Source organism: Mycobacterium sp. SM1 (genome assembly GCF_018361265.1).
In the GTDB taxonomy this organism is placed as follows: Bacteria; Actinomycetota; Actinomycetes; order Mycobacteriales; family Mycobacteriaceae; genus Mycobacterium.
Genome location: NZ_JAFLNH010000002.1, coordinates 692,060 through 775,759, shown reverse-complemented (window position 1 = coordinate 775,759; position 83,700 = coordinate 692,060). Strand labels below are relative to the sequence as shown.

Below are 83,700 nucleotides of genomic sequence, written 5' to 3'. Positions count from 1 at the left end.
GCCCGCTGCTGGTGATCAGCGACGGCGCACCCGGGTTGATCGGCGCGGTGGAGCGCACCATGGGTGCCGCGCTGCGCCAGCGGTGTCTGGTGCATCGCGCCAGAAACATCCTTGCCAAAGTGCCCAAAAACGCCCAAGCCGAGGTGAAGGCCGACTACTGGGCGATCTTCGATGTGCCCGAGAACATCGCGCCTGGCCGCGACGCGGTCACCTACGTGCACAAGAGGATCGACGCGTTCGCCAAGCGTTGGCGCGACTCGTATCCGGCGGCGGTGCGGTGTCTTCTTGATGACCGTGACTCGCTGACGGTATACCTGCGGTTCCCGCGGGAGCATTGGGCCCGGGTGCGCCACTCCAATTTCATCGAGCGGACCTTCGGGGAGACCCGCCGCCGAGTCAAGGTCATCGGCCGACTGCCCGGCGAGCACTCCTGCCTGAAGCTGGTGTGGGCCGTACTCGACCGCGCCTCGGCCGGCTGGCGCGGGTTCACCATGACACCGGCCGGGCTACGGCTACTACAGGACCTGCGAAGGTCGTTGCATGACCCACCGACCAAACTGCCGCAACGAAATTCAGAAGTACGCGCCGAAACCGGAGCGGCGCCGGCCGATGCTGTCGGCGCCATCGCATAAAATCACAATCGCAAGTGAGCGGAATCTATGCCCGAACTTTTACACCGCGATTGGGACGCCACCGAACCGCGCTCGGTAACCCACGAGATTGCGTGAGCGAGGCCCCGGCCAGCAACTACTCCACTCCGGAGCAGTCACCACATACGGTCTAAGTCGGGTTTCCACTAGTGCTGTTCGATGTGAGTACTGCTGCCTTTGCCCCTGCTCCACAACCCGCCGTAGCCTTTTTGCCCTCCTTGTCCTCGTCGTCGCCACCGGTTTTCGTCGGCATGGGGTATATCCCAGAACCACCCGACACGTCACCGCATATCAGCCGCGCCTTCTTGCAGGGCTTGCGCGGCTTTTCGGCCCTCGTCGGTCAGTTTCATCCAGGCATACCAAATCCAGGCCGACGGGTCATCGTAATGGTTGAGGTAGACCTCGGCGATCTTGCGCATCGACTCCTCAAGCGGCTCGTCCCAAGGCTCCCACCGCCTACCTTCGCCAGTCATCGCACCGAGCACAAACAGCCCGTCGCTGACCAGAGAGCGAATCACAGCCAGGGTTTCATTTTGAATCTCCGCCAACGACGCAGACGGGTGCTGCCGGGTCACATAGAAATCAACCATACCGAGATCCACTTCGTCAGCTGCCCCCTCGATCAACAACGCCCGGCGTAATTTCTGGCGTGCGAGCAGCTTCGATTCGGTCATTGGTCCAGCCTAGCGAGACTTATCGACGTCGCTGGTAATCGGGTCGGAGGGGAGCGGGCGCGTCCTTGCCCGAAGCCGCCAAGAGTTCTGTCCTATTCCGGTCACGGCTTTGGGCCTTCGAATTCCTCTGGGAGCTCACCTAGTACCGGTGAGTGACGGGGCTCGTCCGGTGTATGGACAACGTGAGGCCCGGTCGCGGGTGAATCCCAGGGCAACCCGCCGAAGGGAAGCCGAGGCAATGCACCGCCGCCTTCCCCCGTGCCTGGCGAGGGCTTAACCGGCGGCGTGCCCTCGGTCGGCGCGCGAGCCGGTGGCTCTGCTGCCGCCTTGGGCGCCACCGGCTCACCGGGCGGGGCTGGAATGTTCGGCACACCACCCCTGGCAGTATTGATGTGAACCTTCACGGGTTCTTTATCTGGGTAACGGATGTCGATTGTGGACCCGTGGTCATCGCTTTGGCGAAGTCCGACCCGTGTGCCGTCACCGAGCACAAATTCCCTCCCCGGGTAAGTGCTGCTCCCGGCGAACCCTTTGGCGTTTTTGGTGAGCCAGTCCCAGAGGGTGCGAAGGTCTTGCTCGCTGCGAATCTCTTTGATGGAGGGGGCGGTGCCTTCCGGGAGGTTTTTGATCGCCTCGCGTATGTCTTGAGCCGAGGGTGTGGACGGCTGCGGGGACTGGCCGGGTCCGGTCTTCCAGTCGACAAGCCGAACATGCCCGTCGTGCTGGCCGTTCGGGGACTGATCGGCGCCACCCGACTCCGGAAACGTCAGGGTGCCCCAGGTTGCGGTGGCCTCGTTGAGTTCGGCGGTCAAATGCTGGTCGTTGGCGACCAGCTGGGCCACGCGGTAGCGGATGAAATCCGCGTGCGCCTGGGCGGCGGCTTGCCGCTGGGCCAGCTGCTGGCTCGTGGCGGCTTCGCGGGTGTCGGTCACGCGGTAGTCTTCGCCGACCTCAAAGCCGTCCCGGTGGGCGTCATCAACGGCATCCAGCGCCAGCCGCTGACCGGCCTGCAGCACGTCTTGGCCGCGGCGGGCGATCACCGCCGCATCAGCTAAACCCCACACAAACGGGCGCGCGGTGATCACATCGGCGTCGGCCTGGGTGATCGCCGCCTCCCCGGCCGCGCCCTCCCACTCCACCCCGCCGGGGGCGCGCACCTCACGGGCCAGCCGCTCTAAGGCGCGCTCGGCCTCACCGCCAACACGCTCACACCAGTCGGCGAACCGCCCCAAATGATCAAACGTCGATGCCTGCAACTCCGACAACGTGGGCCAGCCCTGCGCCACAGCCGCCATCAGCGCACCAGCTCACCCAACGCGGCCGCATTGCCCCGATCGGTCCCCGCATAGCAGCCGCCCGCCGCGCTGTAGCGGCCACCACGGCCAGCTATCCGCGCCGTGATCGCGCCCAGGTCCTTGCGCGCCGTGGCGGCGGCGCGATTCACCGCGCCCGCGTTGCACTGCCAGACCGACACCGCCACAAACGACACACCGGCAGCACCGGCCAGCGAGGCGCCAAGCGTCTGGCAGGTCGCGCCCAGCTGCGCCAACCCGCCGGCCAGCACCCGCAAACGCCGACCCGGCATATCGGCTGGCATGGGGGGATCGTAACCCATGCCCGGCCAGGGCCACATCTAAAACCGCGCGCCGATAGCGGAGAGGCGGGCAGGGTTAGCAGGCTAGCGGCCGGGTAGACGCTGGAGGGGTGTGCGCCCGGCCGCCCTGGCGGCGGCCACCCTCGCGGAAGAATGGCTCAACACGCTAACGCAATAACGTTATGGCGTTCGTATATGACGTTCGTACGTCATTGCGCAGCTGGCGTGCCCCCGCGAATGAGTCCGCCTTGTTTTAGCCTCAATCCGTGGATGGGCCGGTGATTTCATCGGCGTGTGAACAGCGAAAATGCCTTCTGAACTGGGACAATGGGATTGCTAAAGTCCTGTCCCCGGAAGGCATTTTCGGCGCACTCATCCTATACGTTCAGCGTCGAGTCGGCGGTGGTCGACGAGCAGAATCTGGTGTCGTCGGCCGGGTTGGTTCCGGTGCTGGAACTGGCTGAGCAGGCTGGTCTTTCGCGGTTGATCGATCAGCATGTGGATCGGCCAGCGACCCGGGTGGCCTCCGGGGCGGTCAACCCGGCCGGCAAACTGACCACGATCATCGCCGCCATGATGTGCGGGGCGGACAGCATGATGACGCGGGCGTGCTGCGCGCCGGCGGCACACCCCGGGTGTTTCACGAGGTGTATGCGCCCTCCACGTTGGGGATCTTTCTGCGCGAGGTCACCTTCGGGCACGCCAACCAGCTCGCCGCGGTAGCCCGCGAGCATTTGATCGCGCTCGCGGCCCGCACACCGCTTTTGCCCGGCAGCCACGAGCGGATGTTTGTCGACATCGACTCGCTGCTGCGCCCGGTCTACGGCCACCACAAACAAGGCGCCTCGTTCGGCCACGCCAAGATCGCCGGGCACGCGCTGCTGCGCAGAGGACTCTCGCCCCTGGTGACAACGTTGTGCACATCGACCGCGGCGGCGGTGATCGCCCAGGCGTGGCTGCGCGGCGGCAAGACCGGCTCCAGCCGTGGCGCGGCCCGCCAGCTCAAACAAGCGATCGCCACCGCTCGTGTGATCGACCCGCACGCAAAGATCATGGCCCGCGGCGATGCGGCGTTTGGCACCAAGAAGGTGATTGGGGCCTGCCTTGATGAGCAAGTCGAATTCTCGCTGACCCTCAGCCGCAACCGCCGAGTCAGCGCCGCGACCGAAACCATCGACGAGGCCGCGTTCACCCCGGTGCACTACCCAAGCGCCGTCGTTGACCCCGACACCGGCGCGCTGATCTCCGATGCCCAGGTCGCCGAAACGCTTTACACCTTGACCGTGCGGGGCCATGGCCGGGTGACCGCGCGGCTGGTGGTGCGCCGCGTCAAAGACGCCCGCTACCCCGACGCGCTGTTCCCGGTGTGGCGCTATCACCCGTTTCTCACCAACTCCACCCTGCCCACCGACCAGGCCGACCTCACCCACCGCAAACACGCCATCATCGAGACCACCTTCGCCGACCTGATCGACGGGCCGCTAGCGCATATCCCCTCGGGCCTGTTCGCCGCCAACTGCGCCTGGCTGGCCTGCGCGGTCATCGCGCACAACCTGCTACCCGCCGCCGGGACCATCGCCGGCGGTCAGCACGCCGTCGCGCGCGAAGCGACCCTGCGCCGCGACCTGGTCACCGCGCCGGCCCGCTTCGCCGCGCCCGCCCGCAAACCGATGCTGCACCTACCTGCGCACTGGCCACCCAAGTTTGAATGGACAACGCTGTGGGACAACGTCACCGGCTACCCCACCGCCCAACCCCGCGCCGCCTGACCCGTCCAGCCAGCCCCTATCCGCTCCCCCTTACCAGGCCCGACCCAAGAAACCCCAAGGAAAGCTGGTCCAGGCCAGCAGATCACACCTGCCCACACCATTCCAACCACCTCAACCATGCCGAAAACCAGGCCCCCGACGACACCAAATCACTGGTCCACGGATTGAGGCTTAGAGTCCAGTGGCCCCAGGTGGGGCTGGAAGGGACGATGAATCGCATGGCGGGTCGAAAGAAGCATTCCGCTGTGGACGTGATGTGCAAGCTGCGCCGCGCCGACGAGCTGGCCGCGGCGGCAAGACCAACGAAGAGATCGCCGCGAGCGGGAGGTGTCGGCGGCGACGCTGTATAACTGGCGGCGCGCCTACGGCGGCATGGATCTGGAGGCGGTCACAAAGCTCAAGGAGCTGCGCGGGCAGAACACCCGCTTGAAGCAGCCGTTGACTAAGGCCGAGCTGGAAAAGGACGCCTTGCGGGAGGTGGCCAAGGGAAAGGTTTCAGCCCGGCCGCCAAGCGGCGCGCCTGGACTTGCTCAAAGTGGTGCTGGGCCTGTCGGAGCGGCTGGCGTGCAAAGCGGTCGAGTATGCCCGTTGCACCTACCGGCGCATCCCTGTTACGCAGACCCCGGCTAATGCGGATGCTGGGCTACGCGTGGCTGCGTGATTACTGCGCCAAGCACCCCTGCCACGGGTTTCGCCGTGCGTGGGCGGCGCTGCGCCACAATGGGGCCGTGAGGCGCCGGCACGCTGCTGCCGATGAGTGATGTGATCCGGCTGGCCGCCCACGCGCACCACTCTTTAGCGATCTTCGCCACGGGCCGGGCATGAAGGCTCTATCAAACCAAACGGCTGGCCGCCCCTGCACAGTGGATCGTGCTGCACGCCACGGATCGCGTCGGCCTCGCCTTCGGCTGCCCCGAGATACATCTCCGATTGCACGATCAGATACTCCCGATCGACGCGCGGCAGATCCGGCGGGTCGATGATCACCGCGCCGAACATGCCGTTGGCGATGTGCAACGACATCGGCATCGTGGAGCAGTGATACAGCCAGATACCGGCGCGCGTCGCGATGAACCGGTAGACCAGGCGCTGGCCGGGCAGGATGGTCCGCATCGGTTCGTCGGGGACCAGCGCTCCGGCGTGGAAGTCGATCGAATGCCCGATGGTGCCGTCGTTGACGAGGGTGACCTCGAAGACGTCCCCAACCTTGCCCCGCAGCGTGGGCCCCGGCGCGGTGCCTCCGAATGTCCAGAGCCGCTGGGTGATTCCCGGGGACACTTCCCGTTCGACCTCGGTCACGGGCAGCGCAATGCGGTGATCGGCCGTTGCCGGGGGCAGCGTGGCATCGCGCGGGGTGAAGCCCGGACCCGGGTCGCGCCGAGGCTGCGGGCGCTGTCGGCGGTCGATATCGGCGTGGGGTGCCCGGCGGTGTTGTGGCCGGGGCGCCCGGTGGGCTTGGCGGCCCCGCTCACCCGGACCGAAAACGTCATGCCCAGCTGCCGATGTCCGGCCACCGCGCACCAGCCATCGAGGTTCGAGCCGATCACCCCGGCGTCGAGGACCGCGGTCTCACCGGGTGCGATCCATCCGGTGCGGGCGCCGGCTTCCACCATGTCGCCGTACTCCATTCCGGGCGGTAGAGGTACAAGCCCGGATTTTGCGTGTAACTTGGCGTGACACACTGCTGAGTTAGCGAAAGCTCCTGTCCTGCAAGGGATAATGATACTGCCGAAAGCCCATCATTGCGAGCGGAACGGCATGCTCTAGGTGAAGGGTAGCGCAGCGGCTTCTCGGGTCAAAGTGTCGGCGGACGGCCACGGCGTGGTGTCGCACGCCGGTGTGGGCATGTTGCGCGAGGTCGCCGATTTGGCGGCTCTTCAACTTTGACCGGGCTATCCTCGCAGGTGATGGCGGCCTTGGCCGACACTTACCAGGGGCCGTGGATTCATGCGCCCGGGGATGTGTTCGCCGATCTGGCCGCCGCGGTCGGCGACGGTGCCGATTGTTCCACCCGCTGCTGTGTTTTTGGACCGCCCCGACATCGCCGCCGGGGAGACACTGGCCGGGCTGCTGCGGGTGGGCAACGCCGCAAGCAACACCACCGCTGATCACATCAGCGTGCTTGAGCAGGCGTTGGCGTCGCTGCCGGCGCAATACCGCCCCGACCCGGACAATCCGGATACCCCGAAGGCGCTGATCTGGCCCGACTCGGCCGGCGCCACCTACGGGTTTGCGGCCTCCTGCCGGAAATCAGGGGTGGGATTTTCCTTGGGAGCAGCAATCGACGCGCCGATCCGCGACGCGGTCGAGGTGCTCAACAGCGCCAAGGGCTGGTATCCGGCGATCGAGACCGACGGCGGCATCCGCAAGGGCGCCTGGGTCGCCGAAGCCACCGAGCTGGGGGACTTATCGGCATGGCCGACCGGCACCCGGCTGATCCTGCGCAAAGAACGCCCGCATCCTAGCGCGCAGCTGCGCTTCACCGATTCTGACGGGCATCGGATCACCAGGTTTCTCACCGACACCGCCGACGGTGTGGTCCCGGGTCAGTCGCCGGGCTGGCACTGCGGCATCGCCACCACGCCCGCGTCGAGGACCGGATCCGCCACGCCAAAGCCACCGGCCTGCGCAACTTGCCGCTCAACGCCTTCGACGCCAACTCCGCCTGACTGGAAATCATCATGGCCGCAACCGATCTGATCGCCTGGGCCAAAATCATCGGCTTCACCGGTCACCCCGACCTGGCGTGCTGCGAGATCGAAACCTTCCGCTACCGGGTGCTGGCTGCACGTGGCCGCCCGCCGCACCCGAGGCGCCCGCCAATTACGGCTACGCGTCGACGCCACCTGGCGCTGGGCACACGCGATCGCCACCGCCTGGTGTCGCATCCGCGCCGCGTTCACCTAAACCGCCGTCCCCTGACCCGACAAGACGAAAGACCTCCCCCGCCTTAGGAAAGCCCCCACCGGAGCGACACCGGCCGGCTTGTCGCACCCGCGTGCCACAATGACCATCACCACCCGGCCGCAACCGGCTCCGAACAACCCGGCCAGGCCGCACGAAAAATCGAGGCTAGTGTCCCGCGCCATTAATTCGTTTCAATAATCGTTGGATGGACTGGAGGATCTGTTCAGCGGTTTTGGTCCACACGAACGGTTTTGGATTGTCATTCCAGTTGGCGACCCAGGCCCGGATGTCTTTTTCCAGGGCTTGCACGTTGCGGTGGTCGCCGCGTTCGACCAGTTGGCGAGTGAGTTCGGCGAACCAACGCTCAACTTGGTTGATCCAGCTGGAATAAGTTGGCGTGTAGTGCATGTGGAATCGGGGGTGCTTGTCTAGCCAGGCCATGATGGTGGGCGCTTTGTGTGTGCCGTAGTTGTCGCAGACCAGGTGCACGTCCAGCTCGGCGGGGACCGCGGTGTCGATCTTTGTCAGGAACTTCTTGAACTCCACAGCGCGGTGGCGGCGGTGCAGTGAGGAGATGACAGTGCCGTCGCTGATGTCGAACGCGGCGAACAGGCTGGTAGTGCCGTTGCGGACGTAGTCGTGGGTGCGCTTTTCGGGCATGCCGGGCATCATCGGAAATGCTGGCTGGCTGCGGGCCAGCGCCTGGATCTGGGACTTTTCATCCACGCACAAAACCACTGCCGACTCGGGCGGGTCCAGGTAGAGCCCGACAACGTCGTAGGCCTTCTCCACGAACAGGGGGTCGTTTGAAAGCTGGTAATGCTCGCTGCGGTGTGGTTGCAGCTCGAAGGCCTTCCAGATGCGCCCGATCGTCGACTTGCTCAAGCCCGACCGCGTGGCCATCGATGCGCGTGACCAGTGCGTGGCGTTGTCCGGGGCGCACTCCAAGGTGGCCACTACCACGTCTTCGACCTGTTCAGCGGTGATCGTGGCTGGTCGACCCGGGCGCGGTTCGTCGACCAACCCGTCACAGCGCGCCTCGAGGAACCGGCTGCGCCACTTACCCACCGTTGGTTGCGACACGTGCTCTTGGGCGGCCACCTGCTTGTTGGTCAGGCCCTGCGCGCAGGCCAGTACGATCCGCGACCGCAACGCCAACGCCTGCGAGGATTTCCGCCGCCGCGACCACCGCGTCAACGTCTGATGTTCCTCGTCGCTGAGCACCAGTTCTGCTGTTGGCCGTCCACGTCGCGTCATAGATTGAATTATTCTATAGCCCAACGTAATTCGTCTGATTCATTGGCGTCTACCCAAATTACAATTATATAACGAATTAACGGCGCGGGACACTAGTCCAAGCGCCCACTTATTGGCCCCGTTGAAATTGTGCAACGGAGCGTCGAACGCGCTGAAATCACGGCGGCTAGTGATTTCAGGGACCAAAGCGCCGCCGTCGTACTCAAGCAGGTGGGTGTGCCGGCATGGGGTATATCCCAGAACCACCCGACACGTCACCGCATATCAGCCGCGCCTTCTTGCAGGGCTTGCGCGGCTTTTCGGCCCTCGTCGGTCAGTTTCATCCAGGCATACCAAATCCAGGCCGACGGGTCATCGTAATGGTTGAGGTAGACCTCGGCGATCTTGCGCATCGACTCCTCAAGCGGCTCGTCCCAAGGCTCCCACCGTCCCCCTTCCCCTGACATCGCACCGAGCACAAACAGCCCGTCGCTGACCAGAGAGCGAATCACAGCCAGGGTTTCATTTTGAATCTCCGCCAACGACGCAGACGGGTGCTGCCGGGTCACAGAGGAATCGACCATACTGAGGTCTACGCAATCTGCCGTTCCGTCGAGCAGCAGTTCTCTGCGTATCTCCTCGCGTGCGTCCAGCTTCGATTCGGTCATTGATCCAGCCTAGCGAGACTTATCGACACCGCTGGCCCTCGTCAGGCCGGAGGGGAGCGGGCGCGTCCTTGCCCGAAGCCGCCAAGAGTTCTGTCCTATTCCGGTCACGGCTTTGGGCCTTCGAATTCCTCTGGGAGCTCACCTAGTACCGGTGAGTGACGGGGCTCGTCCGGTGTATGGACAACGTGAGGCCCGGTCGCGGGTGAATCCCAGGGCAGCCCGCCGAAGGGAAGCCGAGGCATCGCACCGCCGCCTTCCCCCGTGCCTGGCGAGGGCTTAACCGGCGGCGTGCCCTCGGTCGGCGCACGAGGCGGTGGCTCTGCTGCCGCCTTGGGCGCCACCGGTTCGCTGGGCGGGGCTGGAATGTTGGGCACACCACCCCTGGCAGTATCGATGTGAACCTTCACGGGTTCTTTATCTGGGTAACGGATGTCGATTGTGGACCCGTGGTCATCGCTTTGGCGAAGCCCCACTCGTGTCCCGTCGTTCAGCACGCGCTCAACTCCGTTGTAGGTGCTGCTGCCGGTGTGCTGTTTCGCGTTTTTGGTGAGCCAGTCCCAGAGGGTGCGAAGGTCTTGCTCGCTGCGAATCTCTTTAATGAACGGGCGGGTGCCTTCCGGGAGGTTTTTGATCGCCTCGCGTATGTCTTGAGCCGAGGGTGTGGACGGCTGCGGGGACTGGCCGGGTCCGGTCTTCCAGTCGACAAGCCGAACATGCCCGTCGTGCTGGCCATTCGGGGACTGATCGGCGCCACCCGACTCCGGAAACGTCAGGGTGCCCCAGGTTGCGGTGGCCTCGTTGAGTTCGGCGGTCAAATGCTGGTCGTTGGCGACCAGCTGGGCCACGCGGTAGCGGATGAAATCCGCGTGCGCCTGGGCGGCGGCTTGCCGCTGGGCCAGCTGCTGGCTCGTGGCGGCTTCGCGGGTGTCGGTCACGCGGTAGTCTTCGCCGACCTCAAAGCCGTCCCGGTGGGCGTCATCAACGGCATCCAGCGCCAGCCGCTGACCGGCCTGCAGCACGTCTTGGCCGCGGCGGGCGATCACCGCCGCATCAGCTAAACCCCACACAAACGGGCGCGCGGCGATCACATCGGCGTCGGCCTGGGTGATCGCCGCCTCCCCGGCCGCGCCCTCCCACTCCACCCCGCCGGGGGCGCGCACCTCACGGGCCAGCCGCTCTAAGGCGCGCTCGGCCTCACCGCCAACACGCTCACACCAGTCGGCGAACCGCCCCAAATGATCAAACGTCGATGCCTGCAACTCCGACAGCGTGGGCCAGCCCTGCGCCACAGCCGCCATCAGCGCACCAGCTCACCCAACGCGGCCGCATTGCCCCGATCGGTCCCCGCATAGCAGCCGCCCGCCGCGCTGTAGCGGCCACCACGGCCAGCTATCCGCGCCGTGATCGCGCCCAGGTCCTTGCGCGCCGTGGCGGCGGCGCGATTCACCGCGCCCGCGTTGCACTGCCAGCCCGACACCGCCACAAACGACACACCGGCAGCACCGGCCAGCGAGGCGCCAAGCGTCTGGCAGGTCGCGCCCAGCTGCGCCAACCCGCCGGCCTGCACCCGCAAACACCGACCCGGCATATCGGCTGGCATAAGGGGATCGTAAGCCACACGGACGATACCCCGAAACGCTAGTTGTTACGCACGTGCCAGAACGATAACGATTATCGCCGAACGCGGTAACCCAAACAGCGCGAACCGAACACGCCGCGGGGCACGTTAACACCTCATGACCAACGAAGCCAGGATCGCGGGTTGCAGGGTCTTCACGAAGGAGAGGCGGCTGTGGGCCAAGGCGGCCAGCACGGGGGCCGCGCCGCTGCGGCGGAGCAAGACCAATGCGGTGCCGTCCGGGGAAACGCGTCACGCTCTATGGCTGCCTGTGCGTGCACGACGCGATCGGCTGGCCGATGCGTTCGGCGACAACCGATTACGGACACGACCCGGACACGCTGTCATTCACCCAAGCACTACGGGCAGCGCGCGGGATCACCGCAACCGTCACCGCATATCCGCCGCGCCTTCTTGCAAGGCTTGCGCGGCTTTTCGGCCCTCGTCGGTCAGTTTCATCCAGGCGTACCAAACCCAGGCCAGCGGGTCATCGTAATGGTTGAGATAGCGCAATTACCGGTCCATTGGTAGCCAGGCTAAGCTACCCGGCATACTGCACTAGGGATGCGGCGAACCCCGTGCGCGAGCGCGACGAACCTGGCGGCGTCACGCCGATCGCCGCGGTGATGTGGCCATGCTCTACCCACCGCGAGGTGGCCGAGGACAGTGAAGAGGTTCAGCTATGACGACTCCGCCCGGCGGCCCATACGGACCAGATCTTCCCGGCGCCGATCCGTATGGGCAGGGCCAGTATTGGGGTGGCCCGCCCCAAGCCGCACCCTATCCCCCGGGCGGCGCATACCCATACCCGCCAGGCGGTTCGTACCCTAATCCTCCTGGCGGTGTGGATCCCTATGCCGGTGCCTATCCTCCCCAACAGTTCCCCCCGGCCGGCCCGCAGGGCCCGCAGACCGGCTGGCCGGGAGGACCCTATCCCCCCGGCCCGCCACCGAGGGGGCCGGGCTCCAAGACGCCCTGGCTGGTCGGCGCCGGCATCACGGTGCTCGTCGTCGCACTGGCGGTGATCCTGGGGCTCACCGTCGGTCACCACGGCAAGCCGACCGCGACCGCGCCGTCGGCGACGAGCAGTGTCCCGGCCGCGCCACCGACCACGTCGCAGCAGAACGCGACCGACTGCACCCCTAACGTCTCGGCCGGCCCGGTGCCCAACGGCGACACGGTCAGCGCGGGCAAACTGTCGTTTCCCATGAGCGCGGCCCCCGGATGGACGCCGTTCTCCGATGACTCGATGCCCAATGCCATCGACGCGGTGGGCGTGGCCCAGGAGGTGCCCGGAGCCAACCAGTGGATGATGCAGGCCGAGGTTGGCATCACGAACTTCGTCGCCAGCATGGACATTGCCGCGCAAGCATCGAAGTTGATGACGTGTGTGGCCAACGGCCCCGGCTACGCGGGGGCATCGCCCACCCTGGGCCCGACCAAGACGTCGTCGGTCAGCGTCGACAACACCCCGGCCGCGCGGGTGGACGCCGACATCACGATCGCCGACGCCTCCCGCAATGTGAAAGGTGATTCCGTCACCATCATCGTGGTGAAAACCAAACCGGTCACCTTCTTCCTCGGCGCGACACCCATCGGCGATGCCGACGCCCGCGCCACCATCGACGCGGTTATCGCGGCGCTGCGGGTCGCGAAGAGTTGACCGAGCCGTTGACCCGGCCGGTTGTCACGCGGGTCTCCAAGCGCAGCGGTCTGAGCGTCACCGAGCGGCGGACCGGCGTCGTCGCGGCCACCCTTGGATCAGGAGCCGTTATTGGGCCCACCCGAGTTTTGCCCCGGGATGTCGGTGATCGGGAAGTTGGGCATCGGCTTGGGTGAGGGTGTGTTCGGCAGCGATGGAATCTCCGACGCCGGAATATCGCGCAACTCGTTGGCCGGTGGCCCGTTCTCGCGGCTGCCGTAGCTACTGCCGGGAGGGCGGGACCCGAGCAGTTGACCGACGGTCACCAGCCGATAGCCGTTGGCCTTGAGCACCGGGATGAACTGGTACACCAAGTCGACGGTGCTGGAGTAGGTGTCGTGCAGCAACACCACCGAGCCCGGCTTGATCTGTGCCATCAGCACCTGGCGTGTTGCGGCCGTGTTGGAATCGTTGATCCAGTCGTAAGGGATGACATCCCAGAGGATTTCGGCGAGCCCCAGGCGACCGGCCGCCTGGCGCACGGCATCGTTCGAGAGTCCGCCGGCGGGACGGTACAGCGTCGGCGTCTGGCCGGTGGCGGCGGCGATCACGTCGTTGGCCTTGGAAAGCTGGCCGGAGATGTCTTGCGGGGGGATCGTCGTCATGTTGGGGTGTTCCCAGGTGTGATTGCCAATCTGCATGCCCGCGTCGGCGATGCGTTTGGCACCCGCAGGGTTGGCCGCGACTTTGTTGCCGATCAGAAAGAACGTGGCCTTGGCGTTGTTGTCGTTCAGGATCCGCAAAAGCCGGTCGGTAAACGGCGTCGGGCCGTCGTCGAACGTCAGCGCTACACACTTGACACGCGCACAATCCACGGTATCGGCGCCGGCCCGCTTCACATGGCCGGTGAGCCCGCCCACCACCAGCACCGCCGCGGCGGCCAGCCCCCCCAGGACGGTTCGCCGGTAGCGCCAGGCCTGGCTGTCGGGTCTTCTCGACACGCTGGCAGCCTACCCTGTCGGCGAAGCCGCGATTTGTGCGCAAACGCCGCGGGAAGGGTGCGGACCGGACAAACTCGTTCCCTCCACACGAGGGCGAGGCTCAACGCGGTCCGGCGATCTCGTCCAGCATCTCGGTCACCAGCGCGGCGATCGGCGACCGCTCGCTGCGCACCAGGGTGATGTGCGCGAACAACGGATGGCCTTTGAGCTTCTCCACCACCGCCGCCACCCCGTCGTGGCGGCCCACCCGCAGGTTGTCGCGCTGACCGATGTCATGAGTCAACACCACCCGGGATCCCGTGCCCACGCGCGAGAGCGCGGTCAACAGCACGTTGCGCTCCAGCGATTGCGCTTCATCGACGATGATGAACGAGTCATGCAGTGAGCGGCCCCGGATATGGGTCAGCGGCAGCACCTCCAGCATGCCGCGAGAAAGCACCTCCTCGAGCACCGTCGGGCTGGCCAGCCCCTCTAGCGTGTCGAAGACCGCTTGCGCCCAGGGCCCCATCTTGTTGCTCTCGGTGCCGGGCAGGTATCCCAGGTCTTGCCCGCCCACGGCGTACAGCGGGCGAAACACCACCACCCGGCGATGGGTCTGCCGCTCGAGTACCGACTCCAGACCAGCGCACAACGCCAGCGCCGACTTACCGGTGCCGGCTTTGCCGCCCAGCGACACGATGCCCACCGACTCGTCCAGCAACAGGTCCAGGGCCACCCGCTGCTCGGCCGAACGCCCGCGCAGCCCGAACACCTCCCGGTCGCCGCGAACCAGCTGGACTCGTTTGTGGGCGTTGACCCGTCCGAGCGCGTGCGAGCCACCCCCAAGGAGGCGAATCCCCGTGTGACACGGGAGATCCCGGGCAGCTACCAAGTCGATCTCACCGTCATGGAAAAGCGCGTCGATGTCCTCTGCGGCGGTTTCGATCTCGGTCATGCCGGTCCAGCCCGAGATGACAACGTCCTGCGCGTGATACTCATCGGCGGCCAGGCCCACCGCCGCTGCCTTCACCCGTAGTGGGATGTCCTTGCTCACCAGGGTGACTCGCTTGCCGGAAGCAGCGAGGTTGGCCGCACAACTTAAGATCCGGGAATCGTTGCTGTCGGTGCGAAAACCCAGGGGCAGCACCGCAGGATCACTGTGGTTGAGTTCGACGCGCAGCGTACCGCCCTGTGTTCCGACGGGAATGGGCTGATCGAGCCGCCCGTGCTCTAATCGAAGATCGTCAAACAGCCGCAACGCCTGGCGGGCGAACCATCCCAGCTCGTGGTGGTAGCGTTTGGCCTCTAGCTCACTGATCACTACCAGCGGAACCACCACCTCGTGCTCGGCAAAGCGGGTACACGCCCAGGGATCGGACAGCAGCACCGAAGTGTCGAGCACATACGTCCGGTTGGTGTCCTGTGATGCCGATGGCGAATCAGTCACGCAGCGCTCCTCAAGTCATCGACCCGGCTCCTGCGCCGTCCATTCCACAGACGGCATCGTCGCCGGGCTGGGGTGTGATTGCCCGGCTCCTGCGCCGCCCGTTGCCCGGGCGGCATCGTCGCCGGGCTGGGCCAACGCGGCCCCACGCAGGCATCTCAGTGGGGGCGGCGGCACCGGGACCGGGGCCGGTCTTGGTGTAAGCATGACGAAGGGTGCCGTCCGGATAGCAGAACATGTCGCTAGCCATCGACTGCGACGCTACTCCGCTCGCCGCACCGCCGTCGGGCAGGCGCGCCGGACCTTCGGCAACGGTGCGCCCGCACCGGTGTGGGCTGCGCTATGGCGCGCGCGAAGCAGGACAGCTTATCGCCTTAGCCGGTGATGAACCGCCCCAATCGGGGCTCGTCGGCTAACCCCCACGCGGTGATGCGCTCGGAAATCACCCGCTGCAGCTGCGGGGCGCCGAAAATGCCGGCATCGGCCACGTTCTGCAGCTTGTCTCGGTAGGCGTCAATATCGCCGCCGACAACATCGAGCTCGGCCGCCCGGGCGGCAATCGCGGCGATTGTCTCTTCGCGGGTGTAGTTCAGGCAGTGCGTGACCAGATTGGCGAAGAACTCCTCGTGGCGCTCTTCATCTTTGGCGATCCGGCCGATGAGCCCCGCCAGCACGGGTTCCTCGACCTGCGCGGCCAGATTGCGGCAGAACATGGCATTGGCGCGTTCATAGAACGCCATGTAGACCAGGGTTTCCACCTGGCTGTAGTGATCGGCACGATAACCCCTCATCACGTGCTCAACCCGGACCTTCTCGTTGGCGGCCGGGTCAACCTCGCGAGTCACCACCAGATATTCCCGCAGCGCAATGGCGTGCAGGTGCTCTTCGGCGGTCCACCGGCCCAGCCAGCGACCCCACATGTCCTCGAGGATGAAGTGCTCGACTAGCTCGCGGTGATGCCCGGCGAGGTTGTCCTTGGTGATCAACAGGATCTCGCAGGCGTCGGTGATTACCCGGGGCAGCGTCGCCTGCGTGGGGTCCCAATCCCGCCCGCCGAGGAGAGCGAAATTTTCTCCCTGCTCGAACGGCACGTAGTCGTGGGCAAACCAGAGTTCCTCGGTTGCCAGGTGGCGCTCCAGGTTTTCGCCCACCACCGGCTCGAGTTCGAGGGTCAGCGCGTTAGCGACAGGTTTCAGTGCCATGAAAGTAACTGTAACTCGTGTTTACACATTTCGTGAAATCGCCGGGTGGTGTCGCGGGGTTTTTTTTCCGGCTCTCCCCCGCCGGCCCGGGCTCCCCGCCACGCCTCAAGTGCCGCAAACCTATTCGTCGCCGGGCCCGCCGGGATGGCCAGCCCGGCCCGGCGACCTGGGGCTGGCGGCGCCTACAGGGTGAGACCGCGGTAGAGGGGGTTGGCGGCCAGCAGCTCAGCGGCCGCGGCGTGCACCCGCTCGGCGGTGCCATCGGCCAGGGTGTACGCGGCCTTCGACGCACCCTGCGGCTGGGTGTTGGCGAGCACGTCGACCACCAATTCGGCCACCCGGTCGAATTCGGCGGCCCCGAAACCGCGGGTGGTCAGCGCCGGGGTACCAAGCCGGATACCGCTGGTGTACCAGGCCCCGTTGGGGTCGGCGGGGATCATGTTGCGGTTGGTGATAACACCGGCCTCCAGCAGCGCGGACTCGGCCTGCCGGCCGGTCAGACCGAACGAGGTGGTGACGTCGAGCACCACGATGTGGTTGTCGGTGCCGCCGGTGACCAGCCGCGCCCCGCGGCGCAAAAACCCCTCGGCCAGGGTCTTGGCGTTATCGGCCACCCGCTGGGCATAGACCCGAAACTCCGGCCGGCGGGCCTCGGCCAAGGCCACCGCCTTGGCGGCCATGACATGCGGCAGCGGCCCACCCAGTACCATCGGGCAGCCCCGGTCGACGGCGTCGGCGTAGTCCGGTTGGGCCAGCACCAGTCCGCCGCGCGGCCCGCGCAACGATTTGTGCGTGGTCGTGGTGGTGACATGCGCGTAGGGGATCGGATCTTCGTCCCCGGTGAACACCTTGCCGGCCACCAGCCCCGCGAAGTGCGCCATGTCCACCATCAATGTGGCGCCCACCTCATCGGCGATCTCGCGCATCGTGGCGAAGTTGATCCGCCGCGGGTAGGCCGAGTATCCGGCGACCAGAATCAGCGGCTTGAACTCCCGCGCGATAGCGGCGACAGCGCCATAGTCCACCAGCCCGGTGACCGCATCGGTGCCATAGCTGCGCTGGTAAAACATCTTGCCGGAGATATTGGGCCGAAAACCGTGGGTGAGGTGCCCGCCGGTGTCCAGCGACATGCCCAGCAGCCGCTGGTTGCCCAGTTTGACGCGCAGCGCTTCCCACTCCGGCTCGGAAAGCTCGTTGACGTGTTTGACGCCGGCCGCAGCCAGGCTGGGCGCCTCGATGCGGGTGGCCAGGATCGCCCAGTAGGCCACCAGGTTGGCGTCGATGCCCGAGTGCGGTTGGACGTAGGCATACGGCGCATCGAACAGCTCGCGGGCGTGCTCGGCGGCCACACCCTCCACGGTGTCGACGTTTTGGCAGCCGGCGTAAAACCGGTGCCCGACGGTGCCCTCGGCGTACTTATCCGACAGCCAGTTGCCCATCGTGAGTAGCACCGCCGGCGAGGCGTAGTTTTCGCTGGCGATAAGTTTGAGCGAATCCCGCTGGTCAGCAAGCTCTTTGCGGATCGCCGCGGCGACGCGGGGTTCGACGGACTCGATGATCTGCAATGCTGCCCGATAGGCTGAGCCGGCAACAGCGGTGTCCACGCCCCCTGGCGCGGTTGGGGTACTCACGGTCGTGTCCGCTGACATGAGCCCAGCGTAGTCGTCGGTCGATCCGGCTCATTGCGCGGCCAGTGGCACCGCCGAATTGCGGTTCGAAATCGCTGCCCCGGTCTCGATCACCTGCCCGGCGCCGTTCGTCACCACCCGCCCGGCGTAGCATTGACTCGCTAACACAGGGCTAACACAGGCGCACATGAAGGAGCCAACGCAGCCGGCTCGAGCCGACCGATGAGCAAATCAGGGTTAGACCGCTTTCCCGCTGCGGCTTACGGCATCGCCCCAGCCTCTGCCCCCCCGGCCGGTGCTGCAAGACTGGCACCCATGCGGCGGCTTAGCGAGCCGAGCCCCTATGTGGAGTTCAACCGGAGTGAGTGGCGCGCGCTGCGGATGTCGACTCCACTGGCCTTGACCGAAGAGGAACTGATCGGCCTGCGTGGTCTCGGGGAGCAGATCGACCTTCTGGAAGTCGAAGAGGTTTACCTGCCGCTGGCCCGGCTGATCCACCTCCAGGTCGCCGCCCGCCAGCGGTTATTCGCCGCCACGGCCGAGTTCCTCGGCGAACCCCTGCAGAACCCGCACCGCCCGGTGCCGTTCATCATCGGTGTGGCCGGCAGCGTAGCGGTCGGCAAATCGACCACCGCCCGCGTGCTGCAGGCGTTGCTGGCCCGTTGGGACCACCATCCGCGCGTGGATCTGGTCACAACCGACGGCTTCCTCTATCCAAATGAGGAACTAAAACGACGAAACCTAATGCACCGCAAAGGGTTTCCTGAAAGTTACGACCGGCGAGCCCTGCTACGGTTCGTGACGTCGGTGAAATCCGGTGCCGACTACGCGTGCGCACCAGTGTATTCGCATCTGCGCTACGACATCGTCCCACACGCCAAGCAAGTCGTTCGGCATCCTGACATCCTGATCCTGGAGGGCCTGAACGTGTTGCAGACCGGACCGACGTTGATGGTCTCGGATTTGTTCGACTTCTCACTCTATGTCGACGCGCGGATTGAAGATATCGAGCAGTGGTACATCTCACGGTTCCTGACCATGCGCACCACCGCGTTCGCCAACCCGGAGTCGCATTTCCACCATTACGCACGCCTGAACGACCAGCAAGCGGTGGCCGCCGCACGGGAGATCTGGCGTTCGATCAACCGTCCGAACCTGATCGAGAACATCCTGCCGACCCGGCCACGCGCCACCCTGGTGTTGCGCAAGGACTCCGACCACTCCATCAACCGGGTGCGGCTGCGCAAACTGTAGCCCGGCCGATCCCCCCAGCGAGTGTGCGCAATCCGTCCCCGAACGATTGCGCTCCCGTCCCGCCGCCTCGCGGCGCGCATCGCCACCGGCCCGCGGCTACATGCCGAAACGTCGATGGCGCAAACTGTAGTCGCGGAGTGCGCGCAAAAAGTCGACCCGGCGGAATGCCGGCCAATACGCTTCGGTGAACCACATCTCGGAATACGCGCTCTGCCAGAGCAGAAAGCCAGACAGCCGCTGCTCACCCGAGGTGCGAATGACAAGGTCGGGGTCGGGTTGGCCTGAGGTGTAAAGGTTTTCCGATATCGCGTCAACGGTCACGGCGTCGACGAGCTCCTCCGCGCTGGCACCGTTGGCAAGCTTCTTGCTCAGCAAAGCCCGCACCGCGTCAGCGATCTCCTGACGCCCGCCGTAAGCGACCGCGACGTTGACGTGAAAGCCACAATGTGCCATCGACGCCGTCCCTTCGACAGCATCGCGTAGCCTGCGAGCCGGCTCCTCGCCTAGAAGCTGCAGATCCCCGACGGTGCGCACACTCCAGCGGTTAGCCGGCGCGCAGATCTCCTCGACCACATCGGTGATGATCTCGATGAGCGCGGCCAGCTCGTCCGGATCACGCTGCAGGTTTTCGGTGGACAGCAGGTAGACGGTGGCCATTTCGATGCCTGCCTCTTGACACCACCGCAGCATCTCGGCGATCTTGGCGGCGCCCATCCGATAGCCATAGCTGACGTCGTCGTATCCCGCGCTGCGCGCCCATCGGCGGTTCCCGTCACAGAGAACGGCGATATGCCGGGGTAGGGCCGATCGGGAGACCTCCAGGCCTTGGCGCAGTCGCCTCTCGTAGAGCCGGTACAGCAGTTCTTTGAGGCGCGCAGGGGCTATCTCCACAGGCATTTAGCCTACTGTGACCGACGACATTTTCGGCATTCTCAGCGCATCTTCAAGGTGTCCTGGAACATGACAGCTAGCCTAAGTGCCAAGAGGCATCGACCGAGCGCCAGCCGGGGAGGGAGATGAGCGGCGGGATGAACATCACCCAGCCACTGCCGCAGCTGGATACTGCCGTGCCGACAGGCGGTGTCGGGAGCGGCGCCGTCGGCCCGGTCAAGCCACGGTTCCGAGGGTGGATCCACGTGCACGCCGCCGCGGCAGCCGCCGTCGCCGGCGTGCCGCTGGTGGCGGTGGCGTGGGCGGTGGTGTCCCCGCGCGCCGGGCTGGCGACGCTGATCTATTCGGCCTCCATCGTGGCGATGTTCGCCGTCAGCGCCACCTACCACCGCATTCAGTGGAAGTCGACAACCGCCCGCAAATGGATGAAACGGCTCGACCACTCGATGATCTTCGTGTTCATCGCCGGCAGCTATACCCCGTTTGCGATGGTGGCGATGCCACGCCCGACCGGTCACCTGGTGCTGGCGATCGTGTGGGGCGGCGCCCTGGGCGGCATCGTGCTGAAAATGTGTTGGCCGTTGGCCCCGCGTTGGGTAGGCGTGCCGCTGTATCTGCTGCTGAGCTGGGTGGCGATCTGGTTTATCGGTCCGATCCTGCATGGCGCCGGGGTAGCCGCGATGGTGCTGCTGATCGTGGGGGGCGTGATTTACAGCATCGGCGGACTGTTCTACGGGCTACGCTGGCCCGACCCGTGGCCGAGAACGTTCGGCTATCACGAGTTTTTTCACGCCAACACCTCGGTCGCGGCGATCTGCCACTACATCGCCGTGTGGATCGCGCTCTTCTGACGCCTGACGCTGCACCGCACCGCGAGAGTGCCGCTAGCGACGGCCTTATCCGCGAAACATGTCGGTGGATGCACTTTCGCGGTCAAAGCGCCACAGCAAGGGCGCCACAGCAAGGGCGCTACAGCAAGAGCGCCACAGCGGGACGGGCTACCGTTCGGGCGCGCCCAGGGCGGTCGCCAGTTCCGCTGCGGTCGTGACCGGCACATCGCAGACCGGGCCGCGGCACACGTAGGCCGCGTCCGCGCCGGCCACCCGGTCCCGGCCGACCAAAAGCGGCGAAGAGCCCGCTTCGCCGCCGACGACGATCGCTCCGCCGGGCGCTAGCCGGCGAGCGGCTGCCAACAGCGACGACCGCGACGCGTCGCACGAGACCACGATCTGCAGCGGTCCGCGCACTGCGGATTCGGCGACCGCCAGCCAATGCCCGGCTGATCGCGGCGCGCGCGCCAACAGCGGGGCATGCGCCCGCAGCGCATCGGCGGCCGCCTGCCGGTAACGCTCGGCGCGCTCACCCCCGACCAGGTGCGCGGCGATCAGCAGCGCCTCGGTGATCAACGACGCCCCGGACGGTGTCGCCCCGTCCAGCGGGTCGGCGGGCCGCACCATCAGCCGTTCGGCGTCGTCGGCGCTGTCGAACCATCGGCCGGGCCGATCCGGATCGGTGAAATGCGCCAGTGCGGTGTCGAGCAGCCCGGTCGCCGTCGCCAGCCAGGCGTCGGCGGGGCTCAGCTGATACAGCGTCAGCAACCCGGTGGCCAGCGCCCCGTAGTCCTCGAGAATCGCGGCGCTGTCGCCGACCACGCCGCCGAGGCTGGTGCGCCGCAGCCGGCCGTCGACGATGTGCAGGCTCACCAGCGCGCCTGCGCATCGCCGCGCCGCATCGGCCAACTCGGGGTCCTGCAAGGCAACGCTGGCCTCAGCCAGCGCCGTGATCGCCAGCCCGTTCCAGGCGGTGACGACTTTGTCGTCACGGCCGGGCTGAGGGCGGCGCGACCGCGCCGCCAGCATCGCGGCGCGGACCCGCTCGAACCGGACCGGGTCATCGGGATCGACAGGTAGCTGCAGCACCGATGCGCCGGCCTCGAATGTCCCCGACGAACTGACCGCGAAAACTTCAGCGGCCCAACGCGCATCGTCATCGCCGAGTACCTGGGTCAATTGCGCGGGAGTCCAGACATAGGTCGAGCCCTCACGCCCGTCGGCGTCGGCATCCAGCGACGAGACGAACATGTCGCCCTCGGCCAGCTCGTCGAGCAAAAACCGCGCGGTCTGCCGGGCAACCCGGTGCGCCAACCGGTTCCCGGTGCGCCGGGCCCAGTGCGCGTAACCGCGCAACAACAGCGCGTTGTCGTATAGCATTTTCTCGAAATGCGGTACCACCCACGAGTTGTCGACGCTGTAGCGGGCGAACCCGCCGGCCAGTTGGTCGTAGATTCCCCCGCGCGCCATCGCAGCGCAGGTCCGGGTGACCGCCCCCAGCGCTGCCCGTGACCCGGTGCGTTCATAGTGCCGCAGCAACGCCTCCAGCAACGCTGATGGGGGGAATTTCGGCGGTCCGCCGAATCCGCCTCGCGCCGTGTCCTCGTCGCGCAACACGGCGGCTACCGCGTGGTCGCAAAGCTCCGGCGCCACCTCCGGGGCTCCGGAAGGCAGTCCCGACGCCATCGACCGCAGCTCTGCCGCGATTCGCCCCGACGCTTCCTCGATCTCGGCGCGGCGATTTCGCCAGGCGTCGGTGATAGCCGAAAGTAGCTGCAGGAACGTCGCTTTCGGATAGTAGGTGCCGCAGAAGAACGGGCGCCCGTCTGGTGTGAGAAAACAGGTCATCGGCCAGCCGCCCTGCCCGGTGAGCGCGACGGTGGCATTCATGTAGATCGCGTCGATGTCCGGGCGCTCCTCGCGGTCGACTTTGATGCAGACAAACCCGGAGTTCATTGCGGCGGCTACCTCGTCGTCTTCGAATGACTCGTGAGCCATCACGTGACACCAGTGGCATGCCGCATAGCCAACGGACAGCAGGATCGGCACGTCGCGTTCGGCGGCTTCGGCCAGGGCTGCCGGGGTCCACTGCTGCCAGTGCACCGGATTGTCGGCGTGCTGGCGCAAGTACGGGCTCGCGGCTTGCGCAAGGGTATTGGCAGCGGGGCTCATCGCCGGTCAACCGTCTGGCTCACGGGATGAACCGTCGCGCTCGTCGGGAGCACGGTTCCCACCGGCGCGGTCGTCGTTTTCCGGGGTCTGCCCACCGGCCCCGGTGCCGGAGGGCTGATCCGGCTCGGGATTTTCTCGGTCGAACGATTCCGGGATCTTGCTCAATTGCCGGTTCATCGACCGGATCAAAAACACCGTGCCGAGCAAGAGCAACACGATGATCAGCAGCCCCAGCGGGCTGGCCTTGCCGAAATCGGGCCCGGTGTGGCGAGGCGGGCCGTCGGCTGGCCAGTCCGCAAGGACAGCTGCTGCGCCGCCAAGAATCACGGGTCGACCTCGATGCCGGTGAACAGATCGGTTTCGGGGAGCTTCACCACCACCCGCGAGCGCGCCAACTCGAACTCCTCGGTGGGCCACAGCCGCTGCTGCCAGGCAATCGGTGCCGCGAAGAACGCGCCTTCGGGATCGATCTGGGTGGCGTGCGCCCGCAGTGCCTCATCACGTTGGCTGAAATACGCCGAGCACTCCACCCGCGTCGTCACCCGGTCAGCCGAGACGTCGTGCTCGGGATCCCACTGGGCCAGCCATTGCCCGAATGGGCCCTCCCGGCCATGTTTGGCGAACTCGTCGTGCAGCAGCTGGATGCGTTGACGCAGAAAGCCGTGGTTGTAGTACAGCTTGGACACCGCCCATGCCGCGCCGGCGTCCGGGAAGCGATGCGGGTCTGCGGCGGCCTCATACGCGGCAACCGAAACCTGGTGGCAACGGATGTGGTCGGGATGCGGATAGCCGCCGTTTTCGTCGTAGGTGATCATCACATGCGGGCGAAACTCACGCACCACCCGCACCAGCGCCTCGGTCGCCACCTCGAGCGGCACCAGCGCGAACGAATCCTCCGGCAACGGGGGCGGCGGGTCGCCCTTGGGCAACCCGGAGTCGACGAAACCCAACCACCTGTGCTCGACACCGAGGATCTCGGCCGCCTTGGCCATTTCGTCGCGGCGGATCTCGGCGATGCGCCCGTGTACTTCGGGCAGATCCATCGCCGGGTTGAGGATCTCGCCGCGCTCGCCCCCGGTCAGCGTCACCACCAGCACGCGATGGCCCTCGTCGGCATACCGGGCAAGGGTAGCGGCGCCTTTGCTGGACTCGTCGTCCGGGTGGGCATGCACCGCCATCAACCGCAGTCCGTTCACATGCTTCCTGTCCGTCTGCTGTTCGACCGCCGGACCCATAGTTTCAGTTTTAATCGTTTCGTCCCGTTGACCAGGGTCAGCAACTCGGCGAGAATCCGCCGAACCGCCAAACCAGCGTGCAGTGACGACGATTGTAAAATCCGGCGCTCCGCCTGCGGCCACGGCGGCTGCGGCCTCGTCACCCTCGCGCTTGGGCTTGCGGACGCCCCGGCATTTAGGTAACAGCCGCCGCACATGCCTGAGCGCCTGAGCGCGTCAGCTAAGTACGTAAAAGACGCCGGGCCGCAAAGGCGTCAGACTTGAGGAGCCCGCGGTGGTAGCATTTGAGCGCACGGTTCCTCGCAGTGGAGCCGTGCTCTGCGTTAGCGGCAATATGCGGCCCCACCGGCCCTGCCTGGCAGCGAGACCACAGGTCAGCCCAGCGCGAATATCGTGGAACCAACGGCACAAGGAGCGCGACGAGATGACTGACACCAAGGTGACCTGGTTGACCCGGGAGGCACATCAGCGACTCAAGGCCGAGCTCGAGCAGTTGATCGCGAACCGTCCCGTTATTGCCGCGGAAATCAACGCCCGCCGCGAGGAGGGTGATCTGCGGGAAAACGGCGGATACCACGCCGCACGCGAGGAGCAGGGCCAGCAGGAGGCCCGCATTCGGCAGCTGCAGGATCTGCTCAACAACGCCAAGGTCGGTGAGGCCCCCACGCAGTCCGGCGTGGCGCTGCCCGGAACGGTAGTCACGGTCTACTACAACGACGACGAGTCGGACACCGAAACATTCCTCATTGCCACGCGCCAGGAAGGTATCAGCGACGGCAAGCTCGAGGTGTACTCGCCGAACTCACCGCTCGGCCGCGCGTTGATCGACGCCAAGGTGGGCGAGAGCCGCACCTACCAGGTGCCTAATGGCAACACCGTCAAGGTGACATTGGTCAGCGCAGAGCCGTACCGCGGATAGCCGGGGTGCGCTCGCTGACGCCGCCGCGCCAACACCCACTCCCCGGGGTCGCGGGGACATCGCGTCCGCTCGCTCACCTAACCCAGGGCCTGTTCGAGATCGGCTAACAGGTCGGCGACATCCTCGATGCCGACCGACAATCGCACCAGATCCTCGGGTACTTGCAACCGGGAGCCGGCCGTGGAGGCATGCGTCATGGCGGCCGGATATTCGATCAGCGATTCAACCCCACCCAACGACTCGGCCAGGATGAACACCGACGTGTTCGCGCACAGCGCCTCGGCGGCTTGCCGTCCGCCGCGCATCCGCGCGGACACCATGCCGCCGAAACCGCGCATCTGCCGCGCCGCGATCTGATGGCCCGGGTGGCTGGGCAGACCCGGATACAGCACGGTGCTGACCGAGCGGTGCCCGGAGAGGAATTCCGCGACCGCGGCGGCGTTTTCGCTATGCCGCTGCATCCGCAGCACCAGCGTCTTGAGGCCACGCATAGTCAGGTAGGCGTCAAAGGGACCGGGCACCGCCCCGGCCGAGTTTTGTAAAAAGCCAAACGCGGTGTCCAGCTCTTCGTCGTTGGTGATGAGCGCACCCCCGACCACGTCGGAGTGCCCACCGATGTACTTCGTGGTTGAGTGCAACACGACGTCGGCGCCGAGTGTCAACGGCTGCTGCAGCGCAGGCGACGCAAAGGTGTTGTCCACCAACACTTTCGCTGAGCTTTCCCGGCCGAGCTCGGCGATCGCCGCGATGTCGGCGATCGCCAGCAAGGGGTTGGTGGGTGTTTCCACCCAGATCAGCCCGGTTTGCGGCCGGAGTGCCGCCCGCAGCGCATCGAGATCGTAGAGCGGTACCGGCGTGTACTCGATATTCCACTGGGTGAACACCCTGTCGATCAGCCGGAACGTGCCGCCGTAGGCATCGTGGGGGATGATCACGTGGTCTCCAGGCCGCAGCATTGCCCGCAGAGCACAGTCCTCGGCTGCCATCCCGGAACTGAACGCCCTACCGAACGCGCCGTCCTCGACGGCGGCCAGCGCCGCCTCCAGCGCGGACCGAGTGGGGTTGGCGCTGCGAGCGTATTCGAATCCGCCTCGCAGCTTCCCGACGCCGTCTTGGGCGAAGGTGCTGCTGGTGTAAATCGGAGAGTTCACCGCTCCGGTTGACGGGTCCGGCCGGTAGCCGGCGTGGATGGCTCGGGTGGCCAACCCGGTAAACGTCCGGTTAGCCGCGCTGTGACATTCGCTCATCGCCGATCAGCCTAGTGAGGCGGATCGCGATGGCGTTGGGCGGGCGTGCGACGTGCTGCCGCGGCCATGCGGCTAATGGAGCTTGCGCCCGTGGGCGTCGGTGACCGCCCCGCTGAACATCATGATCGCGTCGACGAAAACCCACACGCCGACGCCGAACAGGATAAGAAACCCGACGCCGATCCCGATGATGGAGATCAGCAGCAGTAAGCCAAGGACCGTGAGGGCCAGCTGAACCCCGCCAATTGCGGTTGAGCCGATGTAAAAGCGCCCAACTCCGAACATGCCTACGAACAGCTGAAGGCAGCCGGCAGCGACCGCCGATTTGTCCGACAGCGGTTTCCCGGTCACCGGATCACGCCCGTATGGGGCTTCAGGGTCGACACCGTAGCCCCACCCGGGATAGGCCGGGTGCCCGGATGGCGACCCCGGATAGACGGGGTACCCGGATGGCGGCTGCCCGACGGGGCTCGGGTACCCGTAGGGTTGCGGTTGCCCGACGGGGTTCGGGTGCCCGGATGGCGGCTGCCCAACGGGGTTCGGGCACCCGTAGGGTTGCCACCATTCTGGCGGCCGGGCCGGTGGCTCTCCGGGTGGTGTCGACATGTTACCGACCTACTTTTCGCTTCTCGTTGGTTATTCCGCATCGTTTGTGCTGGATACGCTCGTCAGCAGCTAGCGGTCAGCGCCGGACAGGAAGGCAAACCGTCGACATGATCTTGTCGGCCAGGGTCTGCCGCTTCCGGTCCCAGAGCGGAAATAACAAACCGATGCCGAGGATGATTACGTCGACGAAATGCGCCAACTCGCGCACGACGGATGGCGCGAAGCCGATCGGCTGGCCGGTGTTCTCGCTAACCACCCTGAATTTCAACACCGACTTCCCGATACTTGAGCCGGTAGTCCCCTGGCGGTAACCGTAATTCCAGAGCAGGTAACCCGATGCCGCCACTACCGCCAGCCACAGTGCCGTCATACCCACCGGGGAAAACCCGGTGGCGCAGTACTGCGCGACATTAAACGGCGAGATATCGGTGATGCACGCCGTCTGCTGCGTGGCCGACAGCACCAGAAAGCCGCCGGCGATGATGATCACGTAAGGGACAGAATCGACGAGAAATGCCAGCACCCGCGTGAACCACGACACATAGCCCTCCGGTGGCAGGCCGCGCACCAGCGGTCCGGGCGCAGGCGGCACCGGTCCCCCGGCGGCGGGGGGCGGCGGAGGATAGCCGCCCACGGGCGGTGGCGGCAGGGGTGGGTTAGCGCCTCCGGGCGGCGGAGGAGCCGAGTGATCGCCAGGCAGCGGAGGCGGTTGCTCAGTCATCGCCACCTTCCACAAACGAAGGGTTCGGCCGCATCACACTACCTTGACGTCCTCCCCGCAGTGAAACTGCGGGGATTCCTCGTGCCGGCCGGCTGTCGCGATGGCCGCTCATGCGGCTAGCGCCGTGGGCTGGCCGGCGGTGGAGGTTCGCGCCGAGCGGCCCTGTCGCTTCGCGGTATTGGCTTGACGCCGGGCTTTGATGCGCGCCACGGACCTCCGCGAGGGCGGCTGCCTGCGGCCTCGCCGCTTGCGTGCTTGCGCACCACGGCTGGGCCTCGGCGGCTCGTCGACGTCCTGACGATGCAGCCAGCCAGTATTGGCTGCCTGCAAGTCCAGCCGGTCGAGACCATCGACCCCGGTGTGGACGTGTCGTCCCAGGTAGGGCAGCGGCCACGACCGCACAAGCGTCGGGGCGCCCTTGGCCCGCGCACGCGGTTTCCGCACCGGGTCGTCGGCCGGTGCCGCTGCCAAGCGGTAGGACTTAGCCACAGCGCAACCATAGAGGTGCCCACGGACACAAACGACGTATCGCCGCAACCGCCACAGCGTGTCGCTGCGGCACGCCCACCTCGTCGTCGTAACCACCTACCGACGCAAACTGTTCACCGATCCAATGCCCACCTGCGCCGAGCACCCCCTGCGCGCCGTGTGCGCCGAACTCGATGTCGAGTTGGTCGAGTTCAACGGCGGCGCCGACCACGTGCACGTGCTGGTCGCCCATCCGCCCACGCTAGCGATCTCGGCCCTGGCTCACCGCCTCAAAGGCCGCACCACCTACGCCGTTCATCGGGAATACACCGGCGCCTGTGTGCGCCCGCCTCCGCAGCCACCCGTGGTCCCCGTCGTATTTCGCCGTCTCCTGCGGCGGCGCACCCCTATCGATCATCACGCAATACATCGACGCCCAAGCCCGACCCCTCTAAGCGCGGGGCTACTCCCGGCGAAACACGAGATGGGCTCACCCTGCCATAAATGGCGAGGCTTGCGCCCAAGAATTCGGGTCACCGAGGAAGTCGGCTCCCGCGGAGCACCGCCGGTACCGGGGCGACGCCGACAGCCCGGTGACCACACCGCACCGGCGGCGGGAACGTCGGCCGTCGGTATTTGCTAGCCGAATTAATTTGCCGAATAGGCATCTGGCTATCGTCGTCGCGGACCCTCAGAGAGAAAGCCCAAAAGGTCGTGGCGGGTGATGACCCCAACCGGCTTGCCTTCCTCCACCACCATCAGTGCATCGCAATCCCGCAGCGCCTTGGCGGCCGCACCGACGAACTCGCCCGCTCCGATCATCGGCAGCGGCGGACTCATGTGCAGCCCGACGGCGTCGGCAAGCTGTGCGCGTCCCTCGAAGACCGCCGACAGCAGTTCGCGTTCGGACACACTTCCGGCGACCTCGCCGGCCATCACCGGCGGCTCCGCACCGACCACGGGCATTTGGGACACCCCGTACTCGCGCAGGATGCCGATCGCGTCTCGCACGGTCTCCGAGGGATGGGTGTGCACCAGGTCGGGCAGCTCACCGGATTTCCCGCGTAACACGTCACCGACCCGGGGCTGTTCGAGGGATCCGTCGAGCCTGCTACGCAAAAAGCCGTAGGAGGACATCCACGCGTCGTTGAAGATCTTCGACATATACCCACGCCCGCCGTCGGGAAGCAGGACGACGATCAACGCGCCAGCCCCGGCCCGCATGGCCACTTTCAACGCCGCCACCACCGCCATCCCACACGACCCGCCGACCAGCAGCGCCTCTTCGCGCGCCAACCGCCTGGTCATGTCGAATGAATCGGCATCCGACACCGCGATAATCTCGTCGGGCACGCTGGGGTCATAGGCCGCGGGCCAGAAATCCTCACCGACGCCTTCGACCAGGTACGGCCTGCCGCTGCCACCGGAATACACCGAGCCTTCAGGGTCCACGCCGATGACCCGAACCGCACCCCCGGAGACCTCTTTGAGGTAACGGCCGGTACCGGTGATCGTGCCTCCGGTGCCGATGCCGGCAACGAAATGCGTGACCTTGCCGTCGGTGTCGGCCCAGATCTCGGGGCCGGTGGTCTCGTAATGGCTCGCGGGCCCCGCCGGGTTGGAGTACTGATCCGGTTTCCAGGCGCCGGGGATCTCGGTGACCAGCCGGTTGGACACGCTGTAATAGCTGTCGGGATGCTCGGGCGGCACCGCGGTCGGGCACACCACCACCTCGGCGCCATAGGCGCGCAGCACGTTCTGCTTGTCTTCGCTGACCTTATCGGGGCAGACGAACACGCACTTGTAGCCCCGGCGCTGCGCAACCAGGGCCAGGCCGACACCCGTGTTGCCCGACGTGGGCTCGACGATCGTGCCGCCCGGCTTGAGCTGCCCGCTGGCCTCGGCTGCGTCGATCATCTTCACCGCGATCCGGTCCTTGCAGCTCAAGCCGGGGTTGAAGTACTCCACCTTGGCCACCACCGTGCCCGCCCCGGGGGGAACAACGGAAGTCAACCGGACCAGTGGGGTATTGCCGATGAGTTCACTGATGTGCTGCGCGATCCGCATACAGTTATCGTCTCAGGCCGCGTCACCGGAACTAGCCGGTGACCTCGCGGATGTACTCGCCAATTTGCCGCAGCGAGCGGGTCGCTTCTGGCACGATCGGCGCGGCGAGCTGGAAATCGTGAATCTGGCCAGGCCAGATTCGCACCTCGGCGGGAACACCGGCGGCCGCAAGTCGGCGGGCCGCCAACTGCGCATCGTGCAGCAGCACCTCGGACCCGGAAACATGGATCAACGTTCGTGGCAGGCCGGGTTCGATGTGATCCAGCGGCTCATAGAGCTCCTCGGGCTCGCCGTTGACGGTGTTCTCACCGGCGGCCCGGGCAACCAGCGCGACCAGCGCGTCAAAGGCCTTTGCCGAGAACATCGCGTCGGTCTTGATGTTGGGATGCGCCTGCTTAGCTTCCTTGGCCAGCTGCATCAGCGGTGAGATTGCCACCAGAGCGGCCGGTTCCTCGTCATCTCGTTGCAGTCGTTGTGCAAGTGCGAGCGCAAGATAGCCGCCCGCCGAATCGCCGGCCAGCACAATCTGCTCCGGCTCGTACCCGCGTAGCCGCAACCAGCGGTAGGCGTCGTGACAGTCATCGAGAGCTGCGCCGACCGAGTGCTTGGGGATCAGCCGGTAGTTGACCACCAGCACCGGCGAGTCGGCGAATTTCGACAGCGCGGTAACCACTCTGCTGTGCGAGTTGGCGCCACAGGTAAGAAAGGCGCCGCCGTGTAGGTAGAGCACCACCCTTCGGTTGCCATCGGCGGGCAGCACTCCCGGCGCGCGCACCAACTGCGCGGAGGCGTGCGGTAAACCTACCGTCGCCCGCAGGGCGACGGGAGCGGGCAGCAAGGCGCGGCACGCAACGTCGATGAGGCCAAACGGCCACGGCAGATGCGGAACTTGACTGCACACGGCCACAGCCGGCCGGATCGTCAGCCGCGAGGCAAGCCACACCAAGCGGGCAGCGAGGCTGGGCCCGGTCTCGATGACCTGGGCGGGAACGCCGCCGAGGGCAGAGCTGCGTCTTTGAAGGAAATCACGCGAACGAGCCCCGTTGCGGGGTAATCCCGATACCTTGCCGGTCACCTGGCCGGCTACCTGGCCGGTCACCTGGGCCGGTGCGCTCATGCTCAACACTTCCTACGCCGTTGTAGTCAGTCACGGGGTAGCAGAGCGCCTCGATCGCGAGGCGCTCAGCCAACCCCGCAAAGTTAGCTTGACACGTATAGAAATTTCAACAATCAAAGAGTCTGATTCGATACCACTTTCGGCCTGTTTCGTAATCGCCCCGCGGCGGCTGCCGGGCCAGCGGCCATGCACAGCCGACCTAAACTGGTTGCGTGGACATTCGTGTGCCACGGCGTTCGGTTATTGCGCTGGCCGCAGCGGGTGCACTCGCTTCCACGGGTACGGCGTGCGTCGGCGCACGCAACCTGCTGATCGGCCAAGCGATACGCGCGCGCAGCGCCATCCCCAAGGCCTGGGACGTCCCGCCTCGCGCTGACGGGGTATACACCCCGGGCGGCGGACCGGCGCAGCGCTGGCGGCGCGGGATGCCCGCCGACCTGCACTTGATGGTCTTCGGCGACTCGACAGCGACCGGGTACGGGTGCCGCGCCGCCGACGAAGTTCCCGGTGTGCTGATCGCCCGCGGACTTGCCGAACAGACCGGCAAACGCGTCCGATTGAGCACCAAGGCCATCGTCGGCGCCACCTCGAAAGGGTTATCCGGCCAGGTCGACGCGATGTTCGTGGCCGGACCGCCGCCGGACGCGGCGGTGATCATGATCGGCGCCAACGACATCACGGCGCTCAACGGTATCGGCGCGTCGGCGCGGCGGCTCGGTGCCGCAGTGCGGCGGCTGCGCTCCAGCGGAGCGGTGGTGGTCGTGGGAACCTGTCCGGATTTCGGGGTTATCACCGCGATCCCGCAGCCCTTGCGCTGGCTGGCTCGCACCCGCGGCCTACGTCTGGCCCGCGCGCAGGCCGCGGCTGTCAGGGCTGCCGGTGGGGTGCCGGTGCCGCTCGCGGATTTGCTGGCGCCGCAATTTCGGCATGCTCCCGAGCGGCTGTTGTCCGACGACCGCTATCACCCCTCGGCGGCCGGGTACGCGCTGGCCGCCGATCAGCTGCTGCCCGCGCTGTGTCATGCGCTGGGCCAGCCGACGAGCGGGCTGGTCGCCGAGCTGCCCGGTCGTCAGCGACTCGGCATCGTGTCGCGGCTGTGGCGCCGCTCGGCGACGGGGGTGCCTGCCCCCCTGGTCGCACCGGCCGGCGGGTAGCGGATAGATTCTGGCTAGATTCGGTCGGCCCACACCCATGCTGGGCCCAACCACGTGGAGGAGTCATTGTGCCGGACGCCGTCATCGTCTCAACCGCCCGCTCCCCGATTGGCCGCGCCGCCAAAGGATCGCTGGTAACCCTCCGGCCGGACGATCTGGCCGCGCAGATGGTGCGGGCCGCCTTAGACAAGGTGCCCGCGCTGAACCCGCGTGAGATCGACGACCTGATGATGGGCTGCGGCCTGCCGGGCGGTGAGTCGGGATTCAACATCGGCCGGGTGGTGGCCGTCATGCTCGGCTATGACTTCCTGCCGGGTACTACCGTCACCCGGTACTGCTCGTCGTCGCTGCAGACCACGCGCATGGCTTTTCACGCGATCAAAGCCGGTGAAGGCGACGTGTTCATCTCCGCCGGCGTGGAAACGGTGTCCCGATACGGCAAGGGCAACTCCGACTCGTGGCCGGACACCAAAAACCCGCTGTTCAATGAGGCGCAAGCGCGCTCGGCCGCGGCCGCCGAGGGTGCTGACGAATGGCATGATCCGCGCGCGGACGGAAAGCTCCCCGATATCTACATAGCGATGGGTCAGACCGCCGAGAACGTCGCGCTGCTCACCGGGATCAGCCGGGAAGAGCAGGACCGCTGGGGGGTGCGCAGCCAGAACCGCGCCGAGGAGGCGATCAAAAGCGGGTTCTTCGAGCGGGAAATCGTTCCGGTGACGCTGCCGGACGGCACCGTGGTGTGCACGGATGACGGGCCACGGCCCGGGACCACCTACGAAGTGGTCAGCCAGCTCAAACCGGCGTTCCGGCCGAACGGCACCGTGACCGCCGGCAACGCCTGCCCGCTCAACGACGGTGCCGCGGCGCTGGTGATCACCAGCGACCGGAAGGCTAAAGAACTCGGCCTGACCCCGCTGGCCCGTATCGTGTCGACGGGCGTGAGCGGCCTGTCACCGGAGATCATGGGCCTGGGGCCGATTGAAGCCACAAAGAAGGCGCTCGCCTACGCCGGCATGTCGATCGGCGATATCGATCTGTTCGAGATCAACGAGGCGTTCGCGGTGCAAGTGCTTGCCTCCGCGCGCGAGCTGGGCATTGATGAAGACAAGCTGAACGTCTCCGGAGGGGCGATCGCTTTGGGCCATCCGTTCGGGATGACCGGCGCGCGCATCACCGCCACACTGCTGAACAACCTGCAGACCTACGACAAAACGCTCGGACTGGAAACGATGTGTGTGGGCGGCGGCCAGGGCATGGCGATGGTGATCGAGCGGCTCTCCTAGCCGGCCTGCCGCTATCTTGCCGCGAGAGTGCAACTAGCGACGCCGTTTTCGGCGTGTCGGGTAACTGGTTGCACTCTCGGTGAGCCGCGACCGCCACCGGAAAAGGCCGGCACGCTCTCCGGCGCGCCGGCCTTACGCCGCGATGCTGGGCGCGCTGCTAATCGCGCTGGAAGTAACTGAGCAGGCGCAGGATCTCGATGTAGAGCCACACCAGCGTCACGGTCAGACCGAGGGCGATCCCCCACGCCGCCTTCTCGGGCGCCCCGGCGCGGATCATCTGGTCGGCCGCGTCGAAGTCGATCAGGAAGCTGAATGCCGCCAAGCCGATGCACACCAGCGAGAAAACGATCGCCAACGGGCCGCCGCTACGCAGGCCCAACCCCGCGCCGTGGTCGACACCGAACATGCCCAGCACCAGATTGCCGATCATCAGGGCCAGCACACCGAACAGGCCGGCGACGACCATTCGGGTGAACTTGGGCGTCACGCGGATGGCCCCGGTTTTGTACACGACGAGCATGCCGGCGAACACGCCGAGGGTGCCTAAGATGGCCTGCCCGATGAGAACCCCGGCATTGGTGGCGGACACCGCGATGTTGGCCAGGACAAACGAGATAGCGCCGAGGAAAAGCCCTTCCAACGCGGCGTAGCTGAGCACCAGCGCGGGGCTGTCCTGCTTACGCCCCATGGTGGCAATCAGCACCAGCCCCAGGCCACCGAACCCGCCGATCATGGTCAGCGGCATCGCCAGCGCCGCATTGGCCGCCACCATGAAATACGAGACCACCGCGGCCGCCGACAACACCGCCAGCGTTACACCGGTCTTGGTGACGACGTCGTCGATGGTCAGCGGACGAGCGACCGTGGCCTCGCGGTACGGAGCGTAGGGGTCGGCCTGGTAGCCCGTGTACATCTGCTGGCTCGCGGTCATGCCGCTGCCGAACTGCGCGTATCCGCCCCGCTGCCGTGGCAGTGAGCGAAATACCGGGTTGCTTGTCTCCCGCACCGTCGGTTCCTCTCCTGTGATGTAGCTCGAGCCGTGCGAACACCCCATCAACGATCGGGCGGCCGGCCGGGTTCCCGGTTGAAAGTCCGCGTGCCGACACCACCCGGATCGCCGCCGAAACAACGCCTTACCCGCCACCCTACCCCCCGGCACCGCACCGCGACCAACGATCTAGATTGCTGGTCAAGTCCTGGCCAGCATTCGACCATAGATTCGGCAAGGGGAGACTACGGGCATGACGGGCGAATCCGATGAGATCCTGACCCGCGTCGACGAGGGTGTCGGCTTTGTGACGCTAAACCGCCCCAAGGCGATCAATTCGTTGACCCACAACATGGTGACCACGCTCAGCGCGGTGCTGACCCGGTGGGAAAAAGACGAAGCAATTCGCACGGTGGTGCTCAGCGGTGCCGGAGAACGTGGACTGTGCGCCGGGGGCGACGTGGTGATGATCTACCACAGCGCCCGCGGTGACGGCGTCGACGCACGACGGTTCTGGCGGGACGAGTACCTGCTCAACGCTCAGATTGGTCGCTTTGCCAAGCCGTACGTGTCGTTGATGGACGGCATCGTGATGGGCGGTGGTGTCGGCGTGGGCGCACACGCCAACACCCGGGTGGTGACCGATACCACCAAGATGGCGATGCCCGAGGTCGGCATCGGGTTCATCCCCGACGTCGGTGGCACATACCTGCTGTCGCGGGCGCCGGGGGCGTTGGGCTTGCACGCGGCGCTGACCGGAGCGCCATTCTCCGGTGCCGACGCCATCGCGCTCGGCTTCGCCGACCACTATGTGCCGCACGAGAACCTCGATAAGCTCACCCGGGCGATCGTCACCGACGGCATCCACGGCGCACTGTCGGGCCACGCCATCGAACCGCCACCGAGCACCCTTGCCGCACAACAAGACTGGATCGACGAGTGCTACGCGGGTGACACTGTTGCCGACATCGTCGACGCCCTGCGGCGACACCGTGCTCGAGCGGCTCATGAAGCGGCCGACCTGATCGCGAGCCGCTCCCCGATCGCGCTGTCGGTGACGTTGGCAGCGGTGCGCCGGGCCGCCAAGCTCGACACACTGGAAGATGTTCTGAGGCAAGAATATCGGGTATCGTGCGCATCACTGCGCTCCCATGACCTGGTGGAGGGCATCCGCGCCCAGATTGTCGACAAAGATCGCAATCCAACCTGGTCACCCGCGACGCTAGACGCGGTCCGTACGGCCGACGTCGAGGCCTATTTCACGCCGGTCGACGACGACCTGACATTCTAGGAAGGCAGCCATGGCTTACGAAACCATTGTGGTCGAACGTGACGAGCGGGTCGGCATCATCACGCTGAACCGTCCGCAGGCCCTGAACGCGCTCAACACTCAGATGATGAACGAAGTCACCAGCGCCGCAACCGAATTCGATAACGATGCGGGCATCGGAGCGATCATCATCACCGGCTCGGCGAAGGCGTTCGCCGCCGGCGCCGACATCAAGGAGATGGCCGGCCTGACGTTCGCCGACGTGTTCGGCTCCGACTACTTCGCCGCCTGGGGCAAGCTGGCGGCGGTGCGCACCCCGACGATCGCCGCGGTAGCCGGACATGCGCTAGGCGGCGGCTGCGAGCTGGCGATGATGTGCGACGTGCTAATCGCCGCGGATACCGCGAAATTCGGTCAGCCCGAGATCAAACTGGGGGTGCTGCCCGGTATGGGCGGCTCGCAGCGGCTGACCCGCGCCATCGGCAAGGCCAAGGCCATGGACCTCATCTTGACCGGACGCACCATCGACGCCGCCGAGGCCGAGCGCAGCGGCCTGGTGTCGCGGGTGGTGCCGGCCGACAACCTGCTGACCGAGGCCAAGGCGGTCGCCAAGACCATCTCCGAAATGTCGCTATCGGCGGCCCGGATGGCCAAAGAGGCCGTCAACCGGGCCTTCGAATCCACCTTGAGCGAAGGGCTCCTTTATGAACGCCGGCTATTTCATTCGGCGTTCGCGACCGAGGACCAGTCCGAGGGAATGACGGCGTTTATCGAAAAACGCCCGCCGCATTTCACCCACCGCTGAGGGCCCGGGACGCCTGGCGCCACAGCAGCACCGGCCGGCCGTCGGCCACGGCTGGGGCTTGTGGCCGGGCCGGGGCGCGCTGGAGACGGCTTCGATGCGCCCCGAGGACGCTGACCAGGCCGCTTCCACCCGGCGCGCACAATGGCTTTATGGGCAGCTTTGTGGGCGAGCCATTGCCCGGACGCGGCGTATTGCGGCTCAACGCCGGTCGGGTGGGCCGGCCCGCGCCGACCCGGGTGGCGCTGGCACTGGGCAGCGGCGGTGCTCGCGGGTACGCCCACATCGGGGTGATAACCGAGCTCCGTGAGCGCGGCTACCGCATAGTCGGGATCGCCGGTTCCTCGATGGGCGCGTTGGTCGGTGGCCTGTACGCGGCGGGGAAACTCGACGAGTTCAGCGAGTGGGCGCGGTCGTTGACGCAGCGGGCGATCCTGCGGCTCCTCGACCCCTCCATCACAGCGGCGGGGGTGCTGCGCGCCGAAAAAATCCTGGACGCGGTGCACGACATTCTCGGCACGGTCACCATCGAGCGCTTACCGATCCCGTTCACCGCGGTGGCGACCGATCTTTTGGCCGGCAAGTCGGTCTGGCTGCAACGCGGCCGGCTCGATGAGGCCATCCGGGCTTCGATTGCGATCCCCGGAGTGATCGCCCCCTACGCGACCGACGGACGCCTGCTCGCCGACGGCGGAATCCTCGACCCATTGCCGATGGCGCCCATCGCGGCCGCCGGCGCGGCGCTCACCATCGCGGTCAGCCTGGGCGGCACCGAAACCCACGGCAGCCGCGATACAGAGCCCAAAGCCACCTCGGAGTGGCTAAACCGCATGGTGCGCAGCACTTCTGCTCTTTTTGACATCAGTGCCGCCCGGTCACTGCTGGACCGACCGACGGCGCGGGCAATGCTACAGCGGTTCGGCGCGTCGAATTCAGAATCCGACGGTGCGCCCGCTCCCGCGTACGTGGGGCAGCCGGCCGGCGACGTCGAAGAAGCCGAGGTGCCTAAGCTGGGCACCTTCGAGGTGATGAACCGCACCATCGACATCGCCCAGGCCGCACTGGCGCGTCATACGCTGGCCGCCTACCCGCCCGATGTGCTGATCGAGATCCCGCGTTCGACATGCCGCAGCCTGGATTTTCACCGCGCGGCAGAGGTGATCGCCGCGGGCCGGATGCTGGCCGCGCGTGCCCTGGACACACTGGAAACCGGGACGGAAGAGGCTGCACCGACCGCGCTCGAAACTTAGGCGCCCGGAACCGCCAATGCGGCGGTGCGGCGGTGAGGCGCCGCATCCGGGCCGGGCCGGTGGCCGACCCGAAGGCTCGTGCGCCCGAAGGCTCGTGCGGTTGTCATCGTCGCGCTCAGTCACGCACCTCGATCACCTGATAGCGGTTCTGGGCGTAACGCGAGCGGATGGTCTTCTTGTCGTACTTGCCGACGCTGGTGCGGGGAATCTCGTCTACGAATGTCCATCGCTCCGGCAGCCACCACCGAGCGACCTTATCGGCCAGAAAGCGTCGCAGCTGATCGGCGGCGACCGACGCGCCTTCCCGGACGACGACGGCGGCCAGCGGGCGTTCCTGCCAGCGCTCGTCGGGAACCCCGACCACGGCGGCCTCGACCACGTCCGGATGTGCTACCAGCCAATTCTCCAGCTCGACCGACGAGATCCACTCACCGCCGGACTTGATCACGTCTTTGGCGCGGTCGGTCAGCGTGATGAAACCGTACTCGTCGATGCGGCCTACATCACCGGTGCGCAACCATCCCGATTTGAACTTGGACTCATCGTGCCCCTTGTAGTAGGACCCGGTGACCCACGGGCCGCGAACCTCCAACTCGCCAACGGCAACCCCGTCATTCGGCAGCACGTTGTCGTCGTCGTCGACAATCCGGGCCTCCACGCCGCACACCGGCCGGCCCTGGGTGGCGCGGAATGCCCAGTGCTGGTCTTCCGGGGTTCCCGGCGGCGGCCACGCGATGGCGGCCAGCGGCGACGTTTCGGTCATCCCCCACGCCTGGCGGATCTGGACGCCGTGCTTCTCCTCGAAGGCGCGCATCAGCGACACCGGAACCGCCGAGCCTCCGCAGGCAACCGACCGCAGCGACGAGAGGTCATGGCCCGGATCCTTATCCAGATAGTGCAGCACATCGTTCCAGATGGTGGGCACCGCACCCGCCACGGTGGGCCGCAGATTCTCGATCAACGCAACCAGTGATCTGGCGTCCAGGTGGCGGTCGGGGAGCACCAGGTCCGCGCCCGCCATCAACGCCGCATACGGCAGTCCCCACGCGTTGGCATGGAACATCGGCACCACCGGCAGCACGCGGTCACTGCAGCCAATCCCGATACCGTTTGCGGTGCAGGCCGCCATGGCGTGCAGATAGCTCGAACGATGACTATAGACCACCCCTTTGGGGTGGCCGGTGGTTCCGCTGGTGTAGCACATCGCCGCCGCGGAATCCTCGTCGATCTGCGGCCAGGCGAACTCCGTGGGCTCGCCCTCGATGGCTTCGGCGTAGCGCAGCACCGCCTTGCCCGACTCGCGCAGCGGCGCCGGGTCTCCCTCCCCGACCGCGATCACGGTGCGCACGGTGTCCATCCGGGGCAAGATCGGCGCAAGCAGGGCGGCCAGCGAGGTATCGACGAGGACCACCTGGTCTTCGGCCTCGTTGGCGACGTAGGCGATCTGGTCGGGGAACAGCCGGATGTTGAGGGTGTGCAGGACCGCGCCCATCGCCGGCACCGCCAGATATGCCGTCAGGTGTCCGGTGTTGTTCCACATGAACGTGGCGACGCGCTCGTCCCCGGTGATACCGATGCGGCGCAACGCGTGCGCCAACTGCGCCACTTGCTGGCCCAGCTCCCGGTAGCTACAGGAGCGGTAGCCGTCACCGGTCGCGGTGGTGACCGTGCGCTCCCCGTGGACGCCGGTGGCGTATTTGAGGATGGCTGTGATCGTCAACGGGTGGCTCTGCATGGTGCTGTGCATCGGTGGACCGCCTTAAGTTCTTAGCGCAGGATCGCCTCGACGTTCGTGAGGCGAATGCTAACCCCACCGACGGCTGCCGCTGGTGCTTCCCCCGAGAACCCGCAGTCAACCGCCAAGAAGCGAATGGCCTGACCACCTGCTCTGGCCTACCATCTCGTCGCGTCCGGCCCCGCGTGGGCGGGGTCTTAGGGATGCTTCGCGAGCACCGGATGGTCGGGTGTCTGCGCCATGGCCGGTACCAACCACCGGTGTGGTTGGCCTGGGTACCGATGCGCCGTCGTCCCTACTGGACCACAACTGGCGTCGTTACCCGGCCAGTCACGGAGATTAAGCGCGGCGTTGCGATCGCGGTCGACGACCTCACCAGTGCGCGGACACACCAGCAAGTTGTCGATGCGTCCTTTGCCGATCAGCCGGCACGGGCTGCCGTCGGGTGTGGTGCAGCCGTGATGGATCTGGCTGGACGGCAACCACCGATCCGCCACCGTCAACACTGTGCCGTAACGGGTGGTCTTGTCGGCCAGCATCGGCCTGATCACACCCATCGCCGCAGCAGAGACGGCGCGCCGGTAGGCGCGTCGTCGCATCCTGCGTTTCATCGCGGCCACGTGGAGGTCGTCGATCACGATGTGGCCATAACCGCTTGCCAGCTCGGTGGTGAGCTGATGGGCGGCTTCTCGCCGCAGGTACACGCATCGGCGGTCTAGGCGGGACAGCTTGGCTTTCGCTGCCCGGTGCCCGCGCGATCCGGGAATGCGGCGAGAAAGTTCACGTCCGGCCCGCCGCCGCGCAGCAAGCGTGGCTTTCAACGGAGCCGGATTTGGATACTCGACAACAGTTTCAGCGCCGGTGGCGGTGTCGAGGGTGGCCACGGTGGCCAACGTGCGCACCCCAAGATCCACCCCGGCGACCGTGGTCGGCCCGACCACCGTCGGCGCGGTGGCCGGGGTGCGCAGTGCGTAGCTGATCGAGACGAACAACCGGCCCCAGCGCTGCGAGAGCGTCATGTTCACAATGCGGGCGCGGCCAGAAGCGACATGCCGTTGCACCCGGCGGGTGTTCTCCTTAGCGCGCCGATCACCGGCACGGTGATGCTGCGACGGTCGGCTTCTACCCGCATCGTTCCGGTGGTGAACCGCACCCGCCCCGGGTCGCGGCGCGCGGATTTGAACCGCGGAACCCCTACCCGGCGGCCCCGCCTGGTGCCGTTGCGGCTGGCCGACCAGTTCTCCAGCGCCCGCGCCAGATCCGCCAGCCCTAAGGAGTAGGCCTCCTTGGAATTGTCCGCCCACCACGGCGCCACCTCATCCTCGGCGCGGTTCCACGCCCAGCGCAGCGACCCCAGATCCCAACCCACCGACTCACGGCCCGAATCAACAGCTTTCGCGTCCAGGTCAGCTTTCACCTGGGCCAGGCCCCAGTTGAACGCCTTGCGGCGAGCGCCGAAATGCGAACGCACCAACCCCGCCCGCTCCGGGTCGGAGGGCCACCGCACCTCGAACTTCGCTGCCGTCACCGCCCAGCCGGTCGGCAACGGCGCACCCGGGCAGCCCATCTGGGCGAAACCCTCGGCGTCACCGCCATCAAGGCCGAACAGCACCAACACCGACTCCACCGCCGCCCGGTGCACCCCGAAATCGTCACCCACATCGACATACCGCGACAACCCCGGTTTCCCATCGGGTTTCGGCTTACCAGCCAGATGCGCCCCGCCGGTGGCCGCGGCCACCTTCGCGGCCTGCGCCCGGGTGCGCATCCCGACGATCATGCCGCCTGGCCCGGTCCCTGTTTGGTGGCCGTCACCGCGCGCATCGCCCGGTTACGCGCCCCGCGCCGCCCATACAGCCGGGCGCACATCGATGTGAGGACTTCGATCATGTCGCGCACCAGATCATCGGTGGTCTCGCCGGGGTCGGCCACCACGATCCGCCGGCCCTGCGCAGCCAACGCCGCCTCCAGATGCTCCACCCCGAAGCGGGCCAACCGGTCGCGATGCTCCACAACAATGACCTTCGCATCCGGGCCCGACAAGATCCGGCGTAACTTCGGGCGTTTGCCATTCACACCCGGCCCCACCTCCACAACGACCTGCCCCACCGCCAAATCCTGCTCGGTCACCCACGCCGTCAACCGGGCCACCTGGCGATCCAAATCGGCGCGCTGATCATGACTGGACACCCGAGCATAGATCACCACACCACAGCCGCGCCCCCGCCGGCCGGCGCCGTGCGCACCAAAATCAGCCGACCCACCCGCTCCGCAGGCACTGGCAGCGTTCCCTCCCGAAACCAGCGATACACCGTATGCCGGTTCACCCCAACCGATTCAGCCCAATCCGCCAGATTCACAACACCGACTCAAACACACTTACGCACACTTAATTACACTCAACACGCAACAGCTCGCAACCCCACGGAAGGCTGGCGCAGACCAGCGAAACTCACGGCCACTCCATTCCCAGCCGCCTTGAGCTTGCAGAACCTCCGCCACGTGACGCCACGACTCACCGATCCATTGGTAGCCAGGGGCGCAGGGCCCACAATTCAGGCCCATTTCCTCATCCCCGTGCCATCCGCTGGTCCAGGCCAACGTGCGGGAACGCACCACCGACTCAGGCCACGTAAACTCGGCCAAGTTAACTCAATTGTTCGTTACGCTCTCATTATTTCATCTATGTGACGACCTCGGGTCGAGATTGTTACGCAGCGACTAGACACAACCCGTCAGGACCGAATCACGTAACTAGTTGAATGACGGCAAGCGACTCGGCCTGCGGCACATCAGTGTTCCGGTGGAAAAGTGTGTCGCCGTGTTCGATAATCCTATGCATACGTGACACCATTGTCAGCCGAAGTGGGTGTCTATGCCGCAACACAGAAAGCCATTGTTGCATGGCGAAAAGGAGTGGCGCCGCAGCCGACTTTGCTCAGAGACACATGGAATATGCAGCGCCACATAATCATCAGCGGTGATGACGCGCTGGCGAAGACAATAATCGAAGAACTGGACAGCGTCGGTGCGTGCGTGGTTAAGCTCACCTCGTCCGCTGACCTCGCCAAGGCCGGGATTGCCAACGCGAGTGCCGTCGTCTGCGTGGGGAACGATGACGCGGCAAATCTCGAAATCGCTTTGCTGGCAAGGAAAGCCAACCCGGACGTTCGGGTGGTGGCACGGCTGGCCAACGACGTGCTGCGCACCGCGGTGGCCGCAGACAACGGCCCCGGAGCGATCCTCGATGTCGCCGACCTCGCGGCGCCGGCGATCGTGGAGGCATGTCTGGCGCACACCGCGCACCCATTCAAGGCGGCCGGGGTCGAGTTCGTCATCTCCGGTGCCGAGGCGCCCCGGGATGCGACGCTGCGCCAGATCTATGGTGGCCTGGCACCGGTGGCTGTGATGGTCGTGTCCCTGCGGCGGTGTAAAAGGGTTCGGACGTAGGTTCCCTCCAAGACGGGAAGTCTGAGGAAAGGAGCCTACGTCCGTGTCGAAGAGGATATCGCCTGCGCAGCGGTTGCAGGCAGAGATTGATGGGGTGTTCGCCGGTGGTGAGGATTTGTCGCGTGCAGTCGAGCGGGTGGCCCAGTTGGGCGCGCAGCTACTGCTGCAGTGCGCGTTGGAGGCCGAGGTGAGCGCGTTTTTGGGCCGGGATCGCTACCAGCGGGCCGCTACCAGCGAGGATCCGCGGGCTGGGATGCGTAGCGGGTATTGCCCGACCACGGTCAAAACGACCGCCGGCCCGATCACGCTGCACCGGCCGAAGGTGCGCGGCACCACCGAGCGGTTCGCCAGCCAGTTGTTCGGCGCGGGGGTGACCAAGACCAACGCGCTGGAGTCGCTGGTGATCGCCGGGTTCGTGCGCGGGTTGTCGACCCGCGACGTGGAGGCCACCTTGGTCGAGGCGCTCGGCGAGGGCGCGGCGGTGTCGAAGTCGACGGTGTCGCGGGTCTGCGAGGACATCAAGACCCAGTTCGAGTCCTGGAGCCGTCGGCGCCTCGACGAGGTGGAGCTGGACTACCTGTTTTTGGACGGCAGCCATTTCACGTACCACGCCAACGCCTCGGCCGAGCCGGTGCTCGCGGCGTGGGGCATCGACACCGACGGCAAACCGGTGTTCGTCGGGCTGGAGGCCGCCTGCAGTGAGTCCGGGGATGCCTGGGAGGGGTTTTTGCGCGGGCTCGGCGAGCGCGGGCTGGCGTGCCCGCTGCTGGTGATCAGCGACGGCGCACCGGGGTTGATCGGAGCGGTGGAGCGCAGCATGGGTGCCGCGCTGCGCCAGCGGTGTCTGGTGCATCGCGCCAGAAACATCCTTGCCAAAGTGCCCAAAAACGCCCAAGCCGAGGTGAAGGCCGACTACTGGGCGATCTTCGATGTGCCCGAGAACATCGCGCCTGGCCGCGACGCGGTCACCTACGTGCACAACAGGATCGACGCGTTCGCCAAGCGTTGGCGCGACTCGTATCCGGCGGCGGTGCGGTGTCTGCTTGATGACCGTGACTCGCTGACGGTCTACCTGCGGTTCCCACGGGAGCATTGGGCCCGGGTGCGCCACTCCAATTTCATCGAGCGGACCTTCGGGGAGACCCGCCGCCGAGTCAAGGTCATCGGCCGACTGCCCGGCGAGCACTCCTGCCTGAAGCTGGTGTGGGCCGTACTCGACCGCGCCTCGGCCGGCTGGCGCGGGTTCACCATGACACCGGCCGGGCTACGGCTACTACAGGACCTGCGAAGGTCGTTGCATGACCCACCGACCAAACTGCCGCAACGAAATTCGGAAGTACGCGCCGAAACCGAAGCGGCGCCGGCCGATGCTGTCGGCGCCATCGCCTAAAATCACAATCGCAAGTGAGCGGAATCTATGCCCGAACTTTTACACCGCGATTGGGACGCCACCGCTGTGATCCGCGGCGAGAACTCCGCCACTCCCGGCGAGGTGGTGCCCTGTCCTGGACCAGATGAGTCGGTGCGCGCCGGCGACTGGACCGCCGTGATCGGCACCTCCGAAGAACTGGCCGAGCGTGGCATTACGGTCAAGCCACCTGCCGCGACACGCGTGCGGCGGCTGTGGCTGAGGCGCATGCTCGACGCCGCGCGCATCCTGCCCGACGAGCTCAACCCGGTGTTTTATCCCGTGATGGCCTCGGTGCTGATCCTGCTGATCGGCTCGACAATCCTGTTGCGCTTCGCCTACCGGCGCCCTCCGGGGATGACGTGGGTGGACGCGTTGTATTTCAGCACCGAGACGATCACCACGACCGGCTACGGCGACTACAGCTTCCTGCAGCAGCCCACCTGGCTGCGGCTGTACGCCGCGATGATGATGTTCGCCGGTGTGACCACCACCGCTTTGCTGGTCGCGTTCATCGCCGACCTTTTGCTCTCGCGCCGTTTCGTGCGGTCGGCCGGAAGCCGGCGCGCGCGTCACCTGCGCAACCACATCATCGTCGTCGGGCTGAGCCCGCTCGGCATGCGCGTCGTCACCGAGCTGACCACCGCCGGATACGACGTGGCGGTGATCGAGCGCGACGAGACCAACCGGTTCCTGGAGTCGGCGGCCGAGCTCGACGTGCCGGTGATCTTCGGGGACGCGACGCTGGACTCGACGCTGGAATTGGCCCGTGTGGACCGTGCCCGCGCGGTAGCGGTGCTGACCCGCGACGACATGATCAACATCGAGACCGGGATCGTGTTGCTCGAGATGCTGGTGCCCGGGGCGCTGCATAAGGTCGACCGCACCGACGTTCCGCTGGTGTTGCGCGTGTATGACCGCACCCTTGGCTTCGCGGTGGCGCAGCGGTTCGGCTTCGAAAATGTCCGCTCGACCGACGAGCTGGCCGCACCGTGGTTCATCGGCGCGGCGATGGGCCTGCAGGTGCTGGGGACGTTTTCGGTGGGGCAAAGCTCTTTTATGGTGGGCGCAATGCATGTGGCCGAGGGCAGCGAGCTCGACGGGCGGCCGATTCCCGGGTTGTCCACAAAAATCCGTGTCATCGCAATCACCCGGGGCTACAACGATGTCACGTTGCACCCCCGCCGCGGCACCCGGCTCAGCGCGGGTGACACGGTGTATCTGGTCGGCCCCTACCGCGAGCTGCTGGCGACGCTGCGCCAGGGACGGGCGTCCGAACCGGAGGCTGACAGCGGCGAGCGGCTGCCCGCGCCGGCGGCCGGGTGACCGCCAGGCCGGCAGCGACGTTGGCCGCGCCACGAACCCGGTGAGCTGATCGGAATCGGTTGCACCTCGTCGGTGCCGATCGCTTGGAACTTTCGCCGCACCGCCGCATGCGCAGCCAGTCCGGGCCATGCAATGGGCCGCAGGTCGCAGAGCGGGCCACCCGACAAACGGAGCTGAGTTGTCTCAGGTGCTTGACAATTCGCGACACCCACCGGAAATTGGCCGACGCGATCTGCGCAGGCGTTGCCGCCGAGGCGCCGCAAGCTGCCCAAAACCTGCCCGACTCGGGAACGCAGCGTTGGCGACCTACTCGACCGCCCCGCCGTTACTTACGAAATAGGCTTGCGCCATCATGGCTCGAGGCGAACTGTGTGCGAAAGCGGCCGATCTGGCGCCGCCCGTTTGCGGCCGGTGGCGTGCGGGCGTGGCGCCGGCATCGCACACGTTCATGCTCCCGGTTCAACGGACCCGGCCGGCGCGGGTGGGCACCGAGGCTGCGGGTAGGACGGCTGCCCACCGCCGCCTCTGGGGTTTCCCGGCCCAACATGCCGGGGTTGGAGCGCTGGGTTACATGGGGGCGCCGGAGGCGGATTGCCCTGCGAACCGTTCCCCGCTCCACCCGGGTCCGGTTGACAGTCTGGGCACGCCGGGGGCGGGTCCGACCGGGCGGCGTCGGCCAGCCCCGCCGCCAGTGCAGATGTGCTGGCGCCGATGGCGATTGCCGCCGCGGCGGCCAGGCGCTTGACGTCCATCTTCTGTTTGTTCCCTTCGAGACGTCGATCTTCGCCAGGCTGCCGCCAGTCGCCCGGTCAGCGCTGCGCGGACGCCGCAACGCCAAAGGCGGCTCCACGTCTTGCCTTTACGAATTGCCGCTAACTCTACGGGTGAGGCGCACGTCGCGCAGGGGATGCGCAGCGAAATACCCAGAATCGGAGCCCGTGCAGGCTCGAGGCGTCACCGTCACTGATGGTAGACGTGACGAGAACCGTTGCGAAGGATCGGTTCTCAGCTTGACGCTCAACACAGCGGTGTCTCCACGCCCGTTGCGCTGCGGAGCTTGCGCGAACCAACGACGATTGTCGCCGCCACCGCGCAGGCGTGCCTCTGCAGCATCGCCGTGCACGCCGGGTGGAGTTCCGGGCGGAGTTGTAGAGCCGCCTCAAACTGGTTTGGTCATAATCGACCGTAGTGCGGGTATGGGGGTAGGGAAATGCGTGTGTTGCTGTCGACGTACGACACGCGCGGGGGCGTCGAACCGCTGGTCGGACTCGCGGTGCAGCTAAGGGCACTCGGCGCAGAGGCCGTAGTGTGTGCGCCGCCGGATGAGGAGTTCGCAGAGCGCACGGCCGGTTTCGGCGTACCGCTGCTGCCATTCGGTGAGTCGCTGCGCGCCTTGGCGACCGCGGCGACGCCGTCGGCGGCCGACCTGCGCCGGCACGTGGATGAGGTGATCGCCGCGCAGTTCGACACGCTCGCCGCCGCGGCCGAGGGATGTGACGCGCTGGTGGCGACCGGGTTTGTGGCGACCGCGGCCGGGGCGCGGTCGGCGACCGAGAAACTGGGCATCCACTACGTATACGCGAGCTACCACCCGACTATCCTGCCGTCGCCGCACCACCCGCCGCCGGCGTACGCGGGCTCGTCCCCACCGGGCCGGATCGACAACCGGGCGCTGTGGGATCTGGACGCCCGGAACGCGAACGCGCTTTTCGGCCCGGCGCTCAACAGCCACCGGGCGTCGGTGGGGCTGCCGCCGGTGGACAACGTCCGCCGCCACGCCTTCAGCGACCATCCGTGGCTGGCGGCGGACCCGACCTTGGCCCCGTGGCGCGAGACGACCGACCTCGATGTCGTCCAAACCGGTGCCTGGCTGCTGCCGGACACACGCCCGCTCCCCGCCGAGTTGGTGGCGTTCCTGGACGCTGGCCCGCCACCGGTGTACGTGGGGTTCGGCAGCATGGGCGCCTCGCAGGACATCGTCAGGGTGGCAATCGAGGCGATCCGCGCGCAGGGCTGCCGCGCCCTGCTCTCCCGCGGCTGGGCCGGGCTGGCCCCGATCGACGACCGGGACGACTGCTTTGCCGTCGGCGAGGTCAACCAGCAGGCGCTGTTCGGCCGGGTCGCCGCCGTCGTGCACCACGGCGGCGCCGGCACAACAACGGCAGCCGCGCGCGCCGGGGCCCCGCAAGTGGTCATACCCCAGGCGGCGGACCAGCCCTACTGGGCCGCCCGGGTGGCCCACCTGCGCATCGGCACCGCATACGACGGCCGCACCGGCAGCATCGAGTCGCTGTCCGGCGCGCTCGAGACGACCCTGGCGCCCGAAACCCGCGCCCGAGCCAACCTCGTGGCCGGCAAGATCCGCACCGACGGGGCAGCCGTGGCCGCGACGCTGCTGCTCGACGCGATCAGCCGGGAAAAGCCACCGGCTTCGTCGTGAAGCTCGCGAGATGGTCGAGCCCAGGGTGCTGTCCGACGAATCCGAGCCGACAGGACAACCGCGCCGATGTGGACGATGATGGAGCGATGCGACTACGTGTAGTGCTGGCCAGCGTCGCCGCCATCAGCTGCCAGGCCGTCCCGGCGCAAGCCGACCCTAGCAGCACCGATGCGGCTCTTGATGCGAGCTTTTTGAACCAGCTCAACCAGGCGGGCATCACCTATAGCAGTGGGCCTGCGGCCGTCGCGGCCGCCAGAACGGCGTGCGACATGATGGACTCGGGTCAGAAGGAGATCGACGTCATCAAACAGGTAATGAATCTCAATCCGGGATTCGGCCTGGCCGGCTCCACCAGGTTCACGGCGATCGCTTCGAGCGTTTACTGCCCCGAGTACCTGGGGAAGTCCAGCGCTAAGACCACCACCCCGTTATTTCCCGCCCTCCCTGGCGCGGGTTGAGAAAACCTTAACGGGCCAGCCGTTCGGACAGCCGATCTCACCATGGTGGAAAGTTGAGCACCGCGAAGCGGGAAAGCGCATCTTTCACCGTTTCTCCGATACCACCGCGCCCACCGGTTTGGATCGCCGGTGGCAGGCAAGGTGATGCGCCGCAAGCCAGCACAGGCCCCAGCGGGGCGGCCAATGACCAATGAAGACGCTGGGCTAGAGACCCACATCAGAGAGTTCCTGAGGGCCCTTAACGAACGTCCGGACCAGCTGATCCGGAAGCACCTAGCAGAAATCGAAAAACCGGATCCGCGGGACATGGAAGACGTTGAGCGCTACATCAATGACCTCAAAAGGATTTACGGGCAGGGCTTGGAGGACATGTACGAGCGGATCGGCTCACATGGTCGTGCCATATGTGAGTTGACAGATGAAACCGAAATAACCGAACGGGTCGAGAAGATGATGACGTTGGTAGCGGCAGACGCCGAGCACGTCCCGAAAATACTGGCGAGCCTTGAAGACGCCGCGAGCGAGCCGAATCTCCTGACTACAGTGAGGCTGTTCCAGACGCTGCTGACCGCCGGTGCTCACGGGCAGGCGCGTCAGGGTCAGCTCGACGCGTTGATGCTTGACTTCACGACATATTGCCTGACGCGCTTCCCGCCCGCCGAATGACATTGATCGCCGGACTCGTCCTCATGCTGGCGATGGCACGTTGATAGCGAAGAATGATTCGCCTCGCTGGTGGTCTGGCTAAGTTGGAGGTGGGCGTGCGTGAGGATCATGAGAACGCGCGTTCTCGCCCGAAAACACCCGGATGTCCGAATCGGCGGGCGCCGATGCGTTACCTGGGTCCGCGAGGACGGCCGCCGCCACCCACGCGACAGTGTTACCGCCATAATGAGGAAGCGTGCCACCACTATGCGCGGAGAGGGCCGCCGGTGAAGGAGGCAGCGTGCATTCACCTCCGTTACACCACAAGGAGAGTCCGGTCTTCGCAGCAGACCGCGGCGCCTATTGGCGCCAGCTGCGCGAACTGGGCCCGGTGGCGAAAATCAGCGTGGGCAAGCCGATGCTGCGCGGCTACTACCTCACCGGGCGGGACGACGTGTTCGCGGCCTTGCACGACCCGGACACGTTCGCGTCGCCGCCGAAAACCTTCAAGCTCACCTCGTTCGGCGTTCCGCTCCCGCAGGTGCCCCTTTCTTGCGGGACACGGGCGGAGCATGCCCGTTTCGCCCGTGTCTTACATCCGCTCTTCAGCCCCAGAGGGTTGGCCCCCTACGCTCGGGCCTTGCGTGTCCGGGCCGAAACGCTGATCGACACGGTCGCTGCCAAGGGGCGGTGTGAGGCAGTCAACGTCGCCGACACCTACGCCTGCCAAGCGCTGCTCACGGTGTGCGGGATGCCGGCAGACGATGCCACGGCGACCCGGGTGATCCGGGCCGCTGTAATCGGCGACTCCACCGGGGCGGCCGAACTTGAACTCTTCAAGTTCCTGAATTCCACGCTGGGCGCCGAGATGGGAAACCCCCGGCGGCCGCCCGGCATTCTCTGGCCGCTGCTAGACGGACTCGACGACAATAATTTTCCGCTCAGCAGGGTCGAGGTGATTTCGGTCATCCTGTTGGTGTTTTCGGTCGCCGGCGTTGAAATGGTTGCCGCGGAAATTTGCTTCATGCTTTTACATCTCGCGCGCGATCCGCAACTGCAGGCTCGGCTGCGCGCAGACCCGGCCCAGATCCCGGCGTTCATCGAGGAAATGCTGCGGTTGCAGTCGCCAGGGCCGGCCATTCCGCGCATCACCACGAGAGAAGTCGATATCGGCGGCGTCACAATCCCGGCGCACAGTGTGGTGTGGCTGGGCCTGGAAGCCGCGGGCCGAGAGAACGGCGGCGACGCGATATCAACGACCGGCAGCGGAGAGCTTCGGGGACAGCGCCACTGGGCGTTCGGCGGTGGCATGCACAGATGCCTGGGCATGCACCTGGCTCGACTTGAAATGGGCGCGTTCATGACCGAGTGGTTGAGCCGCATTCCCCAATTCGACCTCGAGCCAGGCTCTTCGCCCACCACTGTGCACCAACCGACCGGCGTGACCCACCTGGACAGCCTGATGCTGCGCTGGGAGGCCCGGTAAGCCCGCCGTCGTGCCCGTCATCTCACGGCGTTCGTCCGGCCCGTGTCTCCCGGGCGCACGGCCCCGTCGTGGCGGCGGTGAGGCGGGCATGCCGCGGCCAAAGCGCGCCCACCCGCCGATCTCTCCGGCGCCGCGCACGTGATGTCAGGCCGCGGCGAGGCAGAACACCTCGTCGAGGCTGGCGGTGCGCAGCCCGGCGGCGGCCGCCCGCCGCCCCAGTGCCGCCATCGGATCCGCGTCAGTGCCCCGCACACCGCCGGCCCGATCTAGGCGTGCGGTATCGAACATCGCCGGGCCGCTGGCCACCGTATCGGTGAGCAGATAGCGGCCGGCATGGGGTGCGCGGCGCACCCCCTCCCCGGCGACGCAGGCGCCGGGGAGCTCGGCCGCGTCGGCGAAGTTGATCGCCACCTGGAACACCTGCGGTTCGGCCTCGAGGATCGCGGTTAGGCGGGTGATGAAATTCTCAGGGACAAAAAACCGCCAGCCCCGGCTCAGATGCAACCAGAACCGTCCATAGATCTGAGTGCGAATGTGCGCGAGTTGGGCGGCGGGCGCGCCGGTGGGGCCGGGATGGGCGAATTCGAGGAACCCGTAACGCTTTTGCAGCACGGCGCGGTCCTGGGCCGACAGACCGGCGTCGACCAGCAGGAAGCGCCCGACCCGCGACACATCGGTGCAGCAGTTCAGAAACGAGTTCAGCGTTTGCTCGGTGCCGCTGCGATCCCGCCCGGCGACCAGGCTGACGAGCACGTCACCTTGACCGGTGAGCAACCGCTGCACCAGCTTACGGGGATACGCCGACGCCGCATCGATCATCTTCGGCACACACATGTCGCGGATGCTCGCGATCCTTTGGCGATCACCGTCGGGGATATCGGGTCGAGCCAGCAGCCGCTGGCACAGCGCGAACGCCTCGGCATGATCACCGATCCCGGCCGCGCACATCGCCCGCTCGGCGCTGGCGCGCCACGCGTAGATGTCCTCCCGGACAAACAGTAAGTCCTTTTCGGGCAACGGGATCTCGGTGGCGAGCCGGGCGAACTGGTAGCCGAGTCGGAAACGCTGCTGTGCGCGGTACCAGCGGGCGATCGCATACAACGGCTCGGCGCGGGCCGGCCGGAACTCCCAAGCCCTCAGCAAAGCGTCTTGGACATTCGCCCACGGCTCACCGAGCCGCTCCATCAAGTGCGCGACTTCGAGCATCGCGATGTAGACTTCCTCGTCCCAGCCACCCATCTCAGCCCGTCGCGCATACCATTTGCGCGCGTTGACGAAATCCCCCAGCACGAAGTAGGCCTGGGCTAGACGCAAGACCGACTCTCCGTTTCCAGGATCGCGTTCGACCTCGGCCAGCCGCAGATCGCGGATATGCAGTCGCGGATCCCCGTCCGGGACGCCCAGACGCACATCGCCGGGGCGCAGAATGCTTGCTTCGGCCGCCTGCACCTGGGCCGCTGTCACCTCAAGGCCCAGCTGCTCCGCGAGCTCGCGGATCACCACGGCGGGCGCGGCGCGAAGCGCCTCGAAGTCGGCCCTGACAACCGCGGTATCGGCTAACGCGCGGTCACGCGCCGAGATCAGACGGGTCGTCACCGCGACGCGTTCCGGCTCGCTCCCGAACCATCCGTGCCTGTTCAGCGACGCCACTACGTTCGCTAACGGCCGGTCCACGACGAGCGGCACCACCGGGCCCCAGGCATCACGGATGAAATCAAGTCCAAGACACAGCAGCGGATGCTTCACGCCGGGCCGGCACCCCGCGACGTGGGCAGCACGGCGATGCTCGTCGGCCCAACTGCGAAGTTTCGCTTTAAAAGAGCCGGCGTCCATTCGGAATTGCCCGGTGTGCTGGTTAAAAGCCCTGCGGAGCAAATGGCTGAGGCGCAATTCCTCCCAGGTTTCGTGCGTTGTGAAAGGAGTGAAGTCGAATTCACTGCCCATAAACACACCGATGTTGCGCAGCACGCCAGCGACCGCCGACGTGCCGCCCCGCCACGGGCCCAGCACAACAATAATCGGCTCAACCAATAGCATGGCCTCTCACACAGTTCCGGCTGGCCAAAAACGATACCTGGGTTAGCCCGCCGCCTCTCGGCGACGAACCCGGAGCCCGCTACCCGGCGCACCGGGGCCTACCGGGGCAAGGACTCCCGCCCGCTGGCCCAGCCCCGCTTGCGGGGCGCAATATGGCGGCCAACTGACAAGCGGCATGCGGTTTTGCCTGGAAGCTTTCGTTACCCGCGTCTTGGCCCGTGCCCCCAGTCGGACTCGAACCGACACTTGACGGATTTTAAGTCCGCTGCCTCTGCCGATTGGGCTATGGGGGCCCGGCGGCGAATGTAGCGCGCCGAACCCCTTCCGGGACACCCCCGTACCCCCCAGATATCGGCTCGCGCCCAAACGGGCGCCAGCGCGGCACGTCAGGTAAGGTGCGCGCGCCGCCACGCCTCGTTTTCGTTTTACCGCCCAGGGTTACGTAACCGTCCTATGTAGTTCGACAGGAGTTTGTTAAAAGTGCCCGCGTCGGCGTTAAAAACCCGTAAACGGCTGTCACCCTCGGCCGTTTGACCCCGGATTGTGGACGGGGCAGTCACTAGCCTTACGCCGATCACATCAAGCAGGGGCCCACACGCCAACGCATAGGGGCGGTCTGGCGTGTTGGGGTCGGCATGGTTCACCCACGAGGAGCTATAGATGCTAACAGTGCCTGAAGAGTTGGCCGCCGCGGCGGCGCAGCTGGGGGCGATCGTCAGTTCACTGAGCGCGCAGAACAGCGGTGCCGCGCCGGCGATCACCGCCGTCGCTCCGGCAGCCGCCGACCCGGTATCGATGCAGCAGGCGGCGATCTTCTCGGCGTACGGCGCTCAATACGAGCAGATCGCCGCGCAAGCTCAGGCCATTCAAGAGCAGTACGCGAACACGCTGGCGCAAAGCTCCAACACCTATGCGTCCACCGAGGCCGCCAACGCGAGCAAGGCCGCTTCCGACCCGTCGGGCTTGACCAGCCTCTACAACTTCCTCAACACCGGCATCCTGTCGCAAGGCGTCACCACGATACCGATGGATGAGATGGGGAACTGGGCCTCAGCCTACTCGGACGTCATCGGGATGGGCGGCGGTGGCTTGCTTTCCGCCATATCGGCTCCGGCTGAGGCCGGCGAAGACCTTGCCGGGCTTGCCGGCGCAACCGAGCTCGCGGGCACGACGGCGCCGGCGGTCGGCCCTGGCCTGGCCGGCATCGGGGCGATGCCGGTGACCGCGGGCCTGGGGCAGGCGACCTTGGTCGGCAAGTTGTCGGTGCCGCCGAGTTGGGCCGGAACCGCCGCCACAGTGTCCGGCACCACCCCGATGGGGCTGCAGACCGCGGACTGGACCGTCGCGGCGCCGCAAGCCGGGCCGGGAACGATCGTGCCCGGCATGCCCGGAATGGCCTCGGCCACGCGCGGCTCGGCCGGCTTCGGCACGCCGCGCTACGGCGTCAAGCCCGTCGTCATGCCCAAACCGGCGACCGTCTAGAGGGGCGGCCCCGGCACGCTCACGCGTACTTGAAAGCAGCGAAATCCGGACAAACAAAAGGGACGGCATACAGAAATGGTTTTCGATTGGGCAGCCATACCCCCCGAGATCACCTCGACGCTCATGTACACCGGTGCGGGCGCGGGACCGCTCATGGCCGCCGCGACGGCGTACCACAACCTGGCCGCCGAGCTGAGCAGCGCGGCGGCTCAGTGGCAGTCGATCCTGGCGACGCTGACCACCGAGCAGTGGACGGGCGCCGGGTCGACGGCGGCGGCGGCCGCGGGCGAGTCTATCGTGTCCTGGCAAACCACCACGGCGGCGGCGCTGGAGCAGGCGGGCGCCCAGGCCACCGCCTCGGCGGCCGCTTATGAGGCGGCGTTCGCGGCGATCGTGCCGCCGCCGCTGATCGCCGAAAACAGGGCTCGGCTGGCAGCGCTGGTCGCGACGAACGTCCTGGGCGTCAACACGCCGGCGATCATGGCCACCGAGGCCCAGTACGCCGAGATGTGGGTGCAAGACGCCACCACCATGTACACCTACCAGGCCGCCTCGACGGCCGCCGGGATCCTGCAGCCGCTATCGCCGGAGACGCCGGCCACCAACCCGGCCGCCGGGGCCCTGCAAAACGCCGCCACCACCCAGGCAGCGACGTCCCCAGCCACCCAGCAGTTAAGTTCCGGTCTGACTAACGCGTCGACCGCGGCGACGGCGGCTGCCAGCGACCCCCCCAGCGGCCCGACGCTCATTGATTGGTCAAATGTCCCGGTCGTCCAAAACGCCATTTACAACGTCGGTGTCACCGCGGCCTGGAATGTCGCCATGATGACAGCGACCTTTCCGGTCCTTGGGCACTTCGTTGCCAACGCTCCGCTCGGCTTCACCGTCGGTGATGTCACCCCCCTCGGCGCGGGCTTGGGTTTGGGCGGTGCAACACTTGCGGGGTCAGCCCAGTCGGGCTTCGGCGGTGCGGTGACGGCAGGTCTGGGCGAGGCGTCCTCGGTCGGCGGTCTCTCGGTGCCGGCCAGCTGGTCTGCGGCGACCCCGGCGACGCTGGCGTCGTCGACCGCCCCGCTGGAGGGCTCGGGGTGGACCGCCGCCACCGCCGCCGAGGAAGCCGGTCCGGTTACGGCGATGCCCGGGATGCCGGGGATGGCGGCGGCCGCCAAGGGCGCCGGCGCCGGATTCGGCGGTCCGCGCTACGGGTTCAAGCCCACCGTGATGCCCAAACCGATGGGTGTCGGATGACGAGACGAAGGGGGAACATTGCGACGCGGTTGAAACCAGCCGGTTAACGGCACGCCCGATGGTGGTTTACACGGCAACGGTGCCTTCATTAGAGTCATTATTCCGAGTTAAGGAGAGACAAAAATGCCGACGCGTTTTATGACCGATCCGCATCAGATGCGGGCGATGGCGGGCCGTTTTGATGTGCACGCCCAGACGGTGGAGGACGAGGCCCGCAGGATGTGGGCGTCTAGCCAAAACATCGCCGGGGCGGGCTGGAGCGGGGCCGCGCAGGCCACCTCCTATGACACCATGGCCCAGATGCATCAGGCGTTTCGCAACATCGTGAACATGTTGCACGGGGTGCGTGACGGGCTGATCCGTGACGCCAACAACTATGAGGCCCAAGAGCAGGCCTCCCAGCACCTGCTGAGCAGCTAGCGGAGCCAAGACCTCTACACGACTTTCAGGAGAACACCATGACGATTAACTACCAGTTCGGGGATGTGGACGCCCACGGGGCCACGATTCGCGCCCAGGCGATGGCGCTGGAGGCCGAGCATCAGGCCATTGTTCGTGATGTGCTGGCCGCCGGGGACTTTTGGGGTGGCGCCGGATCTACAGCGTGCCAGCAGTTCATCACCGAGTTGGGCCGCAACTTTCAGGTGATCTACGAGCAGGCCAACGCCCATGGCGCCAAGGTGCAAACCGCCGGCGCCAACATGGCCGACACCGACGCCGCCGTCGGCTCCAGCTGGGCCTGACCCCGATTCCCCCGCTCCTCGCCGGGCCCAACCCTCAGACAGGGCCGCACACCACCGCGGTGTGCGGCCCTGTCGCATACCCACGACTGCCCTCTCGGGACGACACCCGAACGCCGGACCGCCGACACTGCTCGGGGATTGACCCCAGGCGATCCGGCCAGAGAACGCGGCGTCGCACCCCCACTCAAAGGCATCCGAGTCGGACACCGCGCGCCAGCCGCATGCTGTTGAAAGCGCCTGCTTAAAAACGGGTTTGACGAATAGGTGCGATCGGCTGCTCAGCGTCGGATACAAACCGGGCACCCCGGCCTTCCCTAAGACCCGCAACGAATCCATCCTAAGACCCGCAACGAATCAGCCTTGGTGGTCGGCTCGATGAGCCACGCCAACACCAGGTGGCGAAAACCGCGTCGCCTCCAGCGGCGCTGTGGAACCCCGAGCGCCTCATAGTCCCCGGCGCAGCGCATCCCACAGCCGAGCGGACCGCGAAGATGTGATCGGCACCGGCCCGCGTCGGGTGCCCACATCCAAGTCCACCACTAATTAAATTCTCAAGACACACACGGAACCACGCCTAGTGCACCAATCCGCACGGCCACCAGAAAAACCGACCGATCGCAGCCTTACAGCGTCACGGAAACCATCACGGTGATAAAAGTCAGGCGTGAGCCCAATAGTCGACCCCTCGTGGGCTGGCGAACGTCCGTAAGGAGGATCGATGTCTTTTGTGACCACATTGCCCGAGGCGTTGACGTGCGCGGCGGCGCGGCTGCAAAGCCTCGGCTCCGCAATGGCCGTCGAAAACGCTGCCGCGGCAGCCCCGACCACCGGCGTAATTCCCGCAGCAGCGGATCCGGTGTCGGTGCTGCAGGCGCTTCAATTCGCAGCGTACGGCACCTGGTATCAGCACGTCAGCGCCCACGCCCAGGCGATCCAGGAGATGTTCGTGAACGCCTTGCGCACCAGCGCCGGCTCCTACGCCGATACCGAGGCCGCCAACACGGCCGCGACCGGTTCGCCTGTGGCGGGGTTCTCGGGACCCCTCGGCGGGTTGACCAGCTCCTCAACGTCCTCGGACCCCGGACTCATCAGCAACGTTGCCAATCTCCTGAACATTCAAGCCGGAAACTGGGGCTCCGCCGCCTCGGACTTGATCGGGATGTCCGGCGGCGGCCTTTTGACAGCTATCCCTGCCGAGACCGCCGAGGGCGCCGGTGCCGACATCGGCTTGGCGGCCAGTTTGGACGGATCGACCCTGGCCAACACGGTGGCGCCGGCCGGCTCGGGTCTCGGCGGCGCGCCGGTGCTGGCCGGTCGGGGTCAGGCGTCCTCGGTCGGCGGGCTGTCGGTGCCCCCCAGCTGGGCCGGGGAAGCCGTACCAGCGGCGAGCGCTGCCCCTGCGATGGTGACAGGCGCGGGCTGGACCGCCGCCGCCCCGGTGGGCGCGCCGGCGGCAACCGTGCCGGCCGGGATGCCGGCGGTGGCCACGGTTAGCAAAGCCACCGGCTTGGGGGCGCCGCGCTACGGCGTGAAGCCCACCGTGATGCCCAAACCCGAGGTCGTCTAGGGACCACGGTCGCGACCGGTTTACCGCAGGTTTAAAGCAACAAGATTCGTTACCAGGAATGGGATACAGCAATGTTTGATTTCGGAGCGCTTCCCCCGGAGATCAACTCCGGGCTCATGTACGCCGGCCCGGGGTCGGGGCCGATGATGGCCGCAGCGGCGGCCTGGCACAGCCTGGCCGCCGAGCTGGGCACCGCGGCGGCTGCCTATCAGTCTGTGATCTCGGAGCTGACCGGGCAGTGGCTGGGTCCGTCCTCGGTGTCGATGGCCGCCGCGGCCGAACCCTATATCGCGTGGATGCGCTACACCGCTGAGGCCGCTCAGCACGCCGCCGCTCAGGCCACGGCGTCCGCGGCCGCCTATGAGACGGCCTTTGCGATGACGGTGCCCCCACCGGTGATCGCGGCCAACCGCGCCCAACTGGCCGCACTAGTGGCCACCAACTTCCTGGGGCAAAACACCCCAGCGATCATGGCCACCGAGGCTCACTACGCCGAGATGTGGGCCCAAGACGCCACCGCGATGTACGGCTACGCCGCCTCCTCGGCGGCCGCCGCAACATTGCGCCCGTTGACCTCCCCGTTGCCGACCACCAATCCAGCCGGACCGGCCCTCCAAGCCGGTGCGCTCACCCATGCCGCCGCCTCGAAGACCGCCGCACAGGCCGAGCTGCCACAGCTGGTCTCGACCTTGCCCAGCGCAGTGGGAGGGCTCGCTAACCCGCTGAGTGCGGCGACCGGATCGTCGGATCCGGGAATCTTGAGCTCGATCAACAGCGTCCTCAGCAACACGTTCGTGACGAATACCATCAACTCGGTGGATGTCACCGCGGCGTGGAATGTCATGATGCTCCTCACGTCGATGCCGTTGCTGGGACACTTCCTCGCCAACGCCCCGGCAGGTGTCACCCTCGGTGACGTCACCCCCCTGGGCGCCGGCTTGGGTGGTGGAACGGTGCTGGCAAGTGCGGTTGGGCCGGGCACAGGTGAGGCACCGGTGCTAGCGGGTGTGGGCCAGGCATCCTCGGTCGGCGCGTTGTCGGTGCCGGCCGGCTGGTCGGCGGCCACCCCGGCATCGAGCGCCGAGCCGCTAACGGGTGTGGGCTGGGCGGCCGCCCCGGAAGGCGAGCCGGCGGCAACACTGCCGGCCGGCATCCCGGCGGTGGCCACAGCCACGCGGGGAGCCGCCGGATTCGGCGCTCCGCGCTACGGGGTCAAACCGACCGTGATGCCCCGCCCGGTGGGCGTGGGCTGACGGGAAGAAAGCCCGAACATGTCACGTATTCGAAACTAGCCGTTTAACGGCAAACCCTACGCTACCCCAACGGCTACATTGCCTCCCGGCACAGTCGATGATCTCGAGTTAAGGAGAGACAAAATGCCGACGCGTTTTATGACCGATCCGCATCAGATGCGGGCGATGGCGGGCCGTTTTGATGTGCACGCCCAAACGGTGGAGGACGAGGCCCGCAGGATGTGGGCGTCTAGCCAAAACATCGCCGGGGCGGGCTGGAGCGGGGCCGCGCAGGCCACCTCCTATGACACCATGGCCCAGATGCATCAGGCGTTTCGCAACATCGTGAACATGTTGCACGGGGTGCGTGACGGGCTGATCCGTGACGCCAACAACTATGAGGCCCAAGAGCAGGCCTCCCAGCACCTGCTGAGCAGCTAGCGGAGCCAAGACCTCTACACGACTTTCAGGAGAACACCATGACGATTAACTACCAGTTCGGGGATGTGGACGCCCACGGGGCCACGATTCGCGCCCAGGCGATGGCGCTGGAGGCCGAGCATCAGGCCATTGTTCGTGATGTGCTGGCCGCCGGGGACTTTTGGGGTGGCGCCGGATCTACAGCGTGCCAGCAGTTCATCACCGAGTTGGGCCGCAACTTTCAGGTGATCTACGAGCAGGCCAACGCCCATGGCGCCAAGGTGCAAACCGCCGGCGCCAACATGGCCGACACCGACGCCGCCGTCGGCTCCAGCTGGGCCTGACCCCGATCTCGCGATCGCGCGGGGCGGCGCCGCTGTCGGCGCCACGAGCCTGCCGAGTTACCCGGCCAGGGGTGAGCGCGGAATCACCGTGGGCCGAAATCCCATCCGGGGCGTCGCACCGTCGGCTTCGCGTCCGCCCGGCCAAGGCATCGTGAGCCCACCGGGCCTGCCGGCCACTACCGCCGATGTGGCGTTAAGGCCAGTACCCGGCAGCGGCACGGCACCGACCGGCACCGTCGTTTCTGCGGCGGGTCCGTCGGTCCAGCTCTGGGGTATGGATAACGCGCCCAGCGGTAGCGCCTGACCCATACTCGCCGACGCCCCGCCGTTATCGAGGCCGCTCACGGTTACTAAGCCGGCCTCTGGACCAAGGTGTTCCACGAAGCTGAAGTCACCCAGCGGCCCTAAGCTGCCGCCCCCATCCGAGAGCGTCTGCGCGCCCGTCAAATCCAGGCCCGCGCCCATGAAATCCATGCCGAGCCCGCCGAGGTCTGCGGCAACGCCACCGGCATCGGCGCCCATACCCGATCCAACACCGGCTGCTACGCCGGCCGGTGAGCTCAGGAAGGACGACAACCCGGCCAGGCCAGGGGAAGCGGTGGTTCCCGCACCGGCGCCGTGGCCGGCGTCCCTGCCGGGGGCATTAGCCAGCGCCATCAGTGCGCTCGTTGGAGAAGAGGCCGGAGAGGATGCGGCTGAGGCTCCGTTGCCGACGGCCGCTTCCGACATTCCCGGCGCGACTGATGCCGACTGCAACGGCTGCGCAAGCCCCCGCAGCGCCCGGGGCACCGCCGAGATCGACGACGTCATCGTCTGGGTGTGAATACCGGCCAAGGCGCCCGCCGCCCGGGTCACCGCGGCGGCCTGGGTCCCCAGTGCCCCGGGCGCGGTGGGGGGTATCGGTGGCGTGAACGGCGTCAGTGCGGTCGCCTGCGCCGAGGCTCCGGCATAGCCGTACATGGCGGCTGCGTCTTGAGCCCACATCTCGCCGTAGTCGGCTTCGGTGGCGGCGATCGCCGGCGTGTTCTGACCGAAGAAATTGGTGGCCACCAGCGCGGCCAGGTGGGCCCGGTTGGCCGCGACCATCGGCGGCGGCACCGTCATGGCAAATGCCGCGTGATAAGCGGCGGCCGCGGCCCTGGCCTGGGCGGCCACCTGCTCACACTGAGCCGCGGTGGCGGAGATCCAGTCCAGATACGGCGCAACGGCGGCCGCCATCGACACCGACGCCGGACCCAGCCAGCCATTGCTGGTCAGCCTCGAGATAACCGACTGGCACGAGGCTGCCACGGAGTACAGATCCCTCGCCAAACCATCCCAGGCGCCCGCCGCGGTCAACAGCGGAGCCGATCCCGCACCGGCATACATCCGAGCAGAGTTGATCTCCGGAGGCAAAGCCCCGAAATCCATTGCTTTTTCCAATCCTATCCAATCCTATCCAATTGTCCTATTGGTCTATTGGCTCCTATTGGCCGGTCGGGTTAGCCGGCGGCGACGGCGTTGGCGGCTTCGGTGGCCGCATAGGAGGCGGCACTGCCGGCCAAGGTGGTGACAAGCAGGTCGTGAACCGCGGTGGCCTGGGCGGCGACTTCTTGATACCTGCCGGCGTGCGTGGCGAATTGCGCCGCGGTCAGCACCGACACCTCGTCGGCGGCTGCGGGGATCACCCCGCCCGTAGGGGCGGCCGAGGCCGCGGTTGCGGCGGCTAGCTCCGCTTCGATGACCCGCAAGTCACTCGCCGCCGCCGACAGCATGTCCGGATATACGCTGACATACGATGTCACGAATGGCATTGTCTTTTCCTAACTTTCAATACAGGGCCAAAACACGCGGCTCCGCTTGGGGTCCCATCCGGGCACCCCGGCGGACGACGCGTCCAGTAAGTGGGTCCACTAGGCGAATCCAATAGGCGAACGACGATCTCGGTCGATCCGGATCGTGACGGTGGCCGAAAGCTGCTCGCAGCCAGCTGGTTAAGCAAATGTTTACTAATCGTTCAACCTTCCTTCAGCTAATCGCTATGCCCCACAGTATTTTTGAAATAGAACGCATATCAAGCGCACTCGCGTGACACATAGAAAACCCATAACTGACAACGTCGCCCGGCACCCATGACAGCGTAAACATTTGAGAATGCGGTGAACTTCGTTACAATCGGGTGTGCGCTCGGGAAGCGGGAGGAAATGACATCGGGGTATGCGCGTGATCAGCGGCCGCGCCAAGCCATCCTCGGGCAACTGCCCCGGATCCAGCGGGCCGACGGATCACCGATCCGGGTGTTGCTGGTCGACGACGAACCGGCCCTGACCAACCTCGTCACGATGGCGCTGCACTACGAGGGCTGGGTTGTCGACGTTGCCCATAATGGGCGGGAGGCGATCGCCAAATTCCACGACGTCGGCCCCGACGTGCTCGTCCTGGACATCATGCTTCCCGACGTCGACGGACTGCAGATTCTGCAGCAGGTCCGTGAAGCGGACGCTTACACGCCCAGCCTGTTTCTCACCGCACGGGATTCGGTGATGGACCGAGTCACCGGCCTGACCGCGGGGGCAGACGACTACATCACCAAGCCGTTCAGCCTGGAGGAATTGGTGGCCAGGCTGCGCGGGTTGCTGCGCCGCTCCACCCATCTGGCCCCACCGGCCGATGAGACTCTCCGCGTCGGCGACCTCATCCTGGACGCCGCCAGCCACGAAGTCTACCGCGACGGTACGCCGATCTCGCTGTCTGTAACCGAGTTCGAGTTGCTGAGATTCCTCATGCGCAATCCACGCCGGGCACTGCACCGCACCGAGATTCTCGACCGGGTGTGGAATTACGACTTCGCCGGCCGCACCAGCATCGTCGACCTGTACATCTCCTATCTTCGCAAGAAGATCGACGCGGGCCGAGAACCGATGATCCACACGGTGCGCGGAATCGGATACCTGCTGCGGCCGCCGGAATGACCCGCGCATCGACCGCCCGGCGCACCATCAATCGGTGGCGCCCACGCTCCTTGCGCCGCCAGTTGTTATTCGGAGTGCTGTCCGTTGTCAGTGTGGTATTGGCCGCCTTTGGCGTCATATCGGTACTTAGCTTGCAGCAGTACGTCACCGCGATGAACGACGCGGAAGTCTCCGAGTCGCTGGACGCGCTGAGCCACTCATACACCAGATACCGGGAAGGCCCACCGGTACACGCGGGCGAGGCGAGCCTCGAACGGGCAATGCTGGGGTTCACCGGTCAGAATGAGGGAAATGTCATCGCGGTACTGCATGGCGGCGTGGTGATCGGGTCGGCGGTCTTCGCCGAAGACGAGCCGCGGCCTCTCCCAGCCGATGTCGTGCGCGCCATCGAGGCGCAGTCGTGGAAGGATGAACCGCCACGCACCGAGGAATTAGGCAGCCTGGGCTCTTACCGCGTCGACAGTCGCTCCGCCGGCGGCGATCGGCTCGTCGTGGGGGTGTCGCTGAACCTCGCCAACCGCGAGGTATTGCGCAGAACGATAACCGCTGCAGTGCTTTTCGTGACCGCATTGCTGATCACAGCGGTACTCACGATATCTGTGGTTCGCTGCGCCCTGCGCCCGCTGCGCCGTGTTGCCGCCAAAGCCGCAGAGGTCGCCGGCATGCCACTCACCGGCGACGACCACCGGATCTCGGTGCGAGTGGAGCCGGGCGACACCGACCCCGACAACGAGGTCGGAATCCTCGGGCATACGTTGAACCGGTTGCTGGACAACGTCGATAGCGCGCTGGCGCATCGCGCCGAATCCGATCGGCGCATGCGGCAGTTCATCACCGACGCCAGCCATGAGCTGCGGACCCCGCTTGCGGCGATCCAGGGTTATGCGGAACTCACCCGCCAGGACAGCGCAGCGCTGCCACCAACCACTGAATACGCCCTCGCCCGCATCGAGTCGGAAGCACGCCGGATGGCGTCGCTGGTCAACGAGCTGCTGCTGCTCTCCCGCCTCGGCGAAGGCGATGACCTGCAGACCGAAGACGTCGACCTGACCGACCTCGTCATCGACGCGGTGAACGACGCCGCGGTGGCCGCACCCGCACACCGCTGGGTCAAGAATCTGCCGGACGCTCCGGTCTGGGTCCGCGGAGACCGGGCGCGTCTGCATCAGCTCGTCAGCAACCTGCTGACCAATGCCGGGGTGCATAATCCGCCCGGCGTGACGGTGACGACGGGCATCACCCGTTGCGAAGCCGGCGTGCCCTACGCCGAGTTGACGGTCGCCGATGACGGACCCGATATCGATCCTGCTCTCCTGCCGAACCTGTTCGAGCGGTTCGTGCGCACGCACCAGGCCCGCTCCAGCGGCTCGGGCAGCGGATTGGGTCTGGCCATCGTCGCCTCGATCGCCAGGGCGCACCACGGCTCGGTCAGCGCCGAGTCCGCGGACGGCCGGACCGTGTTTCGGGTGCGCCTTCCGATGATCGAGCGGCCCACCGAGAAATCGCAACGGACAGGTCGCGTGTGTCAGACGCCGCGCGCCGCGGCCTTGGCCCGCAGCCCTGGCTGCGGACCGTAAAGAAAGCGTCAACGGGGAAGCGGCGGCGCGCCGATCGGGCCTAGCGTCGTTTCAGTCCTCATCGCCGAGCACGAAGTTGCATCGTGGTGACATCGTGCCCGCATGCCGTCGATGATCTGGTTGGTTGTCGCGAACGGAGAGGCTAATGTCCGTGGTTGCCTGCACCGTGCCGATGGTGGGGGTCTTCGCCGCCCTGCTCTTTCCGGAGCGGTTTTAGGTGAGCAACCTATCCGCGGGGATCGCGTTTCTCGCGTCGCTGGTGGCGGCGCTGGCGGTGGCGCACGTGCCGCTGGGCGATTACATGTATCGCGTTTACACCTCGACGCGCGACTGGCGCGTCGAGCGGGTCATCTACCGCATCATCGGCGCCGACCCCAAAGCCCAGCAGACGTGGGACGGTTACTCCCGCAGCGTGCTGGCGTTCTCGGCGGTCAGCATCCTCTTCTTGTTCTTCTTGCAGCTGGCGCAGGGCAAGCTGCCGCTGCACCTGCATGATCCGGCGACGCCGATGACGCCCGCGCTGGCCTGGAACACCGCGGTCAGCTTTGTCACCAACACCAGCTGGCAGGCGTATTCGGGCGAGTCAACGCAGGGCCACCTGGTGCAGATGGCCGGCATCGCCGTCCAGATGTTCCTTTCCGCCGCGGTGGGCATGGCCGTCGCGGTCGCCCTGGTTCGCGGCTTCGCGCGGACGAAGACCGTTGAGCTGGGCAACTTCTGGGTGGATCTGGTGCGCGGCACGCTGCGCATCCTGCTGCCGATCGCATTCATCGGCGCGCTCGTGCTGCTCGCCGGCGGGGTGATCGAGAACTTCCACCTCAACGACCAGGTGGTGAGCACGCTGGCCGGCCCGCGGCAGACCATCACCGGAGGCCCGGTCGCCAGCTACGAGTCCATCAAAGTGCTCAGCAGTGACGGAGGCGGCTTCTACAACGCTCAATCCGCGCACCCGTTCGAGAATCCGAGCACCTGGACGAACTGGTTCGAGATCTTTCTGCTGATGGTGATCGCTTTCTCGTTGCCGCGTACCTTCGGCCGGATGGTGGGCAGCACAAAGCAGGGCTACGCGATTGCCGCGATCATGGCAACCCTGGCCGTCATCAGCATCAGCCTCATCGGGCTGTTTCAGCTGCAGCACCACGGCACCGTCCCCACCGCGGTGGGCGCGGCCATGGAAGGCGTCGAGCAGCGTTTCGGGGTCGCCAACTCCGCGGTGTTCGCCGACGCGGCCACGCTCACCTCCAGCGGCGCCGTCGACTCGATGCACGACTCCTACACCAGCCTGGGCGGCCTGGTGGAGCTGTTCAACATGCAGCTGGGCGAGGTGGCCCCGGGCGGGGTGGGCTCGGGCCTGTACGGCATGCTCGTCCTGGCGGTGATCTCGGTGTTTGTCGCCGGGCTGATGGTCGGGCGCACCCCGGAGTATCTCGGCAAAAAGATCAGAGCACGCGAAATGACGTTCGCGGCAAGCTATCTCCTCGCGACCGAGCTGCTGGTGCTGCTGGGCACCGCGGTTGCGATGGCGCTGCCGGGCGAGCGCGCCAGCATGCTCAACACCGGGCCGCACGGCCTCTCGGAGGTGTTGTACGCGTTCACCTCCGCGGCCAACACCAACGGCTCCGCTTTCTCGGGCCTGTCCGCGAACACGGTGTGGTACAACACCGCCCTTGGCCTGACGATGCTGATCGGCAGATTGCTGCCGATGATCCTGGTGCTGGCGCTGGCCGGCTCGCTGGCCCGTCAGGGCATCACGCCGCAGTCCCTCGGCACCCTGCCCACCCACCGCCCGCAGTTCGTCGGCCTGGTCACGGCCGTGGCGATCATCCTGGTCGCCCTCACCTTCCTGCCCATGCTGGCACTCGGGCCGCTCGCGGAAGGAATCCACTAAAAACGCCATGTTCCACCCGCGTCGGGCAGCGATGGTCCGAGCGGAGTCGGGCCTAGCGACCATCGCCTCGACTATCACCGCGCACCGCTGCCCGGTCACCACCGAATTCTTCGAAGGCCAAACGGTTTTCCTGGTCGCTTCCGGACGGTTGCCGAACGATCGAGTGGCGGACCTGAGAGCACCGGGTCAGACACATCCCCGGATCGAAAAGCGGCCGGCAGGCCGTAAAGAAAGCGTCAACAACCAAACGCCGCGCCCCGACCGCGCTGAACTTCATTTCAGCACCTCACCGTGGAGGGCTAAGCTGCATGACCGGTCGAGGGCCAACTTGCACGGTGCGCGTAGATGGTCGACGATCGTGCTGATCGGCCCGTGTCGCGAACGGAGAGGTTAATGTCCGTGGTTGCCTACACCCTGCTGACGGTGGGGGTCTTCGCCCTGCTGGGCTGGGCGCAGAGGCTGGTCGAGCGACTGTGAGCTACGACAACCTCATCGGCTTGGTGCTCAGTGTGCTCTTGGCGGTCTACCTCGCAGCGGCCCTGCTCTTTCCGGAGCGGTTTTAGGTGAGCAACCTATCCGCGGGGATCGCGTTTCTCGCGTCGCTGGTGGCGGCGCTGGCGGTGGCGCACGTGCCGCTGGGCGATTACATGTATCGCGTTTACACCTCGACGCGCGACTGGCGCGTCGAGCGGGTCATCTACCGCATCATCGGCGCCGACCCCAAAGCCCAGCAGACGTGGGACGGTTACTCCCGCAGCGTGCTGGCGTTCTCGGCGGTCAGCATCCTCTTCTTGTTCTTCTTGCAGCTGGCGCAGGGCAAGCTGCCGCTGCACCTGCATGATCCGGCGACGCCGATGACGCCCGCGCTGGCCTGGAACACCGCGGTCAGCTTTGTCACCAACACCAACTGGCAGGCGTATTCGGGCGAGTCAACGCAGGGCCACCTGGTGCAGATGGCCGGTTTGGCGGTGCAGAACTTCGTCTCGGCCGCGGTGGGCATGGCCGTCGCGGTCGCCCTGGTTCGCGGCTTCGCGCGGACGAAGACCGTTGAGCTGGGCAACTTCTGGGTGGATCTGGTGCGCGGCACGCTGCGCATCCTGCTGCCGATCGCATTCATCGGCGCGCTCGTGCTGCTCGCCGGCGGGGTGATCGAGAACTTCCACCTCAACGACCAGGTAGTGAGCACGCTGGCCGGCCCGCGGCAGACCATCACCGGAGGCCCGGTCGCCAGCCAGGAAGCCATCAAGGAGCTGGGCACCAACGGGGGTGGCTTTTACAACGCCAATTCCTCGCACCCGTTCGAGAATCCGAGCACCTGGACGAACTGGGTCGAGATCTTTCTGCTGATGGTGATCGCTTTCTCGTTGCCGCGTACCTTCGGCCGGATGGTGGGCAGCACAAAGCAGGGCTACGCGATTGCCGCGATCATGGCAACCCTGGCCGTCATCAGCATCAGCCTCATCGGGCTGTTTCAGCTGCAGCACCACGGCACCGTCCCCACCGCGGTGGGCGCGGCCATGGAAGGCGTCGAGCAGCGTTTCGGGGTCGCCAACTCCGCGGTGTTCGCCGACGCGACCACCCTCTCGTCTACCGGCGCGATCGACTCCCAGCACGACTCCTACACCAGCCTGGGCGGCCTGATGGAGCTGTTCAACATGCAGCTGAGCGAGGTGGCCCCGGGCGGGGTGGGCTCGGGCCTGTACGGCATGCTCGTCCTGGCGGTGATCTCGGTGTTTGTCGCCGGGCTGATGGTCGGGCGCACCCCGGAGTATCTGGGCAAAAAGATCAGAGCACGCGAAATGACGTTCGCGGCAAGCTATTTCCTCGCGACCGAGCTGCTGGTGCTGCTGGGCACCGCGGTTGCGATGGCGCTGTCGGGCGAGCGCGCCAGCATGCTCAACACCGGGCCGCACGGCCTGTCGGAGGTGTTGTACGCGTTCACCTCCGCGGCCAACAATAACGGCTCCGCTTTCTCGGGCCTGTCCGCGAACACGGTGTGGTACAACACCGCCCTTGGCCTGACGATGCTGATCGGCAGATTTCTGCCGATGATCCTGGTGCTGGCGCTGGCCGGCTCGCTGGCCCGTCAGGGCATCACGCCGCAGTCCCTCGGCACCCTGCCCACCCACCGCCCGCAGTTCGTCGGCCTGGTCACGGCCGTGGCGATCATCCTGGTCGCCCTCACCTTCCTGCCCATGCTGGCGCTCGGGCCGCTCGCGGAAGGAATTCACTAGACATGCTAACTTCCAGGGCCGATTCGGCTGGTCCAGTGCCCGCCGCCCACTTACCGAGCGGACGGGTTCAGGGTGGGCTGCTCGACCCGAAGATGCTGCTGAAGTCGACGCCCGACGCGCTGCGAAAGCTCGACCCGCGCACCTTGTGGCGCAACCCGGTGATGTTTATCGTCGAGATCGGCGCCGCGTGGTCGACCATCCTGGCGATCCGTGCCTCGTCGTGGTTCAGCTGGCTCGTCGTGTTCTGGCTGTGGTTGACGGTGGTTTTCGCCAACCTGGCCGAGGCGGTCGCCGAAGGGCGCGGCAAAGCGCAGGCCGCCACCCTGCGCAAGTCCAAGGCCGATACCATCGCGCACCGCTTACGGGATTGGTCACCCGGCACCGAGGGCATCCGAGAGGATGTCCGCGCGCCGGAGCTGAGGCAAGGCGACATCGTCGTCGTGGAAGCCGGCGAAATCATTCCCGGCGACGGGGAGGTCGTGGAAGGCATTGCGTCGGTGAATGAATCGGCCATCACCGGCGAATCGGCGCCGGTGATCCGGGAATCCGGGGGCGACCGCTCGGGGGTGACCGGTGGCACGACCGTGCTTTCCGACCGCATCGTGGTCAAGATCACCCAGAAGCCCGGCCAGAGCTTCATCGACCGGATGATCGCGCTGGTCGAGGGGGCCAACCGGCAAAAGACTCCCAACGAGATCGCGCTGAACATCCTGCTCGCGGCGCTGACCATCATCTTCTTGTTCGCGGTGGCCACACTGCAGCCGCTGGCGATCTACTCCAAGATGAATAACCCCGGTGTCCCGAACACCGCGGCCCTCAACAACAACGGCGTCACCGGTGTCGTCCTCGTGGCGCTGCTGGTGTGCCTTATTCCCACCACCATCGGCGCGCTGCTGTCGGCGATCGGCATCGCCGGCATGGACCGGCTGGTGCAGCGCAACGTGCTGGCCATGTCCGGCCGCGCGGTGGAGGCGGCCGGTGACGTCAACACGTTGCTGCTCGACAAAACCGGGACCATCACGCTGGGCAGTCGGCAGGCGTCGGACTTCATTCCGCTCGGCGGCATCACCCCCGAGCAATTCGCCGATGCCGCGCAGCTGTCCAGCCTCGCCGACGAAACCCCGGAGGGCCGCTCGATCGTCGTCTACGCCAAGCAGGCCTACGGGCTGCGGGAGCGCACACCCGGCGAGCTCACCAACGCGTCATGGGTCGAATTCACTGCGGCGACGCGGATGTCGGGCGTCGACATCGATGGGCGGCAGTTACGTAAGGGGGCGGCCAGCTCTGTCACCGACTGGATCCGCCGTCAGGGCGGCAGCCCTCCGACCATACTCGGCGAGATCGTCGACGGCATTGCCGCGGCAGGCGGGACCCCGCTGGTGGTGGGTGAGGTCCGCCACGATGCTGGTGCCGGTCGGGCCGGCAAGAAAGCCGAAGTTCTCGGCGTCATCCACCTCAAAGACGTGGTGAAGCATGGCATGCGTCAGCGCTTCGACGAGATGCGCAGGATGGGCATCCGCACGGTGATGATCACCGGCGACAATCCGCTGACCGCCAAGACGATCGCCGACGAGGCCGGGGTCGACGACTTCCTCGCCGAGGCCACCCCCGAGGACAAGATGGTGCTGATCAAGCGCGAGCAGGAGGGCGGTCGTCTGGTCGCGATGACCGGCGACGGCACCAACGACGCGCCCGCGCTGGCCCAGGCCGATGTCGGGGTGGCCATGAACACCGGAACGAGCGCGGCCAAAGAGGCCGGCAACATGGTGGACCTGGACTCAGACCCCACCAAGCTCATCGAGATCGTCGAAATCGGAAAACAGCTGCTGATCACCCGCGGCGCGTTGACCACGTTCTCGATTGCCAACGACATCGCGAAATACTTCGCGATCATCCCGGCGATGTTCGTCGCGATGTTCCCCGGTCTGGATGCGATCAACGTGATGCGGCTGCACAGTCCGCAGTCTGCGATCCTGTCAGCGGTGATCTTCAACGCGATCATCATCGTGTTGCTGATCCCGCTGGCGCTGCGCGGGGTGCGCTACACGCCGAGTAGCGCGGCAAAGCTGTTGAGTCGCAACCTCTACATCTACGGCATCGGCGGCATCATCGCCCCGTTCATCGGGATCAAATTGATCGACCTGGTTGTCCAACTTCTCCCCGGGATGAGCTGACGTGAGACTCGCCAACCTGATCCGCCTGCATTGGGCGGCGCTGCGCGCGCTGCTGGCGCTGACCGTGATCACCGGCATCGCCTACCCGCTGGCCGTTTGGGGGGTCGCGCAACTACCCGGACTGCGCCACAAGGCGGATGGCTCAATAGTCACAGTCTCCGGAAAGCCGGTCGGCAGCAAGCTGATCGGCCAGCTGTTCACCGACAAGGACGGCAACCCACTGCCGCAGTATTTCCAGAGCAGGCCGTCGGCGGCCGGGTCCGGCTACGATCCTCTTGCCTCCGGGGGCAGCAATCTCGGTCCGGAAAGCATCGTCGACACCCCAGCTGATCCGGCCAAGCTGGCCGCGGGCGCGGACCCGGCCACCGCGGGATTTAAACCCAGCCTGCTCACGCAGGTGTGCTCGCGCAGTGTCGCGATCGGCCGACTGGAGGGGGTCGATGGTTCGCGCCCGTTCTGCACCGGAAGCGGGGTTGGCGCGGTGTTGTCGGTGATCGGTCCCCGCGACTCAACCGGCAATGTGGTGCATCCAACCCGGGTGGTCAGCGTGAATGAGCCGTGCGCGAAGGCGGCGGGCGGACCGGATCAGGTGTTCCTGGCCAGCTACGAGGGCGTGCGGGTGGAGTGCGCTCGTTACGGTGAGGACTACTCGATCGGCCAGATCGTGCCGATCAGGGGTGCGGCGCCCGATCACCCGGCGGTGCCGGCGGACGCCGTGACGGCGAGCGGCAGCGGCCTGGACCCCGACATTTCGCCGGCTTATGCCGACCTTCAAGTGGCCCGGGTGGCCAGGGCGCGCGGGATCGGGCCCGAGCAGGTGCGCGCCGTGGTGCGCGATAACCAGCACGGTCGCCCGTTCGGCTTTTTCGGCGAGCCCGTGGTCAACGTGCTGATGCTCAACATCGAGCTGGACCGCAGATATCCGGTGAAGTCTTGACGTTTCCGGTGGAATGATGTGCGTGTGACCACCGATCGGCCCGTTGCGCCCCGTGTGACGGGCCTTGACGAGCAGATTGCGCCTGCAGCGACCGACCAGCACGAGCCGGTCACGCGCCGAGCGCAACCGCGCCGCCGCGGCGAGTTGCGCATCTACCTCGGCGCGGCGCCGGGTGTCGGCAAGACCTACGCCATGCTGGGTGAGGCGCACCGCCGGCTGGAGCGCGGCACCGACGTCGTCGCCGCGGTGGTGGAGACCCACGGCCGCAAGAAGGTGGCTGAACTCCTCGAAGGCATCGAGGTCATTCCGCCGCGCTACATCACCTACCGCGGGACCCGTTTTCCCGAAATGGACGTCGAGGCGGTGCTGCGGCGCCGGCCGGAGGTGGTGCTGGTTGACGAATACGCGCATACCAATGTTCCGGGCAGCAAAAACTCCAAGCGGTGGCAGGACGTCGAAGAACTGCTCGATGCCGGAATCACGGTGATTTCGACGGTCAACGTCCAGCATCTGGAGAGCCTCAACGACGTCGTGGCCCAGATCACCGGTATCGAGCAGCGGGAAACCGTGCCCGACGAAATGGTCCGCAAAGCAGACCAGATCGAGTTGGTCGACATCACACCGGAAGCGTTGCGGCGCAGGCTCGCCCACGGCAACGTCTACCCGCCGGAGCGGATCGACGCGGCGCTGTCCAACTACTTCCGTGCCGGCAACCTGACCGCGCTGCGGGAAATCGCGCTGCTGTGGCTGGCAGACCAGGTCGATGCCGCGCTGGCGAAATACCGTGCCGAGAAGAAGATCACCGACACCTGGGAAGCCCGTGAACGGGTGGTGGTCGCCGTGACCGGCGGGCCGGAATCGGAAACGTTGGTGCGCCGCGCCTCTCGGATCGCATCGAAGTCCAGCGCGCAGCTCATGGTGGTGCACGTCGTCCGCAGCGACGGGCTCTCGGGCCTCTCCGTACCCCAGATGGGCAAGGTGCGCGAGCTCGCCGCCAGCGTGGGCGCGACGGTGCACACCGTGGTCGGTGACGACGTGCCGAGCGCGCTGCTCGACTTCGCCCGCGAGACCAACGCCACCCAGCTAGTGCTCGGCACCTCCCGGCGATCACGGTGGGCGAGGATCTTCAGCGAGGGGATCGGCGAGGCCACTATCGAGCGTTCGGGGAAGATCGACGTGCACCTGGTCAGCCATGAGCAGGCCCACCGCGGGGTGCCGTTCTCGTCCTTCTCGCCGCGGGCTCGTAACGTTGTGTCTTGGCTGGCGGCCGTCATCGTGCCGTGGGCCGTCTTGGGGATCACGGCGGCCTGGCTGGACCGGGTGCTCGACGTAGGCGGTAAGACCGCCATCTTCTTTGCCGGGGTGATTGCCGTTGCGTTGTTCGGCGGCGTGGCGCCGGCCATCCTGTCGGGGCTGTTGTCCGGTGTGCTATTGGTCTACTTTCTGACCGCCCCCCGCTACAGCTTCGCGGTAGACAATCCCAGCCACCTCGTCACCATAGTGGTCCTGCTCGGGGTCGCGATGGGTATCGCCGTGCTGGTGGACACCGCGGCCAGTCGCGCCCGGGAAGCCAGGCGGGCGGCCCAGGAGGCCGAGTTGCTGGCGCTGTTCGCCGGGTCGGTGCTGCGCGGCGCCGACCTTGACACGCTGCTGGAGCGGGTCCGGGAGACCTACTCCCAGCGGGCGGTGAGCCTGGTGCGCAAGGTCGACGGTGAGTCGCAGGTGGTGGCCTGCGTTGGCAAGGAACCCTGTGTGGCGGTGGATTCCGCGGACACCGCGGTGGAAGCGGGCCAGGAGGGGTTCTGGATGCTGCTTTCTGGCCGGCCCCTGACCGGCCGCGACCGCAGGGTCCTGTCCACCGTCGCCACCCAGGCCGCAGGTCTGGTCAAACAGCGCGAGCTTGCCGAAGAGGCCGGCAAGGCCGAATCTCTCGCGCACTCCGATGAGCTGCGCCGCCTGGTGCTCTCGGCGCTCGGCCACGATCTGCGGACCCCCCTGGCCGCCGCCAAGGCGGCGGTATCCAGCCTGCGCGCCGAAGACGTCAGCTTTTCGCCCGAGGACACCGCCGAATTGCTAGCCACCATTGAAGAGTCGATCGACCGGCTGACCGCGCTGGTGGGCAACCTGCTGGACTCGTCCCGGCTGGCCGCGGGCGCGATCCGGCCGGAACTCGCCCCGGTGTATCTGGAGGAGGTCGTGCAACGCGCGCTTGTCGGCATCGGCAAGCGCACCGCGGTCTTCGGGCACGACAGCCTGGACCGGGTCAAGGTAGAGGTCGGCGGCACGGTAGCCATGGCCGACGCCGGCCTGCTGGAGCGGGTGCTGGCGAACCTCATCGACAACGCGCTGCGCTACGCGCCCGACAGCGTCGTGTGGGTCAAAGCGGGTCGAGCGGGCAAACGGGTGCTGATCACCGTCGTCGACGAGGGGCCGGGCGTCGCCAAGGGCGCCGCGGAGCGGATGTTCGAACCGTTTCAGCGGCTCGGCGACCGCGACAACACCACCGGCCTGGGCCTTGGGCTGTCGGTGGCAAAAGGGTTCGTCGAGGCAATGGGAGGCACCATCCAGGCGACCGACACGCCCGGCGGTGGGCTCACCGTCGAAGTGGACCTGGCCGCGCCTCCCCAGGATCTACGGCCATGACCCGCGCCAGCAACGACGCAGAGCGCGCCGCTGCGGGGGCGCGGCGGTCATGACCCGCGCTGGCGACGACGCAGAGCGGCGCGATGCGAAGGAACGGCGCCAATGACCCGTGTGCTGGTGATCGATGACGACCGGCAGCTCTTGCGCGCACTGCGCATCAACCTGTCGGTGCGCGGCTACGAAGTAGTCACCGCCGCAACCGGATCCGGCGGCCTGCGAGCCGCCGCCGAGCAGCACCCTGACGCGATAATCCTCGATCTCGGCCTGCCCGACATCTCCGGCATCGAGGTGCTCACCGGCCTGCGCGGCTGGATGACCGCCCCGGTGATCGTGCTGTCGGCACGCACCGACTCCGGGGACAAGGTGGAAGCGCTCGACGCTGGCGCGGACGATTACATGACAAAGCCGTTTGGCATGGACGAGCTGCTGGCACGGCTGCGGGCCGCGGTGCGACGGGCGACCGCGGCCGCCGGCCCAGACGATCCGGTGGTGGAAACCAGGTCGTTCACCGTTGACCTGTCGGCGAAAAAGGTGATCAAGAACGGCCAGGAGGTCCACCTGACGCCCACCGAGTGGGGAATGCTGGAGATGCTGGTACGCAATCGGGGCAAGCTGGTCGGGCGCGAGGAGCTGCTCAAAGAGGTGTGGGGGCCCAAGTACGCCAAGGAAACCCATTATCTGCGGGTCTACCTCGCGCAGTTGCGGCGCAAACTTGAGGACGACCCGTCACATCCGAGCCATCTGCTGACCGAGGCGGGTATGGGTTATCGCTTTCAGGCGTGATCGCTAGTGAGCGCTTTGACATCGAATGCGTTATCGGCGTACCACGATTCCCTCTGCCACCACGGAGCGAAGTGTCGGGAGCATTTCTGCGGTTAGCCCCACCGCGCCGTGGGGCGTGCGGGGTTGGGCTTGTCGACGGCGGACACGTGCACCGCGTGGATGCCCGGTTTTGTCGACAGCTGCTCCAGGAGGCTTTCGAGGTGAGCCTTGTCGGTGTGCCAGTGCTGCACCGACTCCGGTTTCTGCGACAGTTCCGCAAGGACACGTTTGAGTTTGTCCGGCGTTTTGCCGTCCTTGCCGCGCCCCGAGCTGGGGCCTTCTTCTCGGGCGCCGGCCCCGCTCACGGCGCGGGAAACGACACCACCGGTGGCGACACCGGTGGCGCCACCGGCCAGACTCGCCAGGGCCATCTGACCAAACAAGTTCCCCTGGCCTACCGCCGCGACCAGGGGAGCGGCAGCCGGGCCACCGCCCTGCAGCACGGTGGCGGCCAGCCGGACCGCCGGGGTGGCCGCAGCCCAGCTCGGCGGCACCGACAACGCCCCCGCCACGCCCGCGCGGCCCAGGCCCGCCGACACCGCCGGCCTGGCCCCACCCGGGCCCACTAGCGGCGGGTAAAGCGCTCCCGGCACCAGCGGGACGGGCAGCTGCCCGGTGGTGAAGCCCCGCGCGTCCAGCCCGAAACCCAAGGTGCTGCTCACCAAGGCATTTCTTGCCGGCAGGGAGGCTGGGGTCGTAAATTCATACGCCTGCAGGCCTACCACCAGCGGGAGGAGGCTACTCAGCAGAGTCTGCAACGAGGGTGGGTCCGCCCCGGCGGGCGCGGCCAGGCGTTGCAGCGACCAGGGCACCGCAGACATCAGCTGGGACATCGGCTGGGACAACATCGACCGCGCGCTCGCGCCGGCCGAGGTGCCGGCGGCCTGGGCGACCACGGCGGCGTGGCTGGCCACCCCACCCGGTGTGGTGATGGGCGGCGGCGAGGTGAACGGTGTCAGGTGGGTGGCGCTCGCCGAAGAAGCGGCGTAGCCATACATCGCGGCGGCGTCTTGCGCCCACATCTCCGCGTAGGCGGCCTCGGTGGCCGCGATCGCCGACGTGTTCTGCCCGAAAACGTTGGTCGCCACCAGCGACGCCAGCCGAGCGCGGTTGGCCGCGATCACCGCCGGGGGCACCGTGGCCGCGAACGCGGCTTCATAGGCGGCCACCGCCGCCCGGGCCTGGGTGGCGGCCTGCTCGGCCTGGGCGGCGGTGGTGCTCATCCACGCCACATATGGAGCCACCGCGGTCGCCATCGCCGCCGATGACGGGCCCCGCCAGCCGGTGGTCAGCCCCGCGATCACCGAGGAGTAGGAGGCCGCCGTCGAACGCAGCTGGCCGCCCAGCGCGTCCCAGCCCGCGGCGGCGGCCAGCATCGGCCCCGACCCCGGACCGGCATACATGCGAGCGGAGGTGACCTCCGGCGCCAACATCCCGAAATCCATCGCTGCAGCCCTTAGCCGGCTGCGACGGCGTTGGCGGCCTCGGTGGCCGCATACGACGCTGCGCTGGTGCCCAGAGCGTTCACAAACATCTCATGGATCGCCGCCGCCTGAGCGCTCACTGCCTGATACAGCTGGGCGTGCGCGGCGAACTGCGCCGCGGTCAGCGCCGAGACCTCATCGGCGGCCGCGGGAACCACCCCCGTTGTGGGGGCCGCCGCGGCCGCATTCTGGGCGCTCATCGCCGAGCCGATGCCCGCCAACTCGCCGGCCGCCGCCGCCAGCAATTCCGGCTGTGTCGTCACAAAAGACATGTTCTCCTCCTCCTTGCCTTGTCGGTGTAAACCAGCGCAGCCCACCGCTTTTAATGCCGGCAACATTGTTGCCGGCGGTCGGCGCCGCCGCGCGGTAGCGCGCAGTCGTTGTCCACCCCCTCTTCGATCACCACCACTTGATCACCGGTAAGTTGAGCGCCCACGCGGTAACTCCGCGCTGTCGATGCGCCACCACCGGGCAACGCCGCGGCGGCAGGCGGGCGCGACCCACCACTCGATACCGGCCCCCAACTCCGGGGCCCGCGACCCGGTGACCGCTCGGCTCGCCTCGGCGGCGCCGAATCCGGCCCCGCACGGGTCTTCGGGGCCAGGGTCGCAGACGACGCGCGCCGCAAGGTGGCTAATCCTCGGGGATCACGATGATGGTGGCGGTGGTGGCCCCGCCGGACACAGCGCCGCCGCCTGCGCCGATGAAGCGCGCCACGCTACCACCGCTACCGGCCATGGCCCGTCCCGCCAAACCCGACAGGGCCATATCGCTGACCAAGCTGCCCTGGCCATCGGCGGCAACCACCGCCGAAACGGCACCCAGGCCGCTGTGCGGCAGCGCGGCGGCGACGGGCCTGATCGCCGGGGCGGCGCTGGCCCAACCCTGGGGCACCGACAGGCTACCGACCACGCCGGCGCGGCCCATGCCCGCCGATACCGCCCCGCCCGCTGAGCCCACGAGAGGTGTCCCCGGACTAACCCCCCCGACCGCGAGTCCCGCCCTCCCGAGGGCGTCCGCGTAGGCCATTTGCATGTTGTAGTTGTTAAAGGGAGCGAGGAAGGTCTGAACGCCCGTGTCGTAATAGGCCCCGAACGGGCTATAGAGGTGCATTGGATTAAAGGCCCCGATGCTGTAACTTGCCAGCGTCAATAGCGTGGTGGGCGCCGGCGGATCAGCCGCCGCGGCGGAAGCCGGCCTGGCAAGGCTGTGCAGCGTCTGCGGTAGCGCGGACAACGCGTGCGAGACACTCGACACGGTGCTTTGCGCGGTGCCAGCCGACGTGGCGGCGGCTCGGCCCACGGTGGCGGCCTGGCCGGTCACCCCGCGGGGGTCGGTATTGTGCTGAGGCGGAACCCACGGGGTCAACGCCGACGCCTGCGCGGCGGAGCCCGCATAGCCATACATCGCGGCGGCGTCTTGGGCCCACATCTCGGCATACTGGGCCTCGGTGGCCGCGATCGCCGCGGTGTTTTGCCCGAAGAAGTTCGTTGCCACCAGCGTCATGAGCAGGCTGCGATTGGCCGCGATCAGCGGTGGGGGCACCGTTGCCGCCACCGCGGCTTCATACGCCGCCACCGCCGCCCTGGCCTGGGCAGCGGTCCGCTCAGCCTGAGTGGCGGTGGCGCTCATCCACGCCACATATGGCGCGGCCGCCGCCGCCATCAACGCCGACGACGGACCCCGCCACCCAGCGGCCAGCCCCGAGATCACCGACTCATAGGCCGCGGCCGCGGAGTACAACTCGGCGGCCAACCCATCCCAGGCCACCGCAGCGGCCAGCATCGGCCCGGACCCGGGACCGGCATACATGCGACCGGAATTGACCTCCGGCGGTAACATCGCGAAATCCATTGCTACACAGCTCCTTCGCTCGGCACAATGGTATCGGCGGCTCGGTGGTCATACCCGACTCCGCTCCGACGCCCAGGGTGATCACGAATATCTCTTGGACCACCGCTATCTCTTGGACTACCGCCGCCTGGGCGCTGACCACCTAATACGGCCGCCGGTGCGTATCGAATTGCGCTGCCGCCAGGTCCGATATCTCAGCAGCGGCCGCTGGAATCATCTCACTCCTGGGCACCGCCACATCGAATGTGCGGCGCTTGTCGCGGAACCGATCCCGAAATTGCCCGCCGCCGCTGCCATTCCGGCTGAATAGTCGGTAGCGCATGCGCATCCCTCCTCAACGACCCGTGGGCAATAACCTAGAACAACCACCCCCTTTGACCCTGATTTTTCAGCCGGGTAGGAGCAATCGCGTGTCGTGACACCGAAACTCCCTTCGTGCAAGGGAAAATCGTGATGTTCGAAGTCATGTCTTCCCGAGCAGAAGAGCACCTGTGTGGTGAATGCTACTGGTTTGTTCTTCGATGTCGATGATGCGGTGGCGGCGAGTCCGAAACACCCGTGCCCACCCGGCTGATCACTGTTGGGAGGACGCGGTGGCGGGGCGGCGTTGCGCTGATACTGGCGTGGCGGACGGCACGCCGGATCCGGCCGCCCGGGTGCCACGAGCGCTTGTAGGCCGAACCGCAGCGCAGCAGGCTGGCTCCGCAGATCACGGGAAAGCACACGCGCTTGTGGGGATGCTCTCCGAGAGCGGGGATTGCGAGCTGAAGTCGAAGCCGAGAACGATGAGCACCTGCCCGATCTGGAGGCGGCCACCAGGTCGAGGCGGGCGTGCGCGCCGTTGGGCGCGTAGCGGGCCACAGTGTATCGGGACGCGACCCACGACAACGGCCGACACCGGGGCCCCGGCCGGCACTGCCAAGCAAGCGCACCCAGGCCGAACGCCACCCGTGTCAACGGTGCCGCGTTCGCCGCAGTATTGCGACATCGCCACGGCACCAAATGAGGTATGAAGTTGCGTCCCACGAAACTGCAAGGACTGCGACGAGGTATCTGCATGTCAGCAGCGTCGCCGATACGCCGGCCCACCACGGCGTCGAACCCGGCCAACTGGCCCGCACGCCGACCACGACACCTCGATGACCGCCAAACCGGTCGCTCAACCGCCGCGTGGAGTCGGCCGGTAGCCGATCGGGTGTTGCCCCGCCGGACCCGGCCTGCCGGGGCCCACCCGAGGGGAGCGGCTCACCATTGACCCCGAGGCCACCGGAGTAGCGACCCACGGGTGGGGGCGGGCGGGGCAGCGCGTCCTCCCGGTCCGGGCAGGCCGTCGCTGGGAGGCGTGCGCGGGAAGACCGGGGTACCGGGGCCTGCGCGCCCGCAGCGGCGCGGCCAGCGACGGGCGGCGATGGGCAGCTCGCCGATCAGGCCCAGGCGCAACCCGCGCACCGGGCTCGGCGCTTGGGCCGCCCGTACAGGCGCCCTACCGCGGCCGAGGACCGGACAGCCGCCGAATCTGCAAAGGCAAAGGTTGCGCAGGAACGCCTTTCACCTTACCTGATTGGTCGCTAACGGCATTGACGGTGTTCTCCGCCGCGAGGAAGTGGTTTTGCTCAGCGCAAATGCGATAGGTGATGTTACTGTAGTCCTGCCTCGTCGCGTCGTTTTGGGCCTCCTCGGGGCGTTCCAGTGGCACAAATCGGGCCGGTGTCGGCTAGCCGCTTATGGTACGAATGGACAATAGCGTCAGTAGAAGTGGGTGTTCTATGCCGGAGGACATAAGGCCGTGGTGTAACGGTCAAGACACCGACATCGGTCCCGTCCGGATTGACTGGGACGTCAAACGATATTCGGCAGGTTGTCTGTGGAATAAGCGCTGGCCGGTACGTCGACTCGGCGTATCGGTGACCGCGCCGGCAAAGTGCGCACCCGCGCCGCTGACGTCTTGGACGATGCGACCACGATCCGGCTTTCCCGGGTAAGCGTCAATGAGCACGCACGGCCACATCATCGTCAGCGGTGACGACGCGCTGGCAAAAACGATCATCGAGGAGCTGGACAACGTCGGCGCAAGCATTGTTCGGCTCACCGACACCAACGCCGACACTAAAACCGACCTCGCCGAGGCCGGGATCGACCGAGCGGCGGCCATCGTCTGCGCCGGGGACGACGATGCGGCAAATCTCGAAATCGCTTTGCTGGCAAGGAAAGCCAACCCGGACGTTCGGGTGGTGGCACGGCTGGCCAACGACGTGCTGCGCACCGCGGTGGCCGCCGACAACGGCCCCGGCGCCATCCTCGATGTCGCCGAGCTCGCGGCGCCGGCGATCGTGGAGGCATGTCTGGCGCACACCGCGCACCCGTTCAAGGCGGCCGGCATCGATTTCGTTGTCTGGGCCGCAACAGCGCCACGTGACGCAACGCTACGCGAGATCTACGGCAACCTGGCCCCGGTGGCGGTCATTCGGGGCGATAACTCGCCCACTCCTGGCGAGGTGGTGGTCTGCCCGGGCCGGGATCTGCGGGCGCACGCCGGTGACTGGACGGTGATGGTCGGCACCGCCGACGAGCTGGCCGCCCGCGGCATCGAAGTCCCGCGGCCGACCGCGAGGCGCGCCCGCCGACCCCGGTTGCGACGAGTGCTCGACGCCGCGCGCGTCCTGCGCGACGAGCTCAACCCGGTGTTTTATCCCGTGATGGCCTCGGTGCTGATCCTGCTGATCGGCTCGACAATCCTGTTGCGCTTCGCCTACCGGCGCCCTCCGGGGATGACGTGGGTGGACGCGTTGTATTTCAGCACCGAGACGATCACCACGACCGGCTACGGCGACTACAGCTTCCTGCAGCAGCCCACCTGGCTGCGGCTGTACGCCGCGATGATGATGTTCGCCGGTGTGACCACCACCGCTTTGCTGGTCGCGTTCATCGCCGACCTTTTGCTCTCGCGCCGTTTCGTGCGGTCGGCCGGAAGCCGGCGCGCGCGTCACCTGCGCAACCACATCATCGTCGTCGGGCTGAGCCCGCTCGGCATGCGCGTCGTCACCGAGCTGACCACCGCCGGATACGACGTGGCGGTGATCGAGCGCGACGAGACCAACCGGTTCCTGGAGTCGGCGGCCGAGCTCGACGTGCCGGTGATCTTCGGGGACGCGACGCTGGACTCGACGCTGGAATTGGCCCGTGTGGACCGTGCCCGCGCGGTAGCGGTGCTGACCCGCGACGACATGATCAACATCGAGACCGGGATCGTGTTGCTCGAGATGCTGGTGCCCGGGGCGCTGCATAAGGTCGACCGCACCGACGTTCCGCTGGTGTTGCGCGTGTATGACCGCACCCTTGGCTTCGCGGTGGCGCAGCGGTTCGGCTTCGAAAATGTCCGCTCGACCGACGAGCTGGCCGCACCGTGGTTCATCGGCGCGGCGATGGGCCTGCAGGTGCTGGGGACGTTTTCGGTGGGGCAAAGCTCTTTTATGGTGGGCGCAATGCATGTGGCCGAGGGCAGCGAGCTCGACGGGCTGCGGATGTTCGAACTGTCGACCCAGACCCGAGTCATTGCGATCACCCGCCCGGATGCGCCGGTCAAGCTGCACCCGGGCCGCGAAGCGGTGCTGAGGGCCGGCGACACCGTCTACCTCGTCGGCCCGTATCGGGAGCTGCTGGCAACACTGCGCAAGGGCCAGCCCTCCGCGCAATCCCCCACCGCTGAGCAGCGCCAAGAACTCAGCGTCGGCAGCCAAGCAAAGACCGGGTGAACACCGCGCCGGACACGCCCGCCTAACCTGCCAAATCACCCGGCGGCGGCCGTGGAGAATACGGTGACGGATATCCGCCGACCTCGAGAAAAGATGATCGACGACACCACCGCCGTCAGGAATCCACCCGTTAGGAATCCGTATGAATTCGCGCGGATTCGGTCAACAACTCATAATGCCATTGCCCGGCGGGCAGGACAGTTTGGTACCCATGGCTATCGCAATCTAACCTCACGATCTAATCTCACGACTTAGATGATCACCAAAAGTCATTGACGGGAGGGAGGCTCATGTCTTACGTGACTATTCAGCCGGAAATGTTGGCCGCGGCAGCGGGTAACTTGCAAGGAATCGGCGCCACGATGAGTGCGGCAAATTCGGCGGCGGCGGCCCCGACGACCGGGGTAATTCCGGCAGCCGCCGATGAGGTCTCGGCACTGACCGCGGCGCAATTCGCCGCGCACGCGCAGATGTATCAGGCGGTCAGCGCTCAGGCGGCGGCCATTCATGAGATGTTCGTCACCGCCATGCAGACCAGCGCTGGCTCCTACGCGGCAACCGAGGCAGCCAACGCCATCGCTGCCACCTAAGGTAGTGTAGCGCAATGGATTTCGCGATGTTACCGCCGGAGATCAACTCCGGGCGCATGTATTCCGGGCCGGGCTCCGGGCCGATGCTGGCCGCCGCGGAGGCCTGGGATGGGCTGGCCGCCGAGTTGCGCTCGGCGGCCAGCTCGTATCAGACGGTGATCTCGGGACTGACCGCCGGGCCCTGGCAGGGCCCGTCGTCGGCGGCGATGGCGGCCGCGGCGGCCTCCTATGTGGCCTGGCTGAACACCACCGCCACGCAGGCCGAACAGACGGCCGCCCAGGCCAGGGCGGCGGCCGCCGCCTATCAGGAGGCGTTTACGTCAACAGTCCCGCCGCCGGTGATCGCGGCCAACCGCAGCCAGCTGGCACGGCTGACGGCAAAGAACCTGTTCGGGCAATACACCGCGGCGATCGCGGCCACCGAGGCGGCCTACGCCGAGATGTGGGCCCAAGACGCCGCGGCGATGTATAACTACGCCCGCTC

Annotated in this window: 69 protein-coding genes, 1 tRNA gene and 9 pseudogenes (1 of these 79 running past the window's edge); 44 read left to right on the top strand and 35 right to left on the bottom strand. The window is 66.7% G+C overall.

Annotation, left to right across the window (positions count from 1 at the left end; genetic code table 11):
- The coding region (locus MSM1_RS13220) for a transposase (RefSeq protein ID WP_213442778.1) at positions 1 to 632 on the top strand (632 nt) is incomplete at its 5' end.
- A 299-nt stretch (positions 633 to 931) separates the two neighbouring features.
- Here the strand turns inward: MSM1_RS13220 and MSM1_RS13215 are convergent.
- From MSM1_RS13215 to MSM1_RS13205, 3 genes are all read right to left on the bottom strand, one after another.
- Positions 932 to 1,324 (bottom strand): hypothetical protein, encoded by a 393-nt coding sequence (locus MSM1_RS13215; RefSeq protein WP_236055997.1) that lies wholly within the window; start codon positions 1,322 to 1,324, stop codon positions 932 to 934.
- Positions 1,325 to 1,425: 101 nt separating this feature from the next.
- Positions 1,426 to 2,619, bottom strand: coding sequence for a hypothetical protein (locus tag MSM1_RS13210; RefSeq protein ID WP_213442775.1), 1,194 nt, complete (start codon positions 2,617 to 2,619; stop codon positions 1,426 to 1,428).
- Positions 2,619 to 2,921, bottom strand: coding sequence for a hypothetical protein (locus tag MSM1_RS13205; protein WP_213442773.1), 303 nt, complete (start codon positions 2,919 to 2,921; stop codon positions 2,619 to 2,621). Before MSM1_RS13205 ends, MSM1_RS13210 begins: the two co-directional genes overlap by 1 nt.
- 324 nt (positions 2,922 to 3,245) lie before the next feature.
- Between MSM1_RS13205 and MSM1_RS13200 the strand changes: the two are divergent.
- The 3 genes and pseudogenes from MSM1_RS13200 to MSM1_RS21880 form a co-directional block, all read left to right on the top strand.
- A pseudogene (locus tag MSM1_RS13200) lies at positions 3,246 to 4,687 on the top strand (IS1380 family transposase).
- Between the two features lie 327 nt (positions 4,688 to 5,014).
- A complete protein-coding gene (locus MSM1_RS13195; protein WP_213442771.1) occupies positions 5,015 to 5,317 on the top strand; it encodes a hypothetical protein in 303 nt (100 codons plus the stop codon).
- Between the two features lie 102 nt (positions 5,318 to 5,419).
- Positions 5,420 to 5,599 (top strand): annotated as a pseudogene (locus MSM1_RS21880) (DUF222 domain-containing protein); the annotation flags it as partial.
- Between the two features lie 117 nt (positions 5,600 to 5,716).
- Here the strand turns inward: MSM1_RS21880 and MSM1_RS21875 are convergent.
- Positions 5,717 to 5,965, bottom strand: a pseudogene (locus MSM1_RS21875) (multicopper oxidase domain-containing protein); the annotation flags it as partial.
- Between the two features lie 17 nt (positions 5,966 to 5,982).
- Entirely contained in the window at positions 5,983 to 6,300 is a 318-nt protein-coding gene (locus MSM1_RS21870; protein ID WP_236056356.1) for a hypothetical protein, read from the bottom strand.
- A gap of 154 nt (positions 6,301 to 6,454) precedes the next feature.
- Here MSM1_RS21870 and MSM1_RS13185 point away from each other — a divergent pair.
- Positions 6,455 to 7,594 (top strand): annotated as a pseudogene (locus tag MSM1_RS13185) (transposase).
- Between the two features lie 165 nt (positions 7,595 to 7,759).
- Here MSM1_RS13185 and MSM1_RS13180 read toward each other — a convergent pair.
- From MSM1_RS13180 to MSM1_RS22465, 5 genes are all read right to left on the bottom strand, one after another.
- The gene (locus MSM1_RS13180; protein ID WP_213442769.1) at positions 7,760 to 8,851 is read right to left on the bottom strand and encodes an IS630 family transposase; all 1,092 of its coding nucleotides are present in this window, start codon (positions 8,849 to 8,851) and stop codon (positions 7,760 to 7,762) included.
- Positions 8,852 to 9,105: 254 nt separating this feature from the next.
- Positions 9,106 to 9,498, bottom strand: coding sequence for a hypothetical protein (locus MSM1_RS13175; RefSeq protein ID WP_236055996.1), 393 nt, complete (start codon positions 9,496 to 9,498; stop codon positions 9,106 to 9,108).
- A gap of 104 nt (positions 9,499 to 9,602) precedes the next feature.
- Positions 9,603 to 10,796 (bottom strand): hypothetical protein, encoded by a 1,194-nt coding sequence (locus tag MSM1_RS13170; protein ID WP_213442767.1) that lies wholly within the window; start codon positions 10,794 to 10,796, stop codon positions 9,603 to 9,605.
- On the bottom strand, positions 10,796 to 11,098 hold the full coding sequence (locus tag MSM1_RS13165; protein WP_213442765.1) for a hypothetical protein: 303 nt from the start codon (positions 11,096 to 11,098) through the stop codon (positions 10,796 to 10,798). The genes MSM1_RS13170 and MSM1_RS13165 overlap by 1 nt, the downstream gene beginning before the upstream one ends.
- Before the next feature lie 408 nt (positions 11,099 to 11,506).
- Complete coding sequence (locus tag MSM1_RS22465; RefSeq protein WP_282100904.1) at positions 11,507 to 11,629, bottom strand: hypothetical protein; 123 nt, start codon at positions 11,627 to 11,629, stop codon at positions 11,507 to 11,509.
- Between the two features lie 169 nt (positions 11,630 to 11,798).
- Here MSM1_RS22465 and MSM1_RS13160 point away from each other — a divergent pair, with 169 nt between their 5' ends.
- On the top strand, positions 11,799 to 12,779 hold the full coding sequence (locus MSM1_RS13160; protein ID WP_213442763.1) for a hypothetical protein: 981 nt from the start codon (positions 11,799 to 11,801) through the stop codon (positions 12,777 to 12,779).
- 98 nt (positions 12,780 to 12,877) lie between these two features.
- Here the strand turns inward: MSM1_RS13160 and MSM1_RS13155 are convergent, their stop codons facing one another.
- The 4 genes from MSM1_RS13155 to MSM1_RS13140 all read right to left on the bottom strand — a co-directional run bounded on the left by MSM1_RS13155 (position 12,878) and on the right by MSM1_RS13140 (position 18,033).
- Positions 12,878 to 13,759: a polysaccharide deacetylase family protein gene (locus MSM1_RS13155; RefSeq protein ID WP_213442762.1), complete on the bottom strand. Its 882-nt coding sequence runs from the start codon at positions 13,757 to 13,759 to the stop codon at positions 12,878 to 12,880.
- Between the two features lie 100 nt (positions 13,760 to 13,859).
- A complete protein-coding gene (locus tag MSM1_RS13150) occupies positions 13,860 to 15,185 on the bottom strand; it encodes a PhoH family protein (protein WP_213442760.1) in 1,326 nt (441 codons plus the stop codon).
- A gap of 371 nt (positions 15,186 to 15,556) precedes the next feature.
- The gene (locus MSM1_RS13145) at positions 15,557 to 16,384 is read right to left on the bottom strand and encodes an acyl-ACP desaturase (RefSeq protein WP_213442758.1); all 828 of its coding nucleotides are present in this window, start codon (positions 16,382 to 16,384) and stop codon (positions 15,557 to 15,559) included.
- 182 nt (positions 16,385 to 16,566) lie between these two features.
- Entirely contained in the window at positions 16,567 to 18,033 is a 1,467-nt protein-coding gene (locus tag MSM1_RS13140; RefSeq protein WP_213442756.1) for a glycine hydroxymethyltransferase, read from the bottom strand.
- A gap of 294 nt (positions 18,034 to 18,327) precedes the next feature.
- On the opposite strand from MSM1_RS13140, the gene coaA reads away from it, so the two are divergent.
- Complete coding sequence (gene coaA, locus MSM1_RS13135) at positions 18,328 to 19,266, top strand: type I pantothenate kinase (RefSeq protein ID WP_213442754.1); 939 nt, start codon at positions 18,328 to 18,330, stop codon at positions 19,264 to 19,266.
- A 96-nt stretch (positions 19,267 to 19,362) separates the two neighbouring features.
- On the opposite strand, the gene MSM1_RS13130 is transcribed toward coaA, so the two are convergent.
- Entirely contained in the window at positions 19,363 to 20,157 is a 795-nt protein-coding gene (locus MSM1_RS13130) for a (2Z,6E)-farnesyl diphosphate synthase (protein ID WP_213442996.1), read from the bottom strand.
- Between the two features lie 125 nt (positions 20,158 to 20,282).
- Between MSM1_RS13130 and MSM1_RS13125 the strand changes: the two genes are divergently transcribed.
- On the top strand, positions 20,283 to 21,008 hold the full coding sequence (locus MSM1_RS13125; RefSeq protein ID WP_213442751.1) for a hemolysin III family protein: 726 nt from the start codon (positions 20,283 to 20,285) through the stop codon (positions 21,006 to 21,008).
- A 147-nt stretch (positions 21,009 to 21,155) separates the two neighbouring features.
- Here the strand turns inward: MSM1_RS13125 and MSM1_RS13120 are convergent, their stop codons facing one another.
- Genes MSM1_RS13120 through mca form a run of 3 tightly spaced genes read right to left on the bottom strand, consistent with a single transcriptional unit; the run spans position 21,156 to position 24,355 of the window.
- Positions 21,156 to 23,159 (bottom strand): thioredoxin domain-containing protein, encoded by a 2,004-nt coding sequence (locus MSM1_RS13120; protein ID WP_213442749.1) that lies wholly within the window; start codon positions 23,157 to 23,159, stop codon positions 21,156 to 21,158.
- 6 nt (positions 23,160 to 23,165) lie between these two features.
- Positions 23,166 to 23,483: a hypothetical protein gene (locus tag MSM1_RS13115; RefSeq protein WP_213442994.1), complete on the bottom strand. Its 318-nt coding sequence runs from the start codon at positions 23,481 to 23,483 to the stop codon at positions 23,166 to 23,168.
- A complete protein-coding gene (gene mca, locus MSM1_RS13110) occupies positions 23,483 to 24,355 on the bottom strand; it encodes a mycothiol conjugate amidase Mca (RefSeq protein ID WP_213442992.1) in 873 nt (290 codons plus the stop codon). The genes MSM1_RS13115 and mca overlap by 1 nt, the downstream gene beginning before the upstream one ends.
- Positions 24,356 to 24,818: 463 nt before the next feature.
- On the opposite strand from mca, the gene greA reads away from it, so the two are divergent.
- Entirely contained in the window at positions 24,819 to 25,313 is a 495-nt protein-coding gene (greA, locus tag MSM1_RS13105) for a transcription elongation factor GreA (RefSeq protein WP_213442747.1), read from the top strand.
- Between the two features lie 77 nt (positions 25,314 to 25,390).
- Here the strand turns inward: greA and MSM1_RS13100 are convergent, their stop codons facing one another.
- From MSM1_RS13100 to MSM1_RS13085, 4 genes are all read right to left on the bottom strand, one after another.
- Complete coding sequence (locus MSM1_RS13100) at positions 25,391 to 26,560, bottom strand: cystathionine gamma-synthase (RefSeq protein WP_213442745.1); 1,170 nt, start codon at positions 26,558 to 26,560, stop codon at positions 25,391 to 25,393.
- A 72-nt stretch (positions 26,561 to 26,632) separates the two neighbouring features.
- The gene (locus tag MSM1_RS22735) at positions 26,633 to 26,911 is read right to left on the bottom strand and encodes an NINE protein (protein ID WP_307857380.1); all 279 of its coding nucleotides are present in this window, start codon (positions 26,909 to 26,911) and stop codon (positions 26,633 to 26,635) included.
- Positions 26,912 to 27,242: 331 nt separating this feature from the next.
- Positions 27,243 to 27,887, bottom strand: a complete 645-nt coding sequence (locus MSM1_RS13090) for an RDD family protein (RefSeq protein WP_213442741.1) — start codon at positions 27,885 to 27,887, stop codon at positions 27,243 to 27,245.
- Positions 27,888 to 27,995: 108 nt separating this feature from the next.
- Complete coding sequence (locus MSM1_RS13085) at positions 27,996 to 28,376, bottom strand: hypothetical protein (RefSeq protein WP_213442739.1); 381 nt, start codon at positions 28,374 to 28,376, stop codon at positions 27,996 to 27,998.
- Positions 28,377 to 28,434: 58 nt separating this feature from the next.
- On the opposite strand from MSM1_RS13085, the pseudogene MSM1_RS22985 reads away from it, so the two are divergent.
- Both MSM1_RS22985 and MSM1_RS22980 read left to right on the top strand, forming a co-directional pair.
- Positions 28,435 to 28,626: pseudogene (locus MSM1_RS22985) on the top strand (transposase); the annotation flags it as partial.
- Between the two features lie 67 nt (positions 28,627 to 28,693).
- Positions 28,694 to 28,810 (top strand): transposase, encoded by a 117-nt coding sequence (locus tag MSM1_RS22980; RefSeq protein ID WP_374101723.1) that lies wholly within the window; start codon positions 28,694 to 28,696, stop codon positions 28,808 to 28,810.
- Positions 28,811 to 29,027: 217 nt separating this feature from the next.
- On the opposite strand, the gene MSM1_RS13075 is transcribed toward MSM1_RS22980, so the two are convergent.
- A complete protein-coding gene (locus MSM1_RS13075) occupies positions 29,028 to 30,422 on the bottom strand; it encodes a cystathionine beta-synthase (RefSeq protein ID WP_213442737.1) in 1,395 nt (464 codons plus the stop codon).
- A 31-nt stretch (positions 30,423 to 30,453) separates the two neighbouring features.
- Positions 30,454 to 31,539, bottom strand: a complete 1,086-nt coding sequence (locus MSM1_RS13070) for an alpha/beta hydrolase (RefSeq protein ID WP_213442735.1) — start codon at positions 31,537 to 31,539, stop codon at positions 30,454 to 30,456.
- A 224-nt stretch (positions 31,540 to 31,763) separates the two neighbouring features.
- Between MSM1_RS13070 and MSM1_RS13065 the strand changes: the two genes are divergently transcribed.
- Positions 31,764 to 32,693, top strand: coding sequence for an SGNH/GDSL hydrolase family protein (locus tag MSM1_RS13065; RefSeq protein ID WP_307857392.1), 930 nt, complete (start codon positions 31,764 to 31,766; stop codon positions 32,691 to 32,693).
- 68 nt (positions 32,694 to 32,761) lie between these two features.
- Entirely contained in the window at positions 32,762 to 33,979 is a 1,218-nt protein-coding gene (locus MSM1_RS13060; protein WP_213442730.1) for an acetyl-CoA C-acetyltransferase, read from the top strand.
- A gap of 157 nt (positions 33,980 to 34,136) precedes the next feature.
- Here MSM1_RS13060 and MSM1_RS13055 read toward each other — a convergent pair whose 3' ends face one another.
- A complete protein-coding gene (locus MSM1_RS13055; protein ID WP_213442728.1) occupies positions 34,137 to 34,985 on the bottom strand; it encodes a Bax inhibitor-1/YccA family protein in 849 nt (282 codons plus the stop codon).
- A 235-nt stretch (positions 34,986 to 35,220) separates the two neighbouring features.
- Here MSM1_RS13055 and MSM1_RS13050 point away from each other — a divergent pair, with 235 nt between their 5' ends.
- The 3 genes from MSM1_RS13050 (at position 35,221) to MSM1_RS13040 (ending at position 38,289) form a co-directional block, all read left to right on the top strand.
- Entirely contained in the window at positions 35,221 to 36,258 is a 1,038-nt protein-coding gene (locus MSM1_RS13050; protein ID WP_213442726.1) for an enoyl-CoA hydratase/isomerase family protein, read from the top strand.
- A 10-nt stretch (positions 36,259 to 36,268) separates the two neighbouring features.
- Positions 36,269 to 37,042 (top strand): enoyl-CoA hydratase, encoded by a 774-nt coding sequence (locus tag MSM1_RS13045; RefSeq protein ID WP_213442724.1) that lies wholly within the window; start codon positions 36,269 to 36,271, stop codon positions 37,040 to 37,042.
- A gap of 236 nt (positions 37,043 to 37,278) precedes the next feature.
- Positions 37,279 to 38,289 carry a patatin-like phospholipase family protein gene (locus MSM1_RS13040; RefSeq protein WP_307857391.1) on the top strand — a complete coding sequence of 337 codons (1,011 nt, stop codon included), beginning with the start codon at positions 37,279 to 37,281 and terminating at the stop codon, positions 38,287 to 38,289.
- Positions 38,290 to 38,404: 115 nt separating this feature from the next.
- On the opposite strand, the gene MSM1_RS13035 is transcribed toward MSM1_RS13040, so the two are convergent.
- The 3 genes and pseudogenes from MSM1_RS13035 to MSM1_RS13025 form a co-directional block, all read right to left on the bottom strand.
- Positions 38,405 to 40,036: a fatty acid--CoA ligase gene (locus MSM1_RS13035; RefSeq protein WP_213442720.1), complete on the bottom strand. Its 1,632-nt coding sequence runs from the start codon at positions 40,034 to 40,036 to the stop codon at positions 38,405 to 38,407.
- A 105-nt stretch (positions 40,037 to 40,141) separates the two neighbouring features.
- Positions 40,142 to 41,804 (bottom strand): annotated as a pseudogene (tnpB, locus tag MSM1_RS13030) (IS607 family element RNA-guided endonuclease TnpB).
- Positions 41,801 to 42,384: pseudogene (locus MSM1_RS13025) on the bottom strand (IS607 family transposase). The pseudogenes tnpB and MSM1_RS13025 overlap by 4 nt, the downstream one beginning before the upstream one ends.
- Before the next feature lie 595 nt (positions 42,385 to 42,979).
- On the opposite strand from MSM1_RS13025, the pseudogene MSM1_RS13020 reads away from it, so the two are divergent.
- The 7 genes and pseudogenes from MSM1_RS13020 to MSM1_RS22725 all read left to right on the top strand — a co-directional run.
- Positions 42,980 to 43,435, top strand: a pseudogene (locus MSM1_RS13020) (NAD-binding protein); the annotation flags it as partial.
- Positions 43,436 to 43,517: 82 nt separating this feature from the next.
- Positions 43,518 to 44,864, top strand: coding sequence for an IS256 family transposase (locus MSM1_RS13015; RefSeq protein WP_213442718.1), 1,347 nt, complete (start codon positions 43,518 to 43,520; stop codon positions 44,862 to 44,864).
- Positions 44,865 to 44,903: 39 nt separating this feature from the next.
- Positions 44,904 to 46,208: pseudogene (locus tag MSM1_RS13010) on the top strand (TrkA family potassium uptake protein); the annotation flags it as partial.
- A 1,210-nt stretch (positions 46,209 to 47,418) separates the two neighbouring features.
- A complete protein-coding gene (locus MSM1_RS13005) occupies positions 47,419 to 48,648 on the top strand; it encodes a glycosyltransferase (RefSeq protein ID WP_213442716.1) in 1,230 nt (409 codons plus the stop codon).
- Between the two features lie 86 nt (positions 48,649 to 48,734).
- Positions 48,735 to 49,106, top strand: a complete 372-nt coding sequence (locus MSM1_RS13000) for a DUF732 domain-containing protein (protein WP_213442715.1) — start codon at positions 48,735 to 48,737, stop codon at positions 49,104 to 49,106.
- Positions 49,107 to 49,235: 129 nt separating this feature from the next.
- The gene (locus tag MSM1_RS12995; protein WP_213442714.1) at positions 49,236 to 49,772 is read left to right on the top strand and encodes a hypothetical protein; all 537 of its coding nucleotides are present in this window, start codon (positions 49,236 to 49,238) and stop codon (positions 49,770 to 49,772) included.
- A 280-nt stretch (positions 49,773 to 50,052) separates the two neighbouring features.
- On the top strand, positions 50,053 to 51,237 hold the full coding sequence (locus MSM1_RS22725; RefSeq protein ID WP_213442712.1) for a cytochrome P450: 1,185 nt from the start codon (positions 50,053 to 50,055) through the stop codon (positions 51,235 to 51,237).
- A gap of 144 nt (positions 51,238 to 51,381) precedes the next feature.
- Here MSM1_RS22725 and MSM1_RS12985 read toward each other — a convergent pair whose 3' ends face one another.
- Together MSM1_RS12985 and MSM1_RS12980 are read right to left on the bottom strand one after the other, a co-directional pair.
- The gene (locus tag MSM1_RS12985; RefSeq protein WP_213442710.1) at positions 51,382 to 53,274 is read right to left on the bottom strand and encodes a hypothetical protein; all 1,893 of its coding nucleotides are present in this window, start codon (positions 53,272 to 53,274) and stop codon (positions 51,382 to 51,384) included.
- A gap of 219 nt (positions 53,275 to 53,493) precedes the next feature.
- Positions 53,494 to 53,567 (bottom strand) — tRNA-Leu (locus MSM1_RS12980).
- A gap of 367 nt (positions 53,568 to 53,934) precedes the next feature.
- On the opposite strand from MSM1_RS12980, the gene MSM1_RS12975 reads away from it, so the two are divergent.
- From MSM1_RS12975 to MSM1_RS12940, 8 genes are all read left to right on the top strand, one after another.
- Positions 53,935 to 54,756 (top strand): PE/PPE C-terminal domain-containing protein, encoded by an 822-nt coding sequence (locus MSM1_RS12975; RefSeq protein WP_213442708.1) that lies wholly within the window; start codon positions 53,935 to 53,937, stop codon positions 54,754 to 54,756.
- A 75-nt stretch (positions 54,757 to 54,831) separates the two neighbouring features.
- Positions 54,832 to 56,004, top strand: coding sequence for a PPE family protein (locus MSM1_RS12970; RefSeq protein ID WP_213442706.1), 1,173 nt, complete (start codon positions 54,832 to 54,834; stop codon positions 56,002 to 56,004).
- Positions 56,005 to 56,127: 123 nt separating this feature from the next.
- Positions 56,128 to 56,424, top strand: a complete 297-nt coding sequence (locus tag MSM1_RS12965) for a WXG100 family type VII secretion target (RefSeq protein ID WP_213440206.1) — start codon at positions 56,128 to 56,130, stop codon at positions 56,422 to 56,424.
- Between the two features lie 38 nt (positions 56,425 to 56,462).
- Entirely contained in the window at positions 56,463 to 56,747 is a 285-nt protein-coding gene (locus MSM1_RS12960; RefSeq protein WP_213442700.1) for a WXG100 family type VII secretion target, read from the top strand.
- A gap of 718 nt (positions 56,748 to 57,465) precedes the next feature.
- Positions 57,466 to 58,314, top strand: a complete 849-nt coding sequence (locus tag MSM1_RS12955; protein ID WP_213442704.1) for a PE domain-containing protein — start codon at positions 57,466 to 57,468, stop codon at positions 58,312 to 58,314.
- Positions 58,315 to 58,385: 71 nt separating this feature from the next.
- Complete coding sequence (locus MSM1_RS12950; protein ID WP_213442702.1) at positions 58,386 to 59,567, top strand: PPE family protein; 1,182 nt, start codon at positions 58,386 to 58,388, stop codon at positions 59,565 to 59,567.
- A gap of 123 nt (positions 59,568 to 59,690) precedes the next feature.
- Entirely contained in the window at positions 59,691 to 59,987 is a 297-nt protein-coding gene (locus tag MSM1_RS12945; protein WP_213440206.1) for a WXG100 family type VII secretion target, read from the top strand.
- Between the two features lie 38 nt (positions 59,988 to 60,025).
- Positions 60,026 to 60,310: a WXG100 family type VII secretion target gene (locus tag MSM1_RS12940; RefSeq protein ID WP_213442700.1), complete on the top strand. Its 285-nt coding sequence runs from the start codon at positions 60,026 to 60,028 to the stop codon at positions 60,308 to 60,310.
- Positions 60,311 to 60,367: 57 nt separating this feature from the next.
- On the opposite strand, the gene MSM1_RS12935 is transcribed toward MSM1_RS12940, so the two are convergent.
- Positions 60,368 to 61,720, bottom strand: a complete 1,353-nt coding sequence (locus MSM1_RS12935; RefSeq protein ID WP_213442698.1) for a PPE family protein — start codon at positions 61,718 to 61,720, stop codon at positions 60,368 to 60,370.
- Positions 61,721 to 61,791: 71 nt separating this feature from the next.
- The gene (locus MSM1_RS12930) at positions 61,792 to 62,103 is read right to left on the bottom strand and encodes a PE family protein (RefSeq protein WP_213442696.1); all 312 of its coding nucleotides are present in this window, start codon (positions 62,101 to 62,103) and stop codon (positions 61,792 to 61,794) included.
- Between the two features lie 390 nt (positions 62,104 to 62,493).
- Here MSM1_RS12930 and MSM1_RS12925 point away from each other — a divergent pair, with 390 nt between their 5' ends.
- The 10 genes from MSM1_RS12925 to MSM1_RS12885 all read left to right on the top strand — a co-directional run bounded on the left by MSM1_RS12925 (position 62,494) and on the right by MSM1_RS12885 (position 75,497).
- Positions 62,494 to 63,261, top strand: coding sequence for a response regulator transcription factor (locus MSM1_RS12925; protein WP_213442990.1), 768 nt, complete (start codon positions 62,494 to 62,496; stop codon positions 63,259 to 63,261).
- Positions 63,258 to 64,838: a cell wall metabolism sensor histidine kinase WalK gene (locus tag MSM1_RS12920; RefSeq protein WP_213442694.1), complete on the top strand. Its 1,581-nt coding sequence runs from the start codon at positions 63,258 to 63,260 to the stop codon at positions 64,836 to 64,838. Before MSM1_RS12925 ends, MSM1_RS12920 begins: the two co-directional genes overlap by 4 nt.
- A 217-nt stretch (positions 64,839 to 65,055) precedes the next feature.
- Positions 65,056 to 66,726 carry a potassium-transporting ATPase subunit KdpA gene (kdpA, locus tag MSM1_RS12915; protein WP_213442692.1) on the top strand — a complete coding sequence of 557 codons (1,671 nt, stop codon included), beginning with the start codon at positions 65,056 to 65,058 and terminating at the stop codon, positions 66,724 to 66,726.
- Between the two features lie 345 nt (positions 66,727 to 67,071).
- Complete coding sequence (locus MSM1_RS22445) at positions 67,072 to 67,203, top strand: hypothetical protein (RefSeq protein WP_282100902.1); 132 nt, start codon at positions 67,072 to 67,074, stop codon at positions 67,201 to 67,203.
- Positions 67,200 to 67,289, top strand: a complete 90-nt coding sequence (gene kdpF, locus MSM1_RS12910) for a K(+)-transporting ATPase subunit F (RefSeq protein ID WP_236055990.1) — start codon at positions 67,200 to 67,202, stop codon at positions 67,287 to 67,289. Before MSM1_RS22445 ends, kdpF begins: the two co-directional genes overlap by 4 nt.
- The gene (kdpA, locus tag MSM1_RS12905) at positions 67,290 to 68,960 is read left to right on the top strand and encodes a potassium-transporting ATPase subunit KdpA (protein ID WP_213442690.1); all 1,671 of its coding nucleotides are present in this window, start codon (positions 67,290 to 67,292) and stop codon (positions 68,958 to 68,960) included.
- Between the two features lie 2 nt (positions 68,961 to 68,962).
- Positions 68,963 to 71,134 carry a potassium-transporting ATPase subunit KdpB gene (gene kdpB, locus MSM1_RS12900; protein ID WP_213442688.1) on the top strand — a complete coding sequence of 724 codons (2,172 nt, stop codon included), beginning with the start codon at positions 68,963 to 68,965 and terminating at the stop codon, positions 71,132 to 71,134.
- Position 71,135: 1 nt separating this feature from the next.
- Positions 71,136 to 72,071, top strand: a complete 936-nt coding sequence (locus tag MSM1_RS12895) for a potassium-transporting ATPase subunit C (protein ID WP_213442687.1) — start codon at positions 71,136 to 71,138, stop codon at positions 72,069 to 72,071.
- A 75-nt stretch (positions 72,072 to 72,146) separates the two neighbouring features.
- Entirely contained in the window at positions 72,147 to 74,714 is a 2,568-nt protein-coding gene (locus tag MSM1_RS12890) for a sensor histidine kinase KdpD (protein ID WP_307857390.1), read from the top strand.
- Positions 74,715 to 74,816: 102 nt separating this feature from the next.
- Entirely contained in the window at positions 74,817 to 75,497 is a 681-nt protein-coding gene (locus tag MSM1_RS12885; RefSeq protein WP_213442686.1) for a response regulator, read from the top strand.
- 92 nt (positions 75,498 to 75,589) lie between these two features.
- On the opposite strand, the gene MSM1_RS12880 is transcribed toward MSM1_RS12885, so the two are convergent.
- From MSM1_RS12880 to MSM1_RS12870, 3 genes are all read right to left on the bottom strand, one after another.
- Positions 75,590 to 76,981: a PPE family protein gene (locus tag MSM1_RS12880; RefSeq protein WP_213442685.1), complete on the bottom strand. Its 1,392-nt coding sequence runs from the start codon at positions 76,979 to 76,981 to the stop codon at positions 75,590 to 75,592.
- Between the two features lie 11 nt (positions 76,982 to 76,992).
- Entirely contained in the window at positions 76,993 to 77,292 is a 300-nt protein-coding gene (locus MSM1_RS12875) for a PE family protein (RefSeq protein ID WP_213442684.1), read from the bottom strand.
- A gap of 361 nt (positions 77,293 to 77,653) precedes the next feature.
- Entirely contained in the window at positions 77,654 to 78,874 is a 1,221-nt protein-coding gene (locus MSM1_RS12870; RefSeq protein ID WP_213442683.1) for a PPE family protein, read from the bottom strand.
- Positions 78,875 to 80,862: 1,988 nt separating this feature from the next.
- On the opposite strand from MSM1_RS12870, the gene MSM1_RS12865 reads away from it, so the two are divergent.
- The 3 genes from MSM1_RS12865 to MSM1_RS12855 all read left to right on the top strand — a co-directional run.
- Positions 80,863 to 82,626 (top strand): NAD-binding protein, encoded by a 1,764-nt coding sequence (locus MSM1_RS12865; protein ID WP_213442681.1) that lies wholly within the window; start codon positions 80,863 to 80,865, stop codon positions 82,624 to 82,626.
- 290 nt (positions 82,627 to 82,916) lie between these two features.
- Positions 82,917 to 83,216 (top strand): PE family protein, encoded by a 300-nt coding sequence (locus tag MSM1_RS12860; RefSeq protein ID WP_213442679.1) that lies wholly within the window; start codon positions 82,917 to 82,919, stop codon positions 83,214 to 83,216.
- A 14-nt stretch (positions 83,217 to 83,230) separates the two neighbouring features.
- A protein-coding gene (locus MSM1_RS12855) for a PPE domain-containing protein (RefSeq protein ID WP_213442678.1) crosses the window boundary here: on the top strand, positions 83,231 to 83,700 show its start. It continues 976 nt past the right edge of the window; 470 of the gene's 1,446 nt are visible here — the first part of the coding sequence; the start codon lies at positions 83,231 to 83,233; its stop codon lies beyond the right edge, outside the window.

Bases quoted from the DNA above. Each gene is read 5' to 3' on its own strand.
- MSM1_RS13215 (WP_236055997.1), bottom strand. From the start codon at position 1,324: ATGACCGAATCGAAGCTGCTCGCACGCCAGAAATTACGCCGGGCGTTG.
- MSM1_RS13210 (WP_213442775.1), bottom strand. From the start codon at position 2,619: ATGGCGGCTGTGGCGCAGGGCTGGCCCACGTTGTCGGAGTTGCAGGCA.
- MSM1_RS13205 (WP_213442773.1), bottom strand. From the start codon at position 2,921: ATGCCAGCCGATATGCCGGGTCGGCGTTTGCGGGTGCTGGCCGGCGGG.
- MSM1_RS21870 (WP_236056356.1), bottom strand. From the start codon at position 6,300: ATGGTGGAAGCCGGCGCCCGCACCGGATGGATCGCACCCGGTGAGACC.
- MSM1_RS13180 (WP_213442769.1), bottom strand. From the start codon at position 8,851: ATGACGCGACGTGGACGGCCAACAGCAGAACTGGTGCTCAGCGACGAG.
- MSM1_RS13175 (WP_236055996.1), bottom strand. From the start codon at position 9,498: ATGACCGAATCGAAGCTGGACGCACGCGAGGAGATACGCAGAGAACTG.
- MSM1_RS13170 (WP_213442767.1), bottom strand. From the start codon at position 10,796: ATGGCGGCTGTGGCGCAGGGCTGGCCCACGCTGTCGGAGTTGCAGGCA.
- MSM1_RS13165 (WP_213442765.1), bottom strand. From the start codon at position 11,098: ATGCCAGCCGATATGCCGGGTCGGTGTTTGCGGGTGCAGGCCGGCGGG.
- MSM1_RS13160 (WP_213442763.1), top strand. From the start codon at position 11,799: ATGACGACTCCGCCCGGCGGCCCATACGGACCAGATCTTCCCGGCGCC.
- MSM1_RS13145 (WP_213442758.1), bottom strand. From the start codon at position 16,384: ATGGCACTGAAACCTGTCGCTAACGCGCTGACCCTCGAACTCGAGCCG.
- MSM1_RS13140 (WP_213442756.1), bottom strand. From the start codon at position 18,033: ATGTCAGCGGACACGACCGTGAGTACCCCAACCGCGCCAGGGGGCGTG.
- coaA (WP_213442754.1), top strand. From the start codon at position 18,328: ATGCGGCGGCTTAGCGAGCCGAGCCCCTATGTGGAGTTCAACCGGAGT.
- MSM1_RS13125 (WP_213442751.1), top strand. From the start codon at position 20,283: ATGAGCGGCGGGATGAACATCACCCAGCCACTGCCGCAGCTGGATACT.
- MSM1_RS13120 (WP_213442749.1), bottom strand. From the start codon at position 23,159: ATGAGCCCCGCTGCCAATACCCTTGCGCAAGCCGCGAGCCCGTACTTG.
- greA (WP_213442747.1), top strand. From the start codon at position 24,819: ATGACTGACACCAAGGTGACCTGGTTGACCCGGGAGGCACATCAGCGA.
- MSM1_RS13100 (WP_213442745.1), bottom strand. From the start codon at position 26,560: ATGAGCGAATGTCACAGCGCGGCTAACCGGACGTTTACCGGGTTGGCC.
- MSM1_RS13090 (WP_213442741.1), bottom strand. From the start codon at position 27,887: ATGACTGAGCAACCGCCTCCGCTGCCTGGCGATCACTCGGCTCCTCCG.
- MSM1_RS13075 (WP_213442737.1), bottom strand. From the start codon at position 30,422: ATGCGGATCGCGCAGCACATCAGTGAACTCATCGGCAATACCCCACTG.
- MSM1_RS13070 (WP_213442735.1), bottom strand. From the start codon at position 31,539: ATGAGCGCACCGGCCCAGGTGACCGGCCAGGTAGCCGGCCAGGTGACC.
- MSM1_RS13050 (WP_213442726.1), top strand. From the start codon at position 35,221: ATGACGGGCGAATCCGATGAGATCCTGACCCGCGTCGACGAGGGTGTC.
- MSM1_RS13045 (WP_213442724.1), top strand. From the start codon at position 36,269: ATGGCTTACGAAACCATTGTGGTCGAACGTGACGAGCGGGTCGGCATC.
- MSM1_RS13035 (WP_213442720.1), bottom strand. From the start codon at position 40,036: ATGCACAGCACCATGCAGAGCCACCCGTTGACGATCACAGCCATCCTC.
- MSM1_RS13005 (WP_213442716.1), top strand. From the start codon at position 47,419: ATGCGTGTGTTGCTGTCGACGTACGACACGCGCGGGGGCGTCGAACCG.
- MSM1_RS13000 (WP_213442715.1), top strand. From the start codon at position 48,735: ATGCGACTACGTGTAGTGCTGGCCAGCGTCGCCGCCATCAGCTGCCAG.
- MSM1_RS12985 (WP_213442710.1), bottom strand. From the start codon at position 53,274: ATGCTATTGGTTGAGCCGATTATTGTTGTGCTGGGCCCGTGGCGGGGC.
- MSM1_RS12975 (WP_213442708.1), top strand. From the start codon at position 53,935: ATGCTAACAGTGCCTGAAGAGTTGGCCGCCGCGGCGGCGCAGCTGGGG.
- MSM1_RS12970 (WP_213442706.1), top strand. From the start codon at position 54,832: ATGGTTTTCGATTGGGCAGCCATACCCCCCGAGATCACCTCGACGCTC.
- MSM1_RS12965 (WP_213440206.1), top strand. From the start codon at position 56,128: ATGCCGACGCGTTTTATGACCGATCCGCATCAGATGCGGGCGATGGCG.
- MSM1_RS12960 (WP_213442700.1), top strand. From the start codon at position 56,463: ATGACGATTAACTACCAGTTCGGGGATGTGGACGCCCACGGGGCCACG.
- MSM1_RS12955 (WP_213442704.1), top strand. From the start codon at position 57,466: ATGTCTTTTGTGACCACATTGCCCGAGGCGTTGACGTGCGCGGCGGCG.
- MSM1_RS12950 (WP_213442702.1), top strand. From the start codon at position 58,386: ATGTTTGATTTCGGAGCGCTTCCCCCGGAGATCAACTCCGGGCTCATG.
- MSM1_RS12945 (WP_213440206.1), top strand. From the start codon at position 59,691: ATGCCGACGCGTTTTATGACCGATCCGCATCAGATGCGGGCGATGGCG.
- MSM1_RS12940 (WP_213442700.1), top strand. From the start codon at position 60,026: ATGACGATTAACTACCAGTTCGGGGATGTGGACGCCCACGGGGCCACG.
- MSM1_RS12935 (WP_213442698.1), bottom strand. From the start codon at position 61,720: ATGGATTTCGGGGCTTTGCCTCCGGAGATCAACTCTGCTCGGATGTAT.
- MSM1_RS12930 (WP_213442696.1), bottom strand. From the start codon at position 62,103: ATGCCATTCGTGACATCGTATGTCAGCGTATATCCGGACATGCTGTCG.
- MSM1_RS12925 (WP_213442990.1), top strand. From the start codon at position 62,494: ATGACATCGGGGTATGCGCGTGATCAGCGGCCGCGCCAAGCCATCCTC.
- MSM1_RS12920 (WP_213442694.1), top strand. From the start codon at position 63,258: ATGACCCGCGCATCGACCGCCCGGCGCACCATCAATCGGTGGCGCCCA.
- MSM1_RS22445 (WP_282100902.1), top strand. From the start codon at position 67,072: ATGGTCGACGATCGTGCTGATCGGCCCGTGTCGCGAACGGAGAGGTTA.
- kdpB (WP_213442688.1), top strand. From the start codon at position 68,963: ATGCTAACTTCCAGGGCCGATTCGGCTGGTCCAGTGCCCGCCGCCCAC.
- MSM1_RS12885 (WP_213442686.1), top strand. From the start codon at position 74,817: ATGACCCGTGTGCTGGTGATCGATGACGACCGGCAGCTCTTGCGCGCA.
- MSM1_RS12880 (WP_213442685.1), bottom strand. From the start codon at position 76,981: ATGGATTTCGGGATGTTGGCGCCGGAGGTCACCTCCGCTCGCATGTAT.
- MSM1_RS12875 (WP_213442684.1), bottom strand. From the start codon at position 77,292: ATGTCTTTTGTGACGACACAGCCGGAATTGCTGGCGGCGGCGGCCGGC.
- MSM1_RS12870 (WP_213442683.1), bottom strand. From the start codon at position 78,874: ATGGATTTCGCGATGTTACCGCCGGAGGTCAATTCCGGTCGCATGTAT.
- MSM1_RS12865 (WP_213442681.1), top strand. From the start codon at position 80,863: ATGAGCACGCACGGCCACATCATCGTCAGCGGTGACGACGCGCTGGCA.
- MSM1_RS12860 (WP_213442679.1), top strand. From the start codon at position 82,917: ATGTCTTACGTGACTATTCAGCCGGAAATGTTGGCCGCGGCAGCGGGT.